92 protein-coding genes and 1 pseudogene (2 of these 93 running past the window's edge) are annotated in these 115,343 nt (G+C 37.8%); 41 read left to right on the top strand and 52 right to left on the bottom strand.

What is annotated here, in order from left to right:
* On the bottom strand, nt 1-607 hold the start of the coding sequence (locus AC3FI7_RS23350; RefSeq protein WP_491461031.1) for a DNA methyltransferase. The gene continues 1,100 nt to the left of window position 1, outside the view; only the first 607 of its 1,707 coding nucleotides appear in the window; the start codon lies at nt 605-607; its stop codon lies beyond the left edge, outside the window.
* Between the two features lie 216 nt (nt 608-823).
* Here AC3FI7_RS23350 and AC3FI7_RS23345 point away from each other — a divergent pair, with 216 nt between their 5' ends.
* The gene (locus AC3FI7_RS23345) at nt 824-2,131 is read left to right on the top strand and encodes a DEAD/DEAH box helicase (RefSeq protein ID WP_142725548.1); all 1,308 of its coding nucleotides are present in this window, start codon (nt 824-826) and stop codon (nt 2,129-2,131) included.
* Between the two features lie 88 nt (nt 2,132-2,219).
* Here the strand turns inward: AC3FI7_RS23345 and AC3FI7_RS23340 are convergent, their stop codons facing one another.
* Nucleotides 2,220-3,113: an SMP-30/gluconolactonase/LRE family protein gene (locus AC3FI7_RS23340; RefSeq protein ID WP_491461030.1), complete on the bottom strand. Its 894-nt coding sequence runs from the start codon at nt 3,111-3,113 to the stop codon at nt 2,220-2,222.
* 253 nt (nt 3,114-3,366) lie between these two features.
* Here AC3FI7_RS23340 and ccoG point away from each other — a divergent pair, with 253 nt between their 5' ends.
* Nucleotides 3,367-4,809 (top strand): cytochrome c oxidase accessory protein CcoG, encoded by a 1,443-nt coding sequence (ccoG, locus tag AC3FI7_RS23335; RefSeq protein WP_343658998.1) that lies wholly within the window; start codon nt 3,367-3,369, stop codon nt 4,807-4,809.
* 80 nt (nt 4,810-4,889) lie between these two features.
* On the opposite strand, the gene AC3FI7_RS23330 is transcribed toward ccoG, so the two are convergent.
* Both AC3FI7_RS23330 and AC3FI7_RS23325 read right to left on the bottom strand, forming a co-directional pair.
* Nucleotides 4,890-5,771: an AraC family transcriptional regulator gene (locus tag AC3FI7_RS23330; protein ID WP_491461029.1), complete on the bottom strand. Its 882-nt coding sequence runs from the start codon at nt 5,769-5,771 to the stop codon at nt 4,890-4,892.
* A gap of 84 nt (nt 5,772-5,855) precedes the next feature.
* On the bottom strand, nt 5,856-8,537 hold the full coding sequence (locus tag AC3FI7_RS23325; protein ID WP_491461028.1) for a reprolysin-like metallopeptidase: 2,682 nt from the start codon (nt 8,535-8,537) through the stop codon (nt 5,856-5,858).
* Nucleotides 8,538-8,718: 181 nt separating this feature from the next.
* On the opposite strand from AC3FI7_RS23325, the gene AC3FI7_RS23320 reads away from it, so the two are divergent.
* Together AC3FI7_RS23320 and AC3FI7_RS23315 are read left to right on the top strand one after the other, a co-directional pair.
* Entirely contained in the window at nt 8,719-9,063 is a 345-nt protein-coding gene (locus AC3FI7_RS23320) for a MerR family transcriptional regulator (protein WP_089696136.1), read from the top strand.
* A 501-nt stretch (nt 9,064-9,564) separates the two neighbouring features.
* Entirely contained in the window at nt 9,565-10,854 is a 1,290-nt protein-coding gene (locus AC3FI7_RS23315) for a helix-hairpin-helix domain-containing protein (RefSeq protein WP_491461027.1), read from the top strand.
* Nucleotides 10,855-10,930: 76 nt separating this feature from the next.
* Here the strand turns inward: AC3FI7_RS23315 and AC3FI7_RS23310 are convergent, their stop codons facing one another.
* The 7 genes from AC3FI7_RS23310 to AC3FI7_RS23280 all read right to left on the bottom strand — a co-directional run bounded on the left by AC3FI7_RS23310 (nt 10,931) and on the right by AC3FI7_RS23280 (nt 16,454).
* A complete protein-coding gene (locus tag AC3FI7_RS23310) occupies nt 10,931-12,154 on the bottom strand; it encodes a YncE family protein (protein WP_491461026.1) in 1,224 nt (407 codons plus the stop codon).
* 155 nt (nt 12,155-12,309) lie between these two features.
* On the bottom strand, nt 12,310-13,032 hold the full coding sequence (gene rluF / locus AC3FI7_RS23305) for a 23S rRNA pseudouridine(2604) synthase RluF (RefSeq protein WP_142725840.1): 723 nt from the start codon (nt 13,030-13,032) through the stop codon (nt 12,310-12,312).
* Entirely contained in the window at nt 13,032-13,610 is a 579-nt protein-coding gene (locus AC3FI7_RS23300) for a hypothetical protein (protein WP_142725841.1), read from the bottom strand. The genes rluF and AC3FI7_RS23300 overlap by 1 nt, the downstream gene beginning before the upstream one ends.
* Nucleotides 13,607-14,305, bottom strand: a complete 699-nt coding sequence (gene truB, locus AC3FI7_RS23295) for a tRNA pseudouridine(55) synthase TruB (RefSeq protein ID WP_142725842.1) — start codon at nt 14,303-14,305, stop codon at nt 13,607-13,609. Before truB ends, AC3FI7_RS23300 begins: the two co-directional genes overlap by 4 nt.
* A gap of 20 nt (nt 14,306-14,325) precedes the next feature.
* Nucleotides 14,326-15,144 (bottom strand): undecaprenyl-diphosphate phosphatase, encoded by an 819-nt coding sequence (locus AC3FI7_RS23290; protein ID WP_142725843.1) that lies wholly within the window; start codon nt 15,142-15,144, stop codon nt 14,326-14,328.
* Between the two features lie 111 nt (nt 15,145-15,255).
* A complete protein-coding gene (locus tag AC3FI7_RS23285; protein ID WP_172617125.1) occupies nt 15,256-15,552 on the bottom strand; it encodes a DUF3098 domain-containing protein in 297 nt (98 codons plus the stop codon).
* Between the two features lie 2 nt (nt 15,553-15,554).
* On the bottom strand, nt 15,555-16,454 hold the full coding sequence (locus tag AC3FI7_RS23280; protein WP_142725844.1) for a cell division protein FtsX: 900 nt from the start codon (nt 16,452-16,454) through the stop codon (nt 15,555-15,557).
* Between the two features lie 91 nt (nt 16,455-16,545).
* Here AC3FI7_RS23280 and rsmA point away from each other — a divergent pair, with 91 nt between their 5' ends.
* Complete coding sequence (rsmA, locus tag AC3FI7_RS23275; protein ID WP_491461025.1) at nt 16,546-17,316, top strand: 16S rRNA (adenine(1518)-N(6)/adenine(1519)-N(6))-dimethyltransferase RsmA; 771 nt, start codon at nt 16,546-16,548, stop codon at nt 17,314-17,316.
* A 127-nt stretch (nt 17,317-17,443) separates the two neighbouring features.
* Here rsmA and AC3FI7_RS23270 read toward each other — a convergent pair whose 3' ends face one another.
* The 8 genes from AC3FI7_RS23270 to AC3FI7_RS23235 form a co-directional block, all read right to left on the bottom strand.
* Nucleotides 17,444-19,804, bottom strand: coding sequence for a choice-of-anchor L domain-containing protein (locus AC3FI7_RS23270; RefSeq protein ID WP_142725846.1), 2,361 nt, complete (start codon nt 19,802-19,804; stop codon nt 17,444-17,446).
* Nucleotides 19,805-20,090: 286 nt separating this feature from the next.
* Nucleotides 20,091-23,675: a choice-of-anchor L domain-containing protein gene (locus AC3FI7_RS23265; RefSeq protein ID WP_491461024.1), complete on the bottom strand. Its 3,585-nt coding sequence runs from the start codon at nt 23,673-23,675 to the stop codon at nt 20,091-20,093.
* Between the two features lie 167 nt (nt 23,676-23,842).
* Complete coding sequence (locus tag AC3FI7_RS23260; RefSeq protein ID WP_142725848.1) at nt 23,843-26,203, bottom strand: choice-of-anchor L domain-containing protein; 2,361 nt, start codon at nt 26,201-26,203, stop codon at nt 23,843-23,845.
* Between the two features lie 203 nt (nt 26,204-26,406).
* The gene (locus tag AC3FI7_RS23255) at nt 26,407-26,964 is read right to left on the bottom strand and encodes a DUF1003 domain-containing protein (protein WP_142725849.1); all 558 of its coding nucleotides are present in this window, start codon (nt 26,962-26,964) and stop codon (nt 26,407-26,409) included.
* A gap of 12 nt (nt 26,965-26,976) precedes the next feature.
* The gene (locus AC3FI7_RS23250) at nt 26,977-27,747 is read right to left on the bottom strand and encodes a TIGR02757 family protein (protein ID WP_491461023.1); all 771 of its coding nucleotides are present in this window, start codon (nt 27,745-27,747) and stop codon (nt 26,977-26,979) included.
* Nucleotides 27,748-27,754: 7 nt separating this feature from the next.
* Entirely contained in the window at nt 27,755-28,669 is a 915-nt protein-coding gene (locus AC3FI7_RS23245; RefSeq protein ID WP_142725850.1) for a ribonuclease Z, read from the bottom strand.
* A 68-nt stretch (nt 28,670-28,737) separates the two neighbouring features.
* On the bottom strand, nt 28,738-29,325 hold the full coding sequence (rdgB, locus tag AC3FI7_RS23240) for an RdgB/HAM1 family non-canonical purine NTP pyrophosphatase (RefSeq protein WP_491461022.1): 588 nt from the start codon (nt 29,323-29,325) through the stop codon (nt 28,738-28,740).
* Nucleotides 29,326-29,353: 28 nt separating this feature from the next.
* Nucleotides 29,354-30,184 (bottom strand): CPBP family intramembrane glutamic endopeptidase, encoded by an 831-nt coding sequence (locus AC3FI7_RS23235; protein WP_343660953.1) that lies wholly within the window; start codon nt 30,182-30,184, stop codon nt 29,354-29,356.
* A gap of 108 nt (nt 30,185-30,292) precedes the next feature.
* Here AC3FI7_RS23235 and AC3FI7_RS23230 point away from each other — a divergent pair, with 108 nt between their 5' ends.
* From AC3FI7_RS23230 to AC3FI7_RS23220, 3 genes are all read left to right on the top strand, one after another.
* Entirely contained in the window at nt 30,293-30,997 is a 705-nt protein-coding gene (locus AC3FI7_RS23230; protein WP_491461021.1) for a hypothetical protein, read from the top strand.
* A gap of 1 nt (nt 30,998) precedes the next feature.
* Nucleotides 30,999-31,709, top strand: coding sequence for a hypothetical protein (locus tag AC3FI7_RS23225; RefSeq protein WP_491461020.1), 711 nt, complete (start codon nt 30,999-31,001; stop codon nt 31,707-31,709).
* A gap of 160 nt (nt 31,710-31,869) precedes the next feature.
* Entirely contained in the window at nt 31,870-33,465 is a 1,596-nt protein-coding gene (locus tag AC3FI7_RS23220; RefSeq protein WP_491461019.1) for a peptide chain release factor 3, read from the top strand.
* Nucleotides 33,466-33,550: 85 nt separating this feature from the next.
* Here the strand turns inward: AC3FI7_RS23220 and AC3FI7_RS23215 are convergent, their stop codons facing one another.
* The 3 genes and pseudogenes from AC3FI7_RS23215 to AC3FI7_RS23205 form a co-directional block, all read right to left on the bottom strand.
* Nucleotides 33,551-34,393, bottom strand: a complete 843-nt coding sequence (locus AC3FI7_RS23215; RefSeq protein WP_491462112.1) for an IS3 family transposase — start codon at nt 34,391-34,393, stop codon at nt 33,551-33,553.
* A complete protein-coding gene (locus AC3FI7_RS23210; protein ID WP_142726515.1) occupies nt 34,381-34,728 on the bottom strand; it encodes a helix-turn-helix domain-containing protein in 348 nt (115 codons plus the stop codon). Before AC3FI7_RS23210 ends, AC3FI7_RS23215 begins: the two co-directional genes overlap by 13 nt.
* Before the next feature lie 63 nt (nt 34,729-34,791).
* Nucleotides 34,792-34,908, bottom strand: a pseudogene (locus tag AC3FI7_RS23205) (hypothetical protein); the annotation flags it as partial.
* A gap of 439 nt (nt 34,909-35,347) precedes the next feature.
* Between AC3FI7_RS23205 and AC3FI7_RS23200 the strand changes: the two are divergent.
* Nucleotides 35,348-36,292 (top strand): DUF4349 domain-containing protein, encoded by a 945-nt coding sequence (locus AC3FI7_RS23200; protein WP_491461018.1) that lies wholly within the window; start codon nt 35,348-35,350, stop codon nt 36,290-36,292.
* Nucleotides 36,293-36,503: 211 nt separating this feature from the next.
* Here AC3FI7_RS23200 and AC3FI7_RS23195 read toward each other — a convergent pair whose 3' ends face one another.
* Together AC3FI7_RS23195 and AC3FI7_RS23190 are read right to left on the bottom strand one after the other, a co-directional pair.
* Nucleotides 36,504-36,869 carry a hypothetical protein gene (locus tag AC3FI7_RS23195; protein ID WP_491461017.1) on the bottom strand — a complete coding sequence of 122 codons (366 nt, stop codon included), beginning with the start codon at nt 36,867-36,869 and terminating at the stop codon, nt 36,504-36,506.
* Between the two features lie 23 nt (nt 36,870-36,892).
* Nucleotides 36,893-38,032 (bottom strand): acyl-CoA dehydrogenase, encoded by a 1,140-nt coding sequence (locus AC3FI7_RS23190; protein WP_142725856.1) that lies wholly within the window; start codon nt 38,030-38,032, stop codon nt 36,893-36,895.
* A gap of 368 nt (nt 38,033-38,400) precedes the next feature.
* Between AC3FI7_RS23190 and AC3FI7_RS23185 the strand changes: the two genes are divergently transcribed.
* A complete protein-coding gene (locus AC3FI7_RS23185) occupies nt 38,401-40,179 on the top strand; it encodes an AMP-dependent synthetase/ligase (protein ID WP_291902453.1) in 1,779 nt (592 codons plus the stop codon).
* A 160-nt stretch (nt 40,180-40,339) separates the two neighbouring features.
* Here AC3FI7_RS23185 and AC3FI7_RS23180 read toward each other — a convergent pair whose 3' ends face one another.
* The 3 genes from AC3FI7_RS23180 to AC3FI7_RS23170 all read right to left on the bottom strand — a co-directional run bounded on the left by AC3FI7_RS23180 (nt 40,340) and on the right by AC3FI7_RS23170 (nt 43,190).
* Nucleotides 40,340-41,116 carry a zinc ribbon domain-containing protein gene (locus AC3FI7_RS23180; RefSeq protein WP_142725858.1) on the bottom strand — a complete coding sequence of 259 codons (777 nt, stop codon included), beginning with the start codon at nt 41,114-41,116 and terminating at the stop codon, nt 40,340-40,342.
* 2 nt (nt 41,117-41,118) lie between these two features.
* Complete coding sequence (locus tag AC3FI7_RS23175) at nt 41,119-42,216, bottom strand: Nif3-like dinuclear metal center hexameric protein (RefSeq protein WP_491461016.1); 1,098 nt, start codon at nt 42,214-42,216, stop codon at nt 41,119-41,121.
* Nucleotides 42,217-42,341: 125 nt separating this feature from the next.
* A complete protein-coding gene (locus AC3FI7_RS23170) occupies nt 42,342-43,190 on the bottom strand; it encodes a phage tail-like protein (RefSeq protein WP_491461015.1) in 849 nt (282 codons plus the stop codon).
* 250 nt (nt 43,191-43,440) lie between these two features.
* Between AC3FI7_RS23170 and AC3FI7_RS23165 the strand changes: the two genes are divergently transcribed.
* Both AC3FI7_RS23165 and AC3FI7_RS23160 read left to right on the top strand, forming a co-directional pair.
* On the top strand, nt 43,441-44,268 hold the full coding sequence (locus AC3FI7_RS23165) for an ion transporter (protein ID WP_343660942.1): 828 nt from the start codon (nt 43,441-43,443) through the stop codon (nt 44,266-44,268).
* A 43-nt stretch (nt 44,269-44,311) separates the two neighbouring features.
* Entirely contained in the window at nt 44,312-44,470 is a 159-nt protein-coding gene (locus AC3FI7_RS23160; RefSeq protein ID WP_172617126.1) for a hypothetical protein, read from the top strand.
* Nucleotides 44,471-44,607: 137 nt separating this feature from the next.
* Here the strand turns inward: AC3FI7_RS23160 and AC3FI7_RS23155 are convergent, their stop codons facing one another.
* The 3 genes from AC3FI7_RS23155 to dnaE all read right to left on the bottom strand — a co-directional run bounded on the left by AC3FI7_RS23155 (nt 44,608) and on the right by dnaE (nt 55,651).
* Nucleotides 44,608-46,932: a GEVED domain-containing protein gene (locus tag AC3FI7_RS23155; protein ID WP_491461014.1), complete on the bottom strand. Its 2,325-nt coding sequence runs from the start codon at nt 46,930-46,932 to the stop codon at nt 44,608-44,610.
* A 169-nt stretch (nt 46,933-47,101) separates the two neighbouring features.
* A complete protein-coding gene (locus AC3FI7_RS23150; protein WP_491461013.1) occupies nt 47,102-50,635 on the bottom strand; it encodes a T9SS type A sorting domain-containing protein in 3,534 nt (1,177 codons plus the stop codon).
* Nucleotides 50,636-50,983: 348 nt separating this feature from the next.
* Nucleotides 50,984-55,651, bottom strand: coding sequence for a DNA polymerase III subunit alpha (gene dnaE, locus AC3FI7_RS23145; protein ID WP_491461012.1), 4,668 nt, complete (start codon nt 55,649-55,651; stop codon nt 50,984-50,986).
* Between the two features lie 261 nt (nt 55,652-55,912).
* Between dnaE and AC3FI7_RS23140 the strand changes: the two genes are divergently transcribed.
* The 4 genes from AC3FI7_RS23140 (at nt 55,913) to AC3FI7_RS23125 (ending at nt 62,646) form a co-directional block, all read left to right on the top strand.
* The gene (locus AC3FI7_RS23140; RefSeq protein WP_491461011.1) at nt 55,913-58,054 is read left to right on the top strand and encodes a S8 family peptidase; all 2,142 of its coding nucleotides are present in this window, start codon (nt 55,913-55,915) and stop codon (nt 58,052-58,054) included.
* Nucleotides 58,055-58,129: 75 nt separating this feature from the next.
* The gene (locus tag AC3FI7_RS23135; RefSeq protein WP_491461010.1) at nt 58,130-60,202 is read left to right on the top strand and encodes an alpha-ketoacid dehydrogenase subunit alpha/beta; all 2,073 of its coding nucleotides are present in this window, start codon (nt 58,130-58,132) and stop codon (nt 60,200-60,202) included.
* Nucleotides 60,203-60,318: 116 nt separating this feature from the next.
* Entirely contained in the window at nt 60,319-61,350 is a 1,032-nt protein-coding gene (locus tag AC3FI7_RS23130) for a bestrophin family protein (protein ID WP_491461009.1), read from the top strand.
* Nucleotides 61,351-61,560: 210 nt separating this feature from the next.
* A complete protein-coding gene (locus AC3FI7_RS23125; RefSeq protein ID WP_142725868.1) occupies nt 61,561-62,646 on the top strand; it encodes a serine hydrolase domain-containing protein in 1,086 nt (361 codons plus the stop codon).
* Between the two features lie 29 nt (nt 62,647-62,675).
* Here the strand turns inward: AC3FI7_RS23125 and AC3FI7_RS23120 are convergent, their stop codons facing one another.
* Nucleotides 62,676-63,134 carry an Lrp/AsnC family transcriptional regulator gene (locus AC3FI7_RS23120; protein WP_047432467.1) on the bottom strand — a complete coding sequence of 153 codons (459 nt, stop codon included), beginning with the start codon at nt 63,132-63,134 and terminating at the stop codon, nt 62,676-62,678.
* A 157-nt stretch (nt 63,135-63,291) separates the two neighbouring features.
* On the opposite strand from AC3FI7_RS23120, the gene AC3FI7_RS23115 reads away from it, so the two are divergent.
* Nucleotides 63,292-64,521: an aminotransferase class I/II-fold pyridoxal phosphate-dependent enzyme gene (locus tag AC3FI7_RS23115; protein ID WP_142725869.1), complete on the top strand. Its 1,230-nt coding sequence runs from the start codon at nt 63,292-63,294 to the stop codon at nt 64,519-64,521.
* Between the two features lie 190 nt (nt 64,522-64,711).
* Here AC3FI7_RS23115 and AC3FI7_RS23110 read toward each other — a convergent pair whose 3' ends face one another.
* Entirely contained in the window at nt 64,712-65,716 is a 1,005-nt protein-coding gene (locus AC3FI7_RS23110; protein ID WP_491461008.1) for a glycosyltransferase family 2 protein, read from the bottom strand.
* 154 nt (nt 65,717-65,870) lie between these two features.
* Here AC3FI7_RS23110 and AC3FI7_RS23105 point away from each other — a divergent pair, with 154 nt between their 5' ends.
* The gene (locus tag AC3FI7_RS23105; protein ID WP_491461007.1) at nt 65,871-66,014 is read left to right on the top strand and encodes a hypothetical protein; all 144 of its coding nucleotides are present in this window, start codon (nt 65,871-65,873) and stop codon (nt 66,012-66,014) included.
* A gap of 316 nt (nt 66,015-66,330) precedes the next feature.
* Here the strand turns inward: AC3FI7_RS23105 and AC3FI7_RS23100 are convergent, their stop codons facing one another.
* Nucleotides 66,331-67,500, bottom strand: a complete 1,170-nt coding sequence (locus AC3FI7_RS23100; protein WP_142725872.1) for a THUMP domain-containing class I SAM-dependent RNA methyltransferase — start codon at nt 67,498-67,500, stop codon at nt 66,331-66,333.
* Nucleotides 67,501-67,637: 137 nt separating this feature from the next.
* On the opposite strand from AC3FI7_RS23100, the gene AC3FI7_RS23095 reads away from it, so the two are divergent.
* Both AC3FI7_RS23095 and AC3FI7_RS23090 read left to right on the top strand, forming a co-directional pair.
* The gene (locus AC3FI7_RS23095; protein WP_142725873.1) at nt 67,638-68,363 is read left to right on the top strand and encodes a class I SAM-dependent DNA methyltransferase; all 726 of its coding nucleotides are present in this window, start codon (nt 67,638-67,640) and stop codon (nt 68,361-68,363) included.
* Nucleotides 68,363-69,094 (top strand): ZIP family metal transporter, encoded by a 732-nt coding sequence (locus tag AC3FI7_RS23090; protein ID WP_291902394.1) that lies wholly within the window; start codon nt 68,363-68,365, stop codon nt 69,092-69,094. Before AC3FI7_RS23095 ends, AC3FI7_RS23090 begins: the two co-directional genes overlap by 1 nt.
* Nucleotides 69,095-69,158: 64 nt before the next feature.
* Here the strand turns inward: AC3FI7_RS23090 and AC3FI7_RS23085 are convergent, their stop codons facing one another.
* Nucleotides 69,159-70,544: an OmpP1/FadL family transporter gene (locus tag AC3FI7_RS23085; RefSeq protein ID WP_228451315.1), complete on the bottom strand. Its 1,386-nt coding sequence runs from the start codon at nt 70,542-70,544 to the stop codon at nt 69,159-69,161.
* 53 nt (nt 70,545-70,597) lie between these two features.
* A complete protein-coding gene (locus tag AC3FI7_RS23080) occupies nt 70,598-71,719 on the bottom strand; it encodes a prolyl-tRNA synthetase (RefSeq protein WP_491461006.1) in 1,122 nt (373 codons plus the stop codon).
* Between the two features lie 144 nt (nt 71,720-71,863).
* On the opposite strand from AC3FI7_RS23080, the gene proS reads away from it, so the two are divergent.
* From proS to AC3FI7_RS23050, 6 genes are all read left to right on the top strand, one after another.
* A complete protein-coding gene (gene proS / locus AC3FI7_RS23075; protein WP_110009327.1) occupies nt 71,864-73,339 on the top strand; it encodes a proline--tRNA ligase in 1,476 nt (491 codons plus the stop codon).
* A gap of 118 nt (nt 73,340-73,457) precedes the next feature.
* Nucleotides 73,458-74,795 (top strand): DUF937 domain-containing protein, encoded by a 1,338-nt coding sequence (locus AC3FI7_RS23070; RefSeq protein WP_491461005.1) that lies wholly within the window; start codon nt 73,458-73,460, stop codon nt 74,793-74,795.
* A gap of 113 nt (nt 74,796-74,908) precedes the next feature.
* Nucleotides 74,909-76,243, top strand: a complete 1,335-nt coding sequence (locus tag AC3FI7_RS23065) for an Nramp family divalent metal transporter (protein WP_142725878.1) — start codon at nt 74,909-74,911, stop codon at nt 76,241-76,243.
* Between the two features lie 219 nt (nt 76,244-76,462).
* On the top strand, nt 76,463-77,002 hold the full coding sequence (locus AC3FI7_RS23060; protein WP_373995772.1) for a nucleotide exchange factor GrpE: 540 nt from the start codon (nt 76,463-76,465) through the stop codon (nt 77,000-77,002).
* 101 nt (nt 77,003-77,103) lie between these two features.
* Nucleotides 77,104-78,219, top strand: a complete 1,116-nt coding sequence (dnaJ, locus tag AC3FI7_RS23055; protein ID WP_142725880.1) for a molecular chaperone DnaJ — start codon at nt 77,104-77,106, stop codon at nt 78,217-78,219.
* 123 nt (nt 78,220-78,342) lie between these two features.
* On the top strand, nt 78,343-79,023 hold the full coding sequence (locus AC3FI7_RS23050) for a hypothetical protein (RefSeq protein ID WP_142725881.1): 681 nt from the start codon (nt 78,343-78,345) through the stop codon (nt 79,021-79,023).
* Nucleotides 79,024-79,139: 116 nt separating this feature from the next.
* Here the strand turns inward: AC3FI7_RS23050 and AC3FI7_RS23045 are convergent, their stop codons facing one another.
* Nucleotides 79,140-80,024: a DUF808 domain-containing protein gene (locus AC3FI7_RS23045; RefSeq protein WP_142725882.1), complete on the bottom strand. Its 885-nt coding sequence runs from the start codon at nt 80,022-80,024 to the stop codon at nt 79,140-79,142.
* A gap of 155 nt (nt 80,025-80,179) precedes the next feature.
* Here AC3FI7_RS23045 and AC3FI7_RS23040 point away from each other — a divergent pair, with 155 nt between their 5' ends.
* The 3 genes from AC3FI7_RS23040 to AC3FI7_RS23030 all read left to right on the top strand — a co-directional run bounded on the left by AC3FI7_RS23040 (nt 80,180) and on the right by AC3FI7_RS23030 (nt 83,088).
* Complete coding sequence (locus tag AC3FI7_RS23040; protein ID WP_172617128.1) at nt 80,180-80,662, top strand: tetratricopeptide repeat protein; 483 nt, start codon at nt 80,180-80,182, stop codon at nt 80,660-80,662.
* Nucleotides 80,663-80,780: 118 nt separating this feature from the next.
* Nucleotides 80,781-82,169, top strand: coding sequence for a serine hydrolase (locus tag AC3FI7_RS23035; protein ID WP_491461004.1), 1,389 nt, complete (start codon nt 80,781-80,783; stop codon nt 82,167-82,169).
* Nucleotides 82,170-82,218: 49 nt separating this feature from the next.
* On the top strand, nt 82,219-83,088 hold the full coding sequence (locus AC3FI7_RS23030) for an alpha/beta hydrolase (protein ID WP_142725885.1): 870 nt from the start codon (nt 82,219-82,221) through the stop codon (nt 83,086-83,088).
* A 328-nt stretch (nt 83,089-83,416) separates the two neighbouring features.
* On the opposite strand, the gene AC3FI7_RS23025 is transcribed toward AC3FI7_RS23030, so the two are convergent.
* Both AC3FI7_RS23025 and prfB read right to left on the bottom strand, forming a co-directional pair.
* On the bottom strand, nt 83,417-84,112 hold the full coding sequence (locus AC3FI7_RS23025; RefSeq protein ID WP_142725886.1) for a DedA family protein: 696 nt from the start codon (nt 84,110-84,112) through the stop codon (nt 83,417-83,419).
* An 86-nt stretch (nt 84,113-84,198) separates the two neighbouring features.
* Nucleotides 84,199-85,311 carry a peptide chain release factor 2 gene (gene prfB, locus AC3FI7_RS23020; protein ID WP_131438467.1) on the bottom strand — a complete coding sequence of 371 codons (1,113 nt, stop codon included), beginning with the start codon at nt 85,309-85,311 and terminating at the stop codon, nt 84,199-84,201.
* 150 nt (nt 85,312-85,461) lie between these two features.
* On the opposite strand from prfB, the gene AC3FI7_RS23015 reads away from it, so the two are divergent.
* Nucleotides 85,462-85,740 carry a hypothetical protein gene (locus AC3FI7_RS23015; protein WP_142725887.1) on the top strand — a complete coding sequence of 93 codons (279 nt, stop codon included), beginning with the start codon at nt 85,462-85,464 and terminating at the stop codon, nt 85,738-85,740.
* On the opposite strand, the gene AC3FI7_RS23010 is transcribed toward AC3FI7_RS23015, so the two are convergent.
* The 3 genes from AC3FI7_RS23010 to AC3FI7_RS23000 are packed head-to-tail and all read right to left on the bottom strand — an operon-like array spanning nt 85,741 to nt 88,747.
* A complete protein-coding gene (locus tag AC3FI7_RS23010) occupies nt 85,741-86,223 on the bottom strand; it encodes a hypothetical protein (RefSeq protein ID WP_491461003.1) in 483 nt (160 codons plus the stop codon). It lies immediately after the preceding gene.
* 6 nt (nt 86,224-86,229) lie between these two features.
* The gene (locus AC3FI7_RS23005) at nt 86,230-87,336 is read right to left on the bottom strand and encodes an NAD(P)/FAD-dependent oxidoreductase (protein WP_142725889.1); all 1,107 of its coding nucleotides are present in this window, start codon (nt 87,334-87,336) and stop codon (nt 86,230-86,232) included.
* A gap of 58 nt (nt 87,337-87,394) precedes the next feature.
* Complete coding sequence (locus AC3FI7_RS23000) at nt 87,395-88,747, bottom strand: AAA family ATPase (protein WP_491461002.1); 1,353 nt, start codon at nt 88,745-88,747, stop codon at nt 87,395-87,397.
* Nucleotides 88,748-88,863: 116 nt separating this feature from the next.
* Here AC3FI7_RS23000 and AC3FI7_RS22995 point away from each other — a divergent pair, with 116 nt between their 5' ends.
* The 3 genes from AC3FI7_RS22995 (at nt 88,864) to AC3FI7_RS22985 (ending at nt 91,389) form a co-directional block, all read left to right on the top strand.
* Nucleotides 88,864-89,766 carry an ABC transporter ATP-binding protein gene (locus AC3FI7_RS22995; RefSeq protein ID WP_142725891.1) on the top strand — a complete coding sequence of 301 codons (903 nt, stop codon included), beginning with the start codon at nt 88,864-88,866 and terminating at the stop codon, nt 89,764-89,766.
* A 2-nt stretch (nt 89,767-89,768) separates the two neighbouring features.
* On the top strand, nt 89,769-90,614 hold the full coding sequence (locus AC3FI7_RS22990) for an ABC transporter permease (protein WP_491461001.1): 846 nt from the start codon (nt 89,769-89,771) through the stop codon (nt 90,612-90,614).
* A 124-nt stretch (nt 90,615-90,738) separates the two neighbouring features.
* Complete coding sequence (locus AC3FI7_RS22985) at nt 90,739-91,389, top strand: hypothetical protein (RefSeq protein WP_491461000.1); 651 nt, start codon at nt 90,739-90,741, stop codon at nt 91,387-91,389.
* A gap of 41 nt (nt 91,390-91,430) precedes the next feature.
* Here the strand turns inward: AC3FI7_RS22985 and msrB are convergent, their stop codons facing one another.
* The 4 genes from msrB to AC3FI7_RS22965 form a co-directional block, all read right to left on the bottom strand.
* Nucleotides 91,431-92,528 carry a peptide-methionine (R)-S-oxide reductase MsrB gene (gene msrB / locus AC3FI7_RS22980; RefSeq protein ID WP_343660908.1) on the bottom strand — a complete coding sequence of 366 codons (1,098 nt, stop codon included), beginning with the start codon at nt 92,526-92,528 and terminating at the stop codon, nt 91,431-91,433.
* A gap of 17 nt (nt 92,529-92,545) precedes the next feature.
* The gene (locus tag AC3FI7_RS22975) at nt 92,546-92,989 is read right to left on the bottom strand and encodes a DUF417 family protein (RefSeq protein ID WP_491460999.1); all 444 of its coding nucleotides are present in this window, start codon (nt 92,987-92,989) and stop codon (nt 92,546-92,548) included.
* Between the two features lie 79 nt (nt 92,990-93,068).
* Nucleotides 93,069-93,338, bottom strand: coding sequence for a hypothetical protein (locus tag AC3FI7_RS22970; protein WP_142725895.1), 270 nt, complete (start codon nt 93,336-93,338; stop codon nt 93,069-93,071).
* 6 nt (nt 93,339-93,344) lie between these two features.
* Nucleotides 93,345-93,899 (bottom strand): sigma-70 family RNA polymerase sigma factor, encoded by a 555-nt coding sequence (locus AC3FI7_RS22965; protein ID WP_491460998.1) that lies wholly within the window; start codon nt 93,897-93,899, stop codon nt 93,345-93,347.
* 251 nt (nt 93,900-94,150) lie between these two features.
* Between AC3FI7_RS22965 and alaS the strand changes: the two genes are divergently transcribed.
* The 6 genes from alaS to AC3FI7_RS22935 all read left to right on the top strand — a co-directional run bounded on the left by alaS (nt 94,151) and on the right by AC3FI7_RS22935 (nt 104,948).
* Nucleotides 94,151-96,754: an alanine--tRNA ligase gene (gene alaS / locus AC3FI7_RS22960; protein ID WP_491460997.1), complete on the top strand. Its 2,604-nt coding sequence runs from the start codon at nt 94,151-94,153 to the stop codon at nt 96,752-96,754.
* 419 nt (nt 96,755-97,173) lie between these two features.
* Entirely contained in the window at nt 97,174-98,652 is a 1,479-nt protein-coding gene (locus AC3FI7_RS22955) for a PhoX family protein (protein ID WP_142725898.1), read from the top strand.
* A 69-nt stretch (nt 98,653-98,721) separates the two neighbouring features.
* Entirely contained in the window at nt 98,722-100,536 is a 1,815-nt protein-coding gene (locus AC3FI7_RS22950) for a cytochrome-c peroxidase (protein ID WP_491460996.1), read from the top strand.
* A gap of 292 nt (nt 100,537-100,828) precedes the next feature.
* Nucleotides 100,829-103,159 carry a hypothetical protein gene (locus AC3FI7_RS22945; protein ID WP_228451316.1) on the top strand — a complete coding sequence of 777 codons (2,331 nt, stop codon included), beginning with the start codon at nt 100,829-100,831 and terminating at the stop codon, nt 103,157-103,159.
* A 74-nt stretch (nt 103,160-103,233) separates the two neighbouring features.
* Nucleotides 103,234-103,470 carry a hypothetical protein gene (locus AC3FI7_RS22940; RefSeq protein ID WP_110009324.1) on the top strand — a complete coding sequence of 79 codons (237 nt, stop codon included), beginning with the start codon at nt 103,234-103,236 and terminating at the stop codon, nt 103,468-103,470.
* Nucleotides 103,471-103,478: 8 nt separating this feature from the next.
* Complete coding sequence (locus AC3FI7_RS22935) at nt 103,479-104,948, top strand: M20/M25/M40 family metallo-hydrolase (RefSeq protein WP_491460995.1); 1,470 nt, start codon at nt 103,479-103,481, stop codon at nt 104,946-104,948.
* Between the two features lie 98 nt (nt 104,949-105,046).
* Here AC3FI7_RS22935 and ilvA read toward each other — a convergent pair whose 3' ends face one another.
* From ilvA to folP, 7 genes are all read right to left on the bottom strand, one after another.
* Entirely contained in the window at nt 105,047-106,309 is a 1,263-nt protein-coding gene (ilvA, locus tag AC3FI7_RS22930; RefSeq protein ID WP_491460994.1) for a threonine ammonia-lyase IlvA, read from the bottom strand.
* Between the two features lie 11 nt (nt 106,310-106,320).
* Nucleotides 106,321-107,367, bottom strand: a complete 1,047-nt coding sequence (gene ilvC, locus AC3FI7_RS22925) for a ketol-acid reductoisomerase (protein ID WP_142725903.1) — start codon at nt 107,365-107,367, stop codon at nt 106,321-106,323.
* A gap of 44 nt (nt 107,368-107,411) precedes the next feature.
* Complete coding sequence (locus tag AC3FI7_RS22920; protein ID WP_142725904.1) at nt 107,412-107,693, bottom strand: ACT domain-containing protein; 282 nt, start codon at nt 107,691-107,693, stop codon at nt 107,412-107,414.
* Nucleotides 107,694-107,704: 11 nt separating this feature from the next.
* On the bottom strand, nt 107,705-109,429 hold the full coding sequence (gene ilvB / locus AC3FI7_RS22915; RefSeq protein ID WP_142725905.1) for a biosynthetic-type acetolactate synthase large subunit: 1,725 nt from the start codon (nt 109,427-109,429) through the stop codon (nt 107,705-107,707).
* Between the two features lie 6 nt (nt 109,430-109,435).
* Nucleotides 109,436-111,118 (bottom strand): dihydroxy-acid dehydratase, encoded by a 1,683-nt coding sequence (ilvD, locus tag AC3FI7_RS22910; RefSeq protein ID WP_343660895.1) that lies wholly within the window; start codon nt 111,116-111,118, stop codon nt 109,436-109,438.
* Between the two features lie 179 nt (nt 111,119-111,297).
* Entirely contained in the window at nt 111,298-112,170 is an 873-nt protein-coding gene (gene ilvE / locus AC3FI7_RS22905) for a branched-chain-amino-acid transaminase (protein WP_142725907.1), read from the bottom strand.
* Between the two features lie 368 nt (nt 112,171-112,538).
* Complete coding sequence (gene folP / locus AC3FI7_RS22900; protein ID WP_491462111.1) at nt 112,539-113,405, bottom strand: dihydropteroate synthase; 867 nt, start codon at nt 113,403-113,405, stop codon at nt 112,539-112,541.
* A gap of 305 nt (nt 113,406-113,710) precedes the next feature.
* Between folP and AC3FI7_RS22895 the strand changes: the two genes are divergently transcribed.
* Nucleotides 113,711-114,277, top strand: a complete 567-nt coding sequence (locus tag AC3FI7_RS22895) for a DUF1599 domain-containing protein (RefSeq protein WP_142725908.1) — start codon at nt 113,711-113,713, stop codon at nt 114,275-114,277.
* Nucleotide 114,278: 1 nt separating this feature from the next.
* Nucleotides 114,279-115,343: the 5' portion of a BT_3928 family protein gene (locus tag AC3FI7_RS22890; protein WP_142725909.1), read on the top strand. The gene runs 45 nt beyond the window's last position; only the first 1,065 of its 1,110 coding nucleotides appear in the window; it begins with the start codon at nt 114,279-114,281; its stop codon lies off the right edge, out of view.

Raw genomic sequence — 115,343 nt, 5'->3', positions numbered from 1 at the left:
TCAGCTTCACTTTCCCGGCAAATTCTTTTTTCAGAGAATGTAATGAAAGTAGATTATTTCCTTTAATGATCAAATTATCAGTAATAGTACCATTTTCATCTCTATTGAATTGGTCAAAATGATGTTCTCCATCTTTATCAAACCGTTTGGCATTCGTCAGGACTTTTGGGTCCAATAACTCAGTAATTTCATCCTGTGCCAGCACTTCATTGAAGAAAATTTCTTCTCTTTTATCTTCTTCACGGCTTTGTCCGCCCTCGAGAACACAGTCTTTAAACGGCCATACCAGTGAGACTTCATTGCGCTGTTTCAAATGTTTTCCGTCAATAGTTAATCCTACTTTATTTTTAAATTGAGTATAGCTGTCATTCAGATAGTTTTTCTGCTCAAGGAACTGAATGAAAAGGTTTTGTTTAAATACCCAGACATCTTTTACCTTTATAAAGAATTTTTCTTTCAAGTCGGAGTCTTCCAACAGTAAACCGATCAGTTCTTCATCAAAGTTTTGAGCTTTATTCAGGACCACCCATTTTTTTATTTCCCCGTTGTCAGAAACGTAATTAGGTTCTTTCTTAATCTGTTTTTCAAGAGTTTGATAGAGTTTCATGGCATTCATTTTATTGGATCAAATCTACGATCGGTCTTTGGTTTAAAATTATGGTTTCCCGTAAAACGTCAATAGTGAATTTCGCTCCTGCAAGTGAATCATCAGTTGCTATGGTACAAAAATCACAATTTCTATGGGTGCCCACCTATTCCTGAAAACTCTCCCATCCCCAAACTCTCAACCACCTCAAACTCCAAAAATCACTACCTTTGCAGCATGGAACTACAATCAATCTATCAGAAACTGCAGATTCAGGATATGAATCAGATGCAGAAATCCACTTATAAGGCATCTGAAAACAATACAGATATTGTTTTGCTCTCTCCTACCGGATCAGGTAAAACCCTTGCTTTTTTATTTCCTGTTCTCAGAAATCTGAAAAAAAATGTTCAGGGCGTTCAGGCATTGATACTGGTTCCTGCCAGAGAGCTGGCATTGCAGATTGAGCAGGTTTTCAAATCAATGGGAACTGATTTTAAGGTTTCTGTTTGTTATGGTGGACATGATAAAAAGATTGAAGTCAATAACCTCATTGAAGCCCCGGCTGTGTTAATCGGAACTCCGGGAAGGGTTACTTATCATGTAAGAAATAACAATTTTGATCCAAAGACCGTTAAGACATTAGTTCTTGACGAATTTGACAAGGCTTTGGAATTGGGATTCCATGATGATATGGAGTTTATCTGTCATTCTTTAAAAGGACTTTCACAAAGAGTTTTAACCTCTGCAACAGCAATGGATGAGATTCCTGCATTTACAGGGTTAAAAGATGAGAAAACCATCAGCTTCCTTAAAGAAAATGATGTAAAACCGGATCTTCAGCTGAGAAAAGTAATGACCATTCCGGAAGAAAAGCTGGATACCTTATTCAACCTCGTTTGTAAAATAGGAAACAAAAGAACACTGATCTTCTGTAACCACCGTGATGCCGTAGACAGGATTTCTGAGCTTCTTCATCAGATGGGAATCGACAGGGAAACTTTTCATGGAGGGATGGAGCAGGATGAAAGAGAGCGGGCCCTTCTGAAATTCAGAAATGATTCTGCAAGGATCCTTATCACAACAGACCTTGCTGCCCGCGGACTTGACATTCCCGAAGTAGAATCTATTGTTCATTATCAGCTGCCTCCTAAAGAAGATGCCTTTATCCACCGAAACGGACGTACGGCAAGAATGAATGCCAAAGGCTTTGTATATCTGATCATGACTGAAGAGGAAAATTTCCCATTCATTAAAAACAATACTCCGGAAGAAAGTGTTGCCGGATTTACCAAAGTTCCACACAAAACACCTTTCCAGACGGTTTACATCAGTGCCGGAAAAAAGGATAAAGTCAACAAAGTGGATATTGTAGGCTACTTGCTTAAAAAAGGAGAACTTCAAAAAGAAGATGTAGGGATTATTGAAGTAAAAGATACTACTTCCTACGTTGCGGTTTCCAGAAATAAAGTCAATGCACTTTTAAGAAAACTTCAGAACGAAAAACTGAAAGGAAAGAAAGTAAAAATGGAGGTAGCCTATTAAAAAGCTGATTTCAGTTCGGATAAAAACAAGTCATTGCGAAAGGCTGGATTGCTTCGTCACTTCGCTTCTCGCAATGACATTTTAATTATTATTTTATTCCTCTTACTCTGGTTGGAAAAGTATAAACAGACTTAGAAGCAGTAATGAAAAGAATATCATTATTTTTTCCGCCGAAAGTGACATTGGATGTCCATTTTTCAGGGATCAGAATATGGTAAATCTTCTTTCCTGAACGGTTAAAAACATGTACTCCATTGCCTGTTAAATAAAGGTTTCCATGCTTATCCAGTTCCATTCCGTCTGACCCCATCTCACAGAACAATTTTTTTCCGGATAGTTTTCCTTCACCCAAAATATCATACACATAGGTTTTTCCGGCATCAATATCAGAAATATATAATTTCTTCAGTTTTTCGCTTCCTACAATTCCATTGGGCTGCGTGAAGGTATCTAATTTGATTACTTTTCCCTCCTTATTTCTGTAGTAAAGGCTTTTGTGCGGCAGTTCCTGTTTAAAATTTACCCAATAATCTCTTTCGTACAGGGGATCTGTAAAGTACATACCTCCAAATTCATCATTCCAGACATCATTGGGTCCGTTCAGTCTTTTTCCTTCAAAGCCTTTAAGCAGAACTTCTACTTTTTTATCCTTTGAAATTTTCCAGATTTCTCCCTGATCGTCTGAACAGGTGATCAAATATCCGTTTTTATCGAAGTGTGTTCCGTTTGCCCTTCCTGTTTTATCTAAAAATTCGATGATCCGGTTGGTTTTCCAATCCCAATAGTAGATTTTATCGTTAGGTTGATCGGTAAAGTAAACATTTCCTTCCTGGTCTGCTGATGGTCCTTCTGTGAAACTGAACTTGTCGGAAACCATTTCCGGCTGTACTCCTTCATAAAACATTTTACTATAATTTACTGATTGACAGTTTATCAATACCAAAACCAAACCAATCATGCCTGTTTTAAAGATATTCTTCATTCTTCATTTTTAAATCTGCAATTTACAATATGCTCCAGAGGTTTCAAAATATTTTCTCATCTCGGTACAATAAAAATCGCAATCGAAAAATGTCCTAATTGTCCTATTTTTGAAGTAGATCCTATTAGTAGTCAAAGAATATAATACGGAGCTTTGCAGTAATGGATCAATCATTTTTTCATGAGAATGTTCTTTGAAAAAAGGGATGAATTCAGATGAAAATTGTACCAAAATACTTTTAGAGCATACAACAATGAGCGCAGAGTCCAACAATATCAAGTCTTTGGAAATTGACAACGAAGATTTCAGAAATTCAGTGGGAACCATGGATGAAACCGGAAAAAGAAAGTGGATTTTTCCCAGAAAACCTAAAGGAAAATATACCAACTACAGGAATTACACCAGTTATATTCTTCTTGCCTTGTTCTTCGGGTTGCCATTTGTAAAGATCAACAATAATCCTTTTCTGCTCATCAATGTCATCGACAGAAAATTCTTTATTCTCGGCCAGCCCTTCTACTTGCAGGACTTTTTTATCCTTGCGCTGGGAGCGGTGACTTCTGTCATTTTTGTCATGCTCTTTACCGTGGTTTTCGGAAGAATATTCTGTGGCTGGCTGTGTCCGCAAACGCTTTTTATGGAAATGGTTTTCCGTAAGATTGAATACTGGATCGAGGGAGACAGAAATAAACAGATGAAACTCGACAGACAGGAATGGGATGCAGAAAAAATCCGTAAAAGAGTGACGAAATGGTCTGTTTTCCTTTTGATTTCTCTGGTTATTTCCCACTTCATGTTCATGTATATTGTAGGATACGAAGAGGTTTTCCGTATTATGGGTGAAGGTCCTGCTGAAAACTCACTGAAGTTTACAGCCATGATATTCTTTACAATGACATTTTATTTTGTTTTTGCATGGCTCCGTGAGCAGGTATGTACACTGGTCTGTCCTTACGGAAGACTTCAGGGTGTACTGATTGATAAACAGACCATCAATGTATATTATGATTTTAAAAGAGGGGAAGGCCGTGCAAAGTGGAGAAACAATGAAGACAGAAAAGCAGCAGGAAAAGGAGATTGTATTGACTGCAACCAGTGTGTTGTAGTATGCCCTACAGGAATTGACATCAGAAACGGACAGCAGCTCGAATGTGTAAACTGTACAGCCTGTATCGATGCCTGTGATGAAGTAATGGAAAAAGTAGGTCTGCCTAAAGGGCTGGTACGTTATGCTACAGAGGCTGAAATAGAAAACCAGGAAAAATTCAGATTTACCCCTAGAATGAAGGCAACCACTGTAATTCTGGCTTTACTGATCGGATTCCTTGGTTTTTTAATGTATGACCGTGGTTCTATGGAAGCCAAATTCATCAAACCGGCAGGTTCTACTTTTTTCGTTAAAAATGGTAAAATCACCAATACCTTTATTTATACCCTTCTGAACAAATCTAATGAAAAGAAAATCCTTACCATTAAAGTTATTACCCCAGCTAATGCAGAGATCACTTATTTCGGTTCTGAAAAAATTATATTAAAAGGAGACCAGATCCTGAAAGGGAATATTAACATCTCTTTTCCTGAAAAAGAAATTAAATTCTCCAAACAAAATATGGTGATTGGCGTGTTTGATGAAAATGGGAAGCTGATCGATTCGTTTGAAACCACTTTTGAAGGGCCATTTAAGTTAGCTTTATAGGTAATAGGCTGTAGAGATTAGGGAAAGGAGTTGAGATTTCCCTAATTTCCCCCAAATTTAAACCTTTTGTTTTAAACTCATTAAGCCTTATATTTCCTCATAAACTGAGTAGGAGTCATTCCGGAAGTTTTCCGGAATACCCTTACAAAGTAAGAATACTCTTCGTATCCCAGCCTGAAGGCTATTTCCACAAGGCTTTCATCCAGATACATCAGCATTCTTTTGGCTTCCAGCACTACTCTTTCAGTAATCACCTCGGTAGCTGTTTTCTGAACAACCGTCTGTACGATCCTGTTCAGATGTTTGGCGGATAACCCCAATAAGGAAGCGTAATAAGTAATTGATTTTTGTTTTGCAAATTCCTGCTCAATCAGATTTTCAAATTCCTGATAATGTTTAAAGTAAGAAAGTCCGGCAGCAGAAGCCTGTGTATCAAATTTTTTTGAAAATAACCTTGTAGCATTGATAAAAATCTGAGACATCAGAGACAGAATCAGCCCTTCTTTCATGACATTTTTAGCCTGATGCTCTTCTCCCAGTTCCTGGAACAGATTAATATTTTTCTTCAGCTCATGAGCATCCAGCTGAAGTTTTCTTGGAAAAGATACAGAGCCGAAAAAGGGAAAATTTCTGAGTTTCTGATTCACATAATGCATTTCATAGAATTCCTGAGAACAGAAGACAATATAGCCATCAATATCTTCTGAAAGCTCCCAGCTGTGAATCTGCCCCGGGGACAGAAAAAAAAGGCTTCCTTCAGAAACCTCATACCTCTGAAAGTCGATTTCATGAACTCCTGTTCCTTTGGTAAAAAGAACCGCTGCATAGAAATCATGCCTGTGAGGTTTTTCTATGTGACGATGCCCTACCACCAGATGATTCTTCATTGTATTAAAGTAAAAATCTGAAGTATTTTTACCAGCCTGGAAAAGATCAATATGAAGAACTGAGATTGGATTCATCATGCCTTAATAACAAATGACAAATTTAAATAAAAAAAGGACCGGTCAAGACCGATCCTCTTTATCTGTTATAACTATTGTATGTTATTTTATAATAAGTTTGCTGTTATATGTTCCTTTTGAAGAATTGATGCTGATCACATAAACTCCTTTGGGTACATTTACATTGAATTCTTTTGTTGTATTTCCTTCACTCTTATATGCTGAAGTATAGATCAGTCTGCCACTTGAATCAAACATATTTATTTTCACCTCTCCTTTAATATTCTGAGATTTGACAAAGAAATTGCCATCACTTGGATTAGGGTAAATTTTAATGTCATCTGCCAGTGGAGAATTGGTTTCTTTAATTCCTAATGACTGTGTCTGGCGGGTACATACCTGAAGCGTCCATCCGTTAATTGTTCCGGTATCTCCCGTATAATTATCCGAAGCAAATAATTTCCACTGTCCCTGCGCTGGGTGTCCTACAAAAATTCCCAATGATTCATTAGATTTGGCTTCTCCCTGAATTGGAGTGGCACAAACAACAGTATTTCCGGTATCACTGAACGTAGCCGTTATATTATCCTGGGAACCACACTGTCTGTTCCAGATCAGGGCAGATGTTCCCATAGGGCCTTCTATTCCCAGTGAAACATCACTCACATAGGTATGGGTAACAGAAGGAGTCACTTTAATTTTAGTAATAATCCCAGGATTGTTTACCATTAAAGGAGCTGACACCTTTGGAGATGCAATAGCAGCTGCTCCTCCGGGACCATCGGTAATAGGAACTGCAGGCCCTCCGTATGTATAGGTCGTACAGCTTTCTCCCTGTACTGTATAATCAATAACAAAGCTGGGGCTTACCGCATAGTAGATATTTCCTACAGCTTCCACCATAATATAGGCATTGGTAGCCGTAGATCCGGTCGGAATGGTAACCTGCTCATTTCCGTCGTTAGGCGTATTGGCAGCAATCGTAGTAAATGTCTGTCCTCCGTCTGTAGACAGTTTAATATTTACATTCGCTGTACTTACAGGAGCCTGTGTTGTATTGGCCACATCCCATGTTACATTTACTGCTGATCCTGAAGCAGCAGACTGTCCGAATGCAGGTGCAGTGACTTTAAAAGGACCGGAAGCATTGTTTACTGTAATCATCATTGCATCCTTACTGGTTTGAGGTGCCGTAATGCTGTTATTTCTTACAGTCAGGGCAAAATTAAGACTCCTGCCCACTCCTGAAACCGTTTCCCATTTCGTGGTAAGAACACCGGCTAACACTTTATTAAAGTCAGGGAAATATCTTACAGGTGTACCTACCGGAACCACAGATCTGAATGTAGGACCACTTGGTTTGTTAAGATATGGGATAGAATTGTTTCCTGTCTGAGATGACCCTGAATCCATCTGTTCCCAGGTATAGGTATAAGATGCTGTATTGGGATCTGTTGACGTTCCTTTAAGTACAAATGCTGTAGATTTTGGGATCACATAATCCGCACCTGCATTTATGGATGGTGCGGGATCCGCAAAAGGTGTATTTGTACCACAGGCGACACTGTTTATTCTGTCTTTAATTTCCTGTACGCTAAATCCATGAAAATAATCATTGGAATTAAACTGCACATCATAGTTGCTGGTAATTCCTGTGTATGCCATAATGGTAGAACCGCTTCCCGGCTCCACCAGTGAAGCAAGATTCCCCGATGCAGTGCTGTAGCTGAATGTATGGTTAGCTCCCAGCTGATGTCCCATTTCGTGAGCTACATAATCGATATCAAAATTATCGCCTTCCGGAAAATTACTGGCTGTCCATCCCATTGCCTTAGTCGCATCATCACAGATATCTCCCGGTGCATATCCGTTACCGTCCTCACGGTCAAAAATATGCCCCATGTCATAATTGGCTGCTCCAATGAGATTGGTAATTGTTGTCTGACCGGCCTGGTTTTGTTCATCCGATGCTGTATAAGGATAAGAAGGTGAAGCGGAGTCTACAAAAATGACAGCATCATTATTGGCAACCAGATTAAAATGAAGGGAAAGGTCTTTTTCAAAAACACCGTTCAGACGTGTTAAAGTAGCATTCATTGCTGCCAGTACAACGGCCTTTTTCTGTGCCTCGGTTGCAGTTGCGGGTGTTCCTGCTGCTGTAAGGTGATATTCTGCATATTCTGCTGTACAGGTAATAGCAAGTCTGAAAATATTAAAACCTGCTACCTTTTTATTGACCGCACCGCTTTTTTTTTCAGAATTTTTGATTTCTGGTTTATTGGGGGTAGCGCACTCAAAAGGTTCTTTGTCCTGCCCTCTTCTTGCATTGGAATCAAAAACAGCATATACCGTCCTGTCTTCAGTATAGGGTTCAATAAACTCAGAAATTCCCGACCGGGTGATCATAGAAGAAAAACCAACAGGAGAAAGACTGAATCTTACATATGCAGAAGGATCTTCCAGTCCTGTTCCTACATAAGACCTGATATCAGGAAACTTCGCCTGTAATTCAGGGGCCATATTGGAGTATTCCCAGACCTGGAATCTTTCCAGCTTTCCGCTGGCGGCAGGGAGTGAAATAACCACTCCTTTTTCATTTGAAAAACGGACCGGGGCATTCTTCAATGTCTGTCTTAGCTGATCAGTATTCAAAGCATAAAGCCCGGAAAATTCAAGTTTTTCCTGTGATTTTTTAACTTTCTGAGACCTGAGCTCAGTTCTTGTCCACTGTGAATATCCTAAAAAAGGAAGCATCAGTGAGAAAATAAAGAAATAATATTTCATATCATTAATGGTTTGAGTCTCACTAAGATATTAAAAAAAATCAGACTCATTTAACCTTTTGTCACTTATTTATGAATAAAATACATTGATCTTACGCAACAAAAGTCATACAGCACTTTTTATCATATATTTTGGATAAAACTTTAAAAAATTTTTATCTTTGAACTTTAGGAGTCGTAAAATGAAAATAAATTTACCTGATAAACTGTATTATTCTATAGGAGAAGTGGCTAAAGCATTCGATGTAAACACTTCATTAATACGTTACTGGGAACAGGAATTCCCTATTATCAAGCCTAAAAAAAACAGAAAAGGGAACCGGTATTTCACTCCTGAAGACATCAAAAATCTTCAGATGATCTACCATCTGGTAAAAGAGAAAGGATATACCCTTGACGGAGCCCGTATCGCCCTCACCACCAACAGTAAAATCTCCGAAACCATTACCCTCATTGACCGTCTGGAATTTGTAAAAGCTGAATTAATCAAGCTGAAAGAATCTTTGGGAGAAAGAGATAGTGAATAAATAGGATAAAATATAAAAAATCCGCTGCAGTCTAAATTTGCAGTGGATTTTTTGTTTACGGACTTTGCTATTCATAAGCTTCCGGATGCCCCCTTAATTGCCCGTTCAAAAACATGGTAATAAAACCGGGTTATATATTAGCTATGCCCCATACAGACGATCTTGTTAACGGATATTATAAGGGAGAACCAAATAAAAGATTTTAGAAATTTTATCAAACATGAAATTTTCTTTTAAATTGAGAGTTATTCCTCCTCATCCTTACTTAAGAAACTCTATAAAAGATGTTTAGAGACTGATGTTAAATAAAGTTTTGTCAAAAAAAATTATATCCCATCTGCAAAGCAACAAATACTTGTCGTATAAAAACAAAAACTCATAGAAAATTCAATCATGATATTCATGAAATTATCACACAAAAGTTCGCTATTTTCATTATCTTTTAAACAATAAAGCACTTTCCCTATTCAATATTTAACCATTTCATGCCTAACTATTGCAATGCTTTGTTTTTATGAATATGTTTACTGGATGATGAGAAAAAACTATTACCAGAAATTGGCTTTTATGTCCACGTTGCTGACTGTTTTGCTTGCCTATCAGAAATATACGAGCAGGGAAAAAGAACCTTTCCCTGAAGTTACATTCATTGCAGATGCTTCAGTACCTGTCAGCCTTTCAGATTTTGATCCCAATGTACTGAGTAAGGAGCAATGGCAGAAACTCGGATTTTCAGAGAAACAAAGCATCACCATTCTTAAGTATAAGGATATTATAGGTGGGAAATTCACTTCAAAAGAGCAGCTTAAAAAATGTTATGCCATTTCCCAGGAGAAATTCAGTGAACTGGCCTCTTTCATTCTACTTCCTAAAAGAACGGGAGGAGATCATCCAAAGGAGACTGATGTTTTTAAAAAGAAAAAAATTACGATTTCAGGAGCTTTCAATCCTGATCAGTTTTCTGTAAACGACTGGATCAAAATGGGTTTCAGTGAAAAACAGGCAGCGGCTATTTTAAAATATAAAAATTACCTGGGCGGAAGTTTCATCAGTAAAGAAAAATTTAAAGAATGTTTTATTATTTCACCGGAAAATTACAGCAAAATTGAACCTTATCTTTTATTGCCTGCAAAGACCCCCGAAAATTTTAGAAATTCAGCAAAGAACACTCCTAAAACAACGATTCAATATCATTATTTTGATCCCAATCAGTTGGATACAGAAGGCTGGAAAGCACTTGGATTCTCAGAAAAACAGGCTGTTATCATCATCAATTACCGGGACCGGAATTTACGGGGAAGTTTTAAAAGCATAGATGATCTTCAGAAATGTTTTGTGATTTCTGCTGAAAAATTCCAGGAAATAAAACCTTATATTAAACTTCAGGAACGGCAGCAGGAAAAAACGGATTTTTCAAAAACAGATCTTAATGTCATTACGTTCAAACAGCTTACAGAATTCGGACTGGATGAAAGAAGTGCCGGTTCAATCATTGGTTTCAGAAAGAAGCTGGGAGGTTTTGTCAACAAACAGCAAATCTTAACGACTTATCATATTGATCAGGATCTTGTTCAAAAACTGATTTCAATAGCCCCTCTGAACGCCACAGATGTTCCCAGGTATTCATTAGTGGATGCTCCCGAGGAATGGCTTAAAAACCATCCCTACTTTAAATATTCTGCGGACAAAATTATTTTCTACAGAATCAGTTATCCTGATGATAAAAAAATATGGAAATTTTTAAAGTTGAAACCCGAGTACGAAGAAAAAATGAGATTGTACATAAAATAAAAAGAAACATTCTCAAAAGTCAAATAATTTGGCGTTTGAGAATGTCTCTTGATCATTTAAAACTCTATTTTAAATTTTAGTGATGCATATAACTGCTGGGACCATTAGTGCCTTCAATTGATTCCAGCAGGATTCCGTATTGATTGCGTAAATCCACTGTCCCCAGCTTTTTTCCTGTATTAATATCAATGACGCTGATGGTTCCCGAGTTTAGATTGGGAAGATCCAATAAGTTGTTCTGTACAGCAACCACCTCTTTTCCTGATTTCGTTTTAAAGAAGGCCATATGGTGTGCACCTCTATCAGCTTCAAAAGTCTTCAAAAGCTTTAACTGGGGAAGATTGCTGATATCAAAAACAAGTACTTTTCCAGGGTCTGCAAAACTTACATACAGCTTGTTGGAATCGTCAATATACATTTCAAGGGCCCACCCTAATCCTTTTGTACTTCCGTCAAAGATTTTGGTAAAAGCATCGTATTTTTTGGTCGTAGTATTGTAGGGAGCCATCCAGATGTCACCACCAAGCATTGTTGTAGCAAGTGCATACTGCGGAAATTTCCCACGCAGCAGTAAAACTTCGACGGGAGCAGATAAATCCGTTGGTGAATCTGCTACCTGATAGGTTTCCTTTATTTCATAGGTATTAAGGTCTAATAATGTACAGGTATTACCCATCCCGGTGGTAAGATCCGGGTGGATGGTGGAGGTTACCATCACCAATCCTTTTTCCTCGTTCACTGAAATACCATGCGGATACATGATAAACTTGTTGGAATTGGCCTGAATGGGAGATTTAATCGTTTTGACAAGCTGATTATTATTCGCATTAAAAACCCCTACACTGCCGTCTTTCGGACCGCCTGCCCCACCCATAAAGGTCATGAAGTATCTTCCGTCATTCGTAAAAAATAAATTTTCACCTACCGTATTCTCTCCCGTATCAATGGGAGTTGCACTTATTAATTGAGGTTGTCCGTTTTGATCTTTTCCTGTTTTTATTTCATAAAGATAGCTGCCTCCCAAAGCGGTGGTGAACATCTTTTTTGCATTCTGATTGTAATAGATATGATGGGGCAATACACCAATACCCAATTCAAGTCTGCTGCTGATATTTCCGAAATTCGGGGCTTCGGGATCCAGTTCAATAACGGCCATTCCGTCTGATGCTCCTTTTAAACTTCTGTAATCAATGTAAAACGACGTATCATGGGGATGGTCGGGATTATGGTTCTCATTTAGGCAACTTGTAAAAAGTGCCAAAATAGCAAGAAAGGGAACTGAATTAAATTTTAATTTCATGATTTCTGATTATGGTTGTTAGTATCATAAATATAAAATATTTTCAGTGAAAAATAAAATATATTACACCAATATGTGAAAAATTATTAATAATAGATAAAGAAATAAGTTTCAGGTTCTATTACCTGAAAAGATGAAATTAAAAATTAAAAATTTTAGTCAAAGGTTTTGCTGGAATCAGCGAGCAAAGAATTTAAGGTATGAAGCTCCTCATCGGTCAGATCTCTCCATTTTCCGATCGGGAGATCGAGCTTAATATTCATGATACGGATCCGTTTCAGTTTTTTGACTTCATATCCGAGATATTCACACATTCTTCGGATCTGTCTGTTGAGCCCCTGGGTAAGAATAATTCTGAAATTCATTTCGTCAATCTTCTCAACTTCACATTTTCTGGTCACCGTATCAAGAATTGGAACCCCATTTCTCATTTTTTCAAGGAACTTTGGAGTAATCGGTTTATCTACGCGGACAAGATATTCCTTTTCGTGGTTATTACGGGCTCTCAGAATCTTATTGACTATATCACCATCGCTCGTCAGAAGGATAAGTCCTTCACTGGGTTTATCCAGTCTGCCGATAGGAAAAATTCTTTTCGGGTGGTTGATGTAGTCTACAATATTATTTCTTTCACGCTTTGTATCCGTAGTACAGACAATTCCTACCGGTTTATTAAAAACAATGTATACAGGTTTTTCCTGAGGTTCTCTGATTGGCTTTCCGTCTACTTCTACAAGATCTTCATCTGAAACTTTTGTACCCAATTCAGGAATTTTACCGTTTATTTTGATTCTTCCTTCTTCCAGAAGCTTATCTGCCGCCCTTCTTGAGCAGTACCCTACTTCTGATAAATATTTATTGATACGCGTCTTTTCCATTAGTCTATTCCGTAACCGGTATAATTTTTATTGCTGAAAATAGTAATTCCATAGCTTAAGCCTATAAAAAAACCATCAGCTCCTTCTTTAAGTTTATGTGATTCAAAAACAATTCCTCCTTCCTGACTTAACCTTTTTGAATAGGAAACCTGCATTCCCAGTCTGGCTCCCCAGAATTCTGTATCTGAAATTGCAGAATGATTAAGCTGCTTTCCATAGTTAATATCAATATAAAATGGTCGGTCTCCGGGAGAAAAAATAATCTTTGGCTGGATAACCCAATAGATCAGATGGTAATTATCCTGAATAAAGCTATACTTCAATCCTGTTCCCAGTGCAAAGTTAGGAAGAAAATTATATCCTCCTATAGCAGTGATCCCATAAGTCAGATTTCCCAGTAATGATCTTTTCTCAATATACTGCGAATTGCTGGTCTGATTCTTCTTATTGATATTAAACCCTACATTAAGCGAAGGATTAAAATAAAAATCCATTTTTGATTTTCCTGTTTCTGTTTCCTGAGAAAAGGTGTTGATAAAAAACGCGATCAATAAGAAAAAGGATAATTTTATTTTCATAGGCTTTCGAATCTGTAATCGTTATTCAGGAACTGATCTGTAGCATCTTCAACCGCATAATCACCAATCTTGGTACGCCTTAACTGTGTCAGATAAGCGCCCACTCCCAGTTCCTGTCCGATATCATGAGCCAGACTTCTGATATACGTTCCTTTTGAACAGCCTACGATAAAACTTACAAGAGGAAAATCTATTCTAATATCTTTCATATAATGAATGGTGGTTTTTCTTGCCTTCATTTCCACTTCTTCCCCTGCTCTTGCAAGATTGTATGCTCTTTCACCATCAATTTTAATGGCTGAATATACGGGGGGCTTCTGTTCGATTTCTCCTACAAATTTTCCCAGAACGTCTTTTACCTGTTCTTCCGTAATATGAGAAATATCCTGCTGAAGAATTTCAGGTTTTTCTGTATCGTAGGATTCCGTTTGTACACCAAGCTTGATTTCAGTCCAGTATTCCTTGGGAGCGTCCTGGATCTCAGGAATTTTCTTTGTAAATTTACCACAGCAGACAATCAAAAGGCCGGTTGCTCTGGGATCCAGGGTTCCTGCGTGTCCTATTTTAAATTTTTTAGGAAGATCAAATTCTCTTTTAAGCTTATATTTCATTTTATTGACAGCCTGGAAGGAAGTCCAGTCCAAAGGCTTATCCAATAAAAAAATGTATCCTGATTTCAGTTCTTCAGCAGTCATGAATAGTATAGTATAATTTCTTATTTAAAGAAATAAAAATAAATTAACAGGGCAACTCCTACAAAAATACGGTACCAGCCCCAAGGTTTAAATCCATATTTGTTCAGTACTCCGATAAATGCCTTGATCGCAATAAGAGCTACGATAAATGCTACTATATTTCCGATTACAAAAATCATAATATGATCCTGTGAAGCCATGATCATTTCATAGCCTTTCTGTGGATTTGGAGTTTCTTTCCCCCATGTTTTAACAAAAACTGAGTATACCGTTACCGCCAGCATTGTAGGGACTGCAAGAAAGAAAGAAAATTCTGCAGCAGCTTTTCTGGTAAGTCCCTGTGTCATCCCACCAATAATAGATGCGGCACTACGGCTCGTTCCTGGCATCATTGCAAGGCACTGCCAGAAACCAATAGTAATGGCTTTTTTTATGGTAATTCCTTTTTCGTCATCAATTTTAGGATTCTTGAACCATTGATCTGCAAACAGCAAAACGACACCCCCTAGGACCAATACCGAAGAAATAGCAATCTGATTTCCAAGAACGGCTTCAATTTTATCATCAAATAAATACCCCAATACCAAAGCCGGAACCACAGCAAAAGCAAGTTTGAAATAGAACTGGATATTGTTCAGGTCAAAAAACTTTTTCCAGTATGCCACGACCACAGATAAAATGGCCCCAAACTGAATAGACACCTGAAACATTTTTAAAAATTCTGTTTCTTCCAACCCCATAAGATTCGCTGTGAATCCCATATGTGCTGTAGAAGAAATCGGAAGATATTCTGTCAGTCCTTCTACAATGGCAATAATAATTGCTTTGATTAAATCCATATTCTTTTAAAAATTAAAAAGATTAAAAGATTTAAGAATTAAAAAAATCAGCACATAGGCTCACCTGTTTCAATTCTTAAATTTTTTAATCCTTAAATAAAATTATTTTGTTTATTTTCTTTTTAAGATGGCATATACTTCTATGACAAAGCCAATAACAACAAACAGAGGTGCTATTCTGATTCTTCTGATAGAAAAGATACCGTCATTCCATGAGTTAGGATCAAATTTTCCATCTACCGTATTGGCATCAGGCCCCATCATCAGTAGAAATCCTACTACAATAAATGCCAAACCTATCAGCATCCATTTGAAATTCTGCTGCCCGAAATAGAAAGTGTTTTCCTGCGGCACTTCTGCTTCACGTCCAAAGTCTGAAGCGGAAAATTTATTTGTTTTTTTGCTCATGATTAAGAGTAATATAAATCGTCAACGTTTGATTTTAAGAATCTCCATGTAGCGAAAATTGTACTTAAGACAGAAATAAAAATCCCTACTCCCAGTACCAGAATCACCAGCCAGAAATACTGGTTGGTATCCTGCACAAAAGCAGAACCGATCTGGTTTGTAAAGTAATACCATATCCCTCCTAAAGCAAGAAGGCCAATTACAGAACCGATAGCTCCTAAAATAATAGCTTCTATAATGAAAGGTTTAAGGATAAATCTTCTTTTCGCTCCCACCAACTGCATGGTTTTAATAATAAATCTCTTTGAAAATATCTTCAGACGGATAGAATTGTTGATCAATACAACCGCTAATACCAGGAACAGAATTGAAAATCCAAAGATCCATTTTAAGATTCTGCTCAGGTTATTATAAACATCTACCATTAAAGTGCTGTCATTTTTCACATCGATAATTCCCGGAACAGATTTGATCTCTTTAATGGCTTCATCAATTTTAGCAGGATCTACGAATTCCGGTTTTAAAGCAACTTCAATGGAGGAAGGGAATATATTTTCTTCAAACAGGGCATCACTGTCAATCCCCATGCTCTTCTTGGCTTCTTTTGCAGCCATGTCTCTTGAAATATAGGTTGCTTTTTTTACAGGAGCTAATAACTGTACCTTTTTAAAAGTTTCTTCCTCAAGTTTTGCAATTTTTACAGAATCTTTAGCGTCATAGTTTTCATCAAAATAGGCGTTCACCACCAGCTGTTCTTTGATATAGTCAGAATACTTCTGGGCATTAATCAGAATAAGCCCCATTAATCCTAACAAAAATAACACTAAGGCAATACTTATCACTACTGTAATATTGCTGGACCGAAGCCTTTTCTTATTAAATTCATCTACAGATTTAGCCATTAATATTAAAATTTTTGGCTAAAATAGAAAAAAACTTCCGAAATTTGGGACGAAATAAAGAAAATCATTGTTAATAAAATCATAAAAAACTTTGAGTGTAAAAGCAAAAAAACATCTGGGACAGCACTTCCTGACAGATGAAAATATCGCAAGGAAAATTGTAGAAGGCCTTAGTTTTGAGAACTATAATAATATTATGGAAGTTGGCCCGGGAATGGGAGTTCTTACCAAATATCTTCTTGAAAAAGATCAGAACATTTATCTTGCAGAAATCGATACGGAATCTATCGAATACCTGAAAAATAATTATACAAAGGTTACTGAAGAAACTTTTGTGGGAGATTTCCTGAAGCAGGATTTCAACTTTATCAAAGACGATCAGATCGCCATCATTGGTAATTTCCCCTATAATATTTCATCTCAGATTCTGTTTCAGATTGTAGATCATTATGAACTGATCCCAGAAATGGTAGGAATGTTCCAGAAAGAAGTGGCGGAAAGAACAGCTGCTGTGCCGAGAACTAAAGATTATGGAATTCTTTCTGTTCTGATACAGGCCTATTATGATGTATCCTATATGTTCACGGTACATGAGAATGTTTTCAACCCGCCGCCAAAAGTAAAATCCGGAGTCATCCGCCTTACAAGAAACCCTAAGGAAGGTCTAGCAGGTAATGAAGTCCTTTTTAAGCTGATTGTAAAAGCAGGGTTCAATCAAAGGAGAAAAAAGCTTTCCAATGCCTTGAAAGTATTGAACATTCCTGAAGCTTTAAAAGGGCATGAATTTTTAGATAAGAGAGCGGAAGAACTTAGTGTTACAGATTTTATACACTTCGCAAATCTCTGGAAAGAAAATCAATAAAACAATTATGATAAAAGTTCCTGATAAAGGAACTTTTTTATTGGATTGAATGCAATAATTACTCGTTAAAAACAGAAAGCCTTTCAAATAAATTCGAAAGGCTTTCTTTTATATTACATTATCAATTTTAATTTCTGTTTTTCAACATGATCCATCCTGACCAGTTCATCTGAGCTTTTGATTTTGGATATTCAAAATTGAACTTATACCAGTATGTTGCTGTAGGAAGTCTCTTACCCCCTACTGTTCCGTCCCACACAGGATTTTCTTTTGAGAATCTGAACATCTCCACTCCGTATCTGTCATACACAGAACCCGTAAAGTTTTTAAAGTCTCCAAGAGCTTTAAGGTCTAATACATCGTTAACTCCGTCCTGATTTGGTGTAATGATGTTGTTGATCTGCAATGTAAAGAATTCAAGAGATCCCACACAGTGCGTACCTACTCTTCTTACTAAAACAGTATAGTTTGTATTATCTAAAAGATTGGTAAATACGTTTGAAGACTGCCAGGTTATTCCGTTATCCAGAGAATATTCCAAAGTACTTGGTGTATTGTTCATCGGAGGATTCTCTGCAGTGATTGTTACTGTTTTTTTGATACTTTCATAGTTCAAAGCGGTAACAAAAGGAGTTGCAGCCCCCATCACTTTAGCCTCAAAAACTTTCTTACAGATACCATTGTCAACTTCTACAGAATAGATCCCCCATTGGTCTACATCAATTTTCTGAGTCGTTGCCCCTGTACTCCAAAGGTATTTAAATCCTTGTCCTGCTCCTGCATCAAGAGTTACGATGTCACCTACACACATTTCAACATCTTTTAACGGCGAAGTGATTTCCGGAGTAACTTCGATTCTTATAGTTGCCGGATTCAGAGATTTACAACCTTTCGGTCCAATGGCGTATACTGTAAATGTGGTGGTCTGATATAAAGTAACCGTCTGCGTATCACCAGTTCCCATAAAATTACTCCACAGATAGGTAGCTCCTCCGTCAGCGGTAAGAGTTACAGATTCTCCCGGACATATTTTTATTCTGGAAGATTTTACTGCGGCCGTCGGTGTTACCTCTTTCAGTAATTTCAACTCTACAATCTTACTACAAAATGCTCCATTGGAAACAAGTACATACAGGATTTGGCCGTCATTACCATTATAGTTTAACGGAGTCTGAATATAGTTTCCATTTTGTGCAATTGCATCCGCCTGATTTTCATAGAATTTAAAAATAGCTCCCGGCGTCGGGCTAATAGTAGATGTAATGGTGCTTAAATCAAAAGTGGTAATATCCGGCGTGCTACACAGCAACAAAGTGGCATCCTGAGCCTGAGGTGTTGTCCCACCATGAATCTGAATGGTAGCTTTTCCCGGACACGGGTTCCCCGGAACACTTACTTCAATCGTATAGGTACCTGGCTGCACTGCCGTAATCGTATTGGTAGTGGCATTAGGAACAGGTGCTCCGTTATAATACCACTGATAAACAAGGTTAGGATCACTTACAGAAGCGGTGATTACCTGCGGTACATTATCACAGACATTGATATCTGAAGGTAATTTTGTCCCGGAAGAATCTAAAAGATCTACCCCGATATTGAAAGATCCCCCTTCAAGGAATACAGCAGAGTCATAGCTATGGTCACTGTAATCGGCAATAACCATTTTGAAGTGATACTCCTGTCCTGCTACTACCGTGGCTGTAGCTGTCAATGGAATTGTTCTCCCGTTAAAATTCGTTTCAATATTCGCAGTATTGTAACCACCAAAATACTGTTCGTTTACGGCACCACAGCTGGATCCGATTGCGGGGTGAATATTCGTAATACTTACCGGTCCTGCACCGCCGGGAAGTACAGCCATATTCACATAAGGCCCACCGGAAGTAGGTCTCAATAATATAGCAAAAGCATCAGCAAATGTACAAGGGAATGAACCGGTGTATTCTTCAGACGCGATCAGATAATTAAATTTAATCTGACTTGTCGTAGGCACGAAATCAAATTCCAGAAGAACAGCATCATTCAGTCTGTTCTCCACTACTCCGATAACCTGTGCAAGATCGGGATCAGAACCTCCACCATTAACATCACTAAGAGTATTGGCTTCAAGACCGTTCCCTGCCTTTCTTGCATATCCCGTGGAAAGAATAAGACCATCCTTAAAAGGGAAATTGGTTGTTGCTTTATGAAAATATCCCCATGCTCTGTCTGCATTACTTGCGGCATGGTTCGGGGTAATCTTCACATTGGTTACATTAGGTGTCAGACACGTATTGGTCCCGGATGAAATCAGTACATCTTTTACTATTTTATCAATAGTGTAAGTACTTTCAATATATTGCGGGGCATTTACATCAATAAAAGCGCCTGCTCTTCTTGACAGTGCCGTACTGGCTTCCTTTACACTCTTTCTGGGTAACGGGGTCTGGGAAAATAAAAAAGTCGAGATGACCAAAAAAAATAAACAAAGCGGTAGATATCTTCTCATAATATTTTTGTTTCAACAAATTTAATTTTTTTTTAAATATCTCATACACATATTTGTATTTTTTACAGCAAAAAAACAAAATAAGAACCTCTTAGCGTAAATTTTCATTAATCAATCCCTATCCATACAGCCCTTAAATGATGTGGTAGCATCCTGTTACAAATTGTTTTAACATATTCTTCACCTTTTTCAGATAATTCACAAAATGCGATAACATCTATGATCATAAACAACGAAATCTTTCAGTACTGAAAGATTTCGTTGTTTATTTAATTTTAAGAATATTTTAATTTCTGTTTTTCAGAAGAATCCATCCGGAACGCTGTTCCATTTTTTTACTGGCCGGATTTTCCCACTGTACCCTGTACCAATAAGTCCCTGTAGGAAGATTGATTCCTTTTAAAGAGCCTCTCCATATTACATCACCCTTTCCTGCTTTGAATACTTCTGCCCCGTACCTGTCAAAGATAGAAGCTGCAAAATCTTTGTATCCGCTGATTCCTGTGAAGTCAATCGTATCATTGATACCATCCATATTAGGGGTAATAGCATTGCTGATAACGAATGTAAAATAGTCCAGTGAAGTACCACATTTAGCTCCCTGCACCCTTACCATCACAGAATACATGGTATTATTCAGAACACCTGTAAATATATTGGATGTCTGCCATGTCAGCCCTCCGTCTATAGAGTATTCCAAAACACCTCCTGTAGGATTACTTGCTGTAAGGGTAAGAATATGATTATCATAAACAATATTCGTAAACTGCGGTAAATCAGGATTGATCAGTTGGGCTGTGAACGTTTTGGAACAGACTCCGTTACTTATGGTCACCGAATAAGTCCCGGGAAGGTTAGTCGTTATGGTCTGAGTCGTTGCTCCTGTACTCCACAAATAAGTGTAATTAGGTCCTGCACCTGCATCCAGCGTTCCTTTATCTCCGGCACATACAAATACATCTTTTAATGTAGAAACAATGGCAGGAACTACTTCAACGGTAACTTTGGCAGGGTTTACAGAACTACATCCGTTTCCTCCCAAAGCATATACTGAATACTCTGTAGTTACTGTAGGAGTAACCACCTGGGTATTCCCGTTTCCGGTAAGGCCATTCCCCCAGCTATACGTTATCCCTCCGGAAGCTGTTAATGTTACAGATTCCCCTTCACAGATTTTAAACTTGGAGGCAGTAAGCCCTGCTATTGGCGGGCCAACCTGTACAGTAACACTTGCCGGCGTTGCAGAAACACATCCGTTAGCCCCCACAGCAAAAACCGTATATACTGTAGTTGTTGTAGGTGAAACAACCTGCGTACTTCCGTTTCCGGTAAGACCATTGCCCCAATTATAGGTTACCCCTCCGGAGGCTGTTAATGTTACGGATTCCCCCACGCAGATACGGGGTTGTGAAGAAACAAGTGCAGCAACTGGCTGAACTTTATCTTCCTGTACCGTTACAGTTGAGGTAAATGTACAGCTTAAGTTTCCGGGCTGTGATACATTGGTAACTGTCAGCGTATATGTCCCTCCGGCACTTACAACAGGGGTAAGCGTATTACCTCCCGAAACGATGGTTCCCCCGGTTGTTGTCCAGGTAATAGTAGAACCTGCAGGCACTACAGATGCCGAAGCATTAATTGTAATCTGAGGAGCTGCACAGGTAACTGTTTGTGGTGCAGCAATTGTAAGTGTAGTCTGAGCTGTACTTAATAATTGCAAAGATACAACATAGCTGCAGCCTCCATTGCTTACCAGTACATAAATCGTCTGGCTTCCTCCCGGCGGCGTATATGCCGTAGGTGTTACAATAAAGTTTCCGTTAGCAGCATTGGCATCGGCCTGATTGACATAGTAAGTAAAAGTAACTCCTGCTGTACTGGTGATCTGAGGCTGTGCTTCTGTAAGGTTATAAGTCAGCCCCGGTTGATAACACTTATGTAATGTTGCATTCTGCGCTGTAAAAGGTTCAGACACTTCAATTGTTATAGTGGCAGGATTTTGAGATACACAGCCATTAGCCCCCACTGCTGTTACCGTATAAGTGGTTGTAACGGTAGGTGAAACCACCTGTGTGTTTCCATTTCCGGTAAGGCCATTCCCCCAGTTATAGGTAACTCCTCCTGAAGCGGTAAGGGTTACAGAATCCCCCTTACAGATTTTTATTTTATTTGAAGTAAGCCCGGTAACCGGCGGAGCACTGTTCCCGGTAACGGTGACAGTACCCACAGCTGTACAGCTGATATTACCTGGCTGATACACTTTTGTTATAGTTAAAGTATAGGTTCCTGGAGCGTTAATAACAGGATTTAAGGTTGTTCCGCCTGAAACAATATTTCCTCCTGTAGTTGTCCAGTTAAAGGTAGCACCTGCAGGATACACTGAAGCTGATGCATCCAGAGTAGTCTGGGAGTTGGCACAGGTTAAAACTGCCGGAGGTGCAATCGTAGGTATCATTTGTGGAGCTTTTATCAGTTGAAGCTCTGCTACCTTTGCACAGAAACCGTTGGCTACTCTTACATATACCGTCCCACCTGCGCTTGGATAGGCTGTAGGATTAGGAATTGTATTTGCATTTCCAGCATTAGCATCTGCCAGTATAGCGTAGTATGAAAATACAGCACCGGGAGTCGTACTTATCAAGGCCTGTGCTGAAGTTAAATTAAAGGTTGCATTTCCTGCGGTATAACAGGCCGTTAAAGTAGCATTCTGTACTGTAGGAGACGTTCCGCCTACAACTGTAATTGTAGCTTCACCGGGACAGCTGTTTCCCTGGATAAAAACCTTAACAGTATATACACCCGGCGCGGTTGCTGTGTAACTTGCACTGGTAGCCCCGGGAATCGGATTGGTTCCTGAATACCACTGATATGTTATATTAGGTCCCTGAACAGAAGCAGTAAAAGTCTGTGGTGTATTGTCACACATATTCACAGATGCAGGAAGCTGTACTCCTGCCGGATCAAGAATTTTTACTCCTATATCAAATGATCCTGCTTCCAGAAATACAGCAGAATCGAAATTAGGATCCTGGTAGTCTGCAAGTACAATTTTAAAATGATACGTTTCCCCGGGAATTACCGTTGCATGTGCAGTCAGAGGAATAGTCCGGCCATTAAAATTGGTTTCGATCTGAGCTGTATTGGTTCCTCCGTAATACGCTTCATTCTTAGGTCCGCAGTTTTGATATTGCGGGTGAATATTGGTAACACTTACGGGACCTGCTCCTGCTGGAAGCACTGCAAGGTTGGTATAAGTAGGGTCAGTTGCTTTTTTTAACAGTAAAGCAAAGCCATCCGTAATGGTACACGGGAAATTTTGCTGATATTCTTTTGAGGCAAACAGATATCTGAATGTAATTTCAGTGGAGGCTGCTACAAAGTCAAACTCTATAGAGGTAGCATTGGTGAGGTTGTTGTTTCCGATTCCCAAGGCATTTGCCAGATCTACATCTCCACCTGTTCCCAGATCATCACTTAAAGTTCCCTGGAAAACATTTCCTGCTTTAGCAGCATATCCTGTAGACAGAATAATTCCTTTACTGAAGGGGAAGTTGGTGTTGGCTTTATTAAAATATCCCCAGCTACGGTTCTGATTGGTAGCAGGTAGATTCGGAGAAACGGTCACATTACTTACACTTGAGTTGGTACAGGTTCCTCCTGATATAAGAACATCTTTTACCAGCTGAGCTATAGGATATCCGGATTCCGGATAACTGGGTGCATTTACATCGATAAAAACACCGGCTCTCAAAGAAGCTGCTTTAGGTTTTGCAGCAATTTCCACCCTGCCTTTATTTTGAGCCAAAACAAAGTTTACGATACAAGTTAAAAATAGTGCTAAAAATAAATTTCCTCTCCTCCTATTTAACATTTTATATTATTTTAAACAAAAATACTATTTTTTTTGATTGAAATTCAAGTTAACACAATTTACATTATTACTAACGCAAATTTATTTATGTTAGAATATCAACTCTGTTTATTTTAAAATAATAAAAAAAGACTGACAAAATAGCCAGTCTTTCAGTTATCGTTTAATTATTCTATATTTTTAAGCAATATCCATCCTGTTTTCACAGTAAGTTCTTTACTCGCAGGATCTTCAAAGGTTACCTGATACCAATACGTTGAAGTAGGAAGCTTCTTGCCCTGGAAATATCCGTCCCAATATGGTCTTATCTTCTCGGCTTTGAAGACTTCTCTTCCGTATCTGTCGAAAACCTGTCCGCTGAAGTCTTTATAGTTAACAACTCCGCTAAAGTCAATAACATCATTGATGTTATCTCCATTTGGAGTAATCACGTTTTTCATAACAAACGTAAAGAATTCAAGAAAGCCTACACAGCTTGTAAATTTAACTCTTACCCGGATTGAGATGACTTTATTTTTAGGAACATTATTGAATATATTGGATGCCTGCCATGTAACCCCATTATCTACTGAATATTCCAGAATACCGTTACTCGGATTACTTGCTGTAAGGATCATTGTTCCTGACTCGTTATAATCCACTTTTGTCACTTCCGGAATTACAGCTTTAATAACCTGGGTCTTAAACTCTTTTGAACAGACACCGTTACTGATCATTACCGAATACTCTCCCGGAGTACCTACTGTAATACTTTGACTTGTTTCACCGGTACTCCACTGATAGGTATATCCGGGTCCTGAACCTGCATCCAGAATAATCTTATCTCCCTGGCAGATATGGCCGCCTTTCAGGTTTGAAACAATGGCCGGTACTACTTCGATGGTAATACGTGCCGGTTGAAGAGATTTACATCCCTGTGCCCCGATTGCATACACAGTATAGGTTGTTGTCTGAGTAGGGCTTACTGTTCTTATTCCTCCTGTAGCAGCTGCAGAATCACTCCATTGGTAGGTTACTCCGCCAGATGCAGTTAACAATACAGATTCACCGGCACAGATTTTTAATCTTGGTGCTGTCAGTAAAGCGGTTGGAGTTTCTTCCTTTCTTAAAGTTAACGTTGCAATTCTACTGCAGAATGCCCCGTTGGAAACCAATACATATAATATTTGTCCATCAGTCCCTGTATAGCTGGTCAAATTGGTGATATAACTGTTGTTTTGTGCCTGCGCATCAGCCTGATTCGCATAGAAACGGAATACAGCTCCCTGCGTTGTACTGATGAGCGGTTTTGCCGTTTCCAGGTTAAAGGTAGTCAATGTAGGTGTTGTACAGAGTTTGAGTTCAGCATTCTGTACGGTAGGGCTTGTTCCTCCGATAATTGTAATGGTTGCTTCACTAGGACACTGGTTCCCCGGAACCATTACTTTTACAGTATATACCCCTGGCTGGGTTGCTACATAAACAGCATTGGTTGCCCCCGAGATTGCTACGCCGTCCTTATACCACTGATAGGTCATTCCAGGAATCGGGGCTACCTGAGCTTTAAGCTGTTTGGGTGTATTGTCACACATATTGATCGTACCAGGCAGTACCACTCCGGCATCATCTACAATTTTAATTCCTACATCAAAAGAACCTCCTTCCAGGAAGACTGCCGAGTCATGGGTAGAATCCTTTGCATCAGCCAATACCATTTTAAAATGATAAGTCTGTCCCGGAATTACATCTGCCACAGCCGTTAATGGGGTTGTTCTTCCGAAATAATTAATAAGCACATGCGGGTTTGCTAATCCTCCAAAATAAGCTGCATTGATAGGTCCGCAACTGAATCCGTTTCCCGCAGGAACAATGTTGGTTGCACTTACAGGCCCCGCAGTTCCAGGTAATACCGCAAGGTTGGTATAAGTGGGATCTCCCACTTTCTTCAGCAACAGTGCGAAAGCATCAGAATAACCGAGACATGGATAATTTGAAGTATATTCATCGGAAGCGAATATATAATTAAATTTTACCTGGTTAGAGTTAGGTACAAAATCAAATTCAAGAGCAACTGCATCTGTTAAGCTAACATTGGCTCCTGTAGCTGCTACAAGATCTGCATCACTTCCTGTTCCTACTGATTGTCCAACAGCAGACACATAGCTATTACCTGCTTCAGAAGCATATCCTGTAGTCAGGACAATCCCATCCGTAAAAGGAAAATTGGTTGTTCCTTTATGAAAGTATCCCCAGAATCGGTTACTGTTGGTCACATCATGATTGGGAGAAACCGTAACATTGGTCACATTAGCGGTTGTACAGTTGGTTCCTCCGTTGATCAGAATATTCTTTACCAACTGCTCGGGAGTGTAGTTTGAAGGGGTGTAAGGAGGTACATTCACATCTATGAATGCCCCTGCCCTAAGACTGGCAGCAGAAGGTTTTATTCTTTCAGATTTTCTGACAGGTCTCGTTTGAGAAAATACAGAAACAGAAATCAATAAAAAAGAAAAAAGGAAAAAATAGTTTTTTAGTCTATAAATTAACATTTTGTTTTCATTTGTTCAAATGTAGCAAAAATAATATTATCAGATCAGCCTTTAACGCTACTATTTTATAAATAACCCTTCAGATTTATAACATTTTTTTCTTATTGTTACATTTTCCGCAAATTATTTAACTGAAAAATTCATGCATAAAAAAAACAGATCAATCATATTGACCTGTTCTATTGTATTGTTAGTATTTTTATTTATTCATTGTCTTTTTTCAGTTGATCAATCTCATTCTGAAGCTGGGAAATAATATCTTTTAAGGCTTTTATTTCATTTTTGTTAGAGCTCACATTACTTTTCAGCATTACATTTTTTGCTCTCTCATTATGATCTTCCTCTTCCTCTTCTTCATTGATCTCTTCGATATCTTCACTGATTTCCTCTATATCTTCCTGGATATCCTCAATATCTTCATTGATCTCCTCAATGTCTTCGCTGATCTCTTCAATATCCTCACTGATTTCCTCTATATCTTCCTGAATATCCTCAATATCCTCCTGAATATCTTCAATTTTTTCGTGGCTTTTATTCACAGACATCTGGATAAAGATAGCCAGATAAATAGCTTCCAGAGAAAGTACTGTAGTAAGAATCAGAAGCATCTTATCAAAATCAACAATATTCAGCATCGGAAGTAAAAACGAAGTAAGAAAAAGCAGAGTATGTACAACCAAAGACTGGATAGATCCTATCCATGAGGTAATACTGTCCGCTATTTTTTCAAGAACTTCTGTTTTTTCGTTATATTTTTTCATCCTTTATATTTTTTACAACAGTTCTTTGGTTACTCCTAATCCAAACAGGGCAAAATCATATTTTGCAGGGTCTTTTCCATCAAATTTTCTGATGGCAATATCCAGTTCCTCCACGGTTTTCCAATCATTCTGGGTACGGGAAACCAATCCTAATTTTCTGGAGATATTTCCGGTATGCACATCCAAAGGAATAGAAAGGTTTTTCTGATCTGTATTTTCCCAGATTCCAAAGTCTACTCCGCGTTTATCTTTGCGCACCATCCACCTTAAAAACATAATAATCCTTTTAGCAGAAGAATTTTTGTAAGGTGAACTGATATGTTTATGACTTCTGTGCTTTTCTGTTCCCAGAAACTCACTTCTGAATCTTTCGATGGCATGGAGAAAATTATTCTCTGATTTTTTTACTTCAAAGAGATTTTCAAGACTTTCATTTTCTCTGTAAACTCTGTTGAACTGTCTGATAAAATAGGAGAAATCCTGTCCGTTAAAAGTCCTGTGAATGCTTTTATCCTGAATATCTTCCAGATTTTTTTCCGAATAATTCATCACAAAATCATACGGGGAGTTCCCCATGATATCAAGCATTTTATCAGCAGAATTAATGATTGATTTTCTGTTTCCCCAGGAAATTGTAGCGGCCAGAAACCCTGCTATCTCAATGTCCTGTTTTAAAGAAAAACGATGCGGAATCTGTATCGGGTCATTTTCAATAAAATCAGGAGCATTGTACTGATCTGCTTTTTCGTTAAGAAAATCTCTTAATTCTTCAAATTTCAGCATACTCATTTTAAATCTTAACACTTTCCAACGCTTTCGGTAAAAATGTATTGGGGAAAATTTCTCTGGCTTCATCGGTAAACACTGTCAGATCCCCATATCTATTGGAAAAGTGCCCTAGAATAAGTTTTCCCACCTGTGCTTTCTGAGCAATAGTAGCCGCTTCCAATGCTGTCGTATGTCCCGTATAATCAGCCATTTCTTTCAGATCGTGTAAAAATGTAGATTCGTGATACAAAACCGTTGCATTTTTTATGATCGGAATGACACTTTCAAGGTAACGGGTATCACTGCAAAATGCATAAGATACCGACGGAGCCGGATCAACAGTCAGAATTTCATTTTTAAGAACATACCCATCGCTCAGTACAAAATCCTTCCCTGCCTTGATATTGTGATAATCACAGGTTTCAATTTCACTGTACTTGGCGATCTCCTTCATATTAAGATGTCTGTCTTTCGGCTTTTCTTTAAAAAGGTAACCATTACAGTAAATCCTGTGATCCAAAGGAATGGTATACACTTCTATCCTGTTGTCCTCATATATTTTTTCAGAATAATCTTTATCCAGTTCATGATAAACCACTTCAAAACCACGATGGGTTTCTGTAATCTGAAAAATGGTTTCCAGCATCTTCTTAATTCCTTTGGGCCCATACACATGCAACGGATTTTCTCTTCCTAAAAGGCGGAAAGAAGCAATAAGCCCCGGCAGACCAAAACAGTGATCCCCGTGAAGATGGGAAATAAAAATATGATTGATTTTTGAAAATCTTGCTTTTGCTTTTCTCAGCTGCACCTGTGTACCTTCTCCACAATCAATCAGAAAGAGTCTCTCCTCCATTTCCAGCAGCTGGGCCGTGGGTGATGTATTGATCGTTGGAATAGCTGAATTAAAGCCTAATATTGTTAAATAAGTACTCAAATCAATAATTTATTACAGCAAATGTACAACAGAAAAACTAAATGGGTATTGAACGCTGATACTTAAACTTAATCAGTCACTTTTAAAAAATCCATCAATAAGTCTAACGCCTGTTTACGGTGACTGATTTTATTTTTGTCTGCAGGGTCCATTTCTGCAAAGGTTCTTTCATATCCTTCAGGAACAAAAATAGGATCATACCCGAATCCTTTAAAGCCCTTATTTTCTGTCAGTAAATTTCCGTGCACTCTGCCTTCAAAATATTGGGCACCGTTTTCATCATAATAACACAAAACTGTTATAAAATAAGCCTTTCTGTTTTCAATCCCCTGCATTTCCTCCAATACTTTTTCAATGTTTTTGGCAAAGTCATGATCTCCGGCATAACGGGCAGAAAAAATTCCAGGTCTGCCATCCAAAGATTCTACGACCAGACCGCTGTCATCTCCTAAACTTGGAATCCCTGTCTTTTCAAAACAGTATTTTGCTTTGATAAGTGCATTGGCATGGAAAGAGTCTCCATCTTCCACAATTTCTTCGTGAATATTATAGTCCGTAAGACTTTTTACCACACAGTCTTTTCCAAGGATCTGCTGGATTTCTTCTTTTTTATGTTCGTTGTGCGTTGCTACTAATAATTCCATTTCTATTTTCATTTTCAATTTTACTTTTTAGCCCGGTGTATTACATTTCAGCATAATGTACTTTATATTTTTTCATAAATAAATAATAAAATAAAGAGAAAAGTACAATTCCTACGGCCAGAACCAGCCATTCCGAAATATGAAGAACTTTTGCAAAACTTTCATCTTTACCGTACAGCACCAATAGTGACAGGGTTAAGTTATTAAAAGCATGCAAAAGCATCGGTATCAGTAAAGATTTTGTTTTATAATATACCAATCCCAGCACACAGCCCAGCATTACTGCACTGATGAACTGCCAGGGGTTCCCGTGAACGACTCCAAAAATAATGGAGGCATATAAGATCGCTTTCCAGGGTTTCACTCCTTTATTGATCAATCCTTTCTGAATAATACCTCTGAAGATAATCTCCTCAAAAATCGGAGCCATAATGACTGTCATCATGATCATAACAACCGGATTGTCGGTCAGCTGGCTCATCAACTGAGTAAAATACTCATAAAAATCTCCGAAAAAAGGTCCTGAAGTAGGGATCTGGGCCGCAACAAACTCAGAAATAAACATCATCCCTGCCATCATTGGAAAAATCAGGAGATAGGTAGAAAAATTAACTGATGACAAATTGAAATTAAGCTTCTTTTGTGTAGTACGCCTTACAATGAAAAAATCAAAAAAGGCAATTGCTGTAAGAAATCCTACAGAATTCGCTACCATCATAAACCAGTCTTTCAGTTCAATATTTTCCCTGAAAACAACTTTCCAAAAAGTACTGAATAAAGAAACAGCCATTGTTCCCACGACTAATCCAACGACCAAAACCACACCGCCAATCCATGTGAAGGTAAACTTTGGGTATTTGCTATTTTCCATCCTTTCTCTGTAAAAGTTTATCAGAAACAAAGATAATTTTTTTGACTGCTACAGGCAACTAAAAAAGGATTTTCTTATTTTCGTCCCTTTATCCATCAACATCACAAAATGAATACAGAAAATCCGTTCCAGAAGATTGAATCTACAACAAACAGATTGATGACCATTATTCTGTATATACTTTTCTCTGTCATATTGATTCCTTTCACAATTCTTTTCCTGGTAGGACCTGCTTATGGAATTTATAAAAGAGGATTTGAAACAATGATTTATCCGGTACTCTTTGGCTGGGGGTTTTCATTGCTGATTCTGATTCCTGTTATTCGCTATTATATTATCAAAAGAGAAAAACAAGTGCATAAAATTGTCGTTGACGGAACCGGGCTTTTATTTTATAACACAAAAAATGAAATTACAGATCAGATACTCTATACAGATCTGCGGCCTTCAAAACAGAATTTTGATATTTACACAGTCAGCCCGGTGGGATCAGGTATGGCTCCTTTACTGGAAATTACAGCACTATCAGAGCACAAAGAAGTGGCTGCAAGACGCATTGATATGAATCTTCCCCTGAAGGTGGTCAAAAATAAATCTGCTCTGTACACTCATTTCCTTCATGGAATTGTTACTTTTCGGCCTGACCTAAAGGTGGATCCTCTTGTTTTCCGTACCTATTCTATAAATACAGAAACATGGAAGGTAAACAGCAAAGGGGTTTCTTTGGGAGGCTGGCTTTTAATTCTGGCAGCTCTTATGGTTACAGTGCTTATACTCGGGTTTGTTTTTTTATTATCTGAAAATCCACACTGATATGACAGAAAAATTCCACGCTATAGAATCCAAAATCAATAAGCCCGTTACTTATTTTTTAATGGGGCTTATCTGGATAGCTGTTATTCTGATTATTATAGTAACCGGGACCGTTTTCAGTTTTTTTTGCAATAATTTCAGACAATACTTAGAAAATGATCCCGGTATTTTTTTCACGCTTTTTATTACCCAGCTTCTCCTTATGTTTTGCTGCATAGTTTTGATAATGGCTTTAACCCACAGAAAAAAGCAAAAGATCCGAAAAGCCATGGTGGATGAAAAAGGAGTAACATTCTATAATAACCGGAATACCATCATTGAAACTATTTTATATAAAGACCTTCAGTCTGCTCAAAATTCATCCGGTGATGTACAGGTCTGTAACACGCAGACTATAAAATATGGCAAGACAACATTACGAATCTATCTGAAAAATAAAGCAGGAAAAATTTTACCAGCAACTGTAGATTTCAATTTTGAGCTGGTGATTCTAAGTAATCAATATGATCTGTATCGGCAGTTTCTGCTGGGTATTCAGCACTTTCGTCCTGATCTGAGAATAACTCCACAGACAATTGAACAGTACAATCTTACTTCAGAACCTCAGAAAACTGAATTTGGAATATTTGAATACATCATGGCTGCAGTTTTTATATTGGCTGCAGCCGGATTGGTTTATGTTGTTATACTGCTAATGAAAATGTTTGTTTGATTAATAAAATTGAAGCAAAGCCAATCACAGATAGTTCAGAGTTATATTTTTTATTCTCAAGCGCAGCTATCTTTCTATTCTTCTGCCTAATGAATATTGTCTTAATTTAAATTTGAAAACCTCGTAAAAAATCACGATTTTTGCAACTTCAAAATACGATATGTCAGACTTAATCAAAGAAATACAAAAAAGAAAGACCTTCGGGATCATTTCCCACCCGGATGCCGGAAAAACAACCCTTACAGAAAAGTTACTTCTTTTCGGGGGTGCTATTCAGGAAGCAGGTGCGGTAAAATCCAACAAAATAAAAAAAGGAGCTACCTCCGACTTTATGGAAATCGAAAGACAGAGAGGGATCTCCGTGGCAACTTCCGTACTGGCTTTTGAATATAGAGACCACAAAATCAATATTCTTGATACCCCGGGTCACAAAGACTTTGCTGAGGATACCTACAGAACATTAACTGCTGTAGATTCCGTAATCGTTGTGATTGACGTTGCAAAAGGGGTTGAGGAACAAACTGAAAAACTGGTGCAGGTTTGTAGGATGAGAAACATTCCAATGCTGGTTTTCATCAATAAACTGGACCGCGAAGGTAAAGATGCCTTCGATCTGTTAGACGAAGTAGAACAAAAACTGGGATTGACGGTTTGTCCACTTTCACTGCCAATCGGTATGGGAAGTGACTTCCAGGGAATTTACAACATCTGGGAAAATAACATTCAGTTATTCCTGGAAGAGAAAAAACAGAAGGTTGGAGATTCTATTAAGTTTGATGATATTCATGATTCATCCATTGATGAAGTAATTGGTGAAAAAGCAGCAAATACCTTAAGAGAAGAACTTGACCTTATCCAATCAGTATATCCGGAGTTCAACCGTGAGGATTATATGAGGGGGGATCTTCAGCCCGTATTCTTCGGTTCAGCTTTAAATAACTTTGGTGTACGCGAATTATTGGATGCCTTCATTGACATCGCTCCGATGCCGCAGCCAAAAGAAAGTGATACCCGCCTGGTAAAACCTGAGGAAAATACCTTCACCGGATTCGTTTTCAAAATCCACGCAAATATGGATCCTAAACACAGAGACAGACTTGCCTTTGTAAAGATTGTTTCCGGGACTTTCAAAAGAAACGAGAACTATCTGCTGGTAAGAGAAGGTAAAAAAATGAAATTTTCCTCTCCTAACGCATTCTTTGCAGACAAAAAAGAAGTGGTGGAAGAAAGTTTCCCTGGTGATATTGTAGGTTTACATGATACGGGAAGTTTCAGAATCGGAGATACACTGACTGGCGGAGAAAAATTAAATTTCAAAGGCATTCCAAGCTTCTCACCTGAGCATTTCCGTTATATCAACAACAGCGATCCGTTAAAAGCCAAGCAATTGGCAAAAGGTATTGATCAGCTGATGGACGAAGGTGTTGCCCAGCTGTTTACCCTTGAAATGAACGGCAGAAAGATCATCGGAACAGTGGGAGCACTTCAGTACGAGGTTATTCAGTACCGTTTGGAACATGAATACGGTGCAAAATGTACTTATGAACACCTATCCATGCATAAAGCATGCTGGGTAGAAGCTGATGAGAAATCTGAAGAGTTTAAAGAATTTGCAAGACTGAAACAAAGATTCCTGGCAAGAGATAAATACAACCAACTGGTATTCCTTGCTGATTCTTCTTTCACGATCCACATGACGCAGGAAAAATTCCCGAATGTGAAATTACACTTCATCAGTGAGTTCAGAGAAAACTAAGCTGAAATAAAAAGACAGAATCGCGAAAAGGCGAATTAAGATAAAGATCCGCAGGAATAGACTGCACCCAAAAGTTTAGACAAAATTAAACAATATTATTATATGAAAGAGTTCGGTACTGTACCGGACTCTTTCCTTTTAGATTAAGTCTTATCCTGTCGTTATTGTAATAATTGATATACTTCTTTATTTCTTTTTTGAGCTCATCAATGGTTTTAAATTTCTTAGTATAGAACATTTCAGATTTTAAAGTTCCAAAGAAGTTTTCTATTACTGCATTATCCAGACAGTTTCCTTTGCGGGACATACTTTGGATAATGCCTTTTTCTTTTAACAGGTGCTGATAGGCTTTCATCTGATATTGCCAGCCTTGATCAGAGTGTATAATGAGGTTTTCAGTATTTTTAATTTTTCTGAATCCTTTTTTGAGCATATTCACAACCTGCGCAAAGGCAGGCCTTTCTGAGAGATCGTAACTGATAATCTCGCCATTGTAAAGGTCAATTATTGGCGAAAGATACAATTTACTGCCCGAAACGTTAAATTCTGTCACATCAGTGGCCCATTTTCTGTTTGGCTGATCTGCCTTAAAGTTTCTCTCCAGAATATTGGGTGCTATCCTGCCTTGCTCTCCCCGGTAGGATCTGTATTTTTTAACCCTAACTATACTTTTCAATCCCAGGGACTTCATCAGTCTTAATACCGTTTTATGATTAATTACAATTTCTTGTTGTTTCATAATCAAAGTAATACGACGGTATCCAAACCGACCTCTATGCCTATGATAAATTTGTTTTATCAAAGTTTTTATTTCTCCATATTTATCTTTTTTGTCAAGAGCTTTCTGATGGTAATAAAAACTGCTTCTGGCCATACCTGTACAATCCAACAGAAGTGACAGATCATATTTTCGCCTTAATCCTTCGATGGCCTCTGCTTGTTCTTTTTGAGAGTTAAGGCGTCTAACTTTTTTAGAAAATCAATTTCAGCTCGAAGCCTTTCGTTTTCCAATAAAAGTTCTTCTTCTCTGGTCAATGGCTTATCAGACTTTCTTTTTTTACGTTTGTAATCACTCATAATGACGGGTCTTCCTTTGGGGGTGTTCTTTAACCCTAAAATACCACTTTTTTCGTAATCCCTTTGCCAATTCAACACGGTAGACTGAGCTGCAATATTAAATCGGATACATGCTTCCCTTTGTGAGATATGTTCTGTTTCGATGGTTTTTAGAACTTTAAATTTGAAATTCACGGAATAACTCATGTTTTTTCGAGGGTATAGTCCCGAGATTCCGTACTTGTTATAAAAACCAATCCACTTGCGCAGATTGCTTTCATTAAATCCTTTCTCTGTTGCTATAGATTTAATTGAACAATGAGAATTTTTGTGAAGATTAATACATTCTAACTTGAAAGCAACGCTAAATTTTTCTTTTCTATACATAAAAAAATGCCCCTAAAAAGTGTCTAACTTTTTGGGGGCAGTCCAGAAAATTTCTGCGGATTTTTTTATAACGTATTTTTCAAAACCACCCCGTCAAAAATTCTCTGAATTTTCGCCCCCTTCCGAAGGATGGGAATTTTAGATTTCAACTAATATTTGGCGAGAAAACAAAATGTATGGATAAATTCAGCGTTCTGTTTGTCATTCCGTAGGGTCCAAATCCATAAGTAATAAAATCCTGTTACCAAATGCTTCTTTACGAAGTATAAATCTTTTTATCACCCATTAAAACTCAGAAAAACGCTTTGTAAATCTTTTGTAAAACAGATACAAAACCCTGAAAATATAAGAGTTACTACTTTACCGGCATAATACATTTCATTTACAATCTTTACAAGAACTTCCCTTCTAATTTTACTTCATCAAAAAAATTAATCTTATGAAAAAGTTCATATTACTGGCTGCTGTAGCAAGCACTTCCATTATGTGTAAAAAAGCAGATACTACACAGGATAAAATAAACGAAGCCATCCATTCTGCAGACAGTGCCGCGACTGTTGCCACGGAAACTATTGATAACGCCAGTAAAACAGCAGACCAGATCATGGATTCTGCCAGTATTAAAATAAAAGATTTTGAGAATACTAAAAATGACATCCAGCAAAAGATAGACAACACCTCCAAAATGGTAGATTCCTTATCTGATAAAATTGCCACCACAAAACTGGAATCAAAAATAGAAAAAAAGGATTCTGCAGAAAGGAAATCTGAAAAAATAACAGTAAAAACTCCGGCACCAAAAGTTATTAAAGAAACCAAAATCATTTATAAAGAAAAGCCTACAAACAACAGCTATGAGCTGAATATTTCCAAAGATAAAATGGTGAAATCAGGCTATCTGTCTATAAAAGCGGAGAATGCAGAAACGGTGAAGGAAATCATCAGAGAAGAAGCCAATAAAAATAATGGCTACATCAAAAGTGAAAATCTTTCTTATGTGGAATCTGCAAGTCTGCATGGAGAAGATCAAAAAGTATACAGTCTTGATATCAGAGTTCCTATTCAGTACTTCGACGGATTAATGAATGCCATCAGCAGCAATGCAGGGGATATTGACACTAAAGATATTCAGGTTTCCGGGCACAGCTACACAGATAATACAATCTGTACGATCAATGTCAGCATCAGCGATAAAGCCAGGGTAGAAAAAGAACCTACTACTTTCGGCGGGAAATCACTGGCTGCTATTGAATCAGGCTGGGATGTGATTACTGCTATTTTCCTGTTTATCCTTCCCTTATGGCCAATATTCCTGATTGCAGGTATTGGATATTACTTTTTCAAAAAGAGAAACAAAAACATTCCAAATAACGACTCTCACTAGATTTTAAGTCTATACTTGTGACAGAATTTTTAATATTTTTTTAATCGCATTTAGAATTTCAAATCAGTTCTTATATTTATCTTTATAAAAAAATTGAACAGTCGCAATCAGACGAAGTTCAAAATTGAAAACGGAAATTTTTATTTCATATATTAATATTTTGTGATTTGGTGTAAAAATAAGGCCCTCAGATTGAGAGCCTTATTTATTTTTATTTCATATTCACTACTTTATCCACGATAAACTTTGTGTTTCCTCTCCACGGAAGGGCACCGTTGTACTCCTTATAATGCAGGTCGAAGGTTTTACCGCTGTTGGTTTCCAGCTGTTTGAAAACTTCAGGGTCATCTACAGAAAATTCAAACTCATAGCTTGTAATTGTTCCTGTTTTTCCTCTTCCAAAACCTTCCTGAATCAGTTTTCCTTCATAGGTTTTGAAAATATATCCTTTTTTCATGGCATAATTCAGGTATCCGGATTTTACTCCTTCTCCGAAAACGAAGTAATACTTATACCATACAAATACTCCCAGTAACAGCAGTACGGCACCGAGGGTGATCCACAAAGATTTTTTCATAGTAGTGTGTTTATTTATAAATGTTATTTTGCGATGCTTCTTGAGATCACGATTTTCTGGATTTCAGAAGTTCCTTCATAGATCTGAGTGATTTTCGCATCTCTCATTAATCTTTCTACGTGGTATTCTTTTACATATCCATATCCACCGTGGATCTGTACTGCTTCAATTGTCGTATCCATTGCTACCTGAGAAGCATATAATTTTGCCATAGCCCCGCTTTCAGAAATATCTTTTCCTGCATCTTTTTCACAAGCTGCTTTAAAGCAAAGCATTCTTGCCGCAGTGATTTGAGTTGCCATATCAGCCAGTTTGAATGCTATCGCCTGGTGGTTGATAATTTCAGTTTTGAAAGCTTTTCTTGTTTTAGCATATTTCAATGCCAATTCATAAGCTCCTGAAGCAATACCCAAAGCCTGGGAAGCAATACCGATTCTTCCTCCGTTCAGTACCGCCATTGCAAAGTTGAATCCAAATCCGTCAGCACCGATTCTGTTTTCTTTCGGAACTTTTACGTTATTGAAGATCAGAGAGTGGGTATCACTTCCTCTGATTCCCAATTTGTCTTCTTTTAATCCCACTTCAAAGCCTTCCCATCCTCTTTCTACGATGAAAGCATTGATTCCTTTATGTTTTTTCTCAGGATCTGTCTGTGCAATTACGATATAATAAGTAGCTGTACCTCCATTGGTAATCCAGTTTTTGATCCCGTTTAAAAGATAGTAATCTCCTTTATCCTCAGCAGTAGTTTTCTGAGACGTCGCGTCAGAACCTGCTTCAGGCTCAGATAAGGCAAATGCTCCGATTACCTGTCCGCTAGCCAGAGGAGTAAGATATTTTACTTTTTGTTCTTCAGATGCAAATTTTTCAAGACCGGCACAAACCAATGAGTTGTTTACAGACATTACAACAGCTGCAGAAGCATCCACTTTTGCAATTTCCTCCATAGCAAGCACGTAAGAAACACTGTCCATACCTGCACCGCCGTATTTTGGATCTACCATCATTCCTAAAAGTCCCATTTCTCCCATTTTCTTCACCTGTTCAGCAGGGAATTTCTGGTCACGGTCTCTTTCAATCACTCCAGGTAAAAGTTCGTTCTGTGCAAAGTCTCTTGCTGCCTGCTGAATCATCAGCTGTTCTTCCGATAAATTAAAGTCCATAAAAAAAATAATTAGATAGCCGTAAATTTACACTTTTTAAGCAAATCTGAAAAAATTAAATTAAAACCCGGAAAAGGGCACAGAAAAGGGAGTTTAAGAGGTATTTTGAGAATTAAAAACAGGAATCCCTTTATCTCTGTTTCCCATCGGGAATCTCTTCAGATAAAAGAAAATAAATAAAACGGTCTGATGCATGTATCATTCATCCATGATATGATATTTCAATCGCCATTTTACGCACTCCAGACGGATTTTTGATGTCAAGTATTATGGCAAGCATTTAACTAATTCCTAATTATTTCATTCAGATGTTTTCAATTAAAAAAAATGCTTATATTTAAATTTCTTTATAAATTACGTAAAAAATCATGACGATCAAGAGATTATTCGATATTCCGCACTACGCTTTAGAAAAATATCCTAAAACGGATATGTTTGTAACGAAATATCATGGTGAATGGAAAAAAACTTCTACACAGGAGTTTATTAATGAGGGAAATAAGATATCCAGAGGATTATTGAAGCTGGGCATAAAACCGGGAGACAAGATCGCTTTGATCACTACCAATTCCCGCACAGAGTGGGCGATTATGGACTTTGGGCTTTCACAGATCGGGGTCGTTTCAGTACCGGTGTATCCAAGTATTTCCCCGGAAGATTATGAATTTATCTTCAACAATGCCGAAATTCAGTACTGTTTTGTTTCTGATAAGGAATTGTTGAATAAAGTAATGAAAGTAAAGCACAACATCCCGAGCTTACAGGGGATCTTTACTTTTGATAACATCAGTGGCGCAGCCAACTGGAGAGAGATCCTGGATCTGGGTAAGGATGAATCTACCCAAATTGAAGTGGATGACCTTTCCAACGCGATCAATACGGAGGATCTGGCGACGATCATTTATACTTCCGGAACCACCGGAAGACCTAAAGGAGTAATGCTTACCCATAATAATATTGTTTCAAACATATTGGGGGCCATTCCAAGAATTCCGAAGAAGAGAAGTTTTGATTACAAGGAAGCCAGAGCTTTAAGTTTCCTTCCTATCTGTCATATTTTTGAAAGAATGCTGTTCTACCTTTATCAGTACAACGGTTTTTCTCTCTATTTCGCGGAAAGTATCGAGAAAATGGGCGAAAACGTAAAAGAAGTGAAGCCTCATTATATGACTGTAGTACCAAGGCTGGTAGAAAAAGTATATGATAAAATTTACAACACAGGATCTTCTGCCGGAGGATTGAAATCAAAAATCTTCTTCTGGGCACTGAACCTAATCAGTAAAAAGAAAACCATTTCCAAGCCATCCGGACTTCAGGAAATTATTGCAGATAAATTGGTATTCTCCAAATGGAGAGAAGGTTTAGGCGGTGAAATCGTGACTTTGGTTTCAGGATCCGCAGCGTTGTCTACAAGGCTTAACTTAATGTTCCAGAATGCTGGAATCCCTATTTTGGAAGGTTATGGCTTAACGGAAACCTCACCGGTAATTTCTGTAAACAGCTTTGAAAAGATGAAAGTGGGAACTGTAGGGATTCCATTGGATAATTTAAAGGTAAAAATACAGGAAGACGGGGAAATTACCGTAAAAGGTCCATCTGTGTTCAAAGGATATTTCCAGAATGAGGAAATGACCAAAGAAGCCTTCACAGAAGATGGTTTCTTCAAAACTGGAGATATTGGGCATATCGACAGTGACGGATTTTTACAGATCACTGACCGTAAGAAAGAAATGTTCAAGACATCGGGTGGGAAATATATTGCACCTCAGACCATTGAAAACCTAGCAAAGGCATCTAAATTCATCGAGCAGATCATGGTGGTAGGTGATGGTGAAAAAATGCCGTGTGCTCTGGTGCAGCCTGATTTTGAATTTGCAAAAAGCTGGGCGATGAGAAACAACCTGAATATCGGATCCACACCGGAAGAGATTGCAAAAAGTCCTGAACTGAAGCAAAGGATTGAAAAGGAAATTGAAGGCATCAATGAGCACCTTGGAAACTGGGAGAAAATCAAAAAAATTGAGCTAACCCCTGAAGTGTGGAGTATTGAAAGCGGGTTGCTTACCCCAACCTTAAAACTGAAAAGAAAAGCGGTAAAAGAGAAATTTATTGCTTTGTATAATAAAATGTATGATCATCAGGATTAAATACTTATCAACCGCTTCATTTGAGGCGGTTTTTTTTATAGTTTTTGGCTAAAGCCAATTGAAGATCTGATTTTTTGTTTCAACGGGTAAAGCCCGTTGAATACACAAAAAAAGCTGTTTCAATTTCTGAAACAGCTTTTATATGCTTTAAAATCAATAATTAGAATTTAATTACAGACTTCATTTTTTCGTTTTCTTCCATTACCAATTCATCATCAACAAGGATTTTTCCAGAGTGCTCATCAATGATGATTTTCTTTCTCTGAGCAATTTCCATTTGTTTCTGAGGAGGGATAGTAAAGAAAGATCCTTTCGGAGCTCCTCTTTCCAATCCTACTACAGCAAGACCGTTGATAGAGTTTGTTCTGATTCTGTTGTAAGAAGCCAGTAATCTTTCGTCGATTTTACCAGCGAATTCTTTAGACTGCTCCAGAAGATATTCTTCTTCTTTCTGCGTTTCGGAGATCAGACCATCCAATTCTTCTTTCTTGAATTTCAGGTGGCTTTTCAAATCGTCGATCTTTGCGTTCAGTTCAGCTAAAGTTTCGTTTTTGTGAGCAATTTTAGCTCCGAATTCTTTAATTCTTTTTTCAGCAAGCTGAATTTCCAGATCCTGGAATTCTATTTCCTTTCCTAGCGCTTCAAACTCTTTATTGTTTCTTACATTATCCTGTTGAGATTTGTATTTCTCAATTAAAGTTTTAGCATGGTTAATCACTTCATGCTTCGTTTTGATCTGATCGTCCTGATCTTTGATATCAGCATGAAATTTTTCAGCTCTTTTTTCAAGACCTTCAATCTCGATTTCAAGATCTTCAACTTCAATTGGCAATTCTCCTCTAGTATTTCGGATTTCATCCAATCTTGAATCAATGATCTGTAAATCGTATAAAGCTCTTAATTTTTCTTCAACTGAAATATCGTTGGTTTTTGCCATATTTAAATGAAATAATTTACTGGGTTTGTTTTTTCAATAGATTTTGAAATTGCAAATGTACTAAATTTTTGTGATAAAATTTCAAATAATTGTTGAGTAACAAATTGTTCTGATTCATAATGTCCTATATCACAGATCAGCATTTTAGACTCTGCTAGAAAATAGTCGTGGTATTTAAGATCTCCTGTAAGATAAGCATCACATTTCTTAGCCGCTGCAGATCGTATCCCACTGGCCCCTGAGCCTCCCAGAACCCCTACTCTTTTGATTTTTTTATTATTGAAAGCCGAATGTTTTATGACTTCAAGGCCAAACTTTTCTTTTACAAAACCAAGAAAATCTTTTTCGTCCATTTCTTCTTCCAGGTCCCCATACATTCCCAGTCCGGCATGATGGTTTTTATTATCCAGACTGTATATCTGGTGCGCTACTTCTTCGTAAGGATGAGCTGCTTTCATTGCCCCTACAATCTGCCCCTGTTTAAAGCCTTCAAAAATTACAGAGATCATATCTTCATCTGCATTTTCACGGATCCCCTGCTGCCCGGAAAACGGATTTGAACCTTCTACAGGTCTGAATGTTCCGTTTCCGTTCACTGTAAAACTGCATTCATTATAGAATCCGATGTTTCCTGCTCCGGCTGAAAACATAGCTTCTTTTACCTTTTCTGAATATTCTTTTGGAACAAAAACTGTCAGCTGCTTCAAGTTATTTTCCTTCGGCTGAAGAATTTTCATGTTCTTGAGTCCCAACTGTCTGCATATCCCGTAATTTACCCCAAAGAAGTCATTATCGAACGCGGTATGTATAGCATAGACAGCCACTTTATTTTCGATAGCTTTTAAAACAGCTCTTTCTACATAGTTTTTTCCTGTTAAAGATTTTAATCCGGAAAATATAATAGGATGGAAACATACGATCAGATTACAGTTTCTCGCCACTGCCTCATCCACTACATTTTCCAATGCATCATGACATACCAGAATTCCTGATACATCACGGTCATAAACCCCACACAGTAATCCTACATTATCAAAATCTTCGGCCTGTCTGATACTTATTTCTTCTTCAATCTTTGCAATAACAGTTTTTAGCTTCATTGGTTTATATTTTCAGTTACAGCGAAGATATTAATTTTACTAAAGATCCGGAAAAATTTCTGATGCAATAAAAAAACCGGTTTCATCAACCGGTTTCATGATATTAAAAAGAATAAAAAAGGCTGTTAATCTTTGAAAAGTGATACTCTGGTAAAGGATTCTACTACCACACTGCAGTTTATATCTGATTCCATAAAAAGCTGATATCCTTTTCCCGGGTCAAGACTCGCAGGGTCTGCAATGGTATAGAAATAAAATGTAAGAATATTACCCGTTCCACTTGAACCGCTTGGAACCAACTGGATCGAGTTAATTTCAAAACCGGAATCAGGATTTTTAAATGTAGCTTTTATTGATCCTGAAGAGTTGGACCCCGGAGTAATAGTAGCGATTACCCTCCAGACATGAACCTGCCCGTTAATTTCATTTTCCCTCCATTTACCGGTAGCAGAAATATAGATGTTGCTTGTTACTCCCGGAAATGGAACTGTGGTTTCCGGCCAGCTTGTTGTAGGACTTGGAGCAAAGACCAGCGGTGTGGCATACAGCACCTGCTGTCTTGCACCATAGCCGCTTCCTGCTGCACTTAAACTGAATGAGGGTTTTACATTTGCGTTTCCAGAATTTATTTTAACGACACCGTCGTTACCAGCCTGAGAAGATGTGGGAACAAAAAGCTGTCTCCAGAGGGTACCGTCCCAATACTGGAAGTTATTCGTTGTCGTATTAAAAATAAGAGTTCCTGCAGTAAGGTTAGCATTCGCAACACCTGCAGGCGGTACTGTGGAAGCATCATTATCAGCCAGGTACGTATTCCTGTCTGTATCGGTGAGACGTGGGATAAGAATCCCTTTCTGGTTGGAAACTATATCCAGTACTGCAGCACCATTAGGTGTTGAAGTATTAATCCCAACCTGAGCATACATAAAACTGCTTATTAAAAACAGTATAGACAAGGTTAAAATTTTTCTCATGATATAAAGCTTTTGTAGAATAAAATTACAAACTTGGAATAAAAAAATGTTAAAAAATAAATTTTTATATGTCATTTTTTATTCGTATTTTGATAAATACAATGTATTGAAAACCAGTAAATTAATTGATAATAATTCACTTTTTGATGATAGATTTTCCTTTAACATTTGCAGGAATCTTTTAACAGTCATATATTTACTCTATACATCATAGAAATTATTAACTTCGCCGTGAAATAACCCTATAGAAATGGAAAGAGAACATAATCTTATTCCTGAGGACAAACTTTGGAAAAGATACCTTTACCGGATAATTTATCGCTCCGATACAAAGCTTGGAAAACTCTTCGATATCATATTATTGTCCTTAATTCTTATAAGTACAGCTATTATCATGATGGAAAGTGTGCCTAAGCTCGATAAAAGATTCCATTATACTTTTCTGATCCTTGAATGGGTGATCTCGATTTTCTTCACCCTGGAATACTCTATGCGGATTGCTGTGGTAAAAAATAAACGCAGTTATGTTTTCAGTTTTTTCGGGATTATAGATTTTCTGGCGCTTGTTCCTTTTTATCTCAGCTTTTTCTTTCCTGTCACTAAGTATTTCCTGATTTTCAGAATGCTGAGAATGCTGAGAATATTCAGAATCTTCAATCTGCTGGATTTTATGAATGATGGTTACCTGATTGTAAGAGCTTTAAAAAACAGTTCAAGAAAAATCTACATATTCCTTTTGTTCCTGATTATTTTCTCTGTCATTGTAGGCTCGCTTATGTTTATGGTAGAAGGAGGCAGACAAGGGTTTGAAACGATCCCCCAATCTATCTACTGGGCAGTTGTTACTGTAACCACTGTAGGATATGGTGACGTCTCTCCTATCACCCCTTTAGGAAAGTTTTTTGCGGTTGTACTGATGCTAGCCGGTTATTCCATTATTGCTGTTCCCACCGGTATTGTGACAGCAGAAATGAGGAACAAAAGACAAAACCTGGAACTGGTATGTGAACGCTGTGGTAATGACGACATTGATGATGATGCAAGGTATTGCAAGAAATGTGGCAAGAAATTAGCTTAATACTTGATATAAGTAAAATTTATTCACCAAATACCACAAAATCATGGAACCTAAAAAGAAAAACAAACCGAATAGTTTAGTGATCATCCTTTTTGCCCTCGTAGCACTGATGATCATCATCTACTTTATATTAGTCATGTTCTTCCCTACTGTTTTTGATCTTATGAACAAAGGCGATATACAGCCGGTACCCAATAAATGATAATCGTAGGATACAATAAAAAGATGAGTACATATTTTTGCCCATCTTTTTTATTGTATTTATTTTGAAATCAATAGCTGTATTAAAAAAGACGGATCATCACTGAACCGTCTTTCTCTTTTTATTTAAATGATAAATTACTTTTTAATAGCCTTAATGGTCTGTTTAGTTCCATCCTTCATTTCAATAGTTACCAAATAAACCCCCTGCATCAAATCTCTTAAATGGATTACAGATTCAGGATTGGAAATAGTTTTCACCAGTCTTCCTGTTGCATCTGTCACAAATACTGTTTTCACATTTTTAACATCTGAGATATTCAATACATCCGTAAACGGATTTGGATATACTTTAATTCCATTTTTATTTACTGCCACTTCAGCTGTTGCCAGGTTTGCATTTGTAACACTTATATCATCTACATACAGATTATACTGGTCAGCATCTGAATATGCATTAAATCCAAAGAAGTATACACCAGTTGCAGGAACAGTAAATGTTACAGATTCTGTATGAGCTGTTTCATCATTGATCGAAGGATAATCAGCGATAGACCCCGTCATAGCTGCTACAGTAGGGGAAGTTCCATATGCTACTTTTAATTTTTCCACATAAGTTGATGAATTGTTACCATACTTATAAGTAATTGTATACTGTACTCCTGCTGTTAAATTCAATCCCTGGGTAAAGAACCATGCATTAGCAGGATTTGCAGAATTATAATGATATCTTAATACATTGGTTGTGAATCCCTGACTATCTGTTGGAGGATCCACTGTTTCCCAATTATTCCCTGATCCTGCATTTACTGCTGCTGTACAGCCAGGAAGAGCCGGAACAGAAACATTTTCAAAATCAAGAGTATAAGGTAATCCAATGCTTGTACAAAGAGTGGTAAATGTTGCCATAGTACTCCATGCACTTTTACTGGCAGCACTACAAGCAGATCTTACCCATACGTAATATACAGTGGCAGGAGTTAAACTAGGAATATTATAGGTAGTTGCTGTAATTCCCGTAACGTTAGGGGTAGTTGTTGCTGTAGGTGCTGTATTGGCTGTACTGTAATAAATATCATAACCATTTGCCGGCACAGGAGTCGCCGCAGTCCAGGAAACCGTAGCTCCATTTGCTGCAACGTTCGAAGCTGTTACTGCAGTAGGTTCACTACAAGAAGGTGCTACATCGATATTAATATCATCTACATAAAGTTTGTTCATATTAGCATCAGAGTATGCCTGGAACCCAAAATAATATACGCCTGTGGCAGTTGGTGTAAAATTCACAAAATTACTGGTTGCCGAACTGATGACAACATTCGGATGATCCGCTAATGTATTGGTCATACCTGCTCCTGTAGCAGAGGTTCCGTAGGCCACTTTTAGCTTTTCAGCATATACAAATCCTTCTGCATTGGCATATTTATATTTGATTCTGTACGTAACCCCGGCAGTAAGATTAATACCATTGGTGAAAAACCAGGTATCGGCGTTATTGGCATAATCATAAGAATATTCAAGAACATTCCCTGTAAATCCCTGAGCATCAAGATTTCCGGTCTCCCACATATTTCCTGCCCCATCATTGACTACTGAGGTACAATTAGGAAGGTCAGGTGCCGTAATGCTTTCAAAATCCAATGTATATGGTACTCCTACAGCAACACAGGATGTCATAAATGTAGCCATCTGAGACCATGCACTCTTATCAGATGCACTACATACAGAGCGTACCCATACATAATACGTAGTTGCCGGTGTAAGTGAAGGCAAGTTGGTACTTAATCCAGTACTTGACCCTGAAGCGACTGTAGCAGCAGTAGGATAGGTACTGGAAATTGAATAATAATATTCATAGCCAACTCCTGGCGCTGAAGATGGTGCTGTCCATGCTATCTGCGCTGAATTAGCTGTAACAGCAGATACCGTTAAAGCAGAAGGAGCCAAACAGGTTGGAGCCGATCCAATGACCACGGTATAATCATGAGCTTCGCCATAGCCATCTGTATTGCAGGGAATAGGTTGACTGGAATACCTGTCTCCCACTCTCATTCTGTAGGTACCCGGAGTTACTGTTGACGGAATGGTTATCTGTCCGGAAGTCATACTGACACCTCCTACAGAGGCGCTACTTGCAGAAGCCACCAGCTCAGGAGCCGCATCATCAAAAGTACCATCATTATTAAAATCTATCCAGATACGCACATTCTGATTGCTGTAGTCATGCTTTACACTAAAGTCATAGCTCAGTCCTGCGCTCATGTTAATGGTCATAGATGTATAATCTCCATATGCATTAGCAGAACAGCCTGTATTCTGATGTCCAAATCCGGCTGTCGGAATCATAAAGGTGTCGATCATATCACCTCCATTACATCCACTCGCAAACGCAGGCGTACAGTAAGTTTGCGCGGAGGATAAAAGGCCGGTCATTAAAAAACCAACGAGTAAAATATTTTTCATAAAACACATTATTAGTTATTCAAATCTAGTGAAAATCAACAATAAAAAAAATATTTTTTTAATTATATCATAACGATTCAAACTTTATATTAAAAAATAAAAAATAAGGGATATAAAAAGAGACTGCTCCACTGAGCAGTCTCCTTATGATATTTTATTTAGAAATTATTTATCTTTTAATGGCTTTAACGGTTTGTTTAGATCCATCTTTCATATTCAGAACCACAAGATATATCCCTTCTTTCAGATCTCTTAACTGAAGTACTGAAGCAGGAGCTTCTATAGTTTTCACAAGTCTTCCTGCAACATCAACAACAGAAACAGACTGTACTTTAGATATATCAGAGATTGTTAAAGAATCAGTAAACGGATTCGGGTATACCTTGATTGTATTATCTTTTACAGAAGTTTCAGAAGTTGCCAGATTAGGGTTCTGTTTTACTTCCACATTATCTAAAAGGACATCATCATAGAAATATCCGTTACCACTCACATTTTTATCAACAGTAAATCTAACCTGAATAGTGGCGCCGATATAAGAAGCTGCCAAAGGAACACCAACAGTTCTCCATTGGTTTAAGTTCGAATTATCACTAAAGATAGTTACCCATCCATTTCCATTATTCACTTCTACAGTAAGTTTATTGTTGTCATAAGTAGACGGAGAAACTGTAGTACTAGTAGAAGTAGAATGATTTTTAAACCAGTCAAAAGAAACGAAAGGAGCTGTCAACCCTGTCAGATTGATAGGAGGAGTAACTAACTGTACCGTATTGACACCTGCTCCACTGTATGGTGAACTTGCATCTACCCAAGCATAAGTACCCGCTGCTTTTCCATTGTTAGCGGTATTTGCCCCATAGTCTGCTGATCCTGTGAACTTCCAGAAAAGATTGGCATCCGTTGTCGTTGCCGTAGGATTTACATTACTCCAGCAATTAGGAGAAATCCCTGCATCAAAGTTTTGAGAGAACGGAGCTGATACAGTACCACAAACTGTATTGAAAACAGCTGGCCCTACCCAAGGACTCTTATCTCCTGCACTACAAACGGATCTTACCCAAACATAATATGTACTGCTTGAAGCCAGTCCTGATAAAGGAGCTGAAGTTGTGCTGCTTGATCCACTAGCCTGTGCATTAACAGCAGGTGGTGTACTGCTTGTACTGTAATAATATTCGTATCCGTTGGCCGGTGTGGTAGATGGTGCCGTCCAGGATAGATCTGCAGTGGAAACTGTAGGATTGGCTACAACAGGAGAAGCGGGTTCCTGACATGTTGGTATAGCCTCTACCACAAAGTCATCAACGTGGAAATCAATGTCCGGGGTATTGGAACTTGTAGTTGCAACAAAAGCAATTTTAACATTTCCTGAATATCCTGTAAGGTTGATTACTTCTGTTTGGCTCGTATTAGAATATGTTCCTGCTCCTGTATATGTTTTTATTACATTCGTATTACTCCATGTAGTACCGCCATCTGTAGAGACAATAATTCTCACCTGATGGGTTCCCAGAGTTGTTTGAGAAACAGTTCCTAAATAACTGGTAACAGCCATTTTATATTTCATTCTAAACATTCCTGGAGTAGAACCAAGGTTAATGGGCTGAGAAATCAACCAGTCTCCGGTATTGGTTCCATACAGATTGATTCTTACAGCCGCATTAGATCCTGCATTTGCAAATCCTGCCTCGGCAGCCCATTTGCTCGACCCATAAGTCAGAGTAGATGATGCGGTAACATCTCCTTTAGCCACTGACCAGCACATTGGAGTGAATGCAGTAAAGCCTTGCAACGCCGTCGGCGCATTTTCTGAAGTACAAACTGTTGTAAAATTGCGCTCTGTACAAGAAGCAGAATTACTTGTTGGTGTATAAGCGTTAACTGTATAATAGTATTTTGTTGAATAGGCTAATGGGTTAGAAAGTGTATAGGTTGTCACGTTTCCTAAATCAACATTATTCATGATATCAGTTCCGCCAGTCGTAGTACCGATAGACAGTTTATACCCGGTTGCATCTGTTACAGCTCCCCAAGTGATTGTAGGAGTTACAGAAACTCCTGATGCCGCTGATGCAGGTGCAGTAACGGAAGGACAGCCAATATTTTTAGTGGTAAATGATACCGGGTTACATGCGCTGGCAGTTCCGTTACTGTTGGAAGGCTGTACAGTTGCATAATAGGTAGTATTATATAATAATTGATTTGCAGCCGGAAGCGTGTAAGTAACCACATTTCCTACATCTACTGCGTTCATCACATTTGTTCCTCCCGGAGTAGTTCCCAGACTTAACTTATAAGAAGTTGCTCCAGCTGTAGGATTCCATTTGATATTTGGTGTTACAGCAACTCCTGTAGCCGCATTGGCAGGTGTAGTAATTACCGTACACTCAGGAATTGTAATGGCTGAGATTTTAACATTATCCACATAGATATCATCACTTCCGTTATCCCCTTTGGCTAAGAATCTTACGATTGCAGTCGGACTGGACGACCCTAAGTCTATAAAATTAGATGTCCATGATGCAGCAACGCCTAATGCAGAACCTACATCTGCAAATGTATTCCCGCCGTCAGTGGAAAGCTGAATTTTCAAGACATCAGTTCCTGAAGGATTGATATAATCAAAACTTAAATATCTGGTACCTGAACCCGAAGATAGATTGACATACAAGTCCATATATCCGGAAGCATACTGACAGTTGTAAGAGTGGAAACGGGCTGCAGGAGTTACTGCAGGGGCAGAAACAGTAGAAGATCCACTGGAACTAGACCAACCTGAAGCAGAAGTAAATCCTGTTGTCGCAATATCACTCTGTCTCCAGGAATTGTCTCCTCTCGCCGGCCATGTTCTCCAATAACTGGCATTCGGCAGGTCTAAAGTGGAGTTACCGTCTGCCCACGTACTGAAACTTTCCATGAAAGGTAATGCTGCATAGGTTGCAGGCGGCGTCTGCCATGCTCCCGGTGTATAAGTAAATGTCAATCCGGAGGCAGGAACCGTTGTTCCGTTTGTAGTTCCTAAAGTCGCTGTAGAGCTGTTTGAACTTCCTACCGCAAGAGAAGTCCAGTTTGTTCCTGTTAAGTTATTTACATCAGAACTCTCTGATCCTCTGATCCCTACCTGTCCAGTAAGGGTTGAAGTTCCTGAAACACAGTTTCCATAAACAATAGCAATTGTTTTGGCATTAAGATCTAATTGAATCTGGAAATTAAGAAGCTGTGCTGAAGAAGCCGAATTACCTTGTACATCTGTAAACTGTACAATAAATTTTGAACCGACTGTTTCATAGGCAATTTCAGATGTAGCGGTATTAGCATGGCGAAGATTGGCTGCAAAACCTGCAAAAGCACCATCATAAGTAGTCGGTGAAATATCGGAGGATAATCCCGTGTAAGTTGTGCTGGATGCAGGAATTCCAAATGTAATAAAACCATTATTACTGATATAAACAGAAGTATACTTCTGATTATTGTAAGTAAAAGGGCTTGGCAAGGGAATAGCTCCCGATACCAGATCAGTTCCTATTGTAGCTCCGGACTGCCATATTGTTCTGTTTGCAGACAATGGTGTATACGTTCCGGTAGACTGGGCAAAGCCATATCCGTTATTCGTATTGGGAGTGGTGAGCTGAGGCGGACCAACCTGTGCAGACACGCAGTAGTAGAATGCTGTCAGGCACGTGAGTAAAATTTTCTTCATAAATAGTAAATAATAAAAGTTAGGGCGGTAAATGTATAAATATTAATTGATAATTTAACCATAATATTAAAAATTATCATAAAATATTAAATAAAAACAAATAAAAACAACCTAAAAATGAGATAAAATCAAACGTTTATTTAAAATTAACAGATAATTCGCAATCTATTGAAAAATATTAAAACAATGAAAATCAGACATTTACTATAGTATATAATTAAAATAGACTTCAGAAAATTTTTCTATTTAACATAAAAACATATTTAAAATTTTTCATCTATATTCTTAATATGTAAACAAAAAAAAGAGTAACCTAAGCCACTCTTTTTTAATCAGTATTTTTATATTCTAATTCAAATAGAACTCATATTTATTTAATAACTGAATTTCTTTAATCAGATCTCCATTCAGATCTACCGAATGTTTCATAGACTGCACTTCAATGTGAGAATCATCTTCAAGGTTTTTAATAAAGAACTTCAGCTTCTGATTTCCTTTATTCCGATCCAGAACTGTTCTGAAAAAATCAAGATCTTCCGGTCTTACATCCATAACATCCATAACAAGCGATATGCTTTTTGCAAATCTCTCGAATGCCTCCTGAAGCTCTATAACGTCAACGACATTGACAAATACTCTTCCGTCCTTTACCTGAGCAAATTTTATCTTAAAAATAACAAATCTCTGAACCTCAAGCTTTTCCTTCAACCTCATATAATCCCGGTCTCCCAACCTGAATGAATATGATCCGGAATAATCTTCAAGCGTAACAAAAGCTACTTTTTCGCCACTTCTGAAACCGTCCTGAACCCTGTATTCTGTAATCAGGCCAGCCACTGTATATTCTTTTCCGCCGCCTCCGTTTTCTCTTTCTTTCTGCAGGGTTTTCCAGTCTTTCTTTTTTTCCTCAAACAATTCCTCCTGTTTGTTGGCAAAAGCCTGCTCTTTATAAGCATCTACCTCATCGAGATTCAGGAACAGAAAGTTTCCTTTTGGTTCTGCTTTTTTGGTCACTTCTTCAATGACTTCCTCCTCTCCCACTGACAAATCATCAGAAACAATCTCACTTAAATCAACAGTTTCATCCTGGGAGTCCTGCTCAAGAACCGGAGTTTCATCTGTCACGATCTTCTCTTCCACATCTTTCTCCAGAACTGCCTTCTTGGAAAGCTGCCCCTGCATAAACTGAAACTGATATTTAAATTCATCCAGCGGATGTGCAGAAAGATAGAAACCGATAATCTCTTTTTCTTTATTGAGCTTATGCATGTTTGGCCATTCTGGACATGGTGCAAGTTTAGGCTGCTCAATCTGAACTTCTTCTGCAAAGTCTGCAAATAAGGAGTGCTCCATCTCGTTTTTACTTTCCTGGAAACTCTGTCCATACCTGATCAGTCTTTCAAGGTTTGTCTTTCCTGCCATGTCAATGTCAAAATACTGACCTCTGTGGAAAGAATCCAATTCATCAAAAGCACCGGCAAGTACCAAACTCTCCGCTACCCTTTTATTCATCTGGGAAGGTAATATTCTCTCAAAGAAATCATAGATGTTCTTAAACCTTCCGTTTTCTCTTTCCCTTGTAATCGCTTCACTCGGACCTTCCCCGATTCCCTTAATCGCTCCCAGCCCAAAGCGGATCTGTCCTTTTTCGTTTACTGAGAATTTATATTGAGATTCATTCACATCAGGACCTAATACATCCACACCCATACTTTTACAATCCTCCATGAACATGGTAATTGAATCTGTATTGTTAATGTTATTACTCATTACACTCGCCATATATTCTGCAGGATAATTTGCTTTTAAAAATGCAGTCTGGTATGCAATAAAGGCATAACATGTTGAGTGAGATTTGTTGAAGGCATATTCAGCAAAAGCTTTCCAGTCATTCCAGATCTTCTCCAGCCTCTCTTCATTCAGATTGTTTTTCCGACCTCCTTCAATGAATTTCGGGTACATTTTATTAAGAACATCGATCTGCTTTTTACCCATTGCCTTTCTAAGCGTATCGGCTTCACCTTTGGTAAAATTGGCCAACTTCTGTGACAAAAGCATTACCTGTTCCTGATAAACTGTAATCCCGTATGTTTCTTTTAAATATTCTTCTGTTTCCGGTAAGTCATAAACGATTTCTTCAATTCCATGCTTTCTGTTGATAAAGTTTGGAATATATTTAATTGGTCCTGGGCGGTATAAGGCATTCATGGCAATAAGGTCAGCAAAAACCGTTGGTTTAAGTTCCCTCATGTATTTTTGCATCCCCGGACTTTCATACTGGAAAATCCCGACTGTTCTTCCTTCTTTAAATAGCTGATATGTTTTGGTATCGTCAAGAGGGATAAGATCCGGATCAATATCAACTCCATGCCTTGCCTTCACCAGTTTTAAAGCATCTTTGATAATGGTCAGTGTCCTTAGTCCCAAAAAGTCCATCTTCAGAAGACCTGCACTTTCTGCCACTGAGTTATCAAACTGAGATACGAGGATGTCGGCATCTTTTGCGGCAATAGTCACCGGAACCAGGTTACTTACATCTTCCGGTGTAATGATTACTCCACAGGCATGAATTCCTGTATTCCTGATACAGCCTTCCATCTTTTTAGCACTGGCCAAAACCCCGTGTCTTGAATCATCCGGACTGTCCAGAACATATCTCATTTCATCGACAAGCATCTGTTCTTCCGGTTTCAATTTATCATATTTCGCCAGAGCTTTTGCTATGTTCATCCCTGGTGTGGAAGGAATCAGCTTGGCAATATTATTAGTATCGGGAATTGGAACATCCAATACCCTTCCGGCATCTTTAATGGCAGACTTCCCTCCGAGTACAGAATAAGTAATAATCTGCGCTACCTGACTTTGTCCGTATTTTTCTATTACCCATTTGATAACCCTGTCCCTTCCTTCATCATCAAAGTCAATATCAATATCGGGCATGGATACCCTTTCCGGATTCAGGAATCTCTCAAAAAGGAGATCATATTTAATAGGGTCTACATTGGTAATTCCAATACAGTAAGCCACGGCAGATCCTGCAGCAGAACCTCTCCCAGGTCCAACCCAGACGCCCATTTTACGGGCTTCGTTACAGAAATCCTGTACAATTAGGAAGTATCCTGGATAACCGGTATTGGCAATTACTTCAAGCTCAAAGTCAAGACGCTCTTTAATTTCATCGGTAATCCCTTCTGCTCCATATCTGTTTTTTGCTCCTTCATAGGTAAGATGGGTCAAATAAGCCATCTCCCCTCTTTTCCCTCCGTCTACCTCATCTTCTGCATGGATAAATTCTTCGGGAATATCAAACTTAGGAAGGAGTACGTCTCTTTTTAAGGTATAGGGTTTAAATTTCGCTGTAAACTCCTCATAGGCATCAAAAGCATCAGGATATGCTAAAAAAGCCTCTTTTATTTCATCAGAATTTTTAATGTAATACTCACCTGTCGCAAGACCTCTTCTTTTACCAAATCCCTTCCCTATAGGTGTTGTCAGCTTTTCTCCATCTTTGATACAGCTTACGATATCCTGAATATTAGCGTCATCTTTATTGGTATAAAAAGTCTCGTTCTGCGCTAAGATTTTAACATTATATTTATCCGCCAGATATAACAGCACCTCATTCAAATGCTCTTCTTCAGGCAGTTTGTGATTCTGAATCTGTACATAAAAATCATCTTCAAAAGTATCTTTCCACCATTTGAAAAGTTCCTCTCCTTTCTGTTCACCGGTATTTAAGATTGCATCAGGAATATCTCCCATAATCCCCGAAGTCAGAGCAATCACCCCTTCTTTATATTGGGCAATCAGCTCACGGCTCACCCTTGGAACTCCAAAATAGAACCCTTTAAGGAAACCAATACTGGAAAGCTTTGCCAGGTTTTTATACCCGTTAAAGTCTTTTGCCAAAAGGACTACCTGTGTTCTCCTGTCAGGATCATCTTTGGTAAACTGCTTTTGTTCATAACGGTCTGAAATATAAAATTCACAGCCCACTACAGGAATAAGCGGTTCAGAAGCAGGTTCCTCTTCATTAAATTCGGTTCCGTTTTCTTCTGCCTCCTGTTTTTTAGCCAGGTATTCTTTGTGTTTTTTAGCTCTGTCACCGTTAGCTCCTTCTACCGCTGAAACAAACTTAAAAGCCCCCATCATATTTCCAAGATCCACCATTCCCACGGCAGGAAAATTTTCATCAGAAGCTTTCTTAATCAGATCATTGATACTGGAAGTAGCCGTAAGAGTGGAGAAAACACTGTGGTTATCAAAATTGAAATATTTACCTAAATCAATTTCGTCAATGCTTCCAAAATCCTGTTGTTTTTTCTTATTATGAAAATCAGCGACCTGCCTTCTGATAACAATATTAAAAGGTTTGATCGGATCCGGATAAAGACTTTTGAAATAAGCAAGCTGATCCTCAGAGATCTTTAAGGTTTCTGCGGGAACTACCCCAATTCTCACCATTTCAAAGAAAGCACGGGCTGTTGCATTTACGTCGGCAGCAGCATTGTGGGCTTCATCAAATTTGTTCCCGTAAAGCTTTTCATAAAGCTCTTCAAGTTTCGGGGGTTTAAATCTTCCTCCGCGACCTCCTCCAAGCTGACAGAAGTCAGTTCCCAATATCATGGTATCTGCTTTCGGTTTCTCCTGCAGATTATCTTTAAGGTTCTTCCTGTAAAATTCCGCACCTACAATATTGTAGTCGAATTCCACATTATGTCCTGAAACAACCCTTACTCTTTCCAGAACTTTAGAAAATTCTTCTAAAATCTCCTGAAGATCACGACCTTCTTCATTGGCAATCTTTGTTGTAATTCCGTGAATTCTTGCTGCATTGAAGGGAATATCATACCCTTCAGGCTTTATTATATAATCCTGATTTTCAATTAAATTCCCATCATCATCATGCAGCTGCCATGCAATCTGGACCATTCTCGGCCAGTTATCAGAATCTGAAAGCGGAGCATTGAAATTTTTTGGTAAACCGGTTGTTTCTGTGTCAAAAATTAAATACATATAATTTTCTAACTTTTTTATAAAAAAGAGAATGTAAAGTTACTCCATTTTTTTCAAATATTGTTTTATAACGATGATTAAAACAATCAATAACATTCAAAAAAAAATAAAGAAAGCAACATCATTGTAAAAAAAAATTAACAAAAAAAATGAAAAATTAAAATTAGCTTAAAAAATTAGAGTTATACTCTAAAACATACTAATAATTAAAATATTAACATAAATTTGAATCTCCGTACTTTTAACAATTTACTACCTAAAATGAAGAAACAATTACTTTTACTCAGTACTTTAACTGTTGCGTTAATAAATGCGCAAAACAATGAAGAATTAAACAGACAATTTGAACGGCAAAGAATAGAGAACAATAGCAAATTTGATGCTTATGTATCTAAGCGATTTGGTTCTGAAAGAAGCCCTGAAGTTGTAAAGCAGATTGAATTACAGAAAGCTACTCTGGCAGGGTTTTTACCTGATGACAAACCTTATTTCTTTCAGGCACATGATGGTGACCAGATAAAAAATTCCAATTCCGATTTTTTACAGGGAGGCACTATTACAGGATTAACAGGTTCTTTCAATGGAGACGGTATTAAATTTACCATTTTTGACGGCAGTACTTCCTCAGGTGTAGCAAGAGTGTTTGCCGGTCACGTTTTTTTCAACAATTTTCCTAACAGAATAACCAATAAAGAAAGCAGCACTGTCAATTACGGAGATCACGCAACAGCTGTTTCCAGCTTTATAGGAGCAAAAGATTACCCTTATACCGTAACATTTACCAATGGAACAACAAGACAGGTTAATTTCAAAGGTATTGCCCCCAACTCTACAATAGATGCTTACGCTTTTGGAACTTCTATACTGGACGGTGAAACTGTACAAAGCACTGTATTTCAAAAAATCATTAAAGCCCAGCCTAATATTTCCAACCATTCTTACGGAAGTAATCAGGGATGGGCAGACCCCCAGCTGATTAATAATGAACCGGCTTGGGTTTGGAATGGAGCTTTTGTCAGTCCCGGTACCTCTTTTGATGCTCAGGGTACTTACCATACCAATGACCGTGATTACGATCAGATCGTATACAATAACCCATCATACATTATTGTAAAATCTGCAGGAAACTCATTCGGCGAAGGCCCTAGTGCAGATACAAGTACCTATAAAAAATATTACACAGACAATACAGGAAACTTAGTAGAATTCGCAGCTACAGATACGCTTCCTCCAAGCAACTGTGCACAGGGGTATGACTGTATAGGAATTGGTTCTCTTGGAAAAAATATCATTGTAGTGGCAGCTGCAGACAGAATTACAGCAAATGACGGAAGGTATACTTCTTCTTCAGATGTTATTCATTCAAGCTACAGCAGTGCAGGACCAAGAGATGACGGTGGTATCAAGCCGGACATTACAGCAGTAGGAACAAGTGTTGCCAGTGCCTGGACCGACAATAATGCCACAGGAGGCAGTAAAATCGACATCGGAGATGGTACTTCTTATTCCGCTCCGGTTGTAACAGGTATTATAGGGCTTTGGACCCAGATCAACAAACAATTATTTGCCGGGAGTTTATTAAATGCAGCATCAGCCAAAACCCTGATGGTACATTCAGCGAAAGAAGCCGGAAATACAGGTCCTGATCCTCAATTCGGATGGGGTTTTATTGATGCCAAAAAAGGAGCTGAGCTTCTTGTGGGAAAAGCAAACAACAGTATTATCTTTAATAATGAAATATTAAACAGTGGGGTTGCCAATGTAAAAATGGTAAAAGCATCAGGTTCAGAACCGTTAAAAGCGACTATTTCCTGGGTAGATCCTGAATTTACAAATTTCACCAATCAATGGAGCAATATTTACAACAACAGAAGCTCTAAGCTGATTAATGATCTGGATCTGAAAATTACTGATACCACTACAAATACTGTTTATTATCCCTGGAAACTGGATGCCAATAATCCTATGACTCCTGCTACAAAAGGAGACAATACTGTTGATAATGTGGAACAGGTTGTTATTGATGCTCCCGTTGCCGGAAGAACTTATAAAATAGAGATTACCAACAAAGGTATATTGAAAAATAATTCAGGAGGTAATGCTCCTCAAAACTATTCTGTTATTGTAACCGGATTTACAGAATTACTGGGCACTAAAGAAGCCGGACTATCATCAGATGGAATATCAATAGCTCCAACGGTTGTAAAAGACATCACCAATGTATTGAAAGCGCCTAAAAAGTCTACTTTCAATGTGTATGATCTTACCGGCAAAAAATTACAAAGCGGAATCATTAACAATGATAAAGAACCTATAGATTTATCAGCTTACACAAAAGGAATTTACATCATTGAAGTAAAAACAGGCAAAGATGTTATTTCTAAAAAAGTGATCAAGGAATAACCTATATCTACAAAGATTTTATACAAAATACTAACAGTTGTTAGTATTTTGTTTTTTTATGTATATTTGCTTCCTATGGAAAATGCACTTCACGAAAAAGTTTCTCAGGATATATTACTCAAAGCATATAATCATATGATGCTGGCCAAAGCAATGGCCGATATTTACGAAGAAAACAGAAATGTCTGTAAATACGTTCATAGCACCTCAAGAGGGCATGAAGCCATCCAGCTTGCAACCGCTTATCAGCTCAAAAAAGAAGACTGGGTTTCTCCTTATTACAGAGACGAAAGCATTCTTTTAGGAATTGGTTTTGAACCTTACCAATTAATGCTTCAATTATTGGCTAAAGCTGATGATCCTTTTTCGGGAGGAAGATCTTATTACTCTCATCCGTCAAGCAGAGATGAAAACAAACCCAAGATCATTCATCAGAGTTCCGCTACCGGAATGCAGACCATTCCTACTACAGGGGTAGCACAGGGAATTAAGTATATCCAGGATTTCAATCTTCAGAATTTTGAGAATAATCCTGTTGTAATATGCAGCCTTGGAGACAATTCTGTTACAGAAGGTGAAGTGAGTGAAGCTTTACAGTTTGCAGCATTACATCAGCTTCCCATTATTTTTCTGGTTCAGGATAACGAATGGGGAATTTCAGTAACGAAAGATGAAGCAAGAACCTGTGATGCCTATGATTTTGTAGCAGGATTTACAGGACTAAGCAGAATGAGGGTAGACGGAACTGATTTCGTGGAAAGTTTCGAAGCTATGAAAAAAGCTGTCGACTTTGTAAGAACAGAAAGAAAACCTTTGGTGGTCTGTGCAAAAACAGTACTGATAGGACACCATACTTCAGGTGTAAGAAGAGAATTCTATAGAGACGAAGAAGATTTAACAAAACACAGAGCCAAAGATCCGGGAGAAATCCTTAGAAAACATTTACTGGAAACCGGGGTTGACGAAGATCTTTTAAAACAAATCACTAAAAAGGCACGTCTTGAAGCTGAAGAAGCTTTTGAAAGAGCTAAAAATGCTGAAGACCCGAAGCCGGAAACTGTAATGCAGCATGTTTTTGCTCCTACTCCTATCACAGAGGAAACAGGTACTCGTGAACCTGCCAACGGAGAAAAAATTGTAATGGTAGATGCTGCCATTCACGCCATACAGGAACTGATGTGGAAACACCCTGAAGCTCTTCTTTACGGACAGGATGTAGGAGAAAGAATCGGTGGAGTTTTCCGTGAAACTGTTACATTAGGTAAAAAATTTGGAAGCAAGCGAGTATTCAATACAGCCATCCAGGAAGCTTATATCATTGGATCTACTGCTGGTATGAGCGCTGTTGGATTGAAACCAATCGTTGAGGTTCAGTTTGCAGACTATATTTATCCGGGGATCAACCAATTAATCACCGAGATCTCAAAATCCAGCTATTTAAGTGGCGGAAAATTTCCCGTAAGCAATATCATCCGTGTTCCTATCGGAGCCTATGGAGGAGGTGGACCTTACCACAGTGGAAGTGTTGAAAGTATCCTTTCCAATATCAAAGGAATCAAAATAGCCTATCCAAGTAATGCTGCTGATTTTAAAGGTTTATTAAAAGCTGCTTACTATGATCCCAACCCTGTAGTAATGCTTGAGCACAAAGGATTATACTGGAGCAAAGTTCCTGGAACTGAAGATGCTAAAACAATAGAACCGGCTGAAGACTATGTTCTTCCGTTCGGAAAAGGTAAAATCATCATTGAAGCTGATAAAGATGAAACTGAAAAAGGCAGAACTTTATTAGTGGTAACTTATGGTATGGGAGTTTACTGGGCTAAAGAAGCTGCTAAGAATTTTAACGGAAGAGTGGAAGTGATCGACTTAAGAACATTAATCCCTCTTGATGAAGAACTTGTTTTTGAAAGAGTAAAAGCTCACGGAAAATGTATCGTTCTCACGGAAGAGCAACTTAACAACTCTTTTGCAGAAGCATTTGCACACCGTATTTCTAAAAACTGCTTCAAGTATCTTGATGCTCCTGTAGAAACAATGGGTTCTCTGGATGTTCCTGCGGTACCTATCAATCTTGTACTGGAAAAAGAAATGCTTCCGAACGCCGAAAAGCTGAGTCTCAAAATTGAAGAAATGCTGAAATATTAAATAATTGAAACCTCTGAAAAATCAGAGGTTTTTTTATTAATTTTAATAAACAGAATAGATCCCTTATTTTGGTATCCATTTTGTTTATATGCACACCAATAATTTCATACATCTTTATGATCACAACCAAATACGTCAATTATAAACAGGTTCTCAATTTATCAGGGTTCCATCTTATTCTTATTTCGATCTGGTGTACCTTAATCGCTGTTCTTTTCTATTTCTTCAACTGGGAATGGATGACAATTCCCTGGGTACCTGTAGCCCTGATTGGTACTGCTGAAGCATTTCTTGTCGGTTTCAAAAACAACCAGGCCTATGACAGACTTTGGGAAGCCAGAAAAATCTGGGGCGGAATTGTGAATTCCAGCCGTTCCTTTGCCTCTATGGTGTATGCTTTCGATACCAAAAATGAAGAAATTGGTGTTTTTGATCTTGAAGACCGTAAAAGAAAAATTGTTTACCGCCATATTGCATGGTTATATACTTTCCGTGAACAGCTTCTGGTTCCTACGGAATGGGAGCATATCAGCACAGAAAACAATAAATTCGGGAATATCAACCTGAGACGAAACAGACTGATTAAAGCTGGCTTTCCCGATTATGGAAGAGCTCCTATTTTCCTGCATAAGTATCTTTCGGAGGAAGAATATGATCTGAAAAATGATTATAAAAATTTTGCGACCTATCTCATCGCCCAACAGGCAAAAGATATCAATCAACTGAAAAACATGAATGCCATCACAGATTTCAACCAGACTCAGTTACAAAACAGTTTGAATGAATTTTATAATTTCCAGGGACAGGCAGAAAGAATCAAAAAATTTCCTTCTCCAAGACAGTTTGCCAGTACAGCTTTTGTTTTTAATATCCTGTTTATCATGCTTCTTCCACTCGGATTAGTGAACGAGTTTGCAAAATTGGGTGATTGGGGAATTTGGACCTCCATCCCTTTTTGTATCATCATCGGATGGATTTATATCATTATGGAGCTGGTAGGAGATTATTCTGAGAATCCTTTTGCAGGACTAATGTTTGACGTCCCTATGCTTTCCATCTGCAGAACGATTGAGATAGACCTTCTTCAGATGGACGGCGAAACAGAACTTCCCGATCCTATTTCTTCCAAAAACGGAGTTTTAGTTTAATTTTTCCTTTCTTTCTTGAAAAAATTACAGATTCGAAAATCGACAAAAAAACGTTAAAATATATTTCAAATTTCATTGTTATTTCATAATTTAGGGAATTGAAAACATCAGCTAAAATCTGTCCAAAATTGAGCTTATGTTCGGTTTCAGACAGATTTTAACTTTTCCTTTTTCATCCACTAACAATGTATTCCTTCTTTTTTGTAAATAATGAGATCCAAGCACGTACTGCAGATTTTGACAACGCTGTGTCTTACCCTGTTCTGTTGTGACATGAAGTCACAGGCAGCCTTCAATAAAGAATTACCAAAAGAATTCACAGACCAATTCACCAAAGAAATCAACGACAGCATTCCTTCTCTTGGATCTTTCATTGTTTCCCAAAATGATAAGGTTGTTTATGAGAAGTATTTTCATACAGCCCATAAAGAAACCATTTTCAGTATAAAATCTGTTACCAAAAGTATTGTCTCCATTCTTGCGGGAATTGCAAAAGACAAAAACCTGCTTCCCAACCTCAACACTCCGGTATTAAAAATCCTTCCTGAATACAATATTTCAAGAAGTAATTTTAAAAATATTTCCAATATTGAAGGAAAAGTACTTCACGATTCAATAAGAAATACATTAACATTAAAAAATCTCATGACGATGCAGGGAGGCTTTGACTGGGTTGAAAACTCAAAAATCTCAACAGCGATGTCTTTTTCCGGTGATCCTGTAAAGTTTGTGCTGGATCTTCCTTTTGAAGAATATCCCGGAACTGTATTCAATTATAATAGTGGCGAAACCCATCTTTTTGGAGTTGCTCTGGCAAAAATTGTAAAAACCAACCTGAAACAATTCGCTGCAGAAAATCTTTTCAGGCCACTAAAGATCAATATTCCCCGATGGGATACCGATTCCATGAACAGGAATATCGGAGGTTCGGAAATGTTTATGAAACCGGAAGATATGATGAAGTTTGGCCTGATGATTCTGAACAACGGAAAACTTGGTGGCAGACAGGTTGTTTCCCAGAAATGGATTCAGGAATCTACAGCTGAACAGGTAAAATTGGATTCATGGGATGTCATGCCGGATGCCAATGGATACGGTTATTACTGGTGGCGAAGAAAAACCAACGGACATCAGGCTTTCGTGGCAACAGGTTATGGCGGACAGCTCATCTGCATCATTCCCGATTTAAAAATGGTTATTGTGACCACCTGCTTTTTGAACGATCAAAACAAAGGAAGAACTGATATTAAAAGACTTCATTACTTCATTGATAAAATAACGAAAGCTGATTTATAAAACTATTGCAGATAATACAGGTAACTAATCTATAATACGATTGCCGTAGTATTTTTAACCTCGGAAATCATAAATGAACTGTGTGTACTTGCGATATGTTGAAGCGTTGTAAGTTTCGTCAGCATAAAGCTGCGGTAGTCTTCAATATCTTTCACTCCTATTTTAAGAATATAATCGTAATCTCCGCTTACGTGAAAGCATTCTGTAACTTCCTGAAGGTCCATTACCTCTTTTTCGAACTGTAATACAAATTCTTTTTTATGCTGACTTAATTTTACATGGCACAGCACAATAAAATTTTTCTTAACTTTACTTTTGTCCAGCAAGGCCACATATTTTGAAATAACGCCTGCATTTTCAAGCTTTTTTACACGCTCATAAATTGCTGTAACAGACAATCCAAGCTTACCGGACAGTTCTTTGGTAGTTTGTTTACAGTCTTCCTGCAGAAAAAACAGGAGTTTCTTGTCAGTTTCGTCAAGTTCCATAGATGTTTTTTTGGTAAAAATTTAATAATTCCGAAGATACTAAATATTTTTTCTAAATAAACAATATTTTACAGTTTTATATTCTACAAATTCAAATTTATATTGTAATAATTAAGAAATTAATGCAAATTGGAACCATAAAATAAAAACAGTATTTATGGAAAACTTTAACGCAGCTAATGAAATACAGGATCTTCAGTATTTTGGAGAATTCGGAGGAGTCAATCCTTCTATTTCTGACAGCTCTACCTATACATTCCTTTCTGCAAAGACCATGTTTGATACTTTCGAGGGGAATGCTGAAGGATGCTATCTGTATTCCAGACATTCATCACCAATGAACCTTTACCTGGCTCAGGCTCTTGCCAAGATGGAAAACACAGAATCTGCCAACGTTACCGCATCCGGAATGGGAGCTATTACTTCAGTGCTGATGCAGGTATGTAAAAGTGGAGACCATATTATTTCAAGCAGAACCATCTACGGAGGTACTTATGCCTTTCTTAAAAACTTCTTTCCCCAGTTCAATGTTTCAACGACTTTTGTTGATATCAATAATTTTGAATCTATAGAAAAAGCAATTACGCCCAATACGAAAGTTATCTATTGTGAAAGTGTGAGCAATCCGCTTCTTGAAGTGGCAGATCTTAGGAAACTTTCGGAAATCTGTAAAAAATATAATCTGAAACTGATTGTAGACAATACCTTCTCTCCCCTTTCCATCTCTCCGACTTTATTCGGAGCTGATATTGTGATTCACAGTTTAACGAAGTTTATCAACGGAAGCAGTGATACGGTAGGTGGTGTATACTGTGCCAGTCAGGCATTTATTGATGATACAAAAAATGTGAATTCCGGAGCATGTATGCTTCTTGGGCCAACTATGGACAGCTTAAGATCCTCAAGCATCTTAAAAAACCTGAGAACATTACACATCAGAATCAAACAGCATAGCCACAATGCTATGTATCTTGCTGAAAGATTCGAAAAAGACGGTTTAAAGATATCTTATCCAGGACTGCCATCCCATAAAAACCATGAATTAATGAAAAGCATGATTCATGAAGAATACGGATACGGAGGTTTATTGACTCTGGATGCCGGAACTACAGAAAAAGCCAATGAACTGATGGAGCTGATGCAGACAGAAAATCTGGGTTATCTTGCCGTAAGCTTAGGGTTCTATAAAACCTTATTCTCATGCTCAGGAAAATCTACCTCATCTGAAATACCTGAAGAAGAAAGAGCTTCCATAGGTATTTCTGATGGATTGATCAGGTTCTCAATCGGTCTCGACCACGATATCAAAAGAACTTACCAAAAGATGAAGGAGTGTATGCTGAAAGTAGGAGTTCTCAATCACCATGAAAACATTTCCATATCCTAAATTTATTGTAAAAAGGCTGTTTCAATTGAAACAGCCTTTTTTCTTATTTATCAATCCACCTGTTAGATTTGGAATAACAAACGTTAAGTATAATCTCTTATAGGTTTTGGCTAAAGCCGTTGGAAGATTTTATTTATTTGATAAATGGGCTAAAGCCCATTCCTATTGATATTTTTTGCAGACAATTATGTTATTTCTTATAATAATGATGCGGAAAAGCATCCTCAGGCTTCATTCTGAAAACATTCAGCAGTATCCAGGATTTCAGGAATCCATATCCATAAGAAAACATCTGAATATAAGTGGAAATGACCGCCATGCCGGCTATACTTATATTTTTAGTCAATATTAAAGCGTGAAACAACACCAAGAAAGTATACAAACCGTAGAAAGCCAGAATAATCCCTCTATGCATAATAAAATACTCCAGAAAACCCATCACATATCCTAACAAAAATAAAGTAGGAAACGCAAAGGAAATTTTCACATAGTTCGGGTGTCTCTGATTAAGAATTGGCCTTGCACAGCCAAACTGGTAAACCTGTTTGGAGAATTTTCCAAAATCAACCCTACGCTTATGATATACAGCAATATCATCAAAAAAAGTAGTGGTAAAGCCATTTTCCCAAAGCGTCATCGAAAGATCCGGGTCCTCACCTATTCTCATTTCGGAAAATCCGCCCACCTTTTCAAAAACCGCTTTTTTCACTCCCATATTAAAGCTTCGGGGCTGAAATTTTGAAACTGCTTTCTTGCTGCCTCTGATTCCTCCTGTTGTAAATACTGAAGTCATAGAATAGGAGATAGCTTTCTGCATCAGATTAAATCCTTTATGTGCTTTATCTGCCCCTCCAAACGCATCACATGGAATAGTCAGGATATCATTTTTAATATGTTCAATATAATCTTTTTCAACAATGACATCACTGTCAACAAATACCAGCCATTCGTTGGCTGCTCTTGCTGCGCCATAGTTTCTCGTAAGTCCCGGTCCTGAATTATTTTTTCTGAAATATTTAATATCTAACCCTTGTTCAAAATTTTTAATGGTAGGTTTCAGATCGATCAGAGAACCATCATCTACAATAATAATCTCAAACTCCTTATCCGTCTGCAGGGTAAGTGAAGTCAACAGCTCAAAAAGTTCATCTTTTCGGTTATAAATGGCAACAACAATGGAAATAGTAGGCTTCAAATTGAAAATTTTTCAAAATTACTTATTCGCAGGACAACCTACAAACAGTTTAACAGCTTATTCAGAGAAATTAACGAAGTTACATTCTATCCTTCTCACTGTATGCATTTTACCAGTGAAATTCTGAGCAAGGTTATTTGACATTTTAAACAAAATGAACAGCCGGAATCATCTTGCTATGATCATCAATTATTCTAAGGACAGACTTCTGCATAAGGCTGTAGTAATGTATCTTACCAAAGAACGGCTGAAAGATTTTTACTATTCTGCTGATGTACAGAGAAAAACCGGACATTAGGAATACAACATTCACACACTTTTAAAAAACAATATGGGTTTTGCGCTTTCACTGGTACGATAAAACAAAATAGGCTGTGCCTCATGAGTACAGCCTATTCTTATTATTTTAATTAAACATATTATTTACTACAGTTATTTTTTCTGTGAACTGCCCGGATCTTTTACCTCCTTCTTTTGAGATATCACATTATGGTTTAGAGCCTTTCTTTTAGGTTCTGATTGTGACGGTTTTGATCCAGAACCAAGCAGGCTGAATACATCCAAAATTATATCAAATACATCTAAAAAATTCCAGGACATTTTAATCTCAGAGTTTATGACTTATTATCTTCTAATTTATGTATTTTTTTCGTCCCTTCGTACATTTCGTATTGTAAAAATCTTGTTTCCAGCTTTCCGTTGAAAAGTTTGATCTTTCTTGAAGGACGTAAACCGATTTTCTTCACCGCTTCAAGATCTGAAGAGATAAGCCATGCCAATGTATTCGGATAATTTGTTTTAAAGGTGTCTCCTATTTTTTTATAAAAATCATCGTCATTGATGGAAATTCTTTCATCATATGGTGGATTGAATACCATTAGTAATGGGAAAAGCTCTTTTTTGGAATCAAAGAAATTCTGCTTTTTAATTTCAATAACATCTTCCATTTCCGCAGCTTCCACATTCATTCTTGCGGCATTCAGCATTCTGGCATCAATATCATACCCAACAATTTTCCCGTCAAACTGTCTGATTCTGTTAATTCTGAATTCTTTAATTTTAGCAAACAAGTCTGCATCATAGTTATTCCAGTTCTGGAACCCGAATCTCTTTCTGAAAATCTGAGCTGGAAGGTCCATCGCAATCATTGCTGCTTCAATCAACAATGTTCCTGAACCGCACATCGGATCAAGGAAATTACCTTTTCCGTCCCAGCCTGCCAGCTGAAGCATTCCGCTTGCCAAAACCTCATTGATAGGCGCTTCTCCCTGCTCTCTTCTGTACCCTCTTTTAAACAGGGGATCACCTGAAGAGTCCATAGAAATCATCACCAGTTCCCGGTCAATATGAAGATGGAATTTGATATCCGGATTTCTCGTTTCTACATTAGGACGCCTTTTGAATTTTTCCTGAAAATAATCCACGATCGCATCCTTCATTTTTAAGGTCACAAACTGAGAATGTTTGAAGGTTTCAGAATTTACCGTTGCATCGATAGAGAACGACTGATCAACATCCATGAAATTTTCCCAGTCGAATTTAAATAATCTGTCATAAAACTGATGCTGGTTGAAGGCTTTAAACTCATGGATGGGCACCAGAATCTTCAATGCCGTTCTCGCAGAGTAATTGATTTTATAAAGAAAACCAAGATCTCCTTCGCAATTTACTGCTCTGTTTTTGATTTCAACATTTCTTCCCCCTAATTTTTTGATTTCTTCTGCCAGAATCTGTTCCAGTCCGAAGAAAGTTTTTATCTGTATTTTTATATTTTCTGTATCCATACGTATGAATTAAAAGATTTAAAGCTTTAAAAATTAAAAGATTAGCCATCCAACTTCTTGTCCAATTGAATTTTTCAATCTTTTAATGTTGTAAAATACTTTGCTTTTAACCGCACAAATTTAGTTATTTTTGCATTATGGAATGGTTTGAATCTTGGTTTGATACCCCTTATTATCATTTGCTTTATAGCAACAGAGACTATACTGAAGCTGAAAACTTCATCACAAAGCTTACTGCGGACCTTCAGCTTCCGCCTCAGTCGAAAATCATAGATCTTGCCTGTGGTAAGGGAAGACACTCTGTTTTCCTTAATAAATTAGGGTATGACGTTCTGGGTCTTGACCTTTCAAGACAAAGTATTGAATCTGACAAACAGTATGAAAATCAAACTTTGATTTTTGAAGTTCATGATATGAGAAACCCGATTGATGCAGATCCGATGGATGCAGTATTCAACTTATTTACAAGTTTCGGGTATTTTGATAATGAAAGCGATGATAAAAAAGTGTTTCAATCCGTTTACAATGTATTGAAACCCGGAGGATATTTTGTACTGGATTATCTGAATGAAGAGTTTGTAAGAAGTACCTTAGTCCCTGAAACTACCATTACCCGTGGTGATATCGAATTCAGGATCCTGAAAAAGATCGAAGGCAGACATATCATCAAAGATATCCGTTTTGAAGCAGATGGCAAGCCTTTTCATTTCTTTGAAAAAGTAAAACTTCACACCTTGGAAGCCATCCATGCCTATGCATCTGAATGCGGCTTTGAAAGAATAAAAATCTGGGGGGATTATCAGCTGAATGAATTTAAAAAAGAAAATTCCCCGCGTTGCATCAATTTATTTAAGAAAAAATAATGACAACAGTACTTTTACTGATTTTAAGTGTAATTACAGGAGTATTTCTGGGAAAGCACTTTGGTAAAAAAGAAAAACTGGCCAAAAATCTTCTGATATTAAGTGCCGGTTTTTTAATTACGATCTGTCTCAATGAAGTCTTTCCGCAGGTTTATACCTCTTCCGGAAGCAGTAGCCTTGGGATATTTGTGATCGCAGGAGTTCTGCTCCAGATGATTCTGGAAGCTCTTACCAAGGGTTTTGAACATGGACACTTCCATCATCACAGTGAGCATAATATCCTCCCTGTTGCTTTAATGGTGGGATTATTTATTCATGCCTTTATTGAAGGAATTCCTCTTGCCAATGAAAAACATGAACTTTCTCCTTATCTTTGGGGGATTGTATTTCACAATCTTCCGATTTCATTTATTTTAGGAGCATTTTTATTTAACAGGAAAGGAGAATCAAAAGCTTCTTCATCTTACCCTTCCATTCTTATTGTAGCCTTATTTGCTCTGGCGTCTCCCATGGGAATGTTATTAGGAAATTATTTCAATCCGGATCTTCAGCCTTATTTCCTGGCTGTCGTAGGTGGGATTTTCCTGCATATTTCATCTGTTATTATTTTTGAAAGCAATAAAAATCATAATATAGACTGGGTAAAGATCGGGCTGGTTGTCTTAGGAGTTTCACTTGCATTGATGATGCATGTTTTTCACCAGCATCCTGCTGACGTTCATTCTCATTAAATAAAAATAAAAAAGTTCCGGAATCCGGAACTTTTTTTTATCATATATTCTTAGTTATCAAAGCTTAGAACTTCCATCCTACAGTAAGGAAGAAATTATTTCTGTTACTTTTTACATCACTTACTGCATACGAATCACTTTCAAAGATTTTACTCGAAGAATAGTAAGATGAATCAAAATTATCACCCATATAGCCTCTCATAAAAGGATTGGTATATTTTGATGAAATATTCTGATAAGATGCATCTACATAGAACGATTTGAAGTCATATCCGATACCCAATGAAAGTGTATTTCTGTCACTCAGCATCAGGTTGCTGTAAGACTGATCTCCTACGGCTCCCGCATCATTAAATCTGCTGATGGTAAGCGCATCAAAAGGACTGGACTGATAAGAATATCCTCCTCTCAATCTGAACTGCTGTACTCTGTACTCAGCTCCTACTCTTACTTCAGAAAGATTCTTGTAGTTCTCCTTAAAGAAATCATTCAATTCCCTTTCTGCACCTCCATATACTTTATAATCAGGTTTTGTAAGTCCCAGTGTATAATCTACGTTCAATGAGAAATTTTTACTTGCTACAAAAGCCGCACTCACAGTTGCTTTAAGCGGTGAAGTAAATTTTCTGTTTTCAGCTCCTATATCATCCCCGTAAGTAGCATCGTTATAGAAATAATAATTTCTGTCTATTGACCAGAATGTAGGAGTTTCAAGAGACGCTCCCACTCTGAAATTCGGACTTAGCTTTCCAATTACCCCTAATGAAGCAGAAAAACCTGAAGATCGTTCTGAATAAGGAGTATCCTGCTTACTGAATGCCTCTGTAGAATTATTGGTAAGGTTACGGTAAAATAAAGTATCATATTGATCAATAGAAGCATTAAAGAAATTGAAGCCTGCTCCTAAATATAAATTATGATTATAATTCGCCCCAACCCCAAAGCTCATTTTAGACAGGTTACCATATCTTTCATACATATGCCCTGCCAAAGAAGCATCTTTAGTGATATCATCTTTATCAAAAGCATACACGATATTATTATTACCCGGTGACTGAATAACATTATCCAGCTGCTGATTGGAAAAATTGATACCAATATTAATAAACTTCCATGCCGTTTCTGTCATGAGAGGAAATGCAATAATCCCTCCTGCATTACCAAGATCACCTTTTGTTTTACTATAATCTATTGTAGATCCTGCCCAGGAACTGCTGTTTTTATTTCCTAAAATAGATAAAGTTCCTGAAACCTCTCCTGAAATAGCTACCCCTAAACCTGCCGGGTTGGTAAGCAATGAGTTTGCATCCCCACCAAGCGCACCATTAGCTCCAGCCATTGCATTAAACTTAGCCGATCCCACCATAGGAGTATTTGAGTAAACATCCACGGTATTTCTTATCACAGAAACATCCTGAGCCTGCGCATAAAATGCAGCAGAAATACTCATTATTACTAAAGATTTTTTTAACATTATTTTTAAATAGTTTATTAGTTTGAAAATTATCTGAAGCCACCTCTGCCTCCGCCGCCGGATCTCATTCCGCCTCCGCCGCTGGAACCACCTCTGAAGCCGCCTCCGCCGCCATTGAAGCCTCCGCTGGATCTGAAGCCTCCTGAATCATTAGATCTGAAACCTCCATTGCTGTTATTATATCTTGGCTGTGATTGCTGATAATTATAGTTAGGTCTTGTTTGTGGTGCCGAATTACGGAATCCTCCATTGGATTGTGAATTTCTGAAGCCACCTGAGTTGCTGTTTCTGAAACCGCCTGAATTCCCATCTCTGAAACCTCGATTACTATTCCTGAAACCACCATTTGAGTTTGCATCTCTGAAGCCTCCGTTATTGGTATTCCTGAAACCGCCATTTCCGTTACTGTTTCTGAAACCTGAATTATTGGTATTCGTTCTGTATACTGCGTTGGCGACACCAGTATTCTGGAATCCACCGCCACTCACACCGCTTCTTCTGTAGACAGGTCTGTTGTAGTAACCTCCACCCCAGTAGCCACCTCCGTAGCCCCAGTATGGACTTCCATAATAACCTCCCCAGAATGGATCATAATAGCCTCCCCAATAAGGAGAATAGCCCCAATATGGACTTCCCCATCCGAAAGAGCCTCCCCAGCCCCATCCGAATGATCCGCCCCAACCCCAGGATAGGTTTGCACCCCAGCCCCAGCCACGGTTCCAGCCCCAATATGGGCTATAACCGCCATACCAGCCCCAAGGAGATCCCCATCCCCATGAGTTGTCATAATAGTTGGTCTGGGATCCGGCATAGATTCCCCAATCAGAATCCGTTGCATTGGAATTCCAGTTGGTATTTGTATTACTCCAGTCATTATATCTGTTCTGCTGCTCTCTGGAATTCGCTTCTGCATTTTGAATAACATTGGAATCCTGATAGTAGTCATAATATTCTCCTACTCTGTTTCCGCTATCATTGATGATAACTCCTTCAGGTAGCGTATCCTTATTGGGGTCGTAATACACCCCGTCTGTCTCGCTATACCCTCCCATCTGAGCACCACAAGACACAAGCAATAATCCACCTGACACAGCCAGAATCCCTTTGGATCTTAGCAGATCAAGCAAATTTTTATGTATATTTCTTTTCATGATAACGTAAAAATTTTTAATTTAAATTATATTTGCAATCTGTACCAAAAATGTACCAAAACACCGGTAGAAAAATCTATCAAAAATAGATTTTTATTTTTAGATAACAATAATGTACAAAAGTTAAAAAAATTTAAAAAAATAATGGCAAAATTAACCTCAAGAAGCGAAGATTACAGCAAATGGTATAATGAGTTGGTTGTAAAAGCTGATTTAGCTGAAAATTCAGGTGTGCGCGGATGTATGGTGATCAAACCGTACGGCTATGCAATCTGGGAAAAAATGCGTGATGAAATGGATAAAAAATTCAAAGAAACAGGTCACGTTAACGCATACTTCCCGCTTTTTGTGCCCAAGAGCTTGTTTGAGGCAGAGGAAAAAAATGCAGAAGGTTTTGCAAAAGAATGCGCTGTTGTTACCCACTACAGGTTAAAAACCGATCCGGACAACCCATCCAAACTGATTGTAGATCCGGATGCAAAACTGGAAGAGGAACTTATCGTTCGTCCTACTTCAGAAGCAATTATCTGGAATACATATAAAAACTGGATCCAGTCTTACAGAGACTTACCGATATTGATCAACCAATGGGCTAATGTGGTTCGCTGGGAAATGAGAACACGTCTTTTCTTAAGAACAGCAGAGTTCTTATGGCAGGAAGGGCACACTGCTCACGCTACAAAAGATGAAGCAGTTGAAGAAGCAGAAAAAATGAATAAAGTATATGCTGATTTTGCAGAAAACTTTATGGCGATCCCAGTTATTCAAGGATTAAAAACTCCTTCTGAGAGATTTGCAGGAGCTGATGAAACGTATTGCATAGAAGCTTTAATGCAGGATGGAAAGGCTTTACAGGCCGGAACTTCACACTTCTTGGGTCAGAATTTCGCAAAAGCATTTGACGTAAAATTCACCAATAAAGAAGGCAAAATTGAGCATGCATGGGCTACTTCATGGGGAACATCAACCCGACTGATGGGAGCTTTGATTATGACGCATTCTGATGATTTCGGATTGGTACTGCCTCCTACTCTTGCCCCAATCCAGGTAGTGATTGTACCTATCTTCAAAGGGGAAGAGCAGCTGGAGCAGATCAGTGAAGTCGCTTTGGATATTCAGGCTAAACTGAGAGCAAAAGGAATTTCTGTGAAATTTGATAACGACACTCAAAACAAACCAGGATGGAAATTTGCAGAATATGAATTGAAAGGGGTACCTGTAAGAATTGCCATGGGACCAAGAGATCTGGAGAATAAATCTGTGGAAATCGCAAGAAGGGATAACCTGACTAAAGAAGTTCGTTCTATTGAAGGATTGGATTCATATATTGAAGATCTATTGAAAACCATTCAGCAGGATATTTACAATAAAGCATTTGAATTCAGAAAAAATAATATCACAAAAGTGGATACTTATGAAGAATTCAAAAAAGTTCTTGAAGAGAAAGGTGGTTTCATCTATGCTCATTGGGATGGTACTGCTGAGGAAGAGGAACAGATTAAAGATGAAACAAAGGCAACCATCAGATGTATTCCTTTGGATGATGATGTAGAAGAAGGAATTTCATTGATCTCCGGAAAACCGTCTAAGAGACGTGTGTTATTCGCAAAAGCTTATTAATAATTTTAATGATTTAAAAAAAAAGCATTAATTTTCAAAGAAATATTCAAAAAAAAGTGACATTTGGACGGATTTTTGTTTAAATTTATCTCAACATTAATCAAAAAAATTTATTATTATGTCTTTAAATGTCATTGATTTAATTAAAGGACAATTAGGTCCCGCTCTGGTTTCACAAGCTGCATCGCAGTTTGGAGAAAGTGAATCCGGTATTTCTAAAGCAATTGGCGGATTGTTACCTGCGGTAGTAGGTGGATTGGCCAATAATGCAGATAAGCCTGGCGTTGTGGATGCAATTACACAAGCATCTTCAAGCGGAATTTTAGGAAACTTATTGGGCGGTTCGTCTAATAATTCTATTATTTCAAACCTGCTGTCTTCAATTTTTGGAGATAAGGTAGGTGCATTGGTAAATTCCATTGCCAGTTTTTCAGGAGTGAGTAACACCACTGCAGGTTCTTTATTAAACCTGGTGACTGGAGCTACAGTAGGCACTGTTGGAAAATACGCAGCAGACAATAATTTGGGTGCTTCAGGTATTTCCAGCTTACTGAATGATCAGAAAGGCATTATTTCTTCTCTATTGCCCGCAGGTCTTTCTTTAGCTTCCTTTGGATTAGGAGCTGAAAACTGGTTTGGCCAGGCAAAAGAAACAGTTTCTTCAGTAACATCCACTGCTAAAGATAATATTGCAGAAGGGGTTGCTACAGCAAGAGAAAATGTTGCAGAAGGAGCAAGAGAAGTGAGAGAAAGATTTGAAAATAACAACAATAATAATCAAGGCGGAGGTTCAATCTGGAAATGGTTGCTTCCGCTTTTATTATTGATAGCAGCTGCTTATTTCTTATGGAAACAGTGTGAGAAAAAGCAGACAACTACAACAACTACTGCTACATCTGATTCAGCCGCAACTGGTTCAACTACTGATACCGCTGCTGCAACAGGAACGGGAACAGCAACCCCTGCCCCGACAACTGCAAAAACAGATGAAAACATTGATCTTAACGGAGTAATGTTAAAGGGGTACAAAGGCGGAATGGAAGATCAGATGATTACTTTCCTGAAATCCGGAGGGTATAAAAATGCTGCTGATGACGCTGCGTTGAAAAATAAATGGTACGATTTCGATCACGTTAATTTCAAAATGGGAAGCTCTACTGAACTTGAAGCAGGTTCACAAGGCCAGCTGGATAACCTGGTAGCTATCCTTAAAGCTTTCCCTGAAGCGAAAATCAAAATCGGAGGTTATACAGATAAAACCGGAAACGAAGCTTCAAACGTAAAATTATCAAAAGCCAGAGCTGAATTTATCAAGGCTGCTCTAGGCAAAGCAGGAGTTGGGGCTCAGGTAATTGCTGCTGACGGATACGGAAGCCAATTTGCTAAAGTAGACGCTAAAGCTTCTGATGCGGAAAGAGCTGCTGACAGAAAAATGTCTGTAAGATTTGCCAAATAATCTTTAGACTCAATAAAAATTAGATCCCGGGAATGATTTCCCGGGATTTTTTCATGCAGTGATTTTTCTATTTACATTTATTTAATTAAATTTGTTAGTCATTTCTAACATTTATGAATTTCAATATAAAAAGCGCCTGGCGAAAAGATAAAACCAATCATTCCTTATCAGAGGTTTATTCATCGATCAAAGTACCCAAAAATGCAACTTTCTGGAGAAAATATCTTGCCTTTGCAGGACCAGGACTGATGATTGCAGTAGGCTATATGGATCCGGGAAACTGGGCAACGGATATTGCAGGAGGAGCCCAGTTTGGATATACACTCCTTTCGGTTATTCTTATTTCCAATATTTTTGCGATGGTTTTACAGCACTTATCTGTGAAACTCGGAGTTGTTGCGGAAAGAGATCTTGCACAGGCCTGCAGGGACCACTTCAGTCCAACCACCAATTTTATACTTTGGCTATTCTGTGAAATTGCCATTGCTGCCTGCGATCTCGCGGAAGTCATCGGCTCAGCGATTGCTTTAAACCTGTTGTTTCATATCCCTCTCACCTGGGGTATTGTCATCACAACAGTGGATGTATTAATTATCCTTTTGCTTCAGGCTAAAGGTTTCCGATGGATTGAGAGTATTGTAGGGGGGCTTATATTCATCATTCTGGCTTGTTTTGTGTATGAAATTGTAATTTCCAAACCAGCATTCAATGAAATTCTGGGAGGGTTGGTCCCACAAAAAGAAATTATTCAGAATCCTGCTATGCTTTATATTGCGATCGGGATTTTAGGAGCTACCGTAATGCCCCACAACCTGTATCTGCACAGCAGTATTGTGCAAACCAGAGATTATACCCGTGATACCAAAGGAAAAAAAGAAGCCATTAAGTTTGCCACCATAGACAGTACGGTTTCACTGATGCTGGCTTTCTTCATCAATGCCGCAATACTTATTCTGGCAGCAGCTACATTCCATACTACCGGGAATGAACATGTGGCTGATATTCATGACGCCTACAAAATGCTCACCCCTATCTTGGGAGCTTCCATGGCAAGTATTGCGTTTGCAATTGCATTACTGGCTTCCGGACAAAACTCTACACTGACAGGGACACTTGCGGGACAGATCGTCATGGAAGGATTTCTGAATATCAGATTAAAACCTTGGCTGAGAAGATTAATCACAAGGCTTATTGCTGTCATTCCGGCGCTTATTGTTGCTATTCTTTACGGAGAGCAGGGAACCACTGAATTATTGGTTTTAAGTCAGGTAATTCTTTCCATGCAGTTGAGTTTTGCTGTTGTTCCGCTGGTGATGTTTACCAATGACAAAGCCAAAATGGGTGAGTTTGTCAATAAACCTTTCCTGAAAATCTGTGTATGGATTATTTCCATGATCATTATTGTATTAAATCTGTATCTTTTGTATCAGACATTTACAGGAAAATAAAAAGTGATGCTCAGTTTTCATAGCTAAAGTGAATGGTCAATGGTCAGTTTTTACTTTGTAAAATCAATTTTTATACACACTCTTATAAATTCACAGGCGAAGCCAATTGACATATTCCCTATTCATCGCTCCGCTCACCTGCTCACCATTTTTCTGCCTTAATGTCCTGATTTTAGATTTGGCAGGCTCTTTGTCAAACAATCTGTAAATAAATATTGAATTATGGAAAACCAGGATATTAACGAAGAAAGCATCAATAATCAGGAAGAAAACAATGTTCAGAATGACGCAACTTCTCAGGACAATGTGACAGCTGCACCTTCTCCGGAAGAACTTTTGGCAGAAGAAAAAGACCGTTACATCAGATTGTATGCTGAATTCGAAAATTATAAAAAAAGAACGACTAAGGAGAAGATGGAATTCTTCCAGTATGCCAATCAGGAAATGATGGTTTCAATGTTAGGCGTTTTAGATGATTTTGAAAGAGCACTGAAAGAAATTGCTAAAAACGGAAATCCGGCTGATCTGCAGGGTGTTGAACTGATCTATCAGAAATTCAAGAATAAACTTACCGAAAAAGGCTTAAAAACAATGGAAGTAAAGGCTGGTGATAGCTTTGATGTTGATTTCCATGAAGCGATTACCCAGATTCCTGCTCCATCGGAAGATTTGAAAGGAAAAATCGTAGACGTTATTGAAACAGGATATACTTTAAATGATAAAGTAATCCGTTTTGCAAAAGTAGTAACAGGAAATTAAAATTCATAAATGATAAATGATGAGTGATAATTGATGAATATTTCACTTATTAGCTTTAATGTATCTTTTATCATTTATCAATAATCAATTATAAAATTGTCATGTCAAAAAGAGATTATTACGAGGTTCTTGAGATCAGCAAATCTGCATCAGGCGACGAAATAAAAAAAGCATACCGTAAAATGGCCATCAAATATCACCCGGATAAAAATCCAGGAGATAAAGAGGCTGAAGAAAAATTTAAAGAAGCTGCTGAAGCTTATGAAGTTCTTAGCGATGATCAGAAGCGCGCCAGATATGACCAGTTCGGCCATGCCGGAATGGGCGGAAATGGAGGTTTCGGAGGCGGAGGCTTCGGAGGCGGAATGAATATGGAAGATATTTTCAGCCAGTTTGGAGATATTTTCGGAGGCGGTTTCGGAGGATTTGGAGGTGGTGGCGGCCGCCAGCAGGTGAAGGGTTCCAATTTAAGAATCAGAATCAAGCTGAATCTTGAAGAAATGGTCAACGGAACTCAGAAAACCATTAAAGTGAAAAAAATGAAGATGGCGGAAGGCGCTACTTCAAAAACATGTCCAACCTGTAACGGTTCCGGTGTTCAGCTGAAAGTAATGAATACGATGTTTGGCCAGATGCAGACGCAGACTACCTGCAGTACCTGCCAGGGAATCGGTAAAGTCGCCGATAAAATTCCTGCGGGTGCCAACGCACAGGGGCTTGTTAAAGATGAGGAGGAAATTACAATCAACATTCCTGCAGGGGCAAGAGACGGTATTCAGCTTAATGTAAGAGGAAAAGGAAATGATGCGCCGTTCGGAGGAACTCCGGGGGATTTATTGGTAATCATTGAAGAGGAAGTAGACCAAACTATCAAGAGAGAAGGAGACAATCTTCACCAGGAGCTTTACGTTTCATTTGCTGAAGCTGCTTTGGGAACCAAAAAGGAAATCCCTACAGTAGGCGGAAAAGTAAAAATTACTGTTGATCCGGGAACACAGTCCGGAAAGATCTTAAGATTGGCAGGAAAGGGACTTCCAAGTATTGACAGCTACGGAAAAGGAGATATGTTTATTCACATCAATGTATGGACACCACAGAAACTTACCAAAGAACAGAAAGACTTCTTTGAAAAGCAGATGTCCAGCGGAGAAATGGTTGCAGAGCCATCCGGAAAGGAAAAAACTTTTTTTGATAAAGTAAAAGATTTATTCAACTAAAAATATAAAAAAGGATTCTTAAGGGAATCCTTTTTCTGTAATTGCCTGGTTTCATCTTTCTATGACTTCTTATTTTTTTATATTTGGTTTTAAATTACACTGATCAAATTTACCGTAAGAAAAATGGATACCAGAATAGTATTTTTAAATGCCTGCAACGAAATTGCTGCTCAGCTTGAGGGCTTCAAAACACTTGAAAAAGGCCAAAGGCTTAAGAAAATTTCGATGGATAAAGATATCTCTTTTGAGATTTATTTTCAGTCAAGTTTCAGGAATGATTCTTCATCTATTCAGATACTTCCCCATATCAATATATATTCTAAAATATTAAAAAAATGGCAAATTGAACAGAGAAAAAATGAATATTCGCAAGGATTGATCTATGGGAATCAGATTGGTTATTTAACTCCCTATAATAAATGGAAAGAATGGAATTTAGCCGGTTTATCTTATAAAAACTCAATTATTGAAATTACAGAAAGCATAAAACAATACATATTCTCTATTTTTGAAATTTTCAGTTCTAAAGAAAATGCCATCGATTTTTTAAAGAACAATGGGACAAAATTTAATCTATGGACAGAAGATTCCATTTCTCCTTTAGAATTTCTGCTCTGTTTTTCTGAAAAAGAGACTGCTGGAATCTTTTTAAACAATTTTGTACATAATTGCCCCTACAAAGGAAATATTCTCAAGTTGTATGAGAAATTAAAATCTGAGAATGATATTGATCTCAATTATTCTGAGTTTCATGGAGCTGATATCATTAAATTAGCCTATATAAAAGGGTTGAAAATAAAATAACTTTATTATAACTACAGCAGATATTTTATTTTTTTGTTAAGAAAACAAATACCAGACTTACCCTTAACAGAGTAAATTCATTCATGGACTAACATAAGCTTAATTTTTTAGAGGAACTATTTACGGGTAGCCAGGGAATATGCCTTCTTTCCTAACGTAAATACTGCAAAGGCTCCCAATCCGCCAGCAATTCCAAGCGTAAGCTCCTTCAAAACATCCGGCCAAGTTGGAAATATGCCATGGAAAAATTCAATCCTGTGCAGAAAAATTCCACCAGCAACCATTATTAAAGCAATTGTTCCGACTACTCCTAATATTTTAATAACAATAGGTAAAGCCTTCACTAATAGATGGCCAAGCTTTCCGAAAAAACCTTTATCATGACTTTTTTTTATTAATTTAAACCCTGCATCATCCATTCTTACGATCAAAGCTACAATTCCATACACTCCAACAGTAGCCATAAATGCCACCAGGCTCGTTACTAAAATCTGCGTAATGAAAGGATGGCTTTCTTCCAGTACAGTTCCTAAAGCAATAATAACGATCTCAATTGATAAAATAAAATCTGTTGTAATTGCCGATTTCACTTTCTCTTTTTCTATTTCTTCAGAACTTTTTTTGTCTTCTGCAATTTCTTCTATAACTTCATGTCCCTTTTTGTCACGGTGAAAAAGAAATTCTATTATTTTTTCAACCCCTTCAAAAGCAAGATAGAATCCTCCAAGGATCAATACATAATTAATAGCCGGAGCATACAGCCAATTGAGTAAAAAAACGATAGGTAGAATGATCAGTTTGTTGATAAAAGAACCTTTTGTAATTGCCCATAAAACCGGAATTTCCCTTGAAGAAAGAAAGCCAGTGGCTTTTTCTGCATTTACAGCCAGATCATCTCCTAAAATCCCTGCTGTCTTTTGTGTAGCAACCTTACTGGTAACCGCTACATCATCCATCAATGCTGCAATATCGTCTAAAATTGCAAAAAAGCCTGATGCCATATTTTAATATTTTTTTAATCTTTGTTAAGTTCAGCAAAATTAAATATTTAATTCCGTTTTTAGATTCATAAACTGACAATAATTTTGAAAATGATAAGATTGATTAAGTAGTGCTTAGCTTTCAATATTTTATATCTTTGTTTAAAATCTATCCGATGGATGAAAACTGGGAAACCCAATTACAAAGTATATGGCTAAAACTGGGAACAATAACCCGTGAAGCATTTATTCATCAAATTAAAAATCATGTAGAATTACTTACAGATCCGGATCACCAGGCTATTGCTGATTTTGAAAGAGCCTGTGCTTTTGACTCCACCGGACATGAAAAGGAAGCGGAACCTCTGTACAGATCTGCATTGGATAAGGGACTAACCGGTTTACGAAGAAGGAGAGCAAGGATTCAGCTGGCAAGTACCTTAAGAAATAATGGAAAAACAGAAGAAAGCATCCGTATTTTAAGAGAAGAAAAAGCCAATTATTCTGACGAGCTGGATGATGCGGTAGATTCTTTTTTAGCACTTTCTCTTTCTTCAGCAGGAGAACACAAAGAAGCACTATCCATTGCCCTGAAAGCCATATCAAAACATTTACCGAGATACAATAATTCTTTGCATCGCTATGCTGAAAACCTATAATTTCCTCAAACAACCGCCGGGGTTTCTTCCCATTAAGGGTTCAGCTTCTTACAGACACAGAATTGTATTAACATAACAGAAAATCTGCTTACTTTTAACCGTTTTTAAATATCATATTATGCGACATCAATTTCATATTTTAACTTTAGGATATCTGTTCTTCTTCAGTATATTCTGTCCTGCTTTAAAAGCACAGACACAACCAGATATCGCCAATATTAATCAGGATAAGAAAAAAGAAGAAATAGATGGCATTATAAAGGCATATGCTGCAATTAATAAGTTTAATGGAACTGCCTTCATCCATTATCAGCATAAAAATATTTTTGAAAAATCATATGGCTGGCAGGATGCAGAAAAAAAGATTCCCAATCAGAACACAAGTGTTTATCAGATTGCTTCTTTAACCAAATCTTTCACCGCTTTAATTATTGTAAAGCTCAGTGAAGAGGGAAAGCTGTCTTTTAAAGATCCTATATCAAAATTTATTGCTGATTATCCCAGAGGAAAAGAAATTACCGTTGAGCATCTCCTTACCCACACCTCCGGAATTTATGAAGTATTACGCAATAAAGAATATTTCAGCCTTCTTCATACCGGAAAGATCATTGATAAAGATAAAGAACTTTCTTTTTTTAAGAATGAACCCCTGGATTTCGAACCCGGTACTCAGTTTTCCTATACCAACTCAGGATATATTTTATTGGGTCTTATCATTGAAAAACTGACTGGACTTTCTTATGAAAATGCAGTAAGGAAAATCATCTTAAATCCTTTAAAGATGACTCATACCGGCTTTAACTATATGGCTCTGAAAAGTCCGTATAAAACAGTTCCTTATTCTTATATTTCAAAAACAAAACAGGAAAAAACCGAAGTCTGGAATTCTACATTGACCGGCCCTGCAGGACAGATCTACAGTACCGCTGAAGACCTGTATAATTATTATAAAGGATTGAGAGATTATAAAATAGTTTCCAAAGAATCATTTATGAAAGCGACAACCCCATATCTAAGCGGTTATGGATACGGTTGGTTCATTGATGATCTTTACGGAAAAAAGCTGATCAACCATGGTGGAAATATAGAAGGTTCCACAAGTTATTTTGCCATGCTCCCTAATGATGATCTGTGTATTATCCTTCTCAACAATATCACGAGTAAAAAACTGGAGAAAGCAGGGAATACTATTTTAGCTGCTATTTTAGGACAGCCTTACACGCTTCCGGAGCCAAAGAAAGAAATAATATTAAATCCTGATCTACTACAAAGATATGCAGGTAATTATGGCCTTCCTGATAACAGTATTATTCATATTCTTTACGAAAACGGTCAGCTTTTTATTCAGAACAATAATGATCCTAAAGTAAAAATGCTGCCTGAAAAGGAGGATGCATTTTTCCTGCAGGATGATGACAGTGAGATTTCCTTTACTGTCAAAAAGGGAGAAAAGGACATTATAACCATCAAAAAAGGGCTTTCATCAAAAACAGCAGAAAGACTTTAATCGATCATTGATCATGAAATAATCAATGAATTTTCAGTAAATTTAATTAATGAAAAAACTTATTCTGAGGTATCATTTTTTCGCTATGGGATGCATTGGTTTTATGCTGCAGTCCTGCAATACAAAATTCAGAGTCTGGGTAGGTCCGGGTGGTCAGCAGAAGATTTATAACTTGCAATACGGCGAGCACAAAAGACAGAAAATGGATGTCTTTCTTCCCAAAGATTATGCTGAAGATTCCCCTGTAGTGCTTATTGTTCATGGCGGAGCCTGGACATTAGGTAAAAAAGAACATATGATCCAAATTCAGAAAATGCTTTTTGAAAACAGGATCCCAAGCATCAATATGAACTATAGATTGGTTTCTACAAAGAAAAAAATCACTTATAAACAACAGCTTGAAGATATTGGTCTGGTGATTGAAAAATTTAACTCACTGGCAGACAAAGCGGAACTTCAGCCCAACAATTATATCCTTCTGGGGGAAAGTGCCGGCGGACATCTGGCTCTTCTTTATGGATACCAACATCCTGAACAGATTAAAAAAATCATTTCACTAAGTGGGCCAACCGATTTTTTCAGTTCAGAATATCTTAAATCTTTTTATTCAAAATACACCTCTCCTACTATTCAGAAAGTAGTAGGCACCAAATTTGACCGCAAAAATATTTCTGAAGCCTTTAAGGAAGCCAGTCCTATTGCGAATATCACCAATGTCCCTACGCTGTTATTTCAGGGAAACAACGATGTGCTGGTCAATCAGCATCAGGGAATAGCCATGGATTCAGCGCTTACCCACATGAATGTTCCACACAAGTTCGTTTTCATGAAAGGAGCCGGACATGCCCCAAGGTTCTTCAGCAAAAGAAAAAGAGACAGTATTATTTATCCTAATATCCTGGAATGGATTAAAAAATAGTTATCAATTTAATCCAATAAATAAACTGCTTTTTAAACAATTCGTCCATAAGAATCTTTTACATATCCGGTATAAAAAATTTTATCTGGTAGATGTATCTAAAAAATGCTATGTCCGCAAAGCAATTTTAAAGCTTATATTCTATCGATCGCAAAGACACTTCGTTTAGCAAGGTATAGTACTTAGCTAAGTGAAGCGACTCTGCGAACGAAAAGTAACGGATCATGATAATAACCTTGCGAGCTTTGCGTGATAAAAAATATTTATACACACAAAAAAAGCCATCTCATGATTGAGACGGCTCTATAATTTTAATTGAATTCTTTATTTATTCAAAGTCCTGATCTTCGTATTTGGATAAATCCTCCTTTTTTCCGAAAACAAACTTGATGATTACCGGAAGAGTTGTTACCAGTACAATGACAATAATGATATATTCCAGTTTTTCTTTTAAGTTGATTCCAAACTGTTCCAAAAACAATTTATCAAGATAATGTCCTGCAAAGATCAGAATGAAAGACCATAGCACAGCTCCGATAATATTATCTCTTAAAAACTCTTTTTTATCCATCTTCACGATACCAGCTACAATTGGCGTAAACGTTCTTACAACCGGTAAAAATCTTGCCATGATAATGGCAAGAGCACCGTGTTTCTCAAAGAAATCATGTGCCTGATAAAGATATTTCTTTTTGAAAAGCATTGAATCCGGTCTTTTATATAAAGCAGGACCCGCTTTTCTTCCGAAATAATATCCTACTTCATTTCCAATCACAGCAGCCAGTGCCACACCTGAAGCCAGAAGTGTAGTATCCAGGAAATCACTCCCTGTAGATCCAAAAGTCTCTTTGATGATTTCAACGGCATAAATTCCTGAAACGAATAAAAGTGAATCTCCAGGCAGGAAAAACCCTACAAAAAGACCTGTTTCAGCAAAAACAATGAATAAAATAAGCCAAAACCCTCCCATTTTAATATAAAACTCAGGGTTTAATAAATCCTTCCAGCTATTGAAATCTTCCATAAATATCGATGAACAACAAAAGTAAGCCTAAAATGTCTGAAACAAAAATTAATTATAAGATTTTAACTAAAATTCAAAAACGAATTTTATAAGTCGAGATCATCATCGGAAACAGCCGTTCCATCGGCCATTAAGAATGCTTTCAGAAAAGGGGTGATATTCCCGTTCATGACAGCATCCACATCTGAAGTTTCATGACCTGATCGTACATCTTTTACCAGCTTGTAAGGATGCATTACGTAATTTCTGATCTGGCTTCCCCACTCGATCTTCATCTTGTTGGCTTCAATCTCATTTCTGGCTTTCATACGTTCTTCCAGTTCCATTTCGTAAAGTCTTGAACGTAAGAGTTGCATGGCTTTTTCTTTATTCTGAAGCTGGGAACGGGATTCTGAGTTTTCGATAATAATACCGGTTGGTGCGTGACGAAGACGTACAGCTGTTTCTACCTTGTTGACATTCTGCCCTCCTGCTCCGGAAGCTCTCATGGTTTCAAAGCTGATATCAGCCGGGTTGATATTGATCTCAATGGTATCATCTACCAAAGGATATACATATACCGAAACAAAGCTTGTATGACGTTTTGCATTACTGTCAAAAGGAGAGATTCTTACCAGTCTGTGTACTCCGTTTTCTCCTTTCAGATATCCGAAAGCATATTCCCCTTCAATCTCCAGTGTTACGGTTTTCACTCCTGCTACATCCCCTTCCTGAAAGTTCAGTTCGCGGATTTTATAACCCTGCTTTTCTGCCCACATGGTATACATCCTCATCAGCATAGATGCCCAGTCACAACTTTCTGTCCCTCCTGCTCCGGCAGTGATCTGAAGGACTGCAGAAAGCTCATCCCCTTCATTGGAAAGCATATTTTTGAATTCAAGGTCTTCAATTTTTTCTACCAATTGCGGAAATGTTTCATCCAGTTCCTTTTCCGAATCCGGATCTTCTTTGGCAAAATCAGCTAACACCTGCAGGTCTTCAAACTGTGTCTGGATCTCATCATAGCTTTCTACCCATTTTTTTTTGGAACGGAGCTGTTTTAAAAATGCTTCAGCCGTTTTTGGATTGTCCCAAAATTCCGGAGCCGCAGTTTTTTCGTCATCATTGGCAATTTCAATCTTCTTTTTCTCAATCTGAAGATATCTGTGTAAATCTTCAATTCTGGATTGAACTTCTTTTATCTGGTCGTTGTTAATCACGAATTTTTCTTTTTGCAAAAATAAGGAATTCTTTTAGAGTGGAGCGTTTTGAGTTTAAAGTTCCTGGTTTTGGATTTGATTAAGGTTTAGAATTTAATTTAGGAAGAGAAGTGTATTTTTACTTTATATTTATGCTTAAAAAAGATTTGAATGAATATCAATGATTTGATTAACGAGCGCAATGGAAACATTGCTAGGTTAAAAAAGCTTATTATTTCAATGAATTTAATGCCCGGACTTTCCAAAAGCAGTTTTGATCATCTAACTGAAAAGCTTTTTCAACAATTGGAAAAAGGAACGGATCAAGATAAGCTTGAAAAAGTTATAGAAACTGAGTTATGTGTTTCTTATGGCCTTTATAAGTCTGAGTTCGATTCCGAAGAAGTGGCATCGGAAATTTTTAGCTGGTGGGAAAATAACAGTCATTGATTACTCCTTTGTTATTTCAGCTTCAAAGCTTCTTCTAAGGTATTCTTTTGATTTTTTACTTTCTGTTTTGAAGCCTGCCATTGTTAAGATATAAACAAAAAGTAACATCAGCAGAGGCATGAAAAATTCTACAGACATTTTTTTCTCTGTTGAACCGATCATAATGAATATCCCTACTGCAATGGAGCACCAGAATAGTAAAAATACAAGTACAAATACATGTAACTTCATGGTCACCTCTATTTCTGTCCCGTAGTTATTTTTTTGAATAATTCCGCTTATTTGGGGAAGAAAAGAATTTCTATACTGAATAACTCTGCTTATTTCAAAGCTGTCATTATTTACAGATCCTTCATAGTCTTTTGTATAATTTCTTCCAAAACCAAATTTTTTAGGTTCTACAAAACCTGAAAGTCTTGTAAAAACTTCCTGTTCAGACAAATTTGTCCTGTAGGTAATACGTTCAAAAGGTAAATATTTCATTTGTATCTAAATCATTTTTGCTATCTCCTCCCCAATTTTTGGAGCCAGAGCCACTCCCATTCCTGAAAGTCTTACTGCACAAAACTGTCTTTCCGAAATCTGTTTTACAATGGGTGTTTTTTCCAGGCCCATTGCCATTATTCCTGACCAGCGGAGTGCAATTTTAAAGTCATTATGAGGAAGAATAACTTCGCTTAAAAAGTTTTCCAGATGATCCTGCAGAAATTCTGTCGTTTCAAAAGCTATGGTTTCTTCGGTTTTAAAATCCTGATTTCTCCCGCCCCCCAGTAATATTCTGTTTCCCAAGTTCCTGAAATAATAGTAACCTTCATCATAATGAAAGGTTCCTTTTAGTTTTAATCCGTCTATAGGCTCTGTCAAAAGGACCTGTCCACGGGCTGGAACGATATTTTCTTTTTCCAGAAACTTTGAAGTGAAAGCATTGGTACAATAAATCATTTTATCCGCTTTTACGGAAAGATGATCCGAGAGATGAACCTCAATATCTCCTGTTCTTTCTTCAACTTTACTAACTTCTGTTCCGAATAAAAATTCAATTTTCAGTTCATGACACTTTTCCAGCAAATTCTGTAACAGTTTTCCTGAATGCAGACTTCCTTCACAAGGGTTTTCGATGAGAAATTCAGATTTTCCAAGTCCGAATTCCTGTATTTTATCCTTTTTCAGACTGTATGTTTTATCCAGGCCGGTTATTGCTTTCAGCTTTTCATTAACAATAGCGATATGAGATAAAGGCTCTTCATTATTTACAATTTCATAGCCTCCTGTAAGTTCAAAATCAATTTCATCATTTTTAAAATAATGTCGGATTTTCTGAAGGCCGTCAAATCTCATTTTAACGAGACGCAATGTTTTTTCCCAACCCATTGTCTGCGAATCTGCAATCACTTCAGTAAGGCTTCCAAAGCAGGCAAACCCTGCATTTCTTGTTGAGGCTCCTAATGGAATGGTACTCCTTTCAATAATTAAAACAGATTTATCCGGATACTTTTCTTTGACAGATATAGCAGTCCACAGCCCCGAAAATCCGGCACCTATGATGATAATATCCCTTTTTCTGTAGAAAGTGTCCAGTTCCCAGATGCTGTTCATAATTTTTTAAACCTTAAACTTTAAACTTTAAACCTCTCAGTCTTTAAACGTTGAACAATTACCCTTTATCTCCCCCATCATTATGCTGAAACCCGATGGCTCTTTGTGGTTCTTCCACTACTCTGTAAGTCTCCAGTTCATTTTTCAATGCCTGAATTCTGAACTGAAAGTCATCAAAATTATTGATAATAACATCAGCCAGGAATCTTGCTACCTGATCAAGATATTCTTCAGTAAGCTTAGACCCTGCATCTCTTAAAGCTCCGTTTAAAAGATTCTGGTCGATCTTCAGTTTTTCGTTTCTGGTTTTCTGGTAAAGGTTTTTAATTCTTTTCTTTAAGCTTTGGGTAAAATCGATCAGCATGGTATTGCTGAAGGCCTTCATTTTTGAAGAGATGTCATGCCAGAAAGGAACTTTATCTGCTTTGTTGTTTTTAAGAATTTTGTAGAGCAAAGAGTCTTCTTCAAGTCCCCTGGTCATTGCGTAAAGAATAATTTCTGAACGTTCAGAGGCATTAGGAGGAAAAATAGGGATCAGCACGTCAAATCTTCCGGGAGCAAGAATTTCTTCATCAATTTCTGCTACAGAATTAGCTGAGCCTATCATCAGAACTCCTTCTTTTTCAAATTTGCTGATGTAATGCAGAATAAGCTCCTGGGCTTCCAGATTACAGGAAGCAATATCCGTTTCTGCTCTTCGCTGCATCATAATTTCATCAAAGTCATCCAGGAAAAGCAGCATTTTATTTTCCTTCATCATGCTCAGCAGGAAATCACTGAAATTGATTTCATTTCCATCAATCAATGATGTTCCCAGGTAGTGTTTTTTAACTTCTTTAAACTGATATCCGATGATTTCAGCAATCTTGTTGGCCCAGAATATCTTACCGCTCCCGGGAGGCCCGTACAGAATAATGCCTGCAGGCTTGTTGATTCCCCAGTCTTTGATCTGCTGTGGATTAAGGAAAGGTTCCAAAACGCTGGAGGTATAAAAAAACAGATCTCTGTATCCTATGAAATCCCTTTGCTGCAGACTGGTTTTATGTCCGAAATAGTCATACACAAACTGATAGTTTCCTCCCAGTTTGTTATCAATTCCATAACTTGATACGGAAGATTTGAAAAAACCGTTGTCGAAGATATTGAGATTATTGTCTTTGATCACCTTTTCTACCTTATCTTTGGGCTGTTTGATGACTTCAGCAATCTGTTCCAGCGTTTTATTTTTATCAAGATCTTTTTCATAGAGCCTTAAAAAATCGATATTTTCGCGGGCGAATTTTTCAAAATCCTTTTTTACTTCAAAATTAGTGCTTATACAGTCTACCAGTTCAAGATCAAAATCCTGAATAAACTGTTTGATGGCTTCTGCAGAAACATGTAATTCTTCTGCCAGTTCAATTAGCTTCATAACTGTTGATTAATTCTATCAAATTTAATGTATTTACCTATAAATTAATATTGATTTATGATAATTCTGTAACATTCTCTAATTTACATAGACTACTACTATGTAAAACAAATTACATGGAAAAGATTTTATCAGTAAAAAATTTGACGAAAAAATTCAAGAGAGTTGTAGTCAACAATATTTCTTTTGACGTCGAAAGAGGTAATGTTTATGGGCTTCTGGGACCTAATGGAAGCGGGAAATCCACTACTTTCGGGATGCTGCTTTCAACCATTAACCCCACCAGCGGAGACTGGTTCTGGTTTGGTAAGAAAGGAACTGATCCGGACACTTTAAAAAAGATAGGAGCTATTATTGAACAGCCTAACTTTTACCCTTATTTAAGCGCAGAAACCAACCTTAAGATTGTTGCAGAAATTAAAAATGCGCCTTATTCAAGGATTGATGAAGTTTTGAAAACGGTTAATCTGTATGAAAGAAGAACGGATGCTTTCAAAACTTTTTCTTTAGGCATGAAACAGCGCCTTGCCATTGCTTCTGCTATGCTGAACAACCCCGAAGTATTGATTTTAGATGAACCTACCAACGGGCTGGATCCTGAAGGAATCATACAGATCAGAGAAATTATCAGTGATATTGCCAAACAAGGAATCACCATTATTATTGCAAGCCACCTTCTGGATGAAATTGAAAAAATCTGCAGTCATGTGATTGTATTGAAAGAAGGAAATTCCATTTACTGTGGACGGGTGGACGAAATGACTTCCAATAATGGCTATTTTGAACTGAAAGCAGATAACAATACAATACTTTTAAATGCTTTAAATGAGCTTCAATGGTTTTCCTCCATCAATCAGGACGGTGACCTTATCAAAGCTCAGATTCGTGATGATGCTTCAATTTCAGCTTCCGCAATGAATCAGAAACTGGCAGAAAAAGGGATTTATCTTTCCCATCTGACCAAGAAAAAACTGTCCCTTGAATCTCAATTCCTTGAACTTGTAAAAAACACCAATTAGTCATGATCAAATTATTAAAACTGGAATATTACAAAAACCTGAACTACCAACCGTTTAAGGTTTTCACCATACTTTATTTCGCCATTCTTATCGCCTTACTTTTCATCGGACTGGTTGACTTTGATGTTTTTGGGGGAACCGTAAACTTAAAAGAACAAGGGATTTATAATTTCCCGGAAATCTGGAATTTCACCACCTGGATTGTTGCCTTACTGAAAATTTTCCTGGGGCTGATTATTGTCTTCTCCATTTCACAGGAGTTCAGTAACAGAATGTTCAAGCAGAATACGATTGATGGATTGAGCAGAAAAGAATTTATCACCTCAAAACTATTGACAATAAGTATTTTCACTATTGTCTCAACAGCAATCGTATTGGGAATTACTCTATTTCTGGGGTATCAATACTCTAATACGACAGAATCTACAAAAGTTTTGGCTGAGATTTTCTTCATTGGAAATTATCTGGTAAAGCTATTTACTTTCTTCTGCTTCTTAATGTTCCTTTCAATTTTACTGAGAAAATCTATTTTTGTTTTTCTTGCCCTTTTCGTTTTCTGGATTGGCGAAGGAATTTTAACCGCTTTTGAAACGTATTCAAAAGTAAAGGGAATGCAGGGCCCCCAAAGAAATGAGGTTCTTCAGAATGATTTTTTTATCTCGCATCTTTTACCGCTGGAAAGCATGTCAAGCCTTATTCCTAACCCAATGATGAGATTAAATATGGCTAAAATGATGGGCTTAAAATATGAGTTCCACTACCCTACGGAAAGTCTTATCGCCTGTCTGGTGTGGTGTGCTATTTTTATATTCGGTTCGTACTGGATTCTGAGAAAAAGGGATTGGTAGATGGTAATATCTTGAATTTAAAGATTTAAAAATTACAATATTTAAAGATTATTTTTTAAGTGGTTCGTTTTCGGATCACTTTTTTTGGCTTAAAATTTTCATTCAGTACTGTCAAAAACTAACCATGAAAAAAATATACTACTTCCCAGGATTAATCAGCGCCTTGCTGATTCCTGTTTTATTCTGGTATTATGGAAGCCAAAAGTCTGAAGATATTAACGTTTCTGTCATAGATATTGGACTTCCTGCCAAAGAAAGAAAAGGGAGTAAAAATACATTTGAAAGTTTTGAAACTTACAGAAACTGGAATTACAAAAAAATAAAAATAGCCCCTGGTACTGCTAAAGAAAATTCAAAATCATATGTTTCTGAACTGAAAAAGCTTCAGGAAAGAAATGAGAAAGAGTCTGGTATTGAGTTTATTTTAGATCAAAATAATAGCTATGGTGATTTTGTCTCTGTTTTGAATGATCTGGCAATCGCCAAACAAGAACAATATGCCGTTGACCTGGAGAAAACAGGACATATTTTTGCGGTTTATAGCTATATTGATCCTACGGTGCAATATCCTGAATATGAATGTTTACTTTGTAATGATACTATAGATTGGGGGCCAGCAGAAACTATGAATGCTTTTGAATATACCCGCTATGGGCAGATCTTTAACCTGTTTACAACCGCTTCCAAAGAAACTTCCTACATTATTTTCGGGTTTCTTATATTTCTGAATATGTCCATGTTCAGCATCAAAGAAAGATTTCAATTACATCATTAATTCAAAATAAAAAGGCTGCCATTGGCAGCCTTCCTTTCACATTACTTTTTATCTAACAACGGAAGATATTTTCCGTATCCTTTACTTTCCATTTCTGCTTTTGGAATAAATTTCAGCGAAGCACTGTTAATACAGTAACGAAGTCCTCCTTTATCTTCCGGTCCGTCTGTGAAGACGTGTCCTAAGTGGGCGTCGCCGGTTTTACTTCTTACCTCTACTCTTGTCATCCCGTGGGAACGATCCATTTTTTCGTCAATTAAACTTTTTGTAATCGGTTTTGAAAAACTTGGCCATCCACATCCGGATTCAAATTTATCTGTAGACACAAATAAAGGCTCTCCTGTGGTAATATCTACATAAATTCCTTCTCGGGTTTCGTTCCAGTATTCATTCTGGAAAGGTCTTTCTGTACCGTTTTCCTGAGTAACATTATATTGTTCAGCGGTCAGTTTCTCCTTTAAAACTTTTTTATCCTGTTTTTGATAAGCTGGTTTTGGAAGAGGATTGGCTTTTTTAGCCATTTCAAAAAGTCCCGGTTCAATGTGGCAGTACCCGCCAGGATTTTTGTCCAGATAATCCTGATGATAATCTTCTGCTCTGTAGAAGTTTTTCAACGGAATAGTTTCTACCAATATCGGTTTGCTATAATTTTTGGCCAGTTTCTGAACTTCACCTTTTACAGTGGCTTCGTCTGTTTTATCTGTGAAATAAATTCCTGTTCTGTACTGGTTTCCTCTGTCATTACCCTGCTGATCCTTACTAGTAGGATCAATGGTTTTGAAATACAGATCAATCAACAGTTTCAGGTCTACCTGTTCAGGATCATATTTTACCTTTACGGTTTCTGCAAAACCTGTTGTATGACTTACGACCTCTTCATAAGTAGGATTTTGGGTATTTCCATTGGCATACCCCACTTCTGTTCCTACAACCCCACGAATCTGTTGAAAAAAATGTTCTGTTCCCCAGAAACATCCACCTGCAAAATAAATCTCTCTAACGTTTTTGTTATCCATAATTTTCTCATTTTCTTTTTTTATTTCCACTACATTAGGCTTGTTTTTTTTGAAAAGCCCGGATCCTGCAGCAAATACTGCGATACCCAGAATGATTCCGAGTACTATTAATATATTTTTCATTTTTACCTTTTTATTCATTACTTATTATTTTGAACGATCATGACTCCAAATCCTAAAAACATAAGGTCTTTTAAAATAAAGAAATCCGTCACAGGCACTCCATCCACTATTTTCCAAACTCCCGGTGTGGTAAATAAATAGCTTAATGTCACCAGAAAAGTTACAATCATTCCTATTCCTGCGTACTTCTTCAGTACAGCAAATTTCGCACTAAATATCAGGAGTAATGCAATGATAATTTCTATCGCTCCGATAAGATTTGACACTGCCTGGACGCTTATAATTTTATATACGAAAAAAGTTAAGAAATGGTTTTCTACCAAAGGTTTTATTGCTGCTGCTTCTGTAGGGGTAAATTTGAAAATACCAATCCACAGCAAAATAAGCGCTGCTCCGAAAAGTGAAATGTAATACCCGATTCGGGCTAATTGATTTTTAGATTCCTGTACTGTTCCGACCATATTTTAAGATTTTAATTGAATACTCTATTGTTTTCAGAAGTATAGTCGGAGGCTTTTTAAAATCCTGACAGAATTTTTATCAGAAATTTAACTTATCGATCATTTTATTTTTAAAGTCCTGAATTTCAGACTCATTTATTTCTTTCTCTTTCTCAGAAAAAGTCTTTTTAAAAACTTTATCCAGAAGAGCCAGCTTTTCACTGTACATCCTGCACCATTTGCAGATCATCAGGTGCATGCTAAGCATCCTGTTTTCTCTGGGAGAAATGGATTGGGCATTCCTTTTTTCCATCAGTAAAGTAGCTTCACTGCATGGTAAAAATAGTATATGTAGTATTCTTTTTATCATTATTCCTTATGATTTTGAAAACCAGTTAAACTCCAGACATTCTCTGAGCTGCATCCGGCTTCGTTGCAAAATCTTCCAAAGATTAGTCGTGGAAACATTCAATTCCTGACTTACTTCCGGTGCTTTTTTTTCTTCGATATAATACATTTTCAGCAGGATCTTCCATCTGGAGGGTAATTCTTCAATACATTCCTCCAAGGTTTTATTAAAATCTGCATTGTCTAAAAGTTCATCGCCTTCACCGGATACATTCCAGTCATTCAGAACATCATTATGTTTCCATGAACCTGTTTCATCAAAGAAATGATCAAGTCTTATATTCGGTTCTGATTTATATTTTTTCCGGTAAAAATCTGCCACTTTCCTGTTCAGGATTGCCATCAGCCAGGTCGATGCCTGACTTTTCCCTTCGAAAGAATCATAGGCTGAGTAGGCCGCAAGAAAAACTTCCTGAACTACATCCTGTGCATCTTCTTTATTCGAAAGCACATACAGCGCCCGCTTCAAAAGCGGCCCTGAATATTGCTCTATCCAGTTTTTCAATTCTTCATCTTTTGTCATAGGAAGGATTTCTGTCTTTTCTCAGATCACAACGAAGGTAGTAAGTTAAACGGATATTCCAAAATTAGATTATTATTGATTGTTATTGCCACAAACCTTATAGGTTTTAAAAACCTATAAGGTTTACGATACATCCGTTAGCCCAACTCTTCACCATTCAAAACATAGTATAAAATTATTACAAATCGCTTAAAAATCTTAAATTTGCAACTTATCAAAAATTTGATATTTAAAAAAGCAAAAGCAATACTATGACATCACAAGAGATACGTCAAAAATTTTTAGACTATTTTAAAAGTAAGGAGCATTTAATCGTTCCTTCAGCTCCTATTGTGCTGAAAGACGACCCTACCCTTATGTTTTCCAATTCCGGAATGACACAGTTCAAGGATTTTTTCCTTGGCTACAAAACGCCTACCGCCCCGAGAATTGCCGATACACAGAAGTGTCTGAGAGTTTCCGGGAAGCACAATGACCTGGATGATGTGGGGAGAGATACTTACCACCATACCATGTTTGAAATGTTGGGAAACTGGTCTTTCGGGGATTACTTCAAAAAAGAGGCTATTGCTTTTGCCTGGGAATTACTGACTGAAGTATACGGAATTCCAAAAGAAAATTTATATGTAACGATTTTTGAGGGTGATGCTTCTGAAAATCTGGACAGGGACCAGGATGCTTATGATTTCTGGAAGTCCCATATTTCAGAAGACAGAATCATCAATGGAAATAAAAAAGATAATTTCTGGGAAATGGGTGAAAGCGGACCGTGCGGACCGTGTTCAGAAATCCATATTGACCTGAGAACACCTGAAGAAAAAGCAGCCGTTCCGGGAATTTCCCTTGTGAACCAGGATCACCCGCAGGTCGTGGAAGTATGGAACCTGGTTTTCATGGAATTCAACAGAAAAGCAGATAAATCTTTAGAAAAGCTTCCTGCTCAGCACGTAGATACGGGAATGGGCTTCGAACGTCTTTGTATGGCACTTCAGGGGAAGTCTTCCAACTATGATACCGATGTTTTTACTCCGCTTATTTCTAAAGTTGAGGAGCTTTCTGGTAAAAAATACACCGGAATTTTAGAAAATGAAAAAGATATTGCCATCCGTGTTGTGGTAGACCACATCAGAGCGGTTTCTTTTGCTATCGCTGACGGGCAGCTGCCTTCCAACGGAGGAGCAGGTTATGTAATCAGAAGAATTTTAAGAAGAGGAATTTCTTATTCTTACCGATTCCTGGATATGAAAGAACCTTTCCTTTACAAGCTTGTGGCCGTTCTTCAGGAACAAATGGGATCTTTCTTCCCGGAAATCGAAAAGCAGGGTAAACTGGTTGCTGAAGTGATTAAAAGTGAAGAAGATTCATTCTTAAAAACCATTGAGAACGGTCTGATCAGAGTTGAAAAGCTGATTCAGCAGACCATTGCTGATAACCTTAAAGTATTACCAAGTGAAGAAGTATTTGAGCTGTATGATACTTATGGATTCCCTGATGATCTGACAAGAATTATTGCAGAAGAAAAAGGGTTAACCATTGATGAAGCAGGTTTCAAAGCCGAAATGGAGAAACAAAAACTTCGTTCAAAAGCGGATTCTGCTCAGAAAGTGTATGACTGGGTTACTTTAGAGGAAAGAGAAGAAAACTTTGTGGGTTATGATCAGACTGAATCTGAAACCTATATTACGAGATACAGAAAAGTAGAAAATAAAGACGGAGAATTTTACCAGGTGGTATTAAGCAGTTCTCCTTTCTATCCAGAAGGAGGAGGTCAGGTTGGAGACAAAGGTGTTCTTCAGAATGCTGTTGAAAGCTTTGAGGTGTTGGAAACTAAAAAAGAAAATGGATTGATTATATCCTTAATCAATGGTCTTCCAAAAGATGCAGGTGCTCTTTTCTATGCTAAAGTAAACGCTTCTGAAAGAAAAAATTCTCAGGCTAACCACTCTGTCACCCACCTTCTGCATGAGGCTTTAAGAGATGTTCTGGGAACTCACGTGGAGCAGAAAGGTTCTTACGTAGGGCCTGATTATCTGCGTTTCGACTTCTCTCATTTCAACAAAATGACTGAAGAAGAACTGGCATTGATTGAAGATAAAGTAAACCAAAAGATCAAAGAAAGCATTGCGTTACAGGAATTCAGAAGTATTCCGATTCAGGAAGCTCTGGATAGAGGTGCCATGGCTTTATTTGGTGAAAAATATGGTGATCATGTGAGAATGATCCAGTTTGGAAGTTCAAAAGAACTTTGCGGAGGAACTCACGTAAAAAACACCAGCGAAATCGGTCATTTCAAGATCACTTCCGAAGGTTCTGCTGCTGCGGGAATCAGAAGAATTGAGGCGATTTCAGGAGATAAATCTGAAGAATATTTCAAAAATCTTGAAAAACAGATCATTGAACTTTCTCAATTATTGAAGTCTAAAGATGTAGTAAGGTCTATCGAGAAACTGATCGAAGAAAATACGTCATTGAAAGCTGAGGTAGATGCCCTTAAAAAGGAAAAAGCAAAAGGAGAAATCGGAGAATGGAAGAATGCTTATGAGCAGAAAGGCAACAAGCAGCTTCTTGTAAAGAAAACTTCCCTGGATGCCGGTTCTGTAAAAGACATCGTATTCCAGCTGAAGAGAGAAATCCCAGCTTCAGTAACGATTATTCTTTCGGATGCAGACGGAAAACCGATGATTACCGTTGGGGTTTCTGATGATCTGGCTGCAGATTATCAGGCTGGCGCTATTGTAAAGGATCTTGCCAAAGAAATCCAAGGTGGTGGTGGTGGAAACCCAGGTTTTGCAACAGCAGGGGGTAAAAACCTTGAAGGGTTAGAAAACGCTTACCAAAAAGCTTTGAATATTTAAGAATAGCATACCTATTATAAATTTTAGAATAGGCTGTTTCATTTTGAGACAGCCTGTTTTTGTTTTAACTATTATCTTTTATTTAACGCTAAGATCACAAGAAATTCTCATGCTATCATAAATATTTCCGTTCGTAAAGACGTTACACTCAGCTATGAAATGATTGCGTTTTTTGCTAAATGGAATGCCTTTGCGAACGAGAAAAGCAGGAAATAAAAACTTTGCGTACACTGCGTTATAATATAGTATTCTTATTACGAATATTTTCAGCAAAGTTTCTCTATTTATATCCGTTCTAATTATTGACCTTATCTTAACAAATCATCACCTAATCTTAAACTATTTGTTTTATCTTCTTAAAACTCAGTTAACACCAGACCATTAGTTTTGCCATAATCGAAATTTCAAAAAAAAGAATTATGAAAATTAACAAAACTATGGGAGTATTATTGTTTGCTGCCCTTGTATTTCAAGGTTGCAACGATGATAATAACGGGGATTCGAATACCCCTTCCAACGACAAAATCAAAATTGAAAATTTTTCTAAAGAACCCGCTTTCGTTTTTGGAATGCCTGGTTTTGAAAATTTAAATATTACTACCCTGATCTCCAGTTCTGATGTTCTTCCAGGTTCTCCTGATTTCGTTTTCGGAGGCCAGCCGGATGGGATGGGACTTATGAAAGACCCCAATTCTGACGGTTATCTGATGATCACTAACCATGAAATCAAACAGTCAGTATCCAGAGTGTATTTAGACAAAACTTTTAAACCTGTAAAAGGAGAATATATATTGAACGGAACCGGAGGAATGACTAGGTTATGCTCCGCCACATTAGCAACTCCTGAGATTCACGGTTTCAGTGCGTTTCTTACGGCAGGCGAATCAGGTGAGGAAAGTATGGTTCACGCTCTGAATCCTTTGGCACCGGTATCTCAGGCATCAGATAAAACAAGAGTAAAACCTGCTTTGGGAAAAGCTTCTATGGAAAATGCAGTTCCGCTTCCTAAGGATGTTTCTAACGGAAAAACTTATATCATTATTGGTGAAGATCAGTCTTATTCTTCTTCTCACCAGTCTGCAGGACAGCTGATCATGTATGTAGCCGATACACAGGGAGATCTGGATAACGGTAAGCTGTATTCTTTAAGGAGAACAAACAGCAACTATACAGAAACGGACATGACAAAAGGAAATAGCTATGATGTGGAGTTTGTTGAAATCCCTAACGCTAAAAACCTTACAGGAGCTCAGATCAACCAGAAAAATATTGATAATAACGCAATCCGTTTTTCAAGAGTGGAAGATGTAGATTACAGAAAAGGAGCAGGAAAAGGAAGAGAAATTTACTTTACGGCAACAGGAGAATCGTCTGACGGTGTCAACCCAAAAGCAGGATTAACGATGTGGGGAAGAGTGTACAAACTTGTTCTGAACTCCAATAATATGCTGACAGGAAAATTAGAAGTGGTAGCAGAAGGAGACTCTAATCCGGGAAATAATCTTATCAATCCTGACAACTTATGTGTTACTGAAAACTTTGTGTACATCCAGGAAGACGGAGATTCTTACTATAAAAACGCCAATCACGATTCTTATATCTGGCAGCTGAATATCGCGACCAAACAATATAAGCCATGGCTGAATATGAAGCACAACAGAAATGATTCTGCATGGCAGACTGCTTACAACCAGTCCGGGGATCTTCAGAAGTTCGGTTCATGGGAATTCGGGGCAATGGTTGATATTTCAGACATCATCGGAGTTCCGAATACATTCTCTGTCAATATCCATTCTCATACATGGCAACTGGATAAATTCAAAAATCCTGACGGTTCCGGAATCAATACCAATAAGGAGGGCGGACAGATTGTGATCATCAGAAACGTAGAAAAATAGTTTCAAATTCTTCATATCAAATTCAATTAAAGTATCAATAGAAAATATCTGTTGATACTTTTCATACTTATGAATAGACTTTCAAAATACCCGATACTTCTCTTTTTATACTCCGCAGCAGCACTATTCATTCTTTCATATTGTAAAAATGATAAACAGCAGCCGGTATATGAAGATCTTGGTTCTGTAAAAAACAGAATCATTAAAACCAACACTGATTTTGAAAAACAAATCAATGAACTGAAAACCCTTGTTTCCAAAGATTCTGGGGAAAAACTTCTTCAGCAAAAATTTCAGGGCATCAGAAAAACCTACAAAAAAATGGAATGGGCTGTAGAGTATTTCCTCCCCCACTCTGCGAGGTTTATCAATGGACCTGCCCTTCCTGAGATCGAAATGGATGAGCATACCGAAATAGAGCCTGAAGGACTTCAGGTTCTGGAAGAGCTGTTGTATCCTTATAACAAAAGCAATCAGGAGGAAGTGATCAGAATGCTCAACAAGCTCATCAATAAGAGCAATACCATAGACACCAACTTTCAGGTAATTACCGTTAGTAAAGATCAGGTTTTTGATGCGTTAAGGCAGGAAACGTTCAGAATTTCAAGCCTGGGAATTTCAGGTTTTGACACCCCTGTTTCCGGAACATTTTTACAGGAAATGTCTTCTTCCCTTCAGGGAGTCAAAGAAACGCTTGAACAAATTTCCACAAGCCGGTCAAAGGACAAATCTTTAAAAAGTATCATAACGGAAATCAACTCAGCTATTGAATTTCTGAAAAAAAACACGGATAAAAATACATTTGATTATGTCAATTTTATTCCGGATCATCTGAACAAAATAACATCTCTGATGCTTGATTTTAAAAATCAGGAGGAAATTCCTGATGTTGAAGTAACCACAGCTTTAAACAAAAATGCAGCTACTTTCTTTGCCAAAAACGCATTTAATCCCAATGCCTTTACCCCTGGAAAAGAATATGCCTATTCTGAAGAAAAGGCTGCCCTCGGACACCAGCTTTTCAATGATAAAATTCTATCCAACAATAATAACCGAAGCTGTGCCACATGTCATATTCCGGAAAAAGCATTTACTGACGGACTTGCCAGATCCATGTCTCTTGAAAACTCCAAACTGCCCCGCAACACACCATCCCTCAACTATGCCGGATACCAGCATGGTCAGTTTTGGGACATGAGAAAGGATGATCTGGAAGGACAGAGCTCAGATGTAATCTCCAATAAAGAAGAAATGCATGGTGATCTGAATATTATTCTTGCCAGGATCAATCAGGATAAAAACTACCAGGCAGCATTCAAAAAGATATATGGCTCTCAAAAAACGGAGGTCTGGCAATTGCAGAATGTACTGGCCACCTATATCCGTTCTCTGGCAAAGTTCAATTCTGGTTTTGATGAATACATGAGGGGAAATAAATCGTCAATGACGGACAGCCAAAAACGGGGGTTTAATCTTTTTGTTGGAAAAGCCCAGTGTGCCATATGCCATTTTCTTCCTTTATTCAATGGAACAGTTCCTCCGAATTTCAAAAAAACGGAACAGGAAGTTCTAGGGGCAGCAATGAACGGAGAGAATAAAGCATTTGACACAGACCTGGGACGGGGAAAGTTTCATGAAACAGTTGCTTCATTACAGCATTCATTCAAAACACCAACTCTTAGAAATATCAATAAAACGGCACCTTATATGCACAATGGCGGTTATAAAACGTTGAAAGATGTTATGATTTTCTATAACAAAGGTGGTGGAAAAGGTTTGGGATTTAAAATAGAGAACCAGACCCTTTCTGATGCACCGCTGCAGCTCACTGAACAGGAAACTGATGATATCATTGAGTTTTTGAAAGCTTTGGACGATAAATAAAACGATTAAGCGGATTACAATTAAAACTCCTGATTATTACTACTCCGGGAGTTTTTTTATTGGTAAATTTCAGAAAAAACAGAAAGAAGATCTGATTGAACTCATTATTGAATTATATCTGTGCAAAATCCATAAAAACATTAGATTAAATCAATGTTATACTCTGTTAAAAACTTTTCTACCACAATAAATATTATTAATTTTGACCTAGTTTTTTTACATGAAAAGGGGTTTACTGTTATTATTTTTTATACTCAGCTTTTTGGGGTATTCACAAACAAAAATTAAGGTTGTGGATGACGCCAGTCAAAAACCTGTCTTTAAAGCTAAGATATCCTGTGACAATAGCGTTATCGGATATACCAATGAACAGGGCATTCTGGAATTTAAAACGGGATGTAAAAATATTGATGTTGAAGCAGAGTCTTATCAGAAAGAAAGCGTTACCGTAGAGAGCAGTATGGAAGTTTCCCTGCTTAAGAAAACATTAAAAACCACCAATATTGAGGCCGTGGTGATTGAGGACAAAAGTGATCCCAGAGCTTTGGAAATCCTTAAAAAAGTAAATAAGCTTTTTAAAGAAAATTCGCCAAAAAGTTTAGGATCCTATTCCTACAAATCCTATGAAAAAATATCCCTCGATATTGATGAGGACAGTATTTCTCAGTTTAATCAGTATTTCAACGATTTAAATATTTTCAAGAAAAAAAGAGAAAAGGACTCTCTGAACAACATTACTGCAAGAAAAATATTTTCAAAAAGCAAACTCTTTCTCTGGGAAAGGGCTCAGGAGTTTTTATACTCCAAAAAGTATGGCGAAAAGATCAATATTCTGGACAACAGAATTTCCGGGCTGAAACAGCCTATTTATGAAATGATCGCTCTCCAGCAGAGCAACAGGGATGTGGTTCCTGAACAGGTAAAACCGGAGAACAGAGGGCTTTACAGATTTTTCCTCTCGGATACCGTTACCCTGGATGGCAGGAAAAATTTCGTGATCCGCTTCCGTGAAGTCAATTACAAAAAACCGGACAGAAAGCGGAAATATAATGGTGCTATCTATGTAGATACCGAAACTTACGGAATCAAGAAAATCGAAAACTTCAGTAAAAACAAAAACGAAGGAATTATCACCAGTACCTGGGTATTCTACAATAATAAATGGTTCCTTGCCCACGAAAAAGCCAAGCTTAAAATGGGTAAAATGGCCATGGATGACAAAGTACATGCTGACGACGATAAGAAAGATAAAAAAAGCTTCGGAACCTATGCTTTCCTTACTTCAAAATATTTTGATTTCGAATCACCTATTGAAGAAGATGCTAAGGATTTCAAAGGCTACACTTTCTCAGTAAAAAATATTGACGGACATTCTCTGGATCAATACAGGACAGATCCTCTTACTGAAAGGGAACAAAATACCTATAAAACCATTGACAGCTTAGGTAAAAAATATAAAATAGACCGCAAAGCTCAGATATTATCCGGATTACTGAACGGACAGATCAGAGTAGGTTCTGTAGACTTTGCTGTAGATGAAATTGTCAATTATAACTCCTATGAAGGTTTCAGATTAGGTTTAAAAGCTAAGCTGAACGAAAACTTCAATCCTTATTTTTCACCAGACTATTACTTTGCATATGGGGTGAAAGACAGAAAATGGAAGTACGGAATGGGGCTTGATATGAAAACCACCCTGGAAAAAAATTCATTTTTCAGATTTGAAGTATATGATGATGTGACAGCTTCCGGAGAATTCAACCGGAAACTCTGGAATTTCAAGATGAGAATGATGAATTTCGGGAATAACCTGAATAATGACAGGTATTTTCACTTTAAAGGAATGTCATTATCTTATCTGAACGATGTCACAAACGGTCTAACGGTTGCCCTTGCCGTAAGAAGAAACACAGAAGAAGCTGAATTTGACTATCAATTCAGAGACAGGGGAACTTCGTACAGAAATTTCAATACCCTGTTTACACTGAAATATTCTCCGAATTCAACTAATATAATGACTCCTCAGGGAAAATCTCTGATCGATCAGAAGTATCCTGAGCTATATTTTAATTATGAGCAGAGCTACAAACTGTTGCAGGGAGATTTTAATTATTCCCGTTTTGATGCCTTGTTTGTTCACAATTTCAAAACACCTATCGGGACTACAGGTTTCAGATTGTACGGAGGTCTTGTTCTGGGCGGTGCACCTATCTGGAAAAACTTTACGATGAACGGGCTTGCCTCTCCGGGTAAAGACTTTAACTTTAACCTTACTTCTTACCTCGGGTTTGCAACGCTGGAAGGTGGAAAATACTATAATGACAGATTCGTAGCGTACTACTTTACGCACAAACTCCCATGGTATCTGAAAAGTTTCGGACACAATATTTCCAGCTTTGATTTTGTCCTGCGAGGAACAATCGGAGATATGAAACATCCGGAATACCACCAGTTTAAGTTCAGAAAGCTGGATCACCTGTATCAGGAAGTTGGTGTAGAATGGAACAATTTCCTTTCCAGTTATTTTAATCTGGGATTATTCTACAGAGTAGGCTATTATGCAACTCCTAATTTCAAAGAAAATTTTGCAATTCAGTTTAAGCTGAAGTTTCTTGAATTTTAATCGGACAGGAAAGGCAAAATCTTTATTTTTGAATAAGAATCCAGAAATATTCAACGACAATATATAAAAAGAACATGCAGAAAATCGAAATCAAAGCAGAACAGTTTTTTGAATTATTAAAATTAAAAGACACTCCAATGTGGGAAATTTTCTCGCAGATGATCGATGGAAATGAGAAGGAAATTATCTTTTTGGATCATGAAGACAAAATCCTTTTTAATTATATTTTACCTTCTACACAGGAAAAACTGGAAGAAGACAGAAAAGAATTTTCAAAACAGTTTTCAGAGAAGTTGGCTAACTTTAATTAAGTGTTACTATGAATAAGAATTATGTTTTTTCTCTGTTAAGCTTTTTCCTGTTTAGCCTTGGAAGTGCTCAGAACTATAAAAAACCTTTGGTGTCCGCCATTAAAGAATCTGATCTTAGAACCGATATGTACCAGCTTGCAGCAGACCAGTTCTGGGGTCGTGAAGCCGGAACGCTGGATGAATTAAAAGTCTCCATGTGGCTTGCTGACAAAGCTAAAGAAGCAGGAATGAAACCCGCCGGAGATCATGGAACTTTTTTCCAGTTTTTTGACATGTACAGACATCAGGTTATCCCGCAAAGCAGCCTGAAAATTGGCGATACCAGTCTTAAGCTATGGAAAGATTTCCTTGTTGCTGAACCCGTAAATGCTTCTGTAGATGCAGAAATAGTGTACGCAGGAAATGCAGAGCCCGGTGATCTTGCCAAACTGAATATCAAAGGGAAGATTCTTGCCGTCAATGCTTCTGACAAAAATATATCGAAAGACATGACCCTTTTTGTAAGGAGATATCCGGGATTTGTAAGAAATAAATATTACAATAAAGCGGCTGAATTGGGAGCTAAGGCAATCATTTTCGTTACCGATGACCTCTCTGAACAAAGCTGGGTGGAGGTACTGCCTCAAATGACAAGAGGAAGCTACGGGGTGGAAGGATTAAGAGAGAAAATCACCAATAACATTCCTGTTTTATGGATCAAAAGGGAAAATGCCGGCTGGGTAAAAAACAACCCTAAAGCTTCTCTGAACCTGATCACTGAAACCTACAAATATCCATCCGTTAATATTATCGGAAAAATAGAAGGCACAGATCCTGTTCTTAAAAACGAATATGTATTGGTAAGCGGACACCAGGATCATGACGGAATCAGGCATCCGGTAAAAAACGACACCATCTATAATGGTGCTGATGATAATGCAAGTACCTGTGTTGCTATGTTGGCGATGGCCAGAGCATATAAGAAGCAGCCGGCAAAAAGAAGCATACTTTTTGTTTTCCATGGCGCTGAAGAACGCGGATTACTGGGTTCCAGATGGCATGCAGCCCACCCCGTTGTCCCGAAAGAGAATATTGTAGCCGTTCTGAACGGAGATATGATCGGGAGAAATGATAATAATGAGGCGGCTTTATTAGGGGGAAATGCTCCTCATAAAAATTCTGAAGAGCTTGTAAAAATGGCTGAAGAAGCCAATAATGAAAGTACGAAATTCAAATACCTGAAGGATTGGGATTCACCGAGCCATGCTGAATATTTTTATTTCAGAAGTGACCACCTTCCGTATGCTAAGATTGGGATTCCCGCAATATTTTTCACCAGTGTGCTGCATGATCAGTACCACACCCCACAGGATGAATCTGAAAATATCAATTACAAGAAACTTTATAAAATGACCGAATGGATGTACAGAACATCCTGGAATGTTGCTAATGAAAATGAACGGCCAAAAGTAATTCCGAATTTTTCATTGGAAAGATAAATAACAAAAGCTTCACAGATATTGTGAAGCTTTTTGTTTTCATCATTGTGTTTTTAGAATCGGTTTGAAAACGAAATAATTTAATATTGAATATGATTTTAAATAAGCAAATTCATCAGCGAAGGATCATTGTTAAGATAGTTGACAAAAAAATCATATTCCTTCATCTTACTCATCAAAGGGGGAAAATCTTTGTTCTGTTTCAGAGCAATTCCCACCACTGCAATTCCTTTTTCTTTTGAATTTTTTTGGGTATACTCAAAATAGGTAATATCATCATCCGGTCCCAGTACATCCATTACAAAAGTTTTCAATGCTCCGGGACGCTGCGGAAATCTGACCAGGAAATAATGTTTTAATCCCGCATACAGCAGTGCTTTTTCCTTGATTTCTTCCATACGGGTGATATCATTGTTGCTTCCGCTGATAATACACACTACATTTTTACCCTGTATCTCTTCTTTATACTTGTCCAATGCTGCTACTGAAAGTGCTCCGGCCGGCTCTACCACAATAGCATCTTTATTGTATAATGACAGTATGGTTTCACAGACAAGCCCCTCATCTACTAAAGCCATATCATACAGTCTGTTTTTACAGCGTTCAAAAGTGAGATTCCCTACCTGCTGTACAGCTGCCCCATCCACAAAACGGCTGATCTTTTCAAGAAGAACAGGTGCCCCTTTTTCCAGTGCTTTTTTCATGCTTGCTGCTGCGGAGGGTTCTACACCTATGATTTTTGTTTGCGGAGACAGATGCTGAAAGACAGTGCAGATGCCTGCTGCCAGACCGCCTCCGCCAATTGGGACAAAAAGATAATCAACAATACCTTCTGCCTGTTCCAGAATCTCGAGTGCCGTTGTTGCCTGTCCTTCAATAATAGCCGGATCATCAAAAGGATGAATAAACACACTGTTATGATCTTTGCAAAACCTCATCGCAGCGTCTTTTGCTGCATCAAAAGTATCTCCGAAAAGAATAACATCTATATATTCTCCACCGAACATTTTTACCTGTTCAAGTTTTTGTCCGGGCGTTGGCAAGGGCATGAAAATTGTTCCCTTCACCTTCATTGTATGGCATGCAAAAGCAACCCCCTGCGCATGATTTCCGGCACTGGCACAAACCACTCCTTTGGATAGTTCTTCCTGTGACATGGTTGCCATTTTATTGTATGCTCCTCTGATTTTATAGGATCTAACCCTTTGCAGATCTTCTCTTTTAAAGCTGATATTAGCATCATAGATGGCAGACAGGTTATTATTGACGGCCAAAGGTGTTTTTACCACTACATTTTTTAATCGTTCCTCCGCTTTATAAACATGCTCTAAAACGGAGGAGTCTGTTTCCTCTTTCATCATCCGTTTCCTTATTAATTGTTTTCGGGTCTCAGACTTCGTACGGTCTTACCAGCTTTCCACATTTCGCTTTCTCTCAGCTCAGTAAGTTCTGCTTCCAATTTCTCACGATAATCCGGCTTGCTGTTGCTGTCAATTGAACGCTGTGCTTCATTTCCTTTGGCAACGTTGTCATAGAGTTCCTCAAATAATGGCGAAGTAGCATCTCTGAAACGTTTCCACCAATCTAAAGCACCTCTCTGAGCGGTTGTACTGCAATTGGCATACATCCAGTCCATTCCGTTTTCTGCCACCAATGGCATTAATGACTGAGTAAGTTCTTCAACAGTTTCATTAAACGCTTCAGAAGGACTGTGTCCATTTTTTCTTAGCACATCATACTGAGCAGCAAAAATTCCCTGTACAGCTCCCATCAATGTACCACGTTCTCCTGCAAGATCACTGTATACTTCTTTTTTAAAGTCGGTTTCAAACAGATATCCACTTCCTATTGCAATACCTAATGCTGTGACTCTTTCTCTGGCTTTTCCTGTAGCATCCTGATATACGGCAAAACTGCTGTTCAAACCTCTGTTCTGAAGAAACATTCTTCTTAATGATGTCCCTGAACCTTTTGGTGCAACCAGAAATACATCTACATCGGCTGGAGGAACAATTCCTGTACGCTCGCTGAATGTAATTCCGAAACCATGAGAAAAATATAACGCTTTCCCAGGGGTAAGATGCTGTTTTACTTTAGGCCAGTACTCAATCTGAGCTGCATCACTCAGAAGATAGCAGATAATCGTTCCTTTTTCTAATGCCTCTTCAATTTCAAATAAGGTTTCACCCGGAACAAATCCGTCTGCTACTGCTTTATCCCATGATTTGGAGTTTTTCCTCTGCCCTACAATAACCTTAATTCCGTTATCTTTCTGATTCAAAGCCTGGCCGGGTCCCTGTACTCCATATCCTATCACTGCTACAACTTCATCCTTTAATACTTCCTGAGCTTTTTCTAACGGGAACTCTTCTCTTGTCACTACATTCTCCTCTACTCCTCCAAAATTCAATTTTGCCATTTTATATATTTTTTGTTATTGATTATAATGATTAATTGTTGTATTTAGCTGGCATATTCTACCGCCGTCAGATATGGGTTTCTGTGATAATGTACCTCCAGAACGTCTATTTGTTTCTCCATCTGTCTGCTGATCTTCTGTACAGAATCTTCTGTTTCTCGGATCACAATGACAAACTTTTTCACTTTTTCTATTTCGGAAGGCCCTACATTGAAAGTCACCATAGCAATTCTCCTTCTTGAAAAAATAGCATTAATTCTGTTGATCAATCCTAAATAGTCTTCTGTATACGCAGTAATGGTATATTCTTTATGATCTGTTTTCATTTTTATATTTTTTAAGCGTTATTATTTAATACGATTTCTGAAACACTTTTCCCCTGCGGGATCATTGGAAATACATTATGTTCTTTTCCCGTCATGACCTCAAGAAGAAAAGCTCCGTTGTGATCCAGCATCTCGCGGAGTGCCCATTTCAGATCTTCTCTTTCGGAGACTCTATTTCCCGGGATATTATATCCTTTTGCTACCTGAACAAAATCAGGGCTCTGAATATCTACTGAAGAATACCTTTCTTCGTGAAACAATTCCTGCCACTGTCTCACCATTCCCAGGTAACAGTTATTTAGAATTAAGATTTTCACCTCCGGGTGATATTGCATAATAGTTCCAAGCTCCTGAATATTCATCTGTGCACCACCATCACCCATTACTGCAATAACAGGTCTGCCAGTCTCTGCGTAGGATGCTCCTATCGCGGCGGGAAGACAGAACCCCATCGTTCCCAGCCCTCCGCTGGTGACATTGGTTCGGGAATGTCTGAAATGAGAGTAACGGCATGTTGCCATCTGATGCTGCCCTACATCTGTTACAATTACTGCCTCTCCTTCTGTCATCTCATTAAGGTATCTGATCACCTCCCCCATGGTAATCTCTCCCTGTTCAGGATAAAGCTCCCTGCTGATCAGATTGAGATGTTCAACTTCATAGCATTTTTTAAATTTTTCATGCCAGTCAAGATGTTCTCTGTGGGTAATCCTTTCTGTAAGAAGAGGAAGTGTATGCTTGCAGTTTCCCAGAACCGGAACATCAGCTTTTACATTTTTATTGATTTCTGCTTTATCAATATCCAGATGAATGATTTTTGCCTGTTTTGCGTACTGATCTAATCTTCCAGTCACACGGTCGTCAAAACGCATTCCGACAGCAATCAAAACATCACATTCATTGGTTAGTATATTCGGTCCATAATTTCCATGCATTCCTACCATCCCAACAGCCTGATGATGATCGGTAGGAATAGCACTCATTCCTAAAACCGTCCATGCCACAGGAATCCCTGATTTCTCAGCAAATTCTAAAAATTCTTTTTCAGCTTTTCCAAGCATAATCCCCTGTCCGGCGATAATAAATGGCCTGGCTGCATTATTGATGAGCATTGCTGCTTTTTCAATATTTTCAATACTGGGATCCGGATCCGGCTTATAGCTTCTCAACGAATGGCATGGGAAATATCCTGTATAATCAACAGACTGCAGCTGGGCATTTTTGGTAACATCTATCAGTACTGGTCCAGGACGCCCCGACTTTGCAATATAAAATGCTTTTGCCAATACTTCAGGAAGCTCATTGGCATCGGTCACCTGATAATTCCATTTGGTGACCGGGCTTGTGATGTTCATCACATCGATTTCCTGAAAGGCGTCGGTTCCCAGAAGATGGTCAAAAACCTGCCCTGTAATACAAACCAGAGGAGTGTTATCCAGCAGGGCATCGGCTAATCCTGTAACAAGATTGGTAGCTCCGGGACCGCTGGTGGCCAGTACAACACCGACCTTTCCCGATACTCTTGCCAGTCCCTGTGCTGCATGTACCGCAGCCTGTTCATGACGTACCAAGATGTGTTTCAACGCTTCCTGATAATCATAAAGTGCATCATAAATAGGAATAATAGCCCCTCCAGGATATCCGAAAATAGTTTTTACCCCTTCATGAAGAAATGCCTCAAGAATAATCCGGCTTCCGGTAAGTTGTGTTGCTGTTGATAAGTTCGGGTTTTCCATATACTTTTATTGAGTGATTTCGTCCGTTACACAACCTTCTGCGGCTGATGATACTGTTAATGCATATTTATAAAGCAATCCTTTCTGTACTTTAAGAGGAGGCTTTTGCCATCCTTTTTTTCTTCTTTCTATTTCTTCTTCTGAAACTTTGAGCTGTATAGTGTTGTTTACCGCATCTATCTCAATCAGGTCATCATCATTTACAAAGGCTATCAGACCTCCTTCATGGGCTTCCGGTGTGATATGTCCTACTACAAAACCATGAGTCCCTCCACTAAACCTTCCATCTGTAATCAGAGCTACGCTGCTTCCGAGGCCTGCGCCAATCAGTGCACTTGTAGGTTTCAGCATTTCCGGCATTCCGGGAGCTCCTTTCGGACCTTCATGGCGGATGACAATAACGTCACCATGCTGTACCGTTCCATCCTGGATTCCTCTGATCAGATTTTTTTCACCATCAAATACCCGGGCTTTTCCTACGAAACGTTCTCCTTCCTTTCCTGTAATTTTAGCAACGCTTCCTTTTTCGGCAAGATTACCATATAATATTCTCAGATGCCCGGTAGCTTTTACAGGTTCTGAAAGTGGTTTTATAATTTTCTGTGTATTGAAATTCAATCCCGGAACATCCTGAAGATTCTCGGCGACGGTTTTTCCGGTAACAGTAAGACAGTCCCCATGTAGGAGACCCTGCTCCAGCAAATATTTCATCACTGCAGGAGTTCCTCCGTGCTCATGGAGATCCTGCATCAGGTATTTTCCACTCGGCTTGAGGTCTGCCAATACCGGGGTCTGATCACTCATCTTCTGGAAATCATCCTGGGTAAGAGATACCCCGACACTTTTCGCCATTGCTATAAAATGCAGAACGGCATTCGTGCTTCCCCCCAGAATAACAATAAGACGAAGGGCGTTTTCAAATGCTTTGCGGGTCATGATATCAGAAGGCTTAATATCTTTTTCCAATAATACTTTCAGGTATTTTCCTGCTTCAAGGCATTCTTCTTTTTTTTCTTTACTTAAAGCAGGGTTGGAAGAGGAATACGGAAGACTCATTCCCAGTGCTTCTATCGCAGAGGCCATGGTATTGGCAGTATACATTCCGCCACATGCCCCGGCTCCGGGACAGGAGTTCTTCACCACACCGTCAAAATCTTCCTCAGTGATTTCTCCTGCAATCTTTTTTCCTAAAGCTTCAAAAGCAGAAACTATATTTAATGCTTCACCTTTGTAACAGCCGGGTGCAATAGTTCCTCCATATACCATAATGGATGGTCTGTCCAGTCTTCCCATGGCAATAACAGTTCCCGGCATATTTTTATCACAGCCCGGCAATGCGATCAGCCCGTCGTAATACTGTGCGCCACAGATCGCCTCGATACTGTCTGCAATCACATCACGGCTTACCAGAGAATAGCGCATTCCATCTGTTCCGTTGCTCATTCCGTCACTTACTCCAATGGTGTTAAAAATCAATCCGGCTAATCCATGTTCCCATGTTCCTTTTTTTACAACCTGAGCCAGATCATTCAAATGCATATTACAGGTATTCCCGTCATAACCCATACTGGCAATTCCAACCTGTGCCTTGTGCATATCTTCTTCTGTAAATCCTATCCCGTACAACATAGCTCTGGCGGCGGGCTGTTCACTGTTCTGCGTGAATGTTTTTGAATATTTATTTAACATATTTCTGCTACTTTTCCTGTTCTTTTTATCTATTTAAGATGAAGTTTTTTACTAAATTTTTATCCAAAACTACATTTTGTAATATTCTTTTCATTTTCATTTTCACTAAAACTACAATATTCAATTGTTTGAAAAACAGACTTATTTAACTAATAATCAAATATTTAAATTACAAAAATTTACAATGACAGAACTCTTACCAATTTCAAATATGCCTCCTGTACCTTCCCGCTAGCTGTATCTTTCCAATCTTTGGTAAAAGGAACGTCATCAAGTGAGTCAAGAGCAACGATTTCTGCTGCTGTACCACAGAAAAAACCGGCATCGGCACCACGCATTTCCTCTGGTTTAAAGAATGTTTCTTTTACAGGAATATCAAGCTCATTACAAATCTCCATAACAGTTTGTCTTGTGATTCCCGGAAGGATGCTTCCTTTAGCCGGCGTATACAAAACTCCATCTTTTTCATAGAAAACATTAGCTCCTGAACTTTCGGCAACGTTTCCGTTTTCATCCAAAACCAGCGCCTCATCATACCCCTTATCTTTGGCATCCTGACAGGCCAATATTGAGTTTACATAATGTCCTCCTACTTTTGCTTCAACCTTGAAAGCTTTAGGATTCGGACGCTGAAAAGGAGAGGTCATAATTTTCATTTTATCTGCCAGATATCCGTTATTCCATTCCCAGGCAAGAAGTGACAGATAAGATTTCTGTCCTTTTGAAAGTGACATATTGGGGGAGCACGTGACCAAAGGGCGGATATAGGCATCAGTAAAGCCATTACGTTCCAGAAGCTCATAGGTAAGATCTGTAAGCTGATCTACAGAATAATCGAAGGGAATGTACATCAGTTCTGCTGATCTTTTCAGCCTTTCATAATGTTCTTTTGCTTTGAAAATTCTGGTTCCATGATCTGTATTGTAAGATTTAATTCCTTCAAAAACCGAATAGCCATAGTGAAGGGATTGCCCGTAAAGATCTGTTCCGCCCTCTTTCGCTTTCATAAATTTTCCGTCAAAATAGATGGTCGTGTCATCGTTGTAATACATGTTATAGAGATTTAAAAAAAATTAACAAATGGAATAAAAAAAGCCCTCTCACGTTGTGAGAGGGCTTAATATATGTACAGTCATACATCTTCCTTCTCACAGACGCAAGGGAATAATAATGACGATAATAATTACTGATAATAACTGATACATATTTTGTACTTTATAAAAATTAAAACAAAAAAGCCGTTTCAAATATGAAACGGCCTATATATAATTTAAATTAAAATCTATTTAAAATGCCGTTTCCGTACTGTTGTTAATGACAACAGCAATAATAGAAATGACAATAATATTTTTCTGATTCTTAAAATTCATACTGCAAATGTATAAACTTTTTAATTACTCACAAGCTTTTTTTACACTTTTTATTTTTTTCGTAAAAATTGGGTCAGTGTTTCCTTAGTTTCAGCCACATCATGAACTCTTAAAATCTTTGCTCCCTGTTCCAGCACTTTCATATGAAGTTTCTGTGTTTCTTCATTAATATCCAAAGGTAATTTACCAAGAGGTTTATAAATAAATGACTTTCTGGAAATACCTATCAATAAAGGAAACCTTTCAAATCCGAGATAATCAACCTCGTGAATCATTTTCATCTGGTCTTCTACTGTTTTTCCGAAGCCAAAACCGGGATCAAGAATGATATCATTTACTCCTTTTTCTAAAAGTTCTTTTGCTTTTCGGGAAAAATACCGGTTAACTTCCAGCGTAATATCTTCAAATCCGGTTTTATCATGCATGGTTTTGTAGGAAGGGTTTACATGCATCAGGATATAGGGAAGCTTTGTATGAGCTGCTGTTTCAAACATTTCAGCATCGTACTGACCTCCGGAAATATCATTGATCAGATCAATTCCTTCATTAAAGCCGAACTTCACCGTTTCTGCATAAAAAGTATCCAGCGAAATCAATGCTTGCGGGAATTCTTTTTTAATCAGAGAAATGATATTTCCAATCCTGTTTATTTCTTCTTCAGCACTTAAAAATTCCGCATTGGGGCGTGTAGACTGTGGTCCGACATCCAGTATTTCAGCCCCGTCCTGTAACAGTTTTCCGGCATGCTTCAACGCTGACTTTTCATTATTGAATTTACCGCCATCAGAGAAAGAATCCGGTGTCAGATTGAGAATTCCCATGATCTTTGGTGTATCCAATTGTACTAAACGGCCATTGCAGTTGATTGAGTGGATGGGAGCGTTGGAGGGCTGGAGTGTTGGAGAATTGGAAAGCATGAGTTGGATGATGATTGATAAATGATTTTTGTACTGCAAAATTAGTGATTTATGAGTTTTTAAGATGAAAAAGAGTCTGGAAATTATGAATTATGAGTTATAAATTAGACTCTTATATTTTCAAACACTCCCATTCTCTACCCCTAAAACCCTCTTACTCTAAAATTCTAAACCCAACAATTCGAATCCCGAAACTCTAAAAAATTCAAACGCTCACAAACTCAAACTTTCTTACTCACAAACTCAGCTCTTCAAATTCAAAAATCTGAAACCGAATTCGTATATTTGGAAGATTAAGAAAATTTATGCTAAAAACATCAGTACAATTCGGGAAAGTTATCAGTCTTTGCCGTGATCTTTTCAGTAAAAAATTACAGGATTACGGAGCAGCATGGAGGGTGTTGAGACCCAGTTCCATTACAGATCAGATTTATATTAAAGTCAATAGAATCCGTACGCTGCAGATGACTGATAAAAAAATGGTGGACGAGAGTGAGGAAGATGAGTTTATCGCAATTGTCAACTACTCTATCATTGGACTTATTCAGCTGGAAAAAGGGTTTTCCAATGATTTTAATGAAAATAAAGAAGAAATTTTAGGTCTGTATGATAAATATGCCAATGAAGCTAAGGCTTTGATGGAAAGAAAAAATCATGATTACGGTGAGGCATGGAGAGATATGAGGATCTCTTCCATCACGGATCTTATTTATCAGAAAGTCTTAAGAACCAAACAGATTGAGGACAACCAGGGAAAAACAATTGTGTCAGAAGGACTTGATGCCAACTATTTTGATATGCTGAATTATGCGGTTTTCTGCCTGATCAAGTTCTCAGAAAAAGAAAATCAATTCGAACCCAAAATTATTTAATATGCTTAAAGGTTTATTACGCTTTATTATTGCTGTTATCTTTATCCTTTCAGGCTTTGTGAAAGCCGTGGATCTTGTAGGTTTTTCTTTCAAAATGGAAGAATATTTTTCTCCTGCTGTTTTCAATATGCCGTTTTTAGAAAAGTTTGCTCTGCTGTTTTCCGTTATAGTGGTGATACTGGAACTTTTCCTGGGATTTATGCTGCTGCTTAAATTAAAGCTTAAATTTACCTTATCCGTATTAATTGCCCTTTGCATTTTCTTTGGATTTCTTACATTTTATTCTGCCTATTTTAATGTCGTAACAGACTGTGGATGCTTTGGGGATGCCATTAAATTCACTCCTTGGCAAAGCTTCCTTAAAGATGTTGTGCTTCTTGTGGGACTGATTATCTTATTCATTCTGTACAGAAAAGAATTCCGCAAAAAAGATGCTTATGGAATTACTCAGAAAGAATCCTCCAATACATTTAAATACATTCTTTTAGCCGTTTTTTCACTGGGTATGATTTATGTAATGGCGCAGGGAATTATGCATGAACCGATCATTGACTTCCGGGATTATAAAATCGGGACAGACATTAAAGGAGAAAAAGCAAAAATTGAGAAAAACCCTTCTGAATATAAGACATTTTACTCTCTGAAAAACCAGAAAACAGGACAGGTTGTAAAAGTAAACCAGGATGATTATATCAAAAAAACAGAATACTGGGCAGAAGGTTCTCCCTGGAAAATTGAAGATGGAAAAAATGAATCAGTACTGGTGAAAGAAGGTTATAAGTCTGAAATTGTGAAATTCAAAATTGAAGATCCTACCGGAATGGAGGTTACGAATGAGATCGTTAATGCACCAAAAGCTGTTCTGGTGTTCTCTTATCATCCAAAAGAGGTTTCTGCTGATCTGCTGCAGAAAGTAGAGGCAAAAGTAAAGGCACAGAAAGGAGCTCTTATCTATGGAGTTTCCACTGAGCCCAATACTTTCAAGACCATCAAAAATGTCCTGATGGATGGAACTGCCATCAAAACGATAGCAAGAAGCAACCCATTTGTACTGATCCTTGAAAAC

The sequence above is a fragment of the Chryseobacterium sp. TQ-BC-N36 genome (assembly GCF_058382295.1).
This window is presented reverse-complemented; position numbering and strand designations above follow the sequence as displayed.

Bases quoted from the DNA above. Each gene is read 5' to 3' on its own strand.
- AC3FI7_RS23345 (WP_142725548.1), top strand. From the start codon at position 824: ATGGAACTACAATCAATCTATCAGAAACTGCAGATTCAGGATATGAAT.
- AC3FI7_RS23340 (WP_491461030.1), bottom strand. From the start codon at position 3,113: ATGAAGAATATCTTTAAAACAGGCATGATTGGTTTGGTTTTGGTATTG.
- ccoG (WP_343658998.1), top strand. From the start codon at position 3,367: ATGAGCGCAGAGTCCAACAATATCAAGTCTTTGGAAATTGACAACGAA.
- AC3FI7_RS23330 (WP_491461029.1), bottom strand. From the start codon at position 5,771: ATGAATCCAATCTCAGTTCTTCATATTGATCTTTTCCAGGCTGGTAAA.
- AC3FI7_RS23325 (WP_491461028.1), bottom strand. From the start codon at position 8,537: ATGAAATATTATTTCTTTATTTTCTCACTGATGCTTCCTTTTTTAGGA.
- AC3FI7_RS23320 (WP_089696136.1), top strand. From the start codon at position 8,719: ATGAAAATAAATTTACCTGATAAACTGTATTATTCTATAGGAGAAGTG.
- AC3FI7_RS23315 (WP_491461027.1), top strand. From the start codon at position 9,565: ATGCTTTGTTTTTATGAATATGTTTACTGGATGATGAGAAAAAACTAT.
- AC3FI7_RS23310 (WP_491461026.1), bottom strand. From the start codon at position 12,154: ATGAAATTAAAATTTAATTCAGTTCCCTTTCTTGCTATTTTGGCACTT.
- rluF (WP_142725840.1), bottom strand. From the start codon at position 13,032: ATGGAAAAGACGCGTATCAATAAATATTTATCAGAAGTAGGGTACTGC.
- AC3FI7_RS23300 (WP_142725841.1), bottom strand. From the start codon at position 13,610: ATGAAAATAAAATTATCCTTTTTCTTATTGATCGCGTTTTTTATCAAC.
- truB (WP_142725842.1), bottom strand. From the start codon at position 14,305: ATGACTGCTGAAGAACTGAAATCAGGATACATTTTTTTATTGGATAAG.
- AC3FI7_RS23290 (WP_142725843.1), bottom strand. From the start codon at position 15,144: ATGGATTTAATCAAAGCAATTATTATTGCCATTGTAGAAGGACTGACA.
- AC3FI7_RS23285 (WP_172617125.1), bottom strand. From the start codon at position 15,552: ATGAGCAAAAAAACAAATAAATTTTCCGCTTCAGACTTTGGACGTGAA.
- AC3FI7_RS23280 (WP_142725844.1), bottom strand. From the start codon at position 16,454: ATGGCTAAATCTGTAGATGAATTTAATAAGAAAAGGCTTCGGTCCAGC.
- AC3FI7_RS23270 (WP_142725846.1), bottom strand. From the start codon at position 19,804: ATGAGAAGATATCTACCGCTTTGTTTATTTTTTTTGGTCATCTCGACT.
- AC3FI7_RS23265 (WP_491461024.1), bottom strand. From the start codon at position 23,675: ATGTTAAATAGGAGGAGAGGAAATTTATTTTTAGCACTATTTTTAACT.
- AC3FI7_RS23260 (WP_142725848.1), bottom strand. From the start codon at position 26,203: ATGTTAATTTATAGACTAAAAAACTATTTTTTCCTTTTTTCTTTTTTA.
- AC3FI7_RS23255 (WP_142725849.1), bottom strand. From the start codon at position 26,964: ATGAAAAAATATAACGAAAAAACAGAAGTTCTTGAAAAAATAGCGGAC.
- AC3FI7_RS23250 (WP_491461023.1), bottom strand. From the start codon at position 27,747: ATGCTGAAATTTGAAGAATTAAGAGATTTTCTTAACGAAAAAGCAGAT.
- rdgB (WP_491461022.1), bottom strand. From the start codon at position 29,325: ATGAAAATAGAAATGGAATTATTAGTAGCAACGCACAACGAACATAAA.
- AC3FI7_RS23235 (WP_343660953.1), bottom strand. From the start codon at position 30,184: ATGGAAAATAGCAAATACCCAAAGTTTACCTTCACATGGATTGGCGGT.
- AC3FI7_RS23230 (WP_491461021.1), top strand. From the start codon at position 30,293: ATGAATACAGAAAATCCGTTCCAGAAGATTGAATCTACAACAAACAGA.
- AC3FI7_RS23225 (WP_491461020.1), top strand. From the start codon at position 30,999: ATGACAGAAAAATTCCACGCTATAGAATCCAAAATCAATAAGCCCGTT.
- AC3FI7_RS23220 (WP_491461019.1), top strand. From the start codon at position 31,870: ATGTCAGACTTAATCAAAGAAATACAAAAAAGAAAGACCTTCGGGATC.
- AC3FI7_RS23210 (WP_142726515.1), bottom strand. From the start codon at position 34,728: ATGAGTTATTCCGTGAATTTCAAATTTAAAGTTCTAAAAACCATCGAA.
- AC3FI7_RS23200 (WP_491461018.1), top strand. From the start codon at position 35,348: ATGAAAAAGTTCATATTACTGGCTGCTGTAGCAAGCACTTCCATTATG.
- AC3FI7_RS23195 (WP_491461017.1), bottom strand. From the start codon at position 36,869: ATGAAAAAATCTTTGTGGATCACCCTCGGTGCCGTACTGCTGTTACTG.
- AC3FI7_RS23190 (WP_142725856.1), bottom strand. From the start codon at position 38,032: ATGGACTTTAATTTATCGGAAGAACAGCTGATGATTCAGCAGGCAGCA.
- AC3FI7_RS23185 (WP_291902453.1), top strand. From the start codon at position 38,401: ATGACGATCAAGAGATTATTCGATATTCCGCACTACGCTTTAGAAAAA.
- AC3FI7_RS23180 (WP_142725858.1), bottom strand. From the start codon at position 41,116: ATGGCAAAAACCAACGATATTTCAGTTGAAGAAAAATTAAGAGCTTTA.
- AC3FI7_RS23175 (WP_491461016.1), bottom strand. From the start codon at position 42,216: ATGAAGCTAAAAACTGTTATTGCAAAGATTGAAGAAGAAATAAGTATC.
- AC3FI7_RS23170 (WP_491461015.1), bottom strand. From the start codon at position 43,190: ATGAGAAAAATTTTAACCTTGTCTATACTGTTTTTAATAAGCAGTTTT.
- AC3FI7_RS23165 (WP_343660942.1), top strand. From the start codon at position 43,441: ATGGAAAGAGAACATAATCTTATTCCTGAGGACAAACTTTGGAAAAGA.
- AC3FI7_RS23160 (WP_172617126.1), top strand. From the start codon at position 44,312: ATGGAACCTAAAAAGAAAAACAAACCGAATAGTTTAGTGATCATCCTT.
- AC3FI7_RS23155 (WP_491461014.1), bottom strand. From the start codon at position 46,932: ATGAAAAATATTTTACTCGTTGGTTTTTTAATGACCGGCCTTTTATCC.
- AC3FI7_RS23150 (WP_491461013.1), bottom strand. From the start codon at position 50,635: ATGAAGAAAATTTTACTCACGTGCCTGACAGCATTCTACTACTGCGTG.
- dnaE (WP_491461012.1), bottom strand. From the start codon at position 55,651: ATGTATTTAATTTTTGACACAGAAACAACCGGTTTACCAAAAAATTTC.
- AC3FI7_RS23140 (WP_491461011.1), top strand. From the start codon at position 55,913: ATGAAGAAACAATTACTTTTACTCAGTACTTTAACTGTTGCGTTAATA.
- AC3FI7_RS23135 (WP_491461010.1), top strand. From the start codon at position 58,130: ATGGAAAATGCACTTCACGAAAAAGTTTCTCAGGATATATTACTCAAA.
- AC3FI7_RS23130 (WP_491461009.1), top strand. From the start codon at position 60,319: ATGATCACAACCAAATACGTCAATTATAAACAGGTTCTCAATTTATCA.
- AC3FI7_RS23125 (WP_142725868.1), top strand. From the start codon at position 61,561: ATGAGATCCAAGCACGTACTGCAGATTTTGACAACGCTGTGTCTTACC.
- AC3FI7_RS23120 (WP_047432467.1), bottom strand. From the start codon at position 63,134: ATGGAACTTGACGAAACTGACAAGAAACTCCTGTTTTTTCTGCAGGAA.
- AC3FI7_RS23115 (WP_142725869.1), top strand. From the start codon at position 63,292: ATGGAAAACTTTAACGCAGCTAATGAAATACAGGATCTTCAGTATTTT.
- AC3FI7_RS23105 (WP_491461007.1), top strand. From the start codon at position 65,871: ATGAACAGCCGGAATCATCTTGCTATGATCATCAATTATTCTAAGGAC.
- AC3FI7_RS23100 (WP_142725872.1), bottom strand. From the start codon at position 67,500: ATGGATACAGAAAATATAAAAATACAGATAAAAACTTTCTTCGGACTG.
- AC3FI7_RS23095 (WP_142725873.1), top strand. From the start codon at position 67,638: ATGGAATGGTTTGAATCTTGGTTTGATACCCCTTATTATCATTTGCTT.
- AC3FI7_RS23090 (WP_291902394.1), top strand. From the start codon at position 68,363: ATGACAACAGTACTTTTACTGATTTTAAGTGTAATTACAGGAGTATTT.
- AC3FI7_RS23085 (WP_228451315.1), bottom strand. From the start codon at position 70,544: ATGAGTATTTCTGCTGCATTTTATGCGCAGGCTCAGGATGTTTCTGTG.
- AC3FI7_RS23080 (WP_491461006.1), bottom strand. From the start codon at position 71,719: ATGAAAAGAAATATACATAAAAATTTGCTTGATCTGCTAAGATCCAAA.
- proS (WP_110009327.1), top strand. From the start codon at position 71,864: ATGGCAAAATTAACCTCAAGAAGCGAAGATTACAGCAAATGGTATAAT.
- AC3FI7_RS23070 (WP_491461005.1), top strand. From the start codon at position 73,458: ATGTCTTTAAATGTCATTGATTTAATTAAAGGACAATTAGGTCCCGCT.
- AC3FI7_RS23065 (WP_142725878.1), top strand. From the start codon at position 74,909: ATGAATTTCAATATAAAAAGCGCCTGGCGAAAAGATAAAACCAATCAT.
- dnaJ (WP_142725880.1), top strand. From the start codon at position 77,104: ATGTCAAAAAGAGATTATTACGAGGTTCTTGAGATCAGCAAATCTGCA.
- AC3FI7_RS23050 (WP_142725881.1), top strand. From the start codon at position 78,343: ATGGATACCAGAATAGTATTTTTAAATGCCTGCAACGAAATTGCTGCT.
- AC3FI7_RS23045 (WP_142725882.1), bottom strand. From the start codon at position 80,024: ATGGCATCAGGCTTTTTTGCAATTTTAGACGATATTGCAGCATTGATG.
- AC3FI7_RS23040 (WP_172617128.1), top strand. From the start codon at position 80,180: ATGGATGAAAACTGGGAAACCCAATTACAAAGTATATGGCTAAAACTG.
- AC3FI7_RS23035 (WP_491461004.1), top strand. From the start codon at position 80,781: ATGCGACATCAATTTCATATTTTAACTTTAGGATATCTGTTCTTCTTC.
- AC3FI7_RS23030 (WP_142725885.1), top strand. From the start codon at position 82,219: ATGAAAAAACTTATTCTGAGGTATCATTTTTTCGCTATGGGATGCATT.
- AC3FI7_RS23025 (WP_142725886.1), bottom strand. From the start codon at position 84,112: ATGGAAGATTTCAATAGCTGGAAGGATTTATTAAACCCTGAGTTTTAT.
- AC3FI7_RS23015 (WP_142725887.1), top strand. From the start codon at position 85,462: ATGAATATCAATGATTTGATTAACGAGCGCAATGGAAACATTGCTAGG.
- AC3FI7_RS23010 (WP_491461003.1), bottom strand. From the start codon at position 86,223: ATGAAATATTTACCTTTTGAACGTATTACCTACAGGACAAATTTGTCT.
- AC3FI7_RS23005 (WP_142725889.1), bottom strand. From the start codon at position 87,336: ATGAACAGCATCTGGGAACTGGACACTTTCTACAGAAAAAGGGATATT.
- AC3FI7_RS23000 (WP_491461002.1), bottom strand. From the start codon at position 88,747: ATGAAGCTAATTGAACTGGCAGAAGAATTACATGTTTCTGCAGAAGCC.
- AC3FI7_RS22995 (WP_142725891.1), top strand. From the start codon at position 88,864: ATGGAAAAGATTTTATCAGTAAAAAATTTGACGAAAAAATTCAAGAGA.
- AC3FI7_RS22990 (WP_491461001.1), top strand. From the start codon at position 89,769: ATGATCAAATTATTAAAACTGGAATATTACAAAAACCTGAACTACCAA.
- AC3FI7_RS22985 (WP_491461000.1), top strand. From the start codon at position 90,739: ATGAAAAAAATATACTACTTCCCAGGATTAATCAGCGCCTTGCTGATT.
- msrB (WP_343660908.1), bottom strand. From the start codon at position 92,528: ATGAAAAATATATTAATAGTACTCGGAATCATTCTGGGTATCGCAGTA.
- AC3FI7_RS22975 (WP_491460999.1), bottom strand. From the start codon at position 92,989: ATGGTCGGAACAGTACAGGAATCTAAAAATCAATTAGCCCGAATCGGG.
- AC3FI7_RS22970 (WP_142725895.1), bottom strand. From the start codon at position 93,338: ATGATAAAAAGAATACTACATATACTATTTTTACCATGCAGTGAAGCT.
- AC3FI7_RS22965 (WP_491460998.1), bottom strand. From the start codon at position 93,899: ATGACAAAAGATGAAGAATTGAAAAACTGGATAGAGCAATATTCAGGG.
- alaS (WP_491460997.1), top strand. From the start codon at position 94,151: ATGACATCACAAGAGATACGTCAAAAATTTTTAGACTATTTTAAAAGT.
- AC3FI7_RS22955 (WP_142725898.1), top strand. From the start codon at position 97,174: ATGAAAATTAACAAAACTATGGGAGTATTATTGTTTGCTGCCCTTGTA.
- AC3FI7_RS22950 (WP_491460996.1), top strand. From the start codon at position 98,722: ATGAATAGACTTTCAAAATACCCGATACTTCTCTTTTTATACTCCGCA.
- AC3FI7_RS22940 (WP_110009324.1), top strand. From the start codon at position 103,234: ATGCAGAAAATCGAAATCAAAGCAGAACAGTTTTTTGAATTATTAAAA.
- AC3FI7_RS22935 (WP_491460995.1), top strand. From the start codon at position 103,479: ATGAATAAGAATTATGTTTTTTCTCTGTTAAGCTTTTTCCTGTTTAGC.
- ilvA (WP_491460994.1), bottom strand. From the start codon at position 106,309: ATGATGAAAGAGGAAACAGACTCCTCCGTTTTAGAGCATGTTTATAAA.
- ilvC (WP_142725903.1), bottom strand. From the start codon at position 107,367: ATGGCAAAATTGAATTTTGGAGGAGTAGAGGAGAATGTAGTGACAAGA.
- AC3FI7_RS22920 (WP_142725904.1), bottom strand. From the start codon at position 107,693: ATGAAAACAGATCATAAAGAATATACCATTACTGCGTATACAGAAGAC.
- ilvB (WP_142725905.1), bottom strand. From the start codon at position 109,429: ATGGAAAACCCGAACTTATCAACAGCAACACAACTTACCGGAAGCCGG.
- ilvD (WP_343660895.1), bottom strand. From the start codon at position 111,118: ATGTTAAATAAATATTCAAAAACATTCACGCAGAACAGTGAACAGCCC.
- ilvE (WP_142725907.1), bottom strand. From the start codon at position 112,170: ATGTATTACAACGATGACACGACCATCTATTTTGACGGAAAATTTATG.
- folP (WP_491462111.1), bottom strand. From the start codon at position 113,405: ATGCTTTCCAATTCTCCAACACTCCAGCCCTCCAACGCTCCCATCCAC.
- AC3FI7_RS22895 (WP_142725908.1), top strand. From the start codon at position 113,711: ATGCTAAAAACATCAGTACAATTCGGGAAAGTTATCAGTCTTTGCCGT.